This window comes from Sphaerotilus uruguayifluvii (genome assembly GCF_013294065.1).
Classification (GTDB): domain Bacteria; phylum Pseudomonadota; class Gammaproteobacteria; order Burkholderiales; family Burkholderiaceae_C; genus Sphaerotilus; species Sphaerotilus uruguayifluvii.
Genome location: NZ_JABSNM010000001.1, coordinates 302,188 through 412,141, shown reverse-complemented (window position 1 = coordinate 412,141; position 109,954 = coordinate 302,188). Strand labels below are relative to the sequence as shown.

Annotated in this window: 107 protein-coding genes (2 of these 107 running past the window's edge); 36 read left to right on the top strand and 71 right to left on the bottom strand. The window is 71.6% G+C overall.

Annotated elements, in window-relative coordinates:
• The 3 genes in view from HNQ01_RS01850 to HNQ01_RS01840 are tightly spaced (at most 59 nt apart) and all read right to left on the bottom strand, a layout consistent with a single transcriptional unit that may run on beyond the window.
• Positions 1-42 carry the beginning of an LPS-assembly lipoprotein LptE gene (locus HNQ01_RS01850; RefSeq protein ID WP_353621621.1) on the bottom strand. Its footprint begins 459 nt before the window's first position, so the window shows 42 of its 501 coding nt (coding positions 1-42); its start codon is at positions 40-42; the stop codon falls past the left edge of the window.
• Positions 43-49: 7 nt separating this feature from the next.
• Positions 50-2,722: a leucine--tRNA ligase gene (leuS, locus tag HNQ01_RS01845; protein WP_173803597.1), complete on the bottom strand. Its 2,673-nt coding sequence runs from the start codon at positions 2,720-2,722 to the stop codon at positions 50-52.
• Between the two features lie 59 nt (positions 2,723-2,781).
• Positions 2,782-3,204, bottom strand: coding sequence for a transcriptional regulator (locus tag HNQ01_RS01840; RefSeq protein ID WP_173803596.1), 423 nt, complete (start codon positions 3,202-3,204; stop codon positions 2,782-2,784).
• 92 nt (positions 3,205-3,296) lie between these two features.
• On the opposite strand from HNQ01_RS01840, the gene HNQ01_RS01835 reads away from it, so the two are divergent.
• Complete coding sequence (locus HNQ01_RS01835; protein WP_173803595.1) at positions 3,297-5,234, top strand: DNA methyltransferase; 1,938 nt, start codon at positions 3,297-3,299, stop codon at positions 5,232-5,234.
• Positions 5,231-8,194: a DEAD/DEAH box helicase family protein gene (locus HNQ01_RS01830; protein WP_173803594.1), complete on the top strand. Its 2,964-nt coding sequence runs from the start codon at positions 5,231-5,233 to the stop codon at positions 8,192-8,194. The genes HNQ01_RS01835 and HNQ01_RS01830 overlap by 4 nt, the downstream gene beginning before the upstream one ends.
• Before the next feature lie 9 nt (positions 8,195-8,203).
• Here the strand turns inward: HNQ01_RS01830 and HNQ01_RS01825 are convergent, their stop codons facing one another.
• From HNQ01_RS01825 to HNQ01_RS01810, 4 genes are read right to left on the bottom strand one after another with little or no spacing between them, the layout of a single operon-like run.
• The gene (locus tag HNQ01_RS01825) at positions 8,204-8,641 is read right to left on the bottom strand and encodes an ExbD/TolR family protein (RefSeq protein ID WP_173803593.1); all 438 of its coding nucleotides are present in this window, start codon (positions 8,639-8,641) and stop codon (positions 8,204-8,206) included.
• Position 8,642: 1 nt separating this feature from the next.
• Entirely contained in the window at positions 8,643-9,302 is a 660-nt protein-coding gene (locus HNQ01_RS01820; RefSeq protein ID WP_353621620.1) for a MotA/TolQ/ExbB proton channel family protein, read from the bottom strand.
• Positions 9,303-9,325: 23 nt separating this feature from the next.
• A complete protein-coding gene (gene dapB, locus HNQ01_RS01815) occupies positions 9,326-10,153 on the bottom strand; it encodes a 4-hydroxy-tetrahydrodipicolinate reductase (RefSeq protein ID WP_173803592.1) in 828 nt (275 codons plus the stop codon).
• Positions 10,150-10,701 carry an outer membrane protein assembly factor BamE gene (locus HNQ01_RS01810; RefSeq protein ID WP_173803591.1) on the bottom strand — a complete coding sequence of 184 codons (552 nt, stop codon included), beginning with the start codon at positions 10,699-10,701 and terminating at the stop codon, positions 10,150-10,152. The genes dapB and HNQ01_RS01810 overlap by 4 nt, the downstream gene beginning before the upstream one ends.
• Positions 10,702-10,799: 98 nt before the next feature.
• Here HNQ01_RS01810 and fur point away from each other — a divergent pair, with 98 nt between their 5' ends.
• Positions 10,800-11,231, top strand: coding sequence for a ferric iron uptake transcriptional regulator (fur, locus tag HNQ01_RS01805; RefSeq protein WP_173803590.1), 432 nt, complete (start codon positions 10,800-10,802; stop codon positions 11,229-11,231).
• Between the two features lie 21 nt (positions 11,232-11,252).
• Here fur and hprK read toward each other — a convergent pair whose 3' ends face one another.
• The 3 genes from hprK to hpf all read right to left on the bottom strand — a co-directional run bounded on the left by hprK (position 11,253) and on the right by hpf (position 13,274).
• Complete coding sequence (gene hprK / locus HNQ01_RS01800; RefSeq protein WP_173803589.1) at positions 11,253-12,212, bottom strand: HPr(Ser) kinase/phosphatase; 960 nt, start codon at positions 12,210-12,212, stop codon at positions 11,253-11,255.
• 1 nt (position 12,213) lies between these two features.
• Positions 12,214-12,684 carry a PTS sugar transporter subunit IIA gene (locus HNQ01_RS01795; protein WP_173803588.1) on the bottom strand — a complete coding sequence of 157 codons (471 nt, stop codon included), beginning with the start codon at positions 12,682-12,684 and terminating at the stop codon, positions 12,214-12,216.
• Positions 12,685-12,926: 242 nt separating this feature from the next.
• Positions 12,927-13,274: a ribosome hibernation-promoting factor, HPF/YfiA family gene (gene hpf, locus HNQ01_RS01790; protein ID WP_173803587.1), complete on the bottom strand. Its 348-nt coding sequence runs from the start codon at positions 13,272-13,274 to the stop codon at positions 12,927-12,929.
• Positions 13,275-13,570: 296 nt separating this feature from the next.
• Here hpf and corA point away from each other — a divergent pair, with 296 nt between their 5' ends.
• Together corA and HNQ01_RS01780 are read left to right on the top strand one after the other, a co-directional pair.
• A complete protein-coding gene (gene corA, locus HNQ01_RS01785; RefSeq protein WP_173803586.1) occupies positions 13,571-14,533 on the top strand; it encodes a magnesium/cobalt transporter CorA in 963 nt (320 codons plus the stop codon).
• A 23-nt stretch (positions 14,534-14,556) separates the two neighbouring features.
• A complete protein-coding gene (locus tag HNQ01_RS01780; protein WP_286180389.1) occupies positions 14,557-15,162 on the top strand; it encodes a hypothetical protein in 606 nt (201 codons plus the stop codon).
• Between the two features lie 22 nt (positions 15,163-15,184).
• Here HNQ01_RS01780 and HNQ01_RS01775 read toward each other — a convergent pair whose 3' ends face one another.
• From HNQ01_RS01775 to HNQ01_RS01740, 8 genes are all read right to left on the bottom strand, one after another.
• Positions 15,185-15,976 (bottom strand): SDR family NAD(P)-dependent oxidoreductase, encoded by a 792-nt coding sequence (locus tag HNQ01_RS01775; RefSeq protein WP_173803585.1) that lies wholly within the window; start codon positions 15,974-15,976, stop codon positions 15,185-15,187.
• The gene (locus tag HNQ01_RS01770; RefSeq protein WP_173803584.1) at positions 15,973-16,530 is read right to left on the bottom strand and encodes a DUF3833 domain-containing protein; all 558 of its coding nucleotides are present in this window, start codon (positions 16,528-16,530) and stop codon (positions 15,973-15,975) included. The genes HNQ01_RS01775 and HNQ01_RS01770 overlap by 4 nt, the downstream gene beginning before the upstream one ends.
• Positions 16,527-17,804: an MFS transporter gene (locus tag HNQ01_RS01765; RefSeq protein WP_173803583.1), complete on the bottom strand. Its 1,278-nt coding sequence runs from the start codon at positions 17,802-17,804 to the stop codon at positions 16,527-16,529. Before HNQ01_RS01765 ends, HNQ01_RS01770 begins: the two co-directional genes overlap by 4 nt.
• Positions 17,801-18,361, bottom strand: a complete 561-nt coding sequence (locus HNQ01_RS01760) for a chalcone isomerase family protein (protein WP_173803582.1) — start codon at positions 18,359-18,361, stop codon at positions 17,801-17,803. The genes HNQ01_RS01765 and HNQ01_RS01760 overlap by 4 nt, the downstream gene beginning before the upstream one ends.
• Positions 18,358-19,626: a class I SAM-dependent methyltransferase gene (locus tag HNQ01_RS01755; protein ID WP_434801473.1), complete on the bottom strand. Its 1,269-nt coding sequence runs from the start codon at positions 19,624-19,626 to the stop codon at positions 18,358-18,360. The genes HNQ01_RS01760 and HNQ01_RS01755 overlap by 4 nt, the downstream gene beginning before the upstream one ends.
• Positions 19,627-19,648: 22 nt before the next feature.
• Positions 19,649-20,401, bottom strand: a complete 753-nt coding sequence (locus HNQ01_RS01750) for a DUF1365 domain-containing protein (protein WP_173803581.1) — start codon at positions 20,399-20,401, stop codon at positions 19,649-19,651.
• Positions 20,398-21,744 carry an NAD(P)/FAD-dependent oxidoreductase gene (locus HNQ01_RS01745; RefSeq protein WP_173803580.1) on the bottom strand — a complete coding sequence of 449 codons (1,347 nt, stop codon included), beginning with the start codon at positions 21,742-21,744 and terminating at the stop codon, positions 20,398-20,400. Before HNQ01_RS01745 ends, HNQ01_RS01750 begins: the two co-directional genes overlap by 4 nt.
• A 339-nt stretch (positions 21,745-22,083) precedes the next feature.
• Positions 22,084-22,668 carry a glutathione peroxidase gene (locus HNQ01_RS01740; protein ID WP_173803579.1) on the bottom strand — a complete coding sequence of 195 codons (585 nt, stop codon included), beginning with the start codon at positions 22,666-22,668 and terminating at the stop codon, positions 22,084-22,086.
• A gap of 185 nt (positions 22,669-22,853) precedes the next feature.
• On the opposite strand from HNQ01_RS01740, the gene HNQ01_RS01735 reads away from it, so the two are divergent.
• From HNQ01_RS01735 to HNQ01_RS01720, 4 genes are all read left to right on the top strand, one after another.
• A complete protein-coding gene (locus HNQ01_RS01735; RefSeq protein WP_286180388.1) occupies positions 22,854-23,765 on the top strand; it encodes a MerR family transcriptional regulator in 912 nt (303 codons plus the stop codon).
• Positions 23,766-23,892: 127 nt separating this feature from the next.
• On the top strand, positions 23,893-24,459 hold the full coding sequence (locus HNQ01_RS01730) for a cytochrome b (protein ID WP_173803577.1): 567 nt from the start codon (positions 23,893-23,895) through the stop codon (positions 24,457-24,459).
• Between the two features lie 46 nt (positions 24,460-24,505).
• Positions 24,506-25,087: a YceI family protein gene (locus HNQ01_RS01725; RefSeq protein ID WP_173803576.1), complete on the top strand. Its 582-nt coding sequence runs from the start codon at positions 24,506-24,508 to the stop codon at positions 25,085-25,087.
• A 50-nt stretch (positions 25,088-25,137) separates the two neighbouring features.
• Positions 25,138-25,713, top strand: a complete 576-nt coding sequence (locus HNQ01_RS01720) for a YceI family protein (protein ID WP_173803575.1) — start codon at positions 25,138-25,140, stop codon at positions 25,711-25,713.
• Positions 25,714-25,731: 18 nt separating this feature from the next.
• Here HNQ01_RS01720 and HNQ01_RS01715 read toward each other — a convergent pair whose 3' ends face one another.
• Positions 25,732-25,971 carry a hypothetical protein gene (locus tag HNQ01_RS01715; RefSeq protein ID WP_173803574.1) on the bottom strand — a complete coding sequence of 80 codons (240 nt, stop codon included), beginning with the start codon at positions 25,969-25,971 and terminating at the stop codon, positions 25,732-25,734.
• A gap of 178 nt (positions 25,972-26,149) precedes the next feature.
• The gene (locus HNQ01_RS01710) at positions 26,150-26,326 is read right to left on the bottom strand and encodes a hypothetical protein (RefSeq protein WP_173803573.1); all 177 of its coding nucleotides are present in this window, start codon (positions 26,324-26,326) and stop codon (positions 26,150-26,152) included.
• A 209-nt stretch (positions 26,327-26,535) separates the two neighbouring features.
• On the opposite strand from HNQ01_RS01710, the gene HNQ01_RS01705 reads away from it, so the two are divergent.
• Entirely contained in the window at positions 26,536-27,594 is a 1,059-nt protein-coding gene (locus tag HNQ01_RS01705) for a LacI family DNA-binding transcriptional regulator (RefSeq protein ID WP_173803698.1), read from the top strand.
• A complete protein-coding gene (locus HNQ01_RS01700; protein WP_173803572.1) occupies positions 27,594-28,664 on the top strand; it encodes an alkene reductase in 1,071 nt (356 codons plus the stop codon). The genes HNQ01_RS01705 and HNQ01_RS01700 overlap by 1 nt, the downstream gene beginning before the upstream one ends.
• Here the strand turns inward: HNQ01_RS01700 and HNQ01_RS01695 are convergent.
• The 10 genes from HNQ01_RS01695 to HNQ01_RS01650 all read right to left on the bottom strand — a co-directional run bounded on the left by HNQ01_RS01695 (position 28,646) and on the right by HNQ01_RS01650 (position 37,016).
• Entirely contained in the window at positions 28,646-28,813 is a 168-nt protein-coding gene (locus HNQ01_RS01695) for a hypothetical protein (protein WP_173803571.1), read from the bottom strand. The two genes, HNQ01_RS01700 and HNQ01_RS01695, sit on opposite strands and share 19 nt — an antisense overlap.
• Positions 28,814-29,053: 240 nt before the next feature.
• Positions 29,054-29,782, bottom strand: a complete 729-nt coding sequence (locus tag HNQ01_RS01690) for a PqiC family protein (protein ID WP_173803570.1) — start codon at positions 29,780-29,782, stop codon at positions 29,054-29,056.
• Positions 29,779-30,822: an MlaD family protein gene (locus HNQ01_RS01685; RefSeq protein ID WP_173803569.1), complete on the bottom strand. Its 1,044-nt coding sequence runs from the start codon at positions 30,820-30,822 to the stop codon at positions 29,779-29,781. The genes HNQ01_RS01690 and HNQ01_RS01685 overlap by 4 nt, the downstream gene beginning before the upstream one ends.
• Entirely contained in the window at positions 30,819-31,610 is a 792-nt protein-coding gene (locus tag HNQ01_RS01680) for an ABC transporter ATP-binding protein (RefSeq protein WP_353621619.1), read from the bottom strand. The genes HNQ01_RS01685 and HNQ01_RS01680 overlap by 4 nt, the downstream gene beginning before the upstream one ends.
• Positions 31,607-32,752 (bottom strand): MlaE family ABC transporter permease, encoded by a 1,146-nt coding sequence (locus HNQ01_RS22525; RefSeq protein ID WP_173803567.1) that lies wholly within the window; start codon positions 32,750-32,752, stop codon positions 31,607-31,609. The genes HNQ01_RS01680 and HNQ01_RS22525 overlap by 4 nt, the downstream gene beginning before the upstream one ends.
• Positions 32,745-32,993 (bottom strand): hypothetical protein, encoded by a 249-nt coding sequence (locus HNQ01_RS01670; RefSeq protein WP_173803566.1) that lies wholly within the window; start codon positions 32,991-32,993, stop codon positions 32,745-32,747. Before HNQ01_RS01670 ends, HNQ01_RS22525 begins: the two co-directional genes overlap by 8 nt.
• Before the next feature lie 61 nt (positions 32,994-33,054).
• Positions 33,055-33,486 carry a hypothetical protein gene (locus HNQ01_RS01665; protein ID WP_173803565.1) on the bottom strand — a complete coding sequence of 144 codons (432 nt, stop codon included), beginning with the start codon at positions 33,484-33,486 and terminating at the stop codon, positions 33,055-33,057.
• A gap of 158 nt (positions 33,487-33,644) precedes the next feature.
• Complete coding sequence (locus HNQ01_RS01660) at positions 33,645-35,732, bottom strand: AsmA family protein (RefSeq protein ID WP_173803564.1); 2,088 nt, start codon at positions 35,730-35,732, stop codon at positions 33,645-33,647.
• Between the two features lie 2 nt (positions 35,733-35,734).
• Positions 35,735-36,046, bottom strand: coding sequence for a BON domain-containing protein (locus HNQ01_RS01655; protein WP_173803563.1), 312 nt, complete (start codon positions 36,044-36,046; stop codon positions 35,735-35,737).
• A gap of 70 nt (positions 36,047-36,116) precedes the next feature.
• On the bottom strand, positions 36,117-37,016 hold the full coding sequence (locus HNQ01_RS01650) for a YihY/virulence factor BrkB family protein (protein WP_173803562.1): 900 nt from the start codon (positions 37,014-37,016) through the stop codon (positions 36,117-36,119).
• 259 nt (positions 37,017-37,275) lie between these two features.
• On the opposite strand from HNQ01_RS01650, the gene HNQ01_RS01645 reads away from it, so the two are divergent.
• On the top strand, positions 37,276-38,445 hold the full coding sequence (locus tag HNQ01_RS01645) for a zinc-binding metallopeptidase family protein (protein WP_173803561.1): 1,170 nt from the start codon (positions 37,276-37,278) through the stop codon (positions 38,443-38,445).
• On the opposite strand, the gene HNQ01_RS01640 is transcribed toward HNQ01_RS01645, so the two are convergent.
• Positions 38,420-38,611 carry a hypothetical protein gene (locus tag HNQ01_RS01640; RefSeq protein WP_173803560.1) on the bottom strand — a complete coding sequence of 64 codons (192 nt, stop codon included), beginning with the start codon at positions 38,609-38,611 and terminating at the stop codon, positions 38,420-38,422. The two genes, HNQ01_RS01645 and HNQ01_RS01640, sit on opposite strands and share 26 nt — an antisense overlap.
• A gap of 137 nt (positions 38,612-38,748) precedes the next feature.
• On the opposite strand from HNQ01_RS01640, the gene HNQ01_RS01635 reads away from it, so the two are divergent.
• Together HNQ01_RS01635 and HNQ01_RS01630 are read left to right on the top strand one after the other, a co-directional pair.
• Complete coding sequence (locus HNQ01_RS01635; RefSeq protein ID WP_173803559.1) at positions 38,749-40,500, top strand: ABC transporter ATP-binding protein/permease; 1,752 nt, start codon at positions 38,749-38,751, stop codon at positions 40,498-40,500.
• A 63-nt stretch (positions 40,501-40,563) separates the two neighbouring features.
• Positions 40,564-41,253 (top strand): carbonic anhydrase, encoded by a 690-nt coding sequence (locus HNQ01_RS01630; RefSeq protein ID WP_173803558.1) that lies wholly within the window; start codon positions 40,564-40,566, stop codon positions 41,251-41,253.
• A 46-nt stretch (positions 41,254-41,299) separates the two neighbouring features.
• On the opposite strand, the gene lipA is transcribed toward HNQ01_RS01630, so the two are convergent.
• The 10 genes from lipA to HNQ01_RS01580 all read right to left on the bottom strand — a co-directional run bounded on the left by lipA (position 41,300) and on the right by HNQ01_RS01580 (position 51,725).
• Positions 41,300-42,292 carry a lipoyl synthase gene (lipA, locus tag HNQ01_RS01625; RefSeq protein WP_173803557.1) on the bottom strand — a complete coding sequence of 331 codons (993 nt, stop codon included), beginning with the start codon at positions 42,290-42,292 and terminating at the stop codon, positions 41,300-41,302.
• Positions 42,293-42,375: 83 nt separating this feature from the next.
• On the bottom strand, positions 42,376-42,993 hold the full coding sequence (lipB, locus tag HNQ01_RS01620) for a lipoyl(octanoyl) transferase LipB (RefSeq protein WP_286180409.1): 618 nt from the start codon (positions 42,991-42,993) through the stop codon (positions 42,376-42,378).
• 176 nt (positions 42,994-43,169) lie between these two features.
• The gene (locus tag HNQ01_RS01615; protein ID WP_173803555.1) at positions 43,170-43,712 is read right to left on the bottom strand and encodes a hypothetical protein; all 543 of its coding nucleotides are present in this window, start codon (positions 43,710-43,712) and stop codon (positions 43,170-43,172) included.
• Positions 43,713-43,919: 207 nt separating this feature from the next.
• Positions 43,920-45,134, bottom strand: coding sequence for a hypothetical protein (locus tag HNQ01_RS01610; RefSeq protein ID WP_173803554.1), 1,215 nt, complete (start codon positions 45,132-45,134; stop codon positions 43,920-43,922).
• 136 nt (positions 45,135-45,270) lie between these two features.
• Complete coding sequence (locus tag HNQ01_RS01605) at positions 45,271-45,906, bottom strand: protein-methionine-sulfoxide reductase heme-binding subunit MsrQ (RefSeq protein WP_173803553.1); 636 nt, start codon at positions 45,904-45,906, stop codon at positions 45,271-45,273.
• Positions 45,906-46,922 carry a protein-methionine-sulfoxide reductase catalytic subunit MsrP gene (msrP, locus tag HNQ01_RS01600; protein WP_173803552.1) on the bottom strand — a complete coding sequence of 339 codons (1,017 nt, stop codon included), beginning with the start codon at positions 46,920-46,922 and terminating at the stop codon, positions 45,906-45,908. Before msrP ends, HNQ01_RS01605 begins: the two co-directional genes overlap by 1 nt.
• 60 nt (positions 46,923-46,982) lie before the next feature.
• On the bottom strand, positions 46,983-47,384 hold the full coding sequence (locus HNQ01_RS01595; protein ID WP_173803551.1) for a hypothetical protein: 402 nt from the start codon (positions 47,382-47,384) through the stop codon (positions 46,983-46,985).
• 77 nt (positions 47,385-47,461) lie between these two features.
• Positions 47,462-48,832 (bottom strand): c-type cytochrome biogenesis protein CcsB, encoded by a 1,371-nt coding sequence (gene ccsB / locus HNQ01_RS01590; protein WP_173803550.1) that lies wholly within the window; start codon positions 48,830-48,832, stop codon positions 47,462-47,464.
• 28 nt (positions 48,833-48,860) lie between these two features.
• The gene (locus tag HNQ01_RS01585; RefSeq protein ID WP_173803549.1) at positions 48,861-50,966 is read right to left on the bottom strand and encodes a cytochrome c biogenesis protein ResB; all 2,106 of its coding nucleotides are present in this window, start codon (positions 50,964-50,966) and stop codon (positions 48,861-48,863) included.
• 126 nt (positions 50,967-51,092) lie between these two features.
• Positions 51,093-51,725 carry a c-type cytochrome gene (locus HNQ01_RS01580; protein ID WP_173803548.1) on the bottom strand — a complete coding sequence of 211 codons (633 nt, stop codon included), beginning with the start codon at positions 51,723-51,725 and terminating at the stop codon, positions 51,093-51,095.
• 70 nt (positions 51,726-51,795) lie between these two features.
• On the opposite strand from HNQ01_RS01580, the gene yihA reads away from it, so the two are divergent.
• A complete protein-coding gene (gene yihA, locus HNQ01_RS01575) occupies positions 51,796-52,554 on the top strand; it encodes a ribosome biogenesis GTP-binding protein YihA/YsxC (RefSeq protein WP_173803547.1) in 759 nt (252 codons plus the stop codon).
• Entirely contained in the window at positions 52,529-53,587 is a 1,059-nt protein-coding gene (locus tag HNQ01_RS01570) for a LacI family DNA-binding transcriptional regulator (protein ID WP_286180387.1), read from the top strand. Before yihA ends, HNQ01_RS01570 begins: the two co-directional genes overlap by 26 nt.
• A gap of 22 nt (positions 53,588-53,609) precedes the next feature.
• Here HNQ01_RS01570 and HNQ01_RS01565 read toward each other — a convergent pair whose 3' ends face one another.
• Together HNQ01_RS01565 and HNQ01_RS01560 are read right to left on the bottom strand one after the other, a co-directional pair.
• Positions 53,610-56,027: a patatin-like phospholipase family protein gene (locus HNQ01_RS01565; RefSeq protein ID WP_217427361.1), complete on the bottom strand. Its 2,418-nt coding sequence runs from the start codon at positions 56,025-56,027 to the stop codon at positions 53,610-53,612.
• A gap of 63 nt (positions 56,028-56,090) precedes the next feature.
• A complete protein-coding gene (locus HNQ01_RS01560; protein ID WP_173803546.1) occupies positions 56,091-56,516 on the bottom strand; it encodes a TraR/DksA family transcriptional regulator in 426 nt (141 codons plus the stop codon).
• A 205-nt stretch (positions 56,517-56,721) separates the two neighbouring features.
• On the opposite strand from HNQ01_RS01560, the gene HNQ01_RS01555 reads away from it, so the two are divergent.
• The 3 genes from HNQ01_RS01555 to HNQ01_RS01545 all read left to right on the top strand — a co-directional run bounded on the left by HNQ01_RS01555 (position 56,722) and on the right by HNQ01_RS01545 (position 60,830).
• The gene (locus HNQ01_RS01555; protein ID WP_037483281.1) at positions 56,722-57,153 is read left to right on the top strand and encodes a cupin domain-containing protein; all 432 of its coding nucleotides are present in this window, start codon (positions 56,722-56,724) and stop codon (positions 57,151-57,153) included.
• Positions 57,154-57,176: 23 nt separating this feature from the next.
• Positions 57,177-58,424 (top strand): NAD(P)/FAD-dependent oxidoreductase, encoded by a 1,248-nt coding sequence (locus HNQ01_RS01550; protein ID WP_173803545.1) that lies wholly within the window; start codon positions 57,177-57,179, stop codon positions 58,422-58,424.
• 102 nt (positions 58,425-58,526) lie between these two features.
• Positions 58,527-60,830 (top strand): putative bifunctional diguanylate cyclase/phosphodiesterase, encoded by a 2,304-nt coding sequence (locus tag HNQ01_RS01545; protein WP_173803544.1) that lies wholly within the window; start codon positions 58,527-58,529, stop codon positions 60,828-60,830.
• Here the strand turns inward: HNQ01_RS01545 and HNQ01_RS01540 are convergent.
• Positions 60,793-61,992, bottom strand: a complete 1,200-nt coding sequence (locus HNQ01_RS01540) for a zinc-binding metallopeptidase family protein (RefSeq protein WP_173803543.1) — start codon at positions 61,990-61,992, stop codon at positions 60,793-60,795. The genes HNQ01_RS01545 and HNQ01_RS01540 overlap by 38 nt on opposite strands.
• Positions 61,993-62,061: 69 nt before the next feature.
• Between HNQ01_RS01540 and HNQ01_RS01535 the strand changes: the two genes are divergently transcribed.
• The 8 genes from HNQ01_RS01535 (at position 62,062) to HNQ01_RS01505 (ending at position 70,289) form a co-directional block, all read left to right on the top strand.
• Positions 62,062-62,817: a class II glutamine amidotransferase gene (locus tag HNQ01_RS01535; RefSeq protein ID WP_173803542.1), complete on the top strand. Its 756-nt coding sequence runs from the start codon at positions 62,062-62,064 to the stop codon at positions 62,815-62,817.
• Entirely contained in the window at positions 62,814-63,752 is a 939-nt protein-coding gene (locus tag HNQ01_RS01530) for an ABC transporter permease (protein WP_173803541.1), read from the top strand. The genes HNQ01_RS01535 and HNQ01_RS01530 overlap by 4 nt, the downstream gene beginning before the upstream one ends.
• Positions 63,749-64,777, top strand: coding sequence for an ABC transporter permease (locus HNQ01_RS01525; protein ID WP_173803540.1), 1,029 nt, complete (start codon positions 63,749-63,751; stop codon positions 64,775-64,777). Before HNQ01_RS01530 ends, HNQ01_RS01525 begins: the two co-directional genes overlap by 4 nt.
• A 4-nt stretch (positions 64,778-64,781) precedes the next feature.
• Positions 64,782-66,551 (top strand): ABC transporter ATP-binding protein, encoded by a 1,770-nt coding sequence (locus HNQ01_RS01520; protein ID WP_173803539.1) that lies wholly within the window; start codon positions 64,782-64,784, stop codon positions 66,549-66,551.
• A gap of 390 nt (positions 66,552-66,941) precedes the next feature.
• Entirely contained in the window at positions 66,942-67,064 is a 123-nt protein-coding gene (locus tag HNQ01_RS22275; RefSeq protein WP_286180386.1) for a hypothetical protein, read from the top strand.
• A gap of 296 nt (positions 67,065-67,360) precedes the next feature.
• On the top strand, positions 67,361-68,308 hold the full coding sequence (locus tag HNQ01_RS01515; RefSeq protein ID WP_353621618.1) for a carbohydrate kinase family protein: 948 nt from the start codon (positions 67,361-67,363) through the stop codon (positions 68,306-68,308).
• A 65-nt stretch (positions 68,309-68,373) separates the two neighbouring features.
• The gene (rbsK, locus tag HNQ01_RS01510; protein ID WP_173803538.1) at positions 68,374-69,336 is read left to right on the top strand and encodes a ribokinase; all 963 of its coding nucleotides are present in this window, start codon (positions 68,374-68,376) and stop codon (positions 69,334-69,336) included.
• Positions 69,333-70,289 carry a nucleoside hydrolase gene (locus HNQ01_RS01505; RefSeq protein ID WP_353621617.1) on the top strand — a complete coding sequence of 319 codons (957 nt, stop codon included), beginning with the start codon at positions 69,333-69,335 and terminating at the stop codon, positions 70,287-70,289. The genes rbsK and HNQ01_RS01505 overlap by 4 nt, the downstream gene beginning before the upstream one ends.
• Positions 70,290-70,359: 70 nt before the next feature.
• Here the strand turns inward: HNQ01_RS01505 and HNQ01_RS01500 are convergent, their stop codons facing one another.
• The 8 genes from HNQ01_RS01500 to HNQ01_RS01465 form a co-directional block, all read right to left on the bottom strand.
• Entirely contained in the window at positions 70,360-71,184 is an 825-nt protein-coding gene (locus HNQ01_RS01500; protein ID WP_173803537.1) for a hypothetical protein, read from the bottom strand.
• Positions 71,185-71,347: 163 nt separating this feature from the next.
• Entirely contained in the window at positions 71,348-72,472 is a 1,125-nt protein-coding gene (locus HNQ01_RS01495; RefSeq protein ID WP_173803693.1) for a ribonucleotide-diphosphate reductase subunit beta, read from the bottom strand.
• 164 nt (positions 72,473-72,636) lie between these two features.
• Positions 72,637-75,549 (bottom strand): ribonucleoside-diphosphate reductase subunit alpha, encoded by a 2,913-nt coding sequence (locus HNQ01_RS01490; RefSeq protein ID WP_434801476.1) that lies wholly within the window; start codon positions 75,547-75,549, stop codon positions 72,637-72,639.
• Positions 75,550-75,791: 242 nt separating this feature from the next.
• Positions 75,792-76,412, bottom strand: a complete 621-nt coding sequence (gene ampD / locus HNQ01_RS01485; RefSeq protein ID WP_173803535.1) for a 1,6-anhydro-N-acetylmuramyl-L-alanine amidase AmpD — start codon at positions 76,410-76,412, stop codon at positions 75,792-75,794.
• Positions 76,409-77,911: a sigma-54-dependent transcriptional regulator gene (locus tag HNQ01_RS01480; protein ID WP_173803534.1), complete on the bottom strand. Its 1,503-nt coding sequence runs from the start codon at positions 77,909-77,911 to the stop codon at positions 76,409-76,411. Before HNQ01_RS01480 ends, ampD begins: the two co-directional genes overlap by 4 nt.
• The gene (locus HNQ01_RS01475; RefSeq protein ID WP_173803533.1) at positions 77,908-79,890 is read right to left on the bottom strand and encodes an ATP-binding protein; all 1,983 of its coding nucleotides are present in this window, start codon (positions 79,888-79,890) and stop codon (positions 77,908-77,910) included. The genes HNQ01_RS01480 and HNQ01_RS01475 overlap by 4 nt, the downstream gene beginning before the upstream one ends.
• Before the next feature lie 19 nt (positions 79,891-79,909).
• Positions 79,910-80,173, bottom strand: coding sequence for a PP0621 family protein (locus HNQ01_RS01470; protein WP_173803532.1), 264 nt, complete (start codon positions 80,171-80,173; stop codon positions 79,910-79,912).
• 24 nt (positions 80,174-80,197) lie between these two features.
• A complete protein-coding gene (locus tag HNQ01_RS01465) occupies positions 80,198-81,013 on the bottom strand; it encodes a cytochrome C assembly family protein (RefSeq protein WP_173803531.1) in 816 nt (271 codons plus the stop codon).
• Between the two features lie 56 nt (positions 81,014-81,069).
• On the opposite strand from HNQ01_RS01465, the gene ffh reads away from it, so the two are divergent.
• The 4 genes from ffh to HNQ01_RS01445 all read left to right on the top strand — a co-directional run bounded on the left by ffh (position 81,070) and on the right by HNQ01_RS01445 (position 85,879).
• Positions 81,070-82,464, top strand: coding sequence for a signal recognition particle protein (gene ffh, locus HNQ01_RS01460; protein ID WP_173803530.1), 1,395 nt, complete (start codon positions 81,070-81,072; stop codon positions 82,462-82,464).
• A 158-nt stretch (positions 82,465-82,622) separates the two neighbouring features.
• The gene (locus tag HNQ01_RS01455) at positions 82,623-83,396 is read left to right on the top strand and encodes a DUF2726 domain-containing protein (RefSeq protein ID WP_173803529.1); all 774 of its coding nucleotides are present in this window, start codon (positions 82,623-82,625) and stop codon (positions 83,394-83,396) included.
• Between the two features lie 372 nt (positions 83,397-83,768).
• The gene (gene hemB / locus HNQ01_RS01450) at positions 83,769-84,776 is read left to right on the top strand and encodes a porphobilinogen synthase (protein ID WP_173803528.1); all 1,008 of its coding nucleotides are present in this window, start codon (positions 83,769-83,771) and stop codon (positions 84,774-84,776) included.
• Between the two features lie 14 nt (positions 84,777-84,790).
• Complete coding sequence (locus HNQ01_RS01445) at positions 84,791-85,879, top strand: magnesium transporter CorA family protein (protein ID WP_173803527.1); 1,089 nt, start codon at positions 84,791-84,793, stop codon at positions 85,877-85,879.
• 15 nt (positions 85,880-85,894) lie between these two features.
• Here HNQ01_RS01445 and HNQ01_RS01440 read toward each other — a convergent pair whose 3' ends face one another.
• The 3 genes from HNQ01_RS01440 to tsaB are packed head-to-tail and all read right to left on the bottom strand — an operon-like array spanning position 85,895 to position 87,974.
• Positions 85,895-86,749: a uracil-DNA glycosylase gene (locus HNQ01_RS01440; RefSeq protein WP_173803526.1), complete on the bottom strand. Its 855-nt coding sequence runs from the start codon at positions 86,747-86,749 to the stop codon at positions 85,895-85,897.
• The gene (rimI, locus tag HNQ01_RS01435; protein WP_173803525.1) at positions 86,746-87,234 is read right to left on the bottom strand and encodes a ribosomal protein S18-alanine N-acetyltransferase; all 489 of its coding nucleotides are present in this window, start codon (positions 87,232-87,234) and stop codon (positions 86,746-86,748) included. The genes HNQ01_RS01440 and rimI overlap by 4 nt, the downstream gene beginning before the upstream one ends.
• Positions 87,231-87,974 carry a tRNA (adenosine(37)-N6)-threonylcarbamoyltransferase complex dimerization subunit type 1 TsaB gene (tsaB, locus tag HNQ01_RS01430; protein ID WP_173803524.1) on the bottom strand — a complete coding sequence of 248 codons (744 nt, stop codon included), beginning with the start codon at positions 87,972-87,974 and terminating at the stop codon, positions 87,231-87,233. The genes rimI and tsaB overlap by 4 nt, the downstream gene beginning before the upstream one ends.
• 99 nt (positions 87,975-88,073) lie before the next feature.
• On the opposite strand from tsaB, the gene dacB reads away from it, so the two are divergent.
• Positions 88,074-89,609, top strand: a complete 1,536-nt coding sequence (gene dacB, locus HNQ01_RS01425) for a D-alanyl-D-alanine carboxypeptidase/D-alanyl-D-alanine endopeptidase (RefSeq protein ID WP_173803523.1) — start codon at positions 88,074-88,076, stop codon at positions 89,607-89,609.
• Here dacB and HNQ01_RS01420 read toward each other — a convergent pair.
• Genes HNQ01_RS01420 through purE form a run of 4 tightly spaced genes read right to left on the bottom strand, consistent with a single transcriptional unit; the run spans position 89,516 to position 93,228 of the window.
• Positions 89,516-90,469, bottom strand: coding sequence for an SGNH/GDSL hydrolase family protein (locus HNQ01_RS01420; protein ID WP_173803522.1), 954 nt, complete (start codon positions 90,467-90,469; stop codon positions 89,516-89,518). The two genes, dacB and HNQ01_RS01420, sit on opposite strands and share 94 nt — an antisense overlap.
• 28 nt (positions 90,470-90,497) lie before the next feature.
• Positions 90,498-91,553 (bottom strand): L-threonylcarbamoyladenylate synthase, encoded by a 1,056-nt coding sequence (locus HNQ01_RS01415; RefSeq protein WP_173803521.1) that lies wholly within the window; start codon positions 91,551-91,553, stop codon positions 90,498-90,500.
• An 8-nt stretch (positions 91,554-91,561) separates the two neighbouring features.
• The gene (locus HNQ01_RS01410) at positions 91,562-92,752 is read right to left on the bottom strand and encodes a 5-(carboxyamino)imidazole ribonucleotide synthase (protein ID WP_173803520.1); all 1,191 of its coding nucleotides are present in this window, start codon (positions 92,750-92,752) and stop codon (positions 91,562-91,564) included.
• Positions 92,752-93,228, bottom strand: coding sequence for a 5-(carboxyamino)imidazole ribonucleotide mutase (purE, locus tag HNQ01_RS01405; RefSeq protein WP_173803692.1), 477 nt, complete (start codon positions 93,226-93,228; stop codon positions 92,752-92,754). The genes HNQ01_RS01410 and purE overlap by 1 nt, the downstream gene beginning before the upstream one ends.
• Positions 93,229-93,423: 195 nt before the next feature.
• On the opposite strand from purE, the gene HNQ01_RS01400 reads away from it, so the two are divergent.
• Complete coding sequence (locus tag HNQ01_RS01400) at positions 93,424-94,398, top strand: tetratricopeptide repeat protein (RefSeq protein ID WP_173803519.1); 975 nt, start codon at positions 93,424-93,426, stop codon at positions 94,396-94,398.
• On the opposite strand, the gene HNQ01_RS01395 is transcribed toward HNQ01_RS01400, so the two are convergent.
• The 11 genes from HNQ01_RS01395 to def form a co-directional block, all read right to left on the bottom strand.
• A complete protein-coding gene (locus tag HNQ01_RS01395; RefSeq protein WP_173803518.1) occupies positions 94,379-95,488 on the bottom strand; it encodes a hypothetical protein in 1,110 nt (369 codons plus the stop codon). The two genes, HNQ01_RS01400 and HNQ01_RS01395, sit on opposite strands and share 20 nt — an antisense overlap.
• Before the next feature lie 20 nt (positions 95,489-95,508).
• Positions 95,509-96,417 (bottom strand): phosphoribosylaminoimidazolesuccinocarboxamide synthase, encoded by a 909-nt coding sequence (locus HNQ01_RS01390; protein WP_173803517.1) that lies wholly within the window; start codon positions 96,415-96,417, stop codon positions 95,509-95,511.
• Positions 96,418-96,564: 147 nt separating this feature from the next.
• Positions 96,565-97,629, bottom strand: a complete 1,065-nt coding sequence (gene fba / locus HNQ01_RS01385) for a class II fructose-bisphosphate aldolase (RefSeq protein WP_173803516.1) — start codon at positions 97,627-97,629, stop codon at positions 96,565-96,567.
• A gap of 256 nt (positions 97,630-97,885) precedes the next feature.
• Positions 97,886-99,316, bottom strand: coding sequence for a pyruvate kinase (gene pyk / locus HNQ01_RS01380; RefSeq protein WP_173803515.1), 1,431 nt, complete (start codon positions 99,314-99,316; stop codon positions 97,886-97,888).
• Between the two features lie 69 nt (positions 99,317-99,385).
• Positions 99,386-101,689 (bottom strand): NADP-dependent malic enzyme, encoded by a 2,304-nt coding sequence (locus HNQ01_RS01375; protein ID WP_173803514.1) that lies wholly within the window; start codon positions 101,687-101,689, stop codon positions 99,386-99,388.
• A 232-nt stretch (positions 101,690-101,921) separates the two neighbouring features.
• Positions 101,922-103,115, bottom strand: a complete 1,194-nt coding sequence (locus HNQ01_RS01370) for a phosphoglycerate kinase (protein WP_173803513.1) — start codon at positions 103,113-103,115, stop codon at positions 101,922-101,924.
• Between the two features lie 71 nt (positions 103,116-103,186).
• Positions 103,187-103,516: an AzlD domain-containing protein gene (locus HNQ01_RS01365; RefSeq protein ID WP_173803512.1), complete on the bottom strand. Its 330-nt coding sequence runs from the start codon at positions 103,514-103,516 to the stop codon at positions 103,187-103,189.
• 25 nt (positions 103,517-103,541) lie between these two features.
• On the bottom strand, positions 103,542-104,282 hold the full coding sequence (locus HNQ01_RS01360; RefSeq protein WP_353621616.1) for an AzlC family ABC transporter permease: 741 nt from the start codon (positions 104,280-104,282) through the stop codon (positions 103,542-103,544).
• Positions 104,283-104,392: 110 nt separating this feature from the next.
• Positions 104,393-104,785 carry a hypothetical protein gene (locus tag HNQ01_RS01355; RefSeq protein ID WP_173803510.1) on the bottom strand — a complete coding sequence of 131 codons (393 nt, stop codon included), beginning with the start codon at positions 104,783-104,785 and terminating at the stop codon, positions 104,393-104,395.
• Between the two features lie 91 nt (positions 104,786-104,876).
• Entirely contained in the window at positions 104,877-105,824 is a 948-nt protein-coding gene (gene fmt, locus HNQ01_RS01350) for a methionyl-tRNA formyltransferase (protein ID WP_173803691.1), read from the bottom strand.
• 26 nt (positions 105,825-105,850) lie between these two features.
• Complete coding sequence (def, locus tag HNQ01_RS01345) at positions 105,851-106,366, bottom strand: peptide deformylase (protein WP_173803509.1); 516 nt, start codon at positions 106,364-106,366, stop codon at positions 105,851-105,853.
• A gap of 163 nt (positions 106,367-106,529) precedes the next feature.
• Between def and HNQ01_RS01340 the strand changes: the two genes are divergently transcribed.
• The 3 genes from HNQ01_RS01340 to HNQ01_RS01330 all read left to right on the top strand — a co-directional run bounded on the left by HNQ01_RS01340 (position 106,530) and on the right by HNQ01_RS01330 (position 109,405).
• Positions 106,530-107,711, top strand: coding sequence for a LysM peptidoglycan-binding domain-containing protein (locus HNQ01_RS01340; protein ID WP_173803508.1), 1,182 nt, complete (start codon positions 106,530-106,532; stop codon positions 107,709-107,711).
• 20 nt (positions 107,712-107,731) lie between these two features.
• On the top strand, positions 107,732-108,886 hold the full coding sequence (gene dprA, locus HNQ01_RS01335; RefSeq protein ID WP_173803507.1) for a DNA-processing protein DprA: 1,155 nt from the start codon (positions 107,732-107,734) through the stop codon (positions 108,884-108,886).
• A gap of 66 nt (positions 108,887-108,952) precedes the next feature.
• A complete protein-coding gene (locus tag HNQ01_RS01330; RefSeq protein WP_173803506.1) occupies positions 108,953-109,405 on the top strand; it encodes a Smg family protein in 453 nt (150 codons plus the stop codon).
• 20 nt (positions 109,406-109,425) lie between these two features.
• Here the strand turns inward: HNQ01_RS01330 and HNQ01_RS01325 are convergent, their stop codons facing one another.
• Positions 109,426-109,954, bottom strand: partial view of a DUF1631 family protein gene (locus HNQ01_RS01325; protein ID WP_173803505.1) — the final stretch only. 2,111 nt of this gene lie beyond the right edge of the window; 529 of the gene's 2,640 nt are visible here — the last part of the coding sequence; its start codon lies beyond the right edge, outside the window — the gene reads right to left on this strand; the stop codon is at positions 109,426-109,428.

Genomic DNA, 109,954 nt, shown 5'->3' with positions numbered 1-109,954 from the left:
CAGCGCGGCGGCCCCCAGCAGGCGGCGGCGTGACGGCTGCACCACGGCCTCAGACCACCACGTTCACCAGGCGACCCGGCACGACGATGATCTTCTTGGGCGTGCGGCCCTCGGCGAACTTCTCGACCTCGGGGCTGGCGGCGGCGGTGGCCTCGATGGCGGCCTTGTCGGCACCGGCCGGCACCTTGATGGCGCCGCGCGTCTTGCCGTTGACCTGCAGCACCAGCTCGATCTCGTCCTGCACCAGCGCGGCCTCGACCACCGCCGGCCAGGCGGTGTCGAGCAGGTCGCCCTGTGCGCCGGCGTAGCCCAGATCGGCCCAGAGCTTCCAGGTGATGTGCGGGCAGGCCGGGTAGAGCGCGCGCAGCAGCACCGAGAAGCCCTCGCGCAGCACCGCGGCGGAGCCGGCGCTGCCGTCATGCCGGTAGCCTTCCAGCGCGTTGAGCAGCTTCATGCCGCCGGAGACGACGGTGTTGTACTGCATGCGCTCGAAGTCGTGGCTCACCTGGCGCAGCACCAGATGGACCTCGCGGCGCAGCGACTTGGCCTCGGCGGACAGCTCGCCCGGCACCTCGGCCGGCGCGCCGGTCAGCACCGTCTCGTTCTTGAACGCGAAGGCCCAGATGCGCTTGATGAAGCGGTGCGCGCCTTCGACGGCCGACTCGTTCCACTCCAGCGTCTGCTCCGGGGGCGCCGCGAACATGACGAACAGGCGCGCGGTGTCGGCGCCGTAGCGGTTGATCAGCTCCTGCGGATCGACGCCGTTGTTCTTCGACTTGGACATGGTGCCCACGCCCTGGTAGTCGATCGCGGTGCCGGCGGGCAGGTCGCCCTTGGCTTCCTTCAGCTTCGCGCCGACGACCTTGCCGCCGGCGTCCAGTACGTTCTCGACCTCGTGCGGCCAGAAGTACTCGATGCCGCCCTTCTCGGTGCGGCGCGAGTAGATGTGGTTGAGCACCATGCCCTGCGTCAGCAGCTTGGTGAAGGGCTCGTTGACCTTCACCAGGCCCAGGTCGCGCATGACCTTGGTCCAGAAGCGCGCGTAGAGCAGGTGCAGGATCGCGTGCTCGATGCCGCCGATGTACTGGTCCATCGGCATCCAGTAGTCGGTGCCTTCGGCGACCATTCGCTGGTCGTTGCGCGCGTCGCAGTAGCGCATGAAGTACCACGACGAGTCCACGAAGGTGTCCATCGTGTCGGTCTCGCGCTGCGCCGGCTGGCCGCAGCAGGGGCAGGCGACGTTCAGGAAGTCGGTGCGCTTTTTCAGCGGATTGCCCGAGCCGTCCGGCACGCAGTCGATCGGCAGCACCACCGGCAGGTCCTTCTCGGGCACCGGCACCGGGCCGCAGCTCTCGCAGTGAATGATCGGGATCGGCGTGCCCCAGTAGCGCTGGCGGCTGATGCCCCAGTCGCGCAGGCGCCAGGTGATCTTCTTCTCGCCCAGGCCCTTCGCGCCGAGCAGCTCGGCGACCTTGTCGACCGCGGCCTTGTGGCCCAGGCCGTCGAGCTCGCCCGAGTTGATGCAGACGGCGCGCTGCTTGTCGCCATACCACTCGGCCCAGGCGTCCAGGCTGAAGGTCTCGCCTTCGACCGCGATCACCGGCTTGATCTCGAGGCCGTACTTCTTCGCGAAGGCGAAGTCGCGCTCGTCATGCGCCGGCACGCCCATCACGGCGCCGTCGCCATACGACATCAGCACGTAGTTGCCGACCCAGACCTCGACCTGCGCGCCGGTCAGCGGATGGGTGACGAACAGGCCCGTCGCCATCCCCTTCTTTTCCTGCGTGGCCAGCTCGGCCTCGGTCGTGCCGCCCTGGGCGCATTGGGCGATGAAGGCGGCCAGCGCCGGGTTCGTCGCCGCGGCGTGCGCAGCCAGCGGGTGCTCGGGCGCGACAGCGCAGAAGGTCACGCCCATGATCGTGTCGGCGCGCGTCGTGAACACGAACAGCTTGCCGTCCTGGATCAGCGCGCCGTCCGCGCCCCTGATCTCGTGCGGGAACGCGAAGCGCACGCCGGCGCTCTTGCCGATCCAGTTCTCCTGCATCAGGCGCACGCGCTCCGGCCAGCCCGACAGATAGTTCGGGTCCTGCGGATCGGCCACGGCGCCCAGCAGCTCGTCGGCGTACTTGACGATGTTCAGGTAGTAGCCGGGGATCTCGCGCTTCTCGACCAAGGCTCCTGAGCGCCAGCCGCGGCCGTCGATCACCTGCTCGTTGGCCAGCACGGTCTGGTCGACCGGGTCCCAGTTGACGGTCTGGGTGCGGCGCTCGGCGATGCCGGCCTCCAGCATCTTCAGGAACAGCCACTGGTTCCACTTGTAGTACTCGGGGTCGCAGGTGGCGACCTCGCGCGACCAGTCGATCGCCAGGCCCATCGCCTGCATCTGGCCCTTCATGTAGGCGATGTTCTCGCGCGTCCACTTCTCGGGCGGCACGGCGTTCTTCAGCGCCGCGTTCTCGGCCGGCAGGCCGAAGGCGTCCCAGCCCATCGGCATCAGCACGTTGAAGCCGCGCATGCGCAGCTGGCGCGCCAGCATGTCGTTGATGGTGTAGTTGCGCACATGGCCCATGTGCAGCTTGCCGCTCGGGTACGGCAGCATCGAGCAGGCGTAGAACTTCGGCTTGCTCGCGTCTTCAAGGACGCGGTAGGCGTCGGCGGCGGTCCAGGCGGACTGGGCGGCGGCTTCGACGGCGGCGGGATCGTAGCGGTCTTGGAGGCTCATGGGGCTGGCGGGCATCGGTGTGCGCAATCCGGCGATTATCGCCCGCGGCCCGCAGCGGCTCAGGACGAGCGGTCGCCCGGCTCGTCGCCGCCTTGTCCGTGCACGCGGGCGAAGGTCAGGATCACCTCCCGCACGACCTTGCGCTGCGGCGCAGGCAGTTGCAAATAGGCGTCCACCGTCTCGCGCTCAAGGTAGGTCAGCTTCTCGTCCCAGCGCTGGCGGTACTCATGAACCGACTTGGCCACGCCTTCGCCAAAGCGCAGAACCTGCGGCTCGATCTTGAGCCACTCGGCCAGCACCTGCAGCTTGTCCTGGGATGGGATGGCCTGCCCGTTCAGCCAGCGGCTCACTGCCTGCAGCGTGACCGACTTGCCCCAGTAGCGGGTATTGAATTCGCGCTCCAGCACAGACGGGCGGGCGGCATGACCCGCACGGGTCATCGCGTCGCGGAGTCTCTCGGCGAATTCAATCTTCTCTTTCATGAACAAATAGTTCAACCAAGGCTTGCGCCTGATGAACTTTCAGTTCACTTCATTCATAAACTTCCTGTTGGTGAAAAACTGAACCAGAAGTCATGCCGAAGTCATTGCTGGAACAACTGCCCGAGATCGTCGCCAACGGGCGCCGCCAAGCCGAGAAGATCCTGGAGAGCCTCGAAAGCCGCCACCGCGTGAGCCTGCAGACCCGCGAGTGGGTCCTGCCCTCGAAGGACAGCAGCGCCACCGACTGGATTCAGGGCGCCGCCCGGGAGGACCGGCTGGCGCAGTCCGAGCAGGACGCCTGGGTCAACCGCCTGATCTACGGCGACAACCTGCTGGCGATGGCCGCGCTGCTGGCCGGCGACGACAACACGCCGTCACTGCGCGGCAAGGTGGACCTGATCTACATCGACCCGCCGTTCGACTCGAAGGCCGACTACCGCACCAAGGTCACGCTGCCCGGCGTCGAGCTGGAGCAGAAGCCGACCGTGATCGAGCAGTTCGCCTACTCCGACACCTGGGCGGATGGCACGGCGTCGTATCTGGCGATGATCACGCCGCGGCTGGTCCTGATGCGCGAGCTGCTGGCCGAGACCGGGTCGATCTACGTTCACCTTGACTGGCATGTAGCGCACTACGTGAAGGTCATCCTCGACGACGTATTCGGGAAGCGTTTCCTGAGAAACGAAATCGTCTGGTGCTACAACGGTCCAGGATCACCCGGAATGCGCCAGTTCAATCGGAAACACGACACCATCTACTGGTACTCGAAGAGCGAAACATGGCAGTTCAACGATCGCGAAATCCGGACCGCCCACAGCGACAAGACGCTTGAGAACTTCAAAGCAGGTCTTGCTGGCTCTGGGTTTGTATCTGATAACTACGATCTGGCGACCGAAGGCAAGGTGCCAGAGTCATGGTGGAACATGGCCATTGCCGGTAGATACCCGATCGACGGTGTCAAGCGCGTTGGCTACGAAACCGAAAAACCGCTCCCATTGCTGGAGCGGATCATCAAAGCCTCGTCCTCAAGAGGAGATCTCGTCGCCGACTTCAACGGCGGCTCCGGCACCACCGCTGCCGTCGCTGAAAAGCTCGGCCGGCGCTGGATCACGACCGACCTCGGCAAGCCCGCCTGCATGATCATGCGCAAGCGGCTGATCGACCAGAGCGCCAAGCCCTTCCTGTACCAGGCCATCGGCGACTACCAGGTCGAAGCCGCCAAGGCGACGCTGGGCCGCGAGTTCCGCATCGGCGACCTGTCGCAGATCGTGCTGTCGCTCTACGGCGCCCAGCCGCTGCCCGCCGAGTTCAACCCGCAACGCAACCTCGGCCAAATTGCCGGCCTCGACCTCGGCCCCCGCAAGAGCAGCAAGACACTGGTATTGGCCGACTCCCCCAACAAGCTCACCGGCATCGCCACGCTGAAAAAGGCCATCGCCCAGCGCGACAACCTGCTCGGCGGCTGGGACCGCGTGGTCGTGCTCGGCTGGAATTTCGAGCCCTCGATCGGCCAGGACATCACCGCGCTCAACGACAACCGCCTCGAAGTGCTGGTTATTCCCCCCGACCTGCTCGACCGCCTGAAGAAAAAGGGCGGCATCGACAAACTGCGCGGCCAGGTCCGCTTCTCGTCGCTTCAATATCTGACTCTTCACCCGGTCGAGCGCACCCGCAGCGACGATGCTGACCACCTGGCCGTCAAGCTCAGAAACTACGTGCTGCTGTCGCCCGAGGCGATCAATCTCGACGATGCCAACCGCCAGAAACTCCAGGCGGTGATGAACCAGGAGCCGCTCGCGCTGATCGAATACTGGGCCGTCGACCCGGATTACGACGGCAAAGTTTTCCGCTCGGTCTGGCAGGACTACCGCGGCAACACCGCCAACGACGACGACGCGCTACGCGTCGTCACCCACGCCCGACTGACCGTGCCGCACAAGGCCGGCCCGCGGCGCGTGTGCGTGCGGGCGGTGGATGTGTTCGGCTTCGAGGCCGAGGTGGTCACTACGGTGGCGGAGGCCGCGCAATGAGCACCGCCAAGACGAAACCGGCCACGGCGACCAGCCCGAACCCGCTCGCGCTGTCGATCGCGCTGACCGAATACACCCGCGCCCTCTGCCGAGGGCTGGAAGACGGCTCGGCCGAGATCCTCCACAAGGTCACGCCCTACACCGCCGACCTGCTCCACTGGTGGTTCAGCGACGAGATGTGCACCGCGCGCGGATCGCTGAACTTCCACGCGGGCCAGAAACAAGCGATCCTGAACACCATCGTCGCGCACGAGGTGCTCGAATCCAGCTCGCTGCTCGACCTCTACGAGCAGGTCGCGCCGCACGCGCTGACCGGCGCACGCCGCCAGGAGGTCGCGCAGCACAAGCACGACCACCCGAAATACTGTCTGAAAATGGCCACCGGCACCGGCAAGACCTGGGTCATGCAGGCGCTGATGGTCTGGCAGGTGCTCAACCGCAATGCCGCACAGGCCGAGGGCGTGGACGACCCACGCTTCACGCGCCGCTTCCTGGTCGTCGCGCCAGGCCTGATCGTCTATGAGCGGCTGCTGGATGCGTTCTGCGGCCGGCTGGTGGGCAGCGGTCGCGATTTCAGCACCTCCGACATGGCCCGCAACGCCGAGCTGTTCATCCCCGAGGCATACCGCGACAGCGTGCTGGCATTCGTGCGCGGCAACGTCTGCGCCAAGGGCGAGATCGGCTTGAAGGCGACAGGGAACGGGATGATCGCCATCACGAACTGGCACCTCCTAAACGGCGTGGACGACGAGGCTGACGCAACCGACGAAACCAGCGATACCCCGCTCCCGCTGGCAGCGCATCGCGTGATCGACGCCGTGCTACCGCTGACCCCAGGCCGCGCTAACGGCAACAGCTTGGACACGCTCGACCGCCGCTACGCCCGCGGCGACGTGCTGGAGTACCTGAGCGCGCTGCCCGACCTGATGGTGTTCAACGACGAGGCCCACCACATTCACGAACTCAGGCGCGAGGGCGAAGCCACCGAGGTCGAGTGGCAGAAAAGTCTGTCGCGCATCGCCGAGCCGAAAGGCCAGCGCTTCGTGCAGATCGATTTCTCGGCCACCCCGTACAACGACGTCGGCACGCCGAAGAACAAGCGCAAGGTCTACTTTCCGCACATCGTCACCGACTTCGACCTGAAAGCCGCCATGCGCGCCGGGCTGGTGAAGTCGCTGGTGCTGGACCGGCGCAAGGAAGTTGGCGCGCTGCCGCTCGACTTCACCGTGGAGCGCGACGACAAGGGCCGAGCCGTCGAACTCAGCGCGGGCCAGCGCGTCATGCTGCGCGCCGGTCTGATGAAGCTGCGCAAGCTGGAAACCGACTTCGCGAAGATCGACCCGACACGCCACCCGAAGATGCTGGTCGTCTGCGAGGACACCAGCGTCTCGCCGCTGGTCGCCCGCTTCCTGACCGAAGAAGAAGGGCTGGCCGAGGACGCCGTGATGTCGGTCGACTCGGGCAAGAAGGCCGAACTGGGCGAGAAGGACTGGGCCGCCGTGCGCGAACGGCTGTTTGGCGTCGATCACCACGCCACACCCCGCGTGATCGTCAGCGTGCTGATGCTGCGCGAGGGCTTCGACGTGAACAACATCTGCGTCATCGTGCCGCTGCGCTCGTCTCAGGCGCAGATCCTGCTGGAACAGACGATCGGGCGCGGCCTGCGGCTGATGTGGCGTGACCGCGAATACGACGAGATCAAGGCCGACAACCGCCTGCGCATCAACAACGGTCAGGAGCCGGGCAGCCTGCTCGATGTGCTGACCATCGTCGAACACCCGGCGTTCAACACGTTCTACCAGGAGCTGATGGACGAGAAGCTGGCGGGCACCACCACCGAGCAAAGCGACCGGGACACCAGCACAGGCGACCTGATGGCCGCCCGGCTGCGCGAGGGCTTCGAGGCGTTCGACTTCGCCATTCCGTTCATCCTTCAGGAAGCCGACGAGGTCATCGCGCACAACGAGCTGGAAGTCTCCAGGCTACCCGCCTTCACGGCAATGTCGCGGGAGCAGCTCGTCGATCTGCTGGGGCGGGGCGATCAGTTCATTTCCCAGGATCTGCAGAGCAGCACGCTGTTCGGCGATTACCGCGTCGACGGCGCGGTGATGACGGTGAGCGGCTACAACGACTACCTGTCGCGACTGACCCGCCGCATCGGACAGTCCCTGAGCCAACCGCTGCCCAAGGGCAACAAGATTGCCCATCACCTCGACCTGCCCTACCTGCAGGTGAACACCGCAGCGCTGACCGGCTGGCTGGACGACTACATCTGGAGCCACCTGTTCGACGCCGCCTTCAATCCGCATGACGGAGAGAACTGGCGCGTGCTGTTGCTGAAACCGGTCATCGACCACCTCACGCGCATCTTCGGTCACGCCCTGCGCGAAGCCGCCCAATCGCGCCCCGTCGGCGAGACCGAGGTCCGCCACCGCAGGCTCTCGGAAGTGCGGCAGTTGCTGGTGCGCGAGAGCAGTTCGATCGAGGTCGGCAAGTGCATCTATCCGCGCCTGCCCTATCCAGCGCGCAACGGCGGACTGGAGAAGCGCTTCATCCACTGGGCCCAGGCCGACAGTCACATCGAGGCCTTCTGCAAGATCAGCGAGACCCGCCATGACTTCATGCGACTGCGCTATGTGAAGGAAGACGGGCTGCCGGCGTTCTATTCACCAGACTTTCTCGTGCGCACCGCCGACGCGATCTATCTCGTCGAGACCAAGGCGCAACAGCAAGTCATCCACCCCGATGTGCAGCGCAAGCGCCGCGCGGCCGTAGCCTGGTGCGAGCGCATCAATGCCCTGCCGGCCGACGCCCGAGCCGACCGGCACTGGTCTTACGTCCTGCTCGGAGAGGATCTTGTGGACGAGTGGCAAGGCGGGCAGGCACGGCTGGCCGATCTGCTGCGTCAGGCTCGCTGCATCGCCGCAGCGGATGCGACGCGCCAGTTCAGCCTGATCTGAAATCCAGCCTTACCGCACAGAGCCTTCTGCGGCCCGCTCGGTGACAAACGCGATCCGGTTCAGCCCGGCCTGCTGCAGCCGCCCGATCAGCTCGGCCACCCGGCCGTAGGAGACGGCCTGGTCGGCACGCAGCATCACCTCGGGCCGCTCGCCGGGCCGGCGCGCGACCTCGGCGAGCCGGCGCTCGAAGGCCTCGGCCTCCAGGCGCTCCTCGCCCCAGTACAGCGCGCCATTGGCCTGCAGCGACAGCCGGACCGCCTCCGGCGCCTGCTCGGTGGGCTGGCCGCCCTCGGCCTTGGGCAGCTCCAGCTTCAGGCTGGAGCTCATCAGCGGCGCGGTGATCATGAAGATCACCAGCAGCACCAGCATCACGTCGATCAGCGGCGTCATGTTGATGTCGCTCATCGGCGCTTCGGCCTTGCGGCGCTCGAGCCGGCCGAAGGCCATCTCAGGACTCCCTGCGCGCGCGCTGCAGCGCCATCTCGCGCAGGTCGTGCGCCCAGCCCTCGAGCTCGGCCTCGCAGCGGCCGACCCACTTGCCGAAGAGGTTGTAGGCCAGCACCGCGGGAATGGCCACCGCCAGGCCGGCGGCGGTCATGATCAGCGCCTCGCCGACCGGGCCGGTGACCTTGTCGAGGCTGACCGAGCCGCTGGCGGAGATGCCCACCAGCGCGTGGTAGATGCCCCAGACGGTGCCGAACAGGCCGACGAAGGGCGCCGTGCTGCCGACCGAGGCCAGCAGCACCTGGCCGAGCTGCAGCTGCGCCAGCGCCGCGTGCAGCGCGTCGCGCAGCCGGCGGGTCAGACGCGACTCGGCGTCGCTGCCGGCATCGAGCGTGCCGTCGGAGGCCGGCAGCAGCGCCGCCTCGAGCATCGGCAGCAGCACGCGCTCGCGGTCGAGCGAGGCCAGGCGCTCGCGCCCGGCGCGCAGGTCGGGCGCGGCCCAGAAGGCCGGCACCACGCGGGCGAGGTCGCGGCGCACGCGCGCCAGCACCCAGCCCTTCCAGAGGATCATCACCCAGGCCGACACCGACATCGCCAGCAGCAGCAGCGCCACCGCCCGCGACACGCCGTCGCCGGAGGACCAGATCTGCGTCAGCGCGTTCACGCGTGCGGGCCCGGTGAGCCGGCTCAGAAGCCGAGCACGTCGTCCATGCCGTACAGGCCGCTGGCCTGCGCGGCCAGGAAGCGCACCGCGCGCAGGCTGCCCTGGGCGTAGGTGGCGCGGCTGCTGGACTTGTGCGTGATCTCGATGCGCTCGCCGGTGCCCATGAACATCACGGTGTGGTCGCCGACCACGTCGCCGCCACGCACGGTGGCGAAGCCGATGGTGCTGGGATCACGCTCGCCGGTCACGCCTTCACGGCCGTAGACCGCACACTCCTTCAGGTCGCGGCCGATCGCGGCGGCGACGACCTCGCCCATCTTCAGCGCGGTGCCGCTGGGCGCGTCGACCTTGTGGCGGTGATGGGCCTCGACGATCTCGATGTCGTAGCCGTGCGAGAGCGCCCGCGCCGCGGTGTCGAGCAGACGCAGCACGACGTTGACGCCCACGCTCATGTTCGGCGCCATCACGATGGCGATGTCCTTCGCGGCTGCGCCGATCTCGGCCTTCTCCGGGCCGCTGAAGCCGGTCGTGCCGATCACCAGCTTGACGCCGAGCTCGCGGCAGACCGCCAGATGCGCCAGCGTGCCTTCGGGGCGGGTGAAGTCGATCAGGAAGTCGGCGTCCTTCAGGCCCTCGCGCAGGTCGGAGGCGATCTTCACGCCGCTGACCTTGCCCAGGAAGGCGGTGGCGTCCTGGCCGACGGCCGGGCTGCCCTCGCGGTCGAGCGCGCCGGCGAGCACGCAGTCGTCGGAGGCCAGCACCGCCTCGATCAGCATGTGGCCCATGCGGCCGGTGCAGCCGGCGATGGCGACGCGCAGGCGGGCGTCGGCGGAAGGAGCGGAAGCGTTCATCGGGAGACGGTCTCGAGCGGGGGATAGGAACGGGCGGGACCGCTGGCGGCGGTGCCCGGCACCAGCGCGGCGGCGCGGGTCGGCTTCGGCGGCGCGATCGCGCGCAGCTGCTGCTCGTCGAGCTCGAGCGGCGTGCGGCGCGGCTTCGGCGGCGAGACGTCGATCGCGTCGACGAACTCGCGCTCGCTCGGCGCCTCGCCGGCGTCGAAGCGGCTGACGCGGTCGCCGTCGAAGAACACCGTCACGCGGCGCTGCTGCGGCGCGGCGCCCTGACGGCGGATCGTGAAGGCGTAGTCCCAGCGGTCACCGTGGAAGACGTCGGTCAGCAGCGGCGAGCCGAGCAGGTTGCGCACCTGCTCGCGGCTCAGGCCGGGGCGCAGCTGCGCGACCATTTCCTTCGTGACGACATTGCCCTGCACGACTTCCATCCGGTAGGGCGTGATGAAGCCGAGCAGGCTGCCGTCGGCGGACACCGACGAGCATCCGGCGCCCGCGGCGAGCGCCGCGATGGCCAGGGCGGGACGAAGAAGTCTGGACAGAGCAGCCATGTCGATTTTGGTGACGGGGACCGACGGGATCGGCACATCCCGATATGATCCGGGCATTCTAGCGAGGCCGCCGAGGCCTGCATGACACAGGCGACCCCATGACGAACGCGGAAGAACTCAAGAGCTCGGGCCTGAAGGCCACCCTGCCGCGCATCAAGATCCTCGAAATCTTCCAGCGCGCCCAGCAGCGCCACATGACGGCCGAGGACGTCTTCAAGATCCTGCTGACCGAAGGCTCGGACATCGGTCTCGCCACCGTGTACCGCGTGCTGATGCAGTTCGAGCAGGCCGGCATCCTCAGCCGCAACCACTTCGAGAGCGGCAAGTCGGTCTTCGAGCTCAACGAGGGCCAGCACCACGACCACCTGGTCTGCCTCGACTGCGGCCATGTCGAGGAGTTCTACGATCCGCAGATCGAGGCCCGCCAGCGCATGGTCGCGCAGGAGCGCGGCTTCACGCTGCAGGAACACACGCTGGCGCTGTACGCTCACTGCACGAAGGACGCCTGCCCGCACCGCCACGGCCGCTGACGCGCCGGCCCGCCCGCCGGCTCAGAGGCCGGTGTCGCCCCGCTCCATCAGCTCGCGGTGGCGCTTGATGAATTCCTTGTAGGTGTCGATGCCGCGCAGCTGCAGCACGGTGTTGCGCACCGCCGCCTCCACCAGCACCGCCAGGTTGCGGCCGGCATCGACCGCGATCACCGCCTTGCGCACCGGCATGCCCAGCACCGTCTCGTGCAGCGGCTCGTAGGGCAGGCGCTCGAAGTCGCGCTCGAGCGTCTCCTTGCGCACCAGGTGCACGATCAGCTTCAGCCGCATCTTCCGGCGCACCGCGGTCTCGCCGAAGATCGCCTTGATGTCGAGCAGGCCGATGCCGCGCACCTCGAGCAGGTCGCGCAGCAGCTCCGGGCAGCGCCCCTCGATCGCCGACTGCGAGACGCGGAACAGGTCGACCACATCGTCGGCCACCAGGCCGTGACCACGCGAGATCAGCTCCAGCCCCAGCTCGCTCTTGCCCAGGCCGGACTCGCCGGTCAGCAGCACGCCCAGGCCGAGAATGTCCATGAACACGCCGTGGCGCGAGGTGCGCTCGGCGAAGTGCTGGCCGAGAAAGCCGCGCAGCACGTCGATGACATGGCCGGCCGAGTCCTGGGTGCAGAACAGCGGGATGTCGGCGCGCTCGCACATCGCCACCAGCCGGTCCGGCGGCGTGCAGCCATCGGCCACCACCAGCACCGGCGGCTCGAGCGCCACGATGCGCGAGATGCGCCGCTCCTGCGTCTCGGTGTCGGACTCCTGCAGGTAGGCGACCTCGCGGCGACCGACGATCTGCACCCGGTAGGGATGGATGTAGTTCAGGTAGCCGACCAGGTCGGCCGAGGACTGCGCGTCGCGGACCGCGACCTCGTCGAAGCGGCGCTCGGGATGGGCGTGGCCGGCGATCCACTCCCATTTCAGCGTCGCGCGATGCGCATCGAACAGCGCCTCCGCGCTGATGACGGTGGGCTTCAACTCAGGCCACCGAGCGCATCGGCTCCCAGCGGGAGATCATCTCGTGCAGGCGCGCCGGATCGGTCTCGACCTTCAGCCGCTCGCGCAGGTCGCGGTCGGACAGCAGCTCGGCGATCTCGGACAGGATCTCGAGATGGCGCTGCGTCGCCGCTTCCGGCACCAGCAGGAAGATCAGCAGACTGACCGCCTCGTCGTCGGGCGCCTCGAAGGCGATCGGCTGAGCCAGGCGGATCACCGCGGCCAGCGGGTTCTTCAGGCCCTTGATGCGCCCGTGCGGAATGGCCACGCCATGACCGAGACCGGTCGAGCCCAGCCGTTCACGCGCGAACAGGTTGTCGGAGACGGTGGCTCGGGCAATGGCATGCTGGTTCTCGAACAGCAGGCCCGCCTGCTCGAACGCGCGCTTCTTGCTGGAAGCGTCGACGTTCACCAGCACATTGCCAGCGGGAAGAATCGCGGCGAGACGGTTCATGGGATCGGGCGCCGGTTTGAGCACGGAGCCTTGGCAGGCGCGCAGTCAGGTGTGATCGGAAGACGATTATAGGAACCATGCGGGACGATGCACGCTCGCGCACCCTGATCCTGCGACTGCCGCGGTTTTCCCGTCGCGGGCAAGGCACAGCCGCAAATGGCGACGGCCCCTCGGGAGGGGCCGTCTGGTCCGGAGAACCCGGCCTGGATGAGGCCGTGATCAGTATCTTCCGCGCGTCGGGCTCACGCGGCCTCGGCGGATTGGGGAATGCGCTTCGGAGAGACGTGATGGTGGTTCTGAAGTTTGTCCTTGTGTCGAACGACCTGCCGGTCGAGCTTGTCCATCAGTTGATCGATCGCGGCATACAGGTCCTCGTGTGAGCTCTCGACGAAGATGTCACGACCCTTGACGTGCAGGGTGACTTCGGCACGCTGGCGACGCTCCTTCTCCTTGTTCTTCTCCACGGTAAGCAACACGCTGACATCCACCACCTGATCGAAGTGTCGGGTCACTCGATCCAGCTTCGTGAGAACGTACTCGCGAAGTGCCGGCGTGACTTCCAGATGGTGACCGCTGATCGTCAGATTCATGAGTCCTCCTTTCGAGAGGTTGGGGTGGGGAAGACGCTTTGCAAGCGGACAGGAAAGGACTGAAAAAGGACTGCTTCTTGGAGGCCCTTCGGTTCGGGCCGTGATCGTTCTGTGAGTCCAGTGTGACCCTTTCATGAAAGGCTGACAAGCCTTGCGGAAGACGTCCGTGTGGAATTGCGCTGGTACCGCGAGAACGGCGCTACCCTGCGGGTTTGCCAGCATTCAGGGCCTGCCATGGTGGCGATGCAATAATCGGTTCGATCCGAACTGTCCCTCGCGCGCGCCGCCTCTTCCTGATGCTCAACGTCTTCACGCTGGCCAACGGCCGCCTGTTCCAGGAAGAGATCGAACACCCCGACGCGCTGGCGCATGTCGCGCCGGTGTGGGTCGACCTCGAGGCGCCGACGCCGCTCGAGAAGGGCTGGATCAAGGGCCGCTTCGAGCTGAGCATTCCGGACGACATCGTCGACGACGACCTCGAGGAATCCGCGCGCTTCTACGAGGAGGACAACGGCGAGCTGCACATCCGCTCGGACTTCCTGATCGATGACGGCGAGACGCCGCGCAACGTGCGCGTGGCCTTCATCCTGAAGCACGGCGTGCTGTTCTCGGTGCATGCGGAGGACCTGCCGGTGTTCCGGCTGCTGCGCCTGCGCGCGCGGCGCATCCCGGCGATGATCGAGGACGCCAAGGACGTGCTGCTCAAGCTCTACGACGCCGACGCAGAGTATTCCGCCGACGCGCTCGAGGGCATCTACGACGCGCTCGAGAAGGTGAGCGCGCGCGTGCTCAAGCAGGAGGTCGACGACCGTGCCGCCGGCGAGGCGCTGTCGGCCATCGCGCTGCAGGAAGACCTCAACGGCCGCATCCGCCGCAACGTCATGGACACCCGGCGCGCCGTCAGCTTCATGATGCGCAGCCGGCTGCTCAATGCCGAGCAGTTCGAGGAGGCGCGCCAGATCATGCGCGACATCGACTCGCTCGACAGCCACACCGCCTTCCTGTTCGACAAGATCAACTTCCTGATGGACGCCACGGTCGGCTTCATCAACATCAACCAGAACAAGATCATCAAGATCTTCTCGGTGGCCTCGGTGGCGCTGCTGCCGCCGACGCTGATCGCCAGCATCTACGGCATGAACTTCGAGCACATGCCCGAGCTGCGCCAGACCTGGGGCTATCCGTTCGCGCTGTGCCTGATGGTGGCGTCGGTGGCGGCGCCGCTGCTGTACTTCCGCCGCAAGGGCTGGATGCGCTGAACGGACGGTCACCGATGCGGACGATGTGCACTATGCACGGCCTGCTGCGCCACCACCTCGCTAGACTGGTCTGCCCGTCGCGCCCGCGGCGGGACAAGGAAAGCCCGGACACACCGCCACGCGTGCGGGGGACAAGAGGCTGGCTGGCAGGGTGGCTGCTGATCGGCATCGCCCTGCCCGCCGCAGCCCAGTTCGAGCGCGCGCCCGAGCCGCGGCCGATGGCCGCACCGCTGGCGACGATGGCCACCGAAGAGCCGGCCTACCGCATCGACGCGGCCCGCCACATCTACCTGCGCTACGCGGACCGCATCCACGACGGCCTGCTGCCGCCGCTGCTGCACGCGATCGCCGGCGTGCGCACGACGATCGACGCCGCCGGTCAGGTCCGCCGCATCGAGATCACCCGAGAGCCGGCGGTCGCACGCGAGGTCCTGCCCTGGATCGAGCGGATGATCCGCGCAGCTGCGCCCTACCCGCGCCCGCCGGCCGGTCTCGACGAGGTCGTCTGGAACGAGCTCTGGCTGATCGACCGCGGCGGCAGCTTCCAGCTGCACACGCTCTCCGAGGGCCAGCAGCAGGTGCCCGCCGGCGACGACACGGACGAAGACGACGAGGACGGGGACGAGTGAGCCAGCCCGGCGGCGCCGGCCCTCACAGCCCGGTCGTGCGTCGCAGCAGCGCGAAGGCCGCGCGATCGCTGACGAGGCCGATCAGGCCGAGCAGCTTCATCACCCGGCTGAAGCGCTTGGGGAAATGGATCTCGAACTCGCCCCGTGCCCAGCCGCGCAGGATCTGGCGCGCTGCCTCCTCGGGTGCGATGATCGCCGGCATCGGGTGGGTGTTGCCCGCGGTCAGCGGCGTGGCCACGAAGCCCGGGCAGACCACCGACACGCCCAGCCCGCGCGGATGCAGGTCCTGCCACAGGCTCTGCGCCAGGCTGCTCAGCGCCGCCTTGGTCGGCCCGTAGGCCAGCGCCATCGGCAGGCCGCGGTAGCCGGCCACGCTCGACACCAGGCTGACATGGCCCGTGCGCTGCACCAGCAGCACCGGCAGCACCGCGTCGAGCAGCCGCCAGGCGCCGCCGACGTTGATGTCCTGATGGCGCAGCGCCTCCTCCAGATCGAGGCGGTCGGCGCGCATCGGCGTGTAGTGGCCGGCGCAGTACATCGCCAGATCGAGCCGGCCCAGATGCGCCTGCACCTGCGGCACGGCGCCCGCCAGCGCCCCCGGCGCACCGGCATCGAGCGGCAGCGCCAGCGCGCCGGCGTGGCGCGCGGCGAAGTCCTGCAGCGGCCCGGCCTTGCGCGCCGACACCACCACGCGCGCGCCCGCCGCGGCCAGCGCCTCGGCCGTCGCCAGGCCGATGCCCGACGAGGCGCCGACGATCCAGACGCCCTGCCCGCGCCAGTCGCGCAGGCGCGGATTGAGACCGGCGCTGCTCATGGCTTGTGGAAGGCCAGCGTGACCTCGCCCAGGCGGATGCCGAACTTGCTCATCGTCGCCTTGTTCAGCATCACCTTGCGCTCGGCATCCATCAGGTACATCCAGTCGTCGAACTGCACCTCCCAGACGCGGCCGTCGACCGGCAGCGCCAGCGTGTAGCGCCAGCGCAGCGCGTTGCCGGCGGCCTGGCCCCGCGCCTCGCCGACCACGTCGTCGGCGCGGCCGGTGTAGCGGCCGCCGCCGTGGTCGGTCAGGCGCCAGACGCGGCGCTCGGTCTTGCCGTCGCTGTAGACGAAGTCCTCCTCGAGCACGCCCTCGGGGCCGTTCCAGCGCCCGACCAGCTTCACGGTGAAGCGGCGCACGACCTGGCCGGAGCGGTCGGTGAAGACGCCATGCGCGGTCATCGGTCCGTCGAAATACTCGCGCAGCAGCAGGCGCGGCTGCTCGGCGGCGTACTGCTCGACCGCGGGCGAGGCGCAGCCGGCCAGCATCAGCAGCGCGCCGAGCAGGCCGGCGCCGGCGGCGCGGCGCAGCGGGGGGGACAGGGATGTCATCGCGGATCTCCTTGCAGGGATGTCGGATGCAGCGCGCCGGCCAGCCGCCACAGCAGCGCCAGCGCCATCAGCTTGAAGATGCAGGGCAGCAGCGCGTAGGTCAGGCCGAGCATCTCCAGCCCGAGCGGATCGCGCGAGCCGGGCTGGTAGCCCGCCCACTGCAGCAGCGGCAGCGCCAGGCCGGCGGCCAGCGCCAGATTGAGCTTCGAGGCGGCCGTCCACCAGCCGAAGAAGCGCCCTTCCGCCCGGCCGCCCAGGCCGCTGCGCCGCACCACCGCCGCCAGCAGCGCCCCCGGCAGCGCCAGGTCGGCGCCGAGCGCCAGGCCGCTGGCCACGCAGACCAGCAGGAAGCCGCGCCCGTCGCCCGCGCCCAGCAGCACCGCGCTGCAGAAGGTCAGCACCGCCAGCGCCATGCCGGCAGCCCAGGCGCGCAGCAGGCCGAAGCGATCGACCGCACGCACCCACAGCGGCAGCGACAGCGCGCCGGCCAGGAAATAGCTCGCCAGGAAGGCACCTTCCCACTGCGGCAGCTGCAGCCGGTCGCGGATGAAGAACAGCACCAGCGTCGCCGGCACCGCGCTGGCGATGCCGTTGAGCATGAACACCGCCAGCAGCCGCCGGAAGGCCGGCACCTGCCACGGCCCGGGCGAGGACGCCTCGGCATCCGGCAGATCGGGCTCCGGTGCCGGCCGGTCCGCCCGGGCCAGCGCCAGCACGCCCAGCGCCAGCGTCACGATGAAGACGGTCAGGCTGCTCGGCAGCCCGGCCAGCGAGGGCAGCACGCTGGCCAGCACCACGCCGACCAGCGCCGCGCCCTCGCGCCAGGCCACCCGGCGCGCCTGGGTCGCGTCGTCGCCGCCCAGCCGCGCGCCCCAGGCCTGGTGCAGCACGCTGGCCACGCTCCAGGCCAGGCAGGTCGCCAGCAGCAGCGCCGCGCACCAGGCCAGCAGCGCCGTCCGATCGCCGTGCAGCGCCGGCAGCGGGAAGAACAGCCCGGTCAGCCCGAGCATCAGCACCGCCGCCGCCAGCGCCAGCCAGCGCAGCGCCCGCGGCAGCGACCCCGACAGCAGCGCGTCCACCCGCCGTCCGATCCACGGATCGAGCAGCGCGTCGAGCGAGCGCACCGCCAGCAGCACCCCGCCCAGCGCCGCCAGCGGCACGCCGAACTGCTCGGCGTAATGGTTCGGCAGCACCACGTAGAGCGGCAGCGCGACGAAGGCCAGCGGCAGCCCGAGCGCGCCGTAGGCCAGCCCGCCGGCGACCGGCGGCTTCATCCGACCGCCCCCAGCAGCGCGGCGCGCAGCGCCGGCTCGGCCCCGCGCGGCGACAGCCAGATGCCGAAGAAGAGCCGCGCGAACTCGGCCTCGGCCACCTCGCCGGTCGGGCGGCCCTGATGCAGGAAGCGCGCGCCCCGGCCCGCCCGGTTCACGCCCACCAGGCGTTCGCCGGACTGCACGTCCGGAAACGCGGCGCGCATCGCCGCGCGCCAGGCCTCGGCGCGGGCCTCGTCGAAGCGGTCGAGGCGACGCATCTCCTCGATCGAGCGGTCGGCGATGCCCTCGCCCGACAGGCGCCGGGCGTAGATCAGCTCCAGCGCGAAGTCGCGGCCGGCATAGTCGTCGGCGCTCAGCGGCGCGGCCGCACCGGGCCGCCACAGCCGGGCGTCGTAGATCGACAGCCCGAGCCAGCGGAAGCGCATCGTGCCCTGCAGCCGCGGCTCGGGCAGCGCGGCGCGCACCTCCGCCGGCGGCTCGGTCGCCCGGGCGACCGGCGCCAGCAGCCCCAGCGCCGCCGCCGGCGCGGCCTGCAGCCAGCCCCGCCGCGTCGTCATGGCCGCCTCAGCGTGTACTGCACGACATCGGTGTTGCCGGTGTCGAAGGCGGCCTCGCAATAGGCCAGATAGAAGTCCCAGGTCCGCACGAAGGCCGTGTCGAAGCCCAGCCGCGCCACCTTGCCCGCGGCGAGGTGGAAGGACTGGCGCCAGCGCCGCAGCGTCTCGGCATAGTCCGGCCCGAAGGCAAGCGCACGCTCGACCACCAGCCCGGCACGCTCGGCGGCGAGGCGGAACTCGCGGTCGCTCGGCAGCAGGCCGCCGGGAAAGATGTACTGCTGGATGAAGTCGGTCGAGCGCACGTAGCGGTCGAACAGGTCGTCGCGGATGGTGATGCTCTGGATGCAGGCCCGGCCGCCCGGCTTCAGGCAGCGCGCCACCGTCTCGAAGTAGGACGGCCAGTACTCGCGCCCGACCGCCTCGAACATCTCGACCGACACCAGCGCGTCGAAGGGCTCGTCGGCGATGTCGCGGTAGTCCTGCAGCCGCAGGTCGGCGCGTCCGGCCAGGCCCTGGCCCGCCAGGCGCTCCCGGGCCCAGGCGAGCTGCTCGGTCGACAGCGTCACGCCGGTCAGGTGCGCGCCGCGCCGCGCCGCCGCCTCGGCCACCGCGCCCCAGCCGCAGCCGATCTCCAGCACCCGGCTGCCCGGCTGCACGCCGGCCTCGGCCAGCGCACGCACCACCTTGGCGGTCTGCGCGTCGGCCAGCCCCATCGCGTGATCGCCGTCGAACCAGGCGCTCGAGTAGTTCATCGTCGGGTCGAGCCACAGACGGTAGAACGCGTTGCCGAGGTCGTAGTGCGCGTGGATGTTGCGGCGGCTGCCCTCGCGGCTGTTGCGGTTGCGCCAGTGGTGCAGCCGGTGCAGCAGCGAGCCCCACCAGCCGCCGAAGATCAGCCGCTCGATCGTCTCGCGGTTGGCCAGCATCAGGCGCAGCAGCGCCGGCAGGTCGTCGGTCTGCCACTGGCCGGCGATGTAGCCCTCGGCGAAGCCGATGTCGCCGCTGCGCAGCACCGCCCGGAACACCCGCTCGTCGCGGATCGCCAGCATGGCGCGCGGCTCGCCGCCCGGCCCGAGGCGCAGGTGCGAGCCATCGGGCCAGCGCAGGTCGAGCGTGCCATGCTCCAGGCGCTGCAGCAGCCGCAGCACAGCACGGGCGGCCGGATCGGCGCCGCGCGGCAGCAGCATCTCGACCGGGGTCGACGAGGAGGGAGCCGGGCGCAGCGGCAGGCCGGGCAGCGCGGCGGAACGGACGGGCTGGTTCATCGTGGGTCTCGCTCGGTAGGGCTCATCGGCTCACCAGCGCCGCGGGCGGCGCCGGCTTGTGGAAGAAGGGAACGCGGCGCCACCACAGCTGCAGCGCCTGCCAGTGGATGCGCGCCATCACGCCCAGCGTCAGCAGCGGGTGGGCGGTCCAGGCGCGGCGTAGCGCCTCGGGCGTCAGCGGCTCCAGGTGGCCGCTGACGCTGGTGCTGATCAGCTCGCGGCCGTCGGCGTCGTCATGGTCGATGCGCACCACGGTGCGCTCCGGGGTGCGCAGGAAGCGGAAGCGGTAGCGGCCCTCGACGCGGCAGAACGGCGAGACGTGGAAGACCTTGTCGGCGCGCAGCTCGCGGCCCCAGGCCGGCGCGTCGAGCAGGTAGCAGTGGCGCTCGCCGAAGGTGTTGTTGACCTCGGCGACGATGGCGCGCAGCGAGCCGTCGGCACGGTGCGCGTACCAGAAGCTCACCGGCTTGAAGGCGTAGCCCAGCACGCGCGGATAGGTGTGCAGCCAGACCTCGCCGTCGGCGTCCGCGATGCCCTCGGTCACCAGCAGGCGCTCGAACCAGGCCAGCGCGTCGTCGCCGCCGTCGCCGTGGTCGCGGTCGTGGAAGCTGACCGGCGCGGCGCGGTTGCGCGCCAGCACCGGATCGGGCTGCTGGCGCAGCGTGCGCATCGGCAGCAGCAGGAACCAGGTGTCGTAGCGGAAGGCGCGGGGCACCGGCCGGCGCCGCGCATGGCGCACCGGGCCGCGGCCGATCAGCGCACGCGGCGGGTTCATGCCGCCTCCGCCGCCGACACCGGCCGGACCAGCGTCAGGTGCGGACCGGCGCCGGCCGCGCGCTCGCGCAGCGCCGCGACCACCGCCAGGCCCGACTTCAGCCCGTCCTCATGGAAGCCGTAGCCGGTCCAGGCGCCGCAGAACCAGGTGTGGCGCCGACCCTGGATCGCGGGCAGCCGGCGCTGTGCCTCGATCGCCGCCAGGTCGAACACCGGATGGCTGTAGTCGTACTCGCCCAGGATGTGCTCGCGCCGGACCGGCCGCACCGGATTGAGCGAGACGATCACCGGCTGCGTCCACGGCATCGGCTGCAGCCGGTTGAGCAGATAGTGCAGACACACGCCCGAGCGCTCGCGGCCCTCGTCGCCGGCGTGCTCGTAGTTCCAGGCGGCCCAGGCCTTGCGGCGCTGAGGCAGCTGGCGCTCGTCGGTGTGCAGCACCGCGCGGTTCGGGTGGTAGCGGATCGCGCCCAGCACCGCGCGCTCGTCCGCGCTGGCATCCATGCCCAGCAGCCGCAGCGACTGGTCGGAGTGGCAGGCCAGCACCACCTCGTCGTAGCGCGCCTCGCCGTCGGCGGCGGTGACGATCACGCCACCCTCGGGCAGGCGCCTGACCGCATGCACCGGCGTCGACAGCCTCACGTCGGACAGCCGCGCGGCGATGCGGTTCACGTAGTGGCGCGCCCCGCCCAGCACCGTGTGCCACTGCGGCCGGTCGCTGACCTGCAGCAGCCCGTGGTTGTGGCAGAAGCGGATCATCGTCGCGATCGGGAACTGCAGCATCTGCTCGGTCGGGCAGGACCAGATGCAGCCGATCATCGGCAGGAAGTACCAGCGCCGGAAGGTGTCGGAGAAGCGCTCCGCATCGAGGAAGTCGCCGATCGACTGCGCCAGCTGCGCCTCGCTGCCGCTGCGGGCCAGCTCGGTGGTGCGGCGGTTGAAGCGCAGCAGTTCGCGCAGCATGCCCAGGAAGCGCGGGCTGAACAGGTTGGCGCGCTGCGCGAACACCGTGTCGAGGTTGCAGCCGCTCCACTCCAGCCGCCCCTGCTCGGCCTGGACCGAGAAGGACATGTCCGACGGCGCGGTGTCGACGCGCAGCTCGGCGAAGAGCTTCAGCAGCTCCGGGTAGGTGCGGTGGTTGAAGACCAGGAAGCCGGTGTCGACGCCCTGCGTGTGCGGCCGACCGTCCGGGCCGGGCAGCGTCACGTCGACGGTGTGGGTGTGGCCGCCGAGGTAGTCGCCCGCCTCGTAAAGCGTGACCCGGCAGTCCGAGCCCGGGGCCGACAGATGCCAGGCGCTCGACAGGCCGGCGATGCCCGAGCCGATGATCGCGATGCGTCGCATGGCTCAGGCCCTCCCGGCGGTGCCGCGGAGGTCGGCAAGAAGAGACGCCGTGCAGCGCCCGGAGACGAAGGAGGGAGGGAGGGAGGAGGAGATGAGCCGCCTCCGGGGGGCTGCCGGAACACGGGGTCCGGACAGGCTGCACGGCGTGAAAACCTGCGAACGGTCGGGGTGGTGGGTGTCCATGAGGACCCTGTACGCAGCCCGCGTCCGATCGGATGCATAGCCTGAGAAGGCTGGCGCCGCAGAAAGTTCCCGCCTGCGGCGAGGCAGCGCGATCGAGTTGTGAGCAGACATGTCCGGACTCCTCGTGACCAGGAAGGCGACGCGCGCGGCGCCGGTTCAGCGCCGATCCAGCTCGGCACGCAGATCGCGCAGCAGCGCGCCGTCCTCCGGCGTGGTGAGGCTGGTGTAGGCCTTGACGGTGCGCCCGTCGCGGCCGATCAGGTACTTGTGGAAGTTCCACTTCGGCGTGCTGCCCGACAGCCGCGCCAGGTCGGCGTAGAAGGGATGCGCCTTGGCCCCCGTGACCGGCGTCTTCATGAACATCGGGAAGCGCACCGAGAACTGGTCCTCGCAGAAGGCGGCGATCTCCGCGTTCGAGCCCGGCTCCTGGCCGGCGAAGTCGTTCGACGGGAAGCCCAGCACCACCAGGCCCGCCTCGCGGTACTTCTCGTACAGCGCCTCCAGGCCGCGGTACTGGGACGTGAAGCCGCACTGGCTCGCGGTGTTGACCACCAGCACCACCCGGCCGGCGTACTGGCACAGCGACTGCGGCTTCTCGTCCTGCAGCCGCGGCACCGTGCGGTCGAACAGCGCCGGACAGGCTCCCGCGGCGGCGCCGCTCGGGGAGGACGGGGCCGCCTGCGCCGGCATCGCCAGCGCGGACAAGGTGCACAGCAAGGTGCAAAGCGTTGCCTTGAACATGATTTGTCTTGGGCAAACAGTGGATGTGGTCCTAATATTAGGCCTCAGGAACAAAGACCACAAGCTTTGTCCAGGACAATACGTCGACGATGCCACGACAATGAGCGCCACAGGTCGGCCCACCGGGCCGTGTGCGGCACACTCGGAGCCCTCCGATGAATGACCGGGCACCCACTTCACTGACCATGTTCACGATCGCCGCCGTCGAACGCGACACCCGCCTCGGCAAGGACACGCTGCGCGTCTGGGAACGCCGCTACGGCTTCCCGCGCCCCTTGCGCGACGACAACGGGGAGCGCCTGTACCCGCCCGAGCAGGTCGAGCAGCTGCGCCACATCCGCCGCCTGCTCGACGCGGGCTGGCGGCCCGGGCGCATCGTCGGGCTGCCGCTCGAGGAGCTGCAGCGCGTCGGCCAGCTCTCGGGCGACGCGCCCGGCGCCCGCGCCGAGCCGGCGCTGCAGGCCGAGCCGAAGGCGCTGTACGAGCTGCTGCGCGCGCATGACGTCGTCGCGCTGCGCCGCGCGCTGATGCAGACGCTGCTGCGCCGGGGTCTGGCGCACTTCATCACCGAGGTCGCGCAGCCGCTGCTGATCGAGATCGGCGAGGCCTGGGCACGCGGCCAGCTCGAGGTCTTCGAGGAGCACCTGTGCAGCGAGGCGTTGGAGACGGTGCTGCGCGCGGCGATCGCCACCGCGCCGGAGGTGCGCGCCGACGGCACGCCGCGGGTGCTGCTGACGACCTTTCCCGGCGACCAGCACGGCCTGGGCCTGCTGATGGCCGAGGCGCTGCTGACGCTCGAGGGCGCGGGCTGCATGAACCTGGGCTGCCAGACGCCGCTGCCCGACATCGTCGCGGCGGCGCGGGCGCACCATGCCGACATCGTCGCGCTGGGCTTCTCGCTGGTCAGCCCGCTCGGCGCCTCGCTCGAGCACCTGGCCGAGCTGCGCGCGCGGCTGGACGCACCGGTCGAGCTCTGGGCCGGCACGCCGCTGGCGGCGATGCAGCGCCGGGGCGTCGAGGGCGTGCTGATGCTGGCCGAGCTGGGCGGCATCCATGCCGAGGTCGGCCGCTGGCGCGCCCGCACGGTCCCAGGCTGAGGCGGGCGGACTCGTGCGGTCCGGCATCGTCATTCAAATGCTTGCTACGCATGCATCAAGACCGATGAATCCGACTGAACGACGGGCCCCGTAAGCTTTGCGGCAGATCAAGACGAGTTCTGCCGCGATGACCACCGCCTCCACCCCCTCGCGCTACGGCGCCACCGCGATCGCGCTGCACTGGCTGCTGGCCGTGGGCATCGTCGGCGCCTTCGGCGTCGGCGTGTACATGACCGGCCTGCCCTTCTCGCCGACGCGCCTCAAGCTCTACAACTGGCACAAGTGGGCCGGCGTGACGATCCTGGCGCTGTCGGCCGCGCGGCTGCTGTGGCGACTGGCGAACCGTCCGCCGGCGCTGCCGACCTCGATCGAGAAGGCCATGCCGGGCTGGCAGCGCACCGCCTTCCACGGCACGCACCACCTGATGTACCTGCTGTTCTTCGCCGTGCCGCTGACCGGCTGGGCCTACAGCTCGGCGATGGGTTTCCCCATCGTCTGGTTCGGCGTGCTGCCGCTGCCGGACTTCATGCCGGTCGACAAGGCGCTGGCCGAATCGATCAAGCCGCTGCACGAGCTGAGCGCCTTCGGCCTGGCCGGCCTGGTGGTGCTGCATGTCGCCGCCGCGCTCAAGCACCAGATCATCGACCGCGACCGCCTGCTCGGCCGCATGGGCCTGGGTCCGGCACCGCGCTGAGACGCGCGGCACGCCCTGTCCTCACCCTGATTCCCGGAGTCTTTCCATGACCGTCATCCTGCGCACCGCGGCCCTGGCCGCCGCCTCCTTCGCCGCCCTGGTCGTCGCCCCGACGCCGGCGCTGGCCCAGCAGAAGCTCGACGCCGCCAAGAGCGAGATGCTCTTCGTCAGCAAGCAGATGGGCGTGCCGGTCGAGGGACGCTTCCGCAAGTTCGACGCGCAGATCGCCTTCGATCCGAAGAAGCCCGAAGCCGGCAAGGTCGCCTTCACCATCGACATGGGCAGCGCCACGCTGGGCGTGCCCGAGACCGACGCCGAACTGCCCAAGGCGCCGTGGTTCAACGTGCCCAAGTTCCCGCAGGCGACCTTCCAGTCCAGCGCGATCAAGGCGGTCGGTGCCGGCAGGTTCGAGGTGGCCGGCAAGCTGGCCATCAAGGGCAGCAGCCGCGACGTCGTCGTGCCGGTCGCGCTGACCCAGGCCGGCGGCACCACCACCGCCACGGGCGCCTTCGCGATCAAGCGCCTGGAATTCAAGATCGGTGAAGGCGACTGGGCCGACACCTCGATGGTCGCCAACGACGTGCAGGTGAAGTTCAAGCTGAGCCTGAGCGGCGTGCCGGCGCTGTGACCCGCCATTTCCCCCTTTCAACCCCTGACTTTCCCCACGGAGCCCCTGCCATGAAGAAGACCCTGCTCGCGCTGACCGCCGCCTCGGCCCTGTTCGCCACCGCCGCCCAGGCCCAGTCGGCCACCTACGCGATCGAGCCGACGCACACCTTCGTGACCTTCGAGATCGACCACTTCGGCACCTCGACCAACCGCGGCCGCTTCGACAAGAAGGAAGGCACGGTCCAGTTCGATCGCGCCGGCAAGACCGGCAAGGTCGACATCACGATCGATGTCGACTCGGTCAACACCGGCACCGGCCCGTTCAACAGCCACCTGAAGAGCGCCGAGATCCTGAACGTCGCGGCCTTCCCGACCGCGCGCTTCGTCAGCGACAAGTTCGTGTTCGACGGCGACAAGGTCAAGGAAGTGACCGGCCAGTTCACGCTGATGGGCAAGACCCACCCGGTCACGCTGAAGGCGACCAAGTTCAACTGCTACCAGAACCCGATGCTCAAGCGCGAGGTCTGCGGCGGCGACTTCGAAGCCACGATCAAGCGCAGCCTCTGGGGCGCCAGCTATGGCCTGAACTATGGCTTCGCCGATGACATGCGCCTGGTGATCCAGGTCGAGGCGGTCAAGCAGTAAAGCGGCAAGGACCGGCGCTCAGCCGGCGGCGCGGCGCAGCAGATTCTTCAGCGCCACGCCGGCGCTGCGCCATGGCGCCCGCGGCTGGCGGTCCGCCAGCCCCAGCAGCGACAGCAGCCCGGCCAGCAGCGCGAACAGCGCACCCGCAGCGATCGCCAGCAGCACGGCGGGCAGGGCCAGCGCCAGCAGCAGCACCTGGGCCCAGTGGATCGAGCCCGGCCCGTGACGCCAGCGCGGAAGGGAATGGCGGCCGTTCATGATGTCTCTCTGCTCCGGCAGGATGAGGGCGCCCGGCACACGCCGTGGACGACCGTTCCTGCCTCGAATTGTTCGATTCAGAGAATTACATCACGAAACTTTTGCCTTTTCCGGATCAAGGTGAAAAAGCACGGAACCCTCGGAGCACGATGGGGCTCGAGGGTGAGGTGGCGGGATGTCAGCGCTTGCGGTCCATGCGCATCGCGAACGCGAGGCCGCGCGAATGACCATCGATGCGGCCGTAGTCGAAGGTTTCCTGCTTGCGGCCCTTGTCGGTCTGGCGCTCCTGCATCGGCAGGCGACGCGGGGCTTGATGGTCGATGGTGCGGAGGAAATGCTTCATGGCGGTGGGCATGGTCTTCTTTCGCTATGGACTCTGTCGGGTACATCGGCAACGGACCGACCGGCTCCACGGATGACACGGCTTCAGTGATCGATAAGAATTCGGCGAAACTCATGTCTGTTTAGTAAACCGACAGGGACCGACCGATCGTGAATGCCGCGCCCGACCCTGCTCCCGACGACGACACCGACCGGTTCCGGCACGCCGCCGCGGAGGTCGGCCTGCGCGACATCGCGCTGGCCGCCGGTGTCTCGATCGGGACGGTCTCGCGCGCGCTGAAGAACCAGCGCGGCCTGTCGGACGAGACGCGCCGGCAGGTGCGCGAGATCGCGCACCGCCTGGGCTACGACCACGACCGCCTGCGCCGGCGCCAGGCGCGCCGGCTGGTCTTCCTGATCCACCGCCACCATGACGAGCGGCCTGCGCACCCCTTCTATGCCGAGGTGCTGCAGGGCGCCGAGCAGGTCTGCCGCGAGCGCGGCCTGGTGCTGGCGCTGCTGAGCGCCGGGCCGGCCGATCCGCTGCGCGACTGGCTGCGGATGCACGAGCCGGACCTGCTGGTGGCTGCCGGCCATTTCGAGCCGGAGCTGGTGGCGCTGCTGCGTCGGCTCGAGCTGCCGCTGGCGCTGGTCGACGACCGGCAGGGCGACTGCCGCGCGGTCCATGCCGACGATGCCGACGGCGGCCGCCAGGCCACGCGCCACCTGCTCGCGCTGGGGCGGCGGCGCATCGCCTTCCTGGGCGGGCCGCCCGCGCATCACAGCATCCGCGAGCGCGAGCGCGGCCACCGGCGCGCGCTGTTCGAGGCCGGCCTGCCGGCCGATCCGGCCCTGGGCGTCAGCGCGCCGGCCGGCCTGGACACCCGGCGAGGCGCCGAGGCGGCGATGCGCGAGCTGCTGCGGCTGCGCGAGCGCCCGGACGCCGTCTTCGCCTACAACGACGCGGCCGCGATCGCGGCGATGCGCGTCTGCCTGGCCGCCGGGCTGCGCGTGCCGCAGGACATCGCCTTCGTCGGCTTCGACGACATCGCCGACGCGGCGGCCGCACCGGTGCCGCTGACGACAGTGCGGGTCGACAAGACCGAGCTGGGCCGGCTCGGCGTCGAGCTGGCGCTCGACAGCGCGCAGGCGCCGCGGCTGCCGCAGCACATCGTGCTGCCGGTGCAGCTGGTGTGCCGCGCAAGCACGGATCCGGAAACGGGGGCGACATCAGGGTCGAGCGACGCCGCCGCACAATCGCCGCTCCCTCCACCGACGCCGCGCTCCGCGCGGACCCGCTGATGACGACGACTCCGCGAACCCGCCTGCTCGAACCGCTGCAGCTCGGCGAGCTGCCTCTGCCCAACCGCGTCGTGATGGCGCCGCTGACGCGGGCCCGCGCGGTCGGCCCCGGCCGGGTGCCCAACGCGCTGATGGCGCGCCACTATGCGCAGCGCGCCGGCTTCGGCCTGATCCTGAGCGAGGCCACCGCGGTCACGCCGCAGGGCGTGGGCTATGCCGACACGCCGGGGCTGTGGAGCGAGGCGCAGGTCGAGGGCTGGCGCGGCGTGACCGAGGCAGTGCATGGCGCCGGCGGGCGCATCGTCGCGCAGCTCTGGCATGTCGGCCGCATCTCCGACCCGGTCTTTCTCGAAGGCGGACTGCCGGTCGCGCCCAGCGCGATCGCGCCGGCCGGCGAGGTCAGCCTGGTGCGCCCGAAGCGCCCCTACGTGACGCCGCGTGCGCTGGCCCTGGACGAGCTGCCCGGCATCGTCGCCGCCTACCGCCAGGGCGCCGAGAACGCCCGGCGCGCCGGCTTCGACGGCGTGGAGATCCATGCGGCCAACGGCTACCTGATCGACCAGTTCCTGCAGGACCGCAGCAATCAGCGCACCGACGCCTACGGCGGCCCGATCGAGAACCGCATGCGGCTGCTGCTGGAGATCGTCGACGCGGCGATCGAGGTCTGGGGCGCGGGGCGGGTCGGCGTGCATCTGGCGCCGCGCGGCGATGCGCACGACATGGGCGACTCCGATCCGCAGGCGCTGTTCACGCAGGTGGCGCGCGAGCTCGGCCGGCGCGGCGTGGCCTTCCTGTGCCTGCGCGAGCACCTGGGCGCCGGCCGGCTGCTTCCGGTGATCCGCGAGGCCTTCGGCGGCGCGGTCATCGCCAATGAAGGCCTCGACCCGGACAGCGCTTCGGCGCTGCTCGAGCGCGGCGAGGCCGAGGCGATCGCCTTCGGCCGGCTGGCGATCGCCAACCCCGATCTGGTCGAGCGCATCCGCCAGGGCGCCGCGCTCAACCGGCCCGATCCGTCCACCTTCTACGGCGGCGGCGAGGCCGGCTACACCGACTACCCGGCGCTGGGCTGAGCGGCCAGCGTCTCCAGCATCAGGCCCACCTGCCCGACGGCGCTGCCGTCCGGGTAGGCGCCCTGATGGTCGATCGCGGCGGTGGCGATCACCAGCAGCAGGCTCAGCAGGCAGATGAGCGGATAGATCCAGCGGGCAAGAGCGTCCATGGCGGGCTCCAGGTTCAGGGGTCGGTCGGCATCCGGTTCCAGGTCGTCAGCAAGAACAGGGCATGGGATCCACTGTGCCCGGGCGTCGGCGTGCACGCTGCCGGAAGGCGGCGCTGCGTCGTGCAGGACAATTCCTGCAGACCGCGCTGCCACCGGTGCCGGCGCCGGACCAGGGCCCAGGATGTCGGATCGCGGCGGCCCGACATCCGCCGTCAATTGGTATCTAACCGTACCCGTCGGTCAAGACCCCTGAAAGGCGGAGTCGGTCTCGCGGGCGCCCTGCGCCACGCGCACCACGGCCGGCGCCACCGCCTGCGCCAGCCGCCGCAGCGCGCGGCGGTGGGCGGCGACCAGCCGCTCGGCCTCCGGCGCGGCCCCGTCCGGACCCGGTGCATCCACCGGCTCGGCCAGGTCGATCCGACCCGCCCGCGGCGGCCGGCGCCCGGCCGGATCGGTCGCCACCCAGCTCGCGCCCAGGCGCACCACGCCGCCCGGCCGGTCGGCCTCGAGCCGATCGATGTCGATGCGCAGGCGCTGCACCGCCACCAGGCCGGCCGGCAGCGCCGCCCCCCAGACCTGCACCGGCAGGCCGGCGGCCGCCGCCGCAGCCGCCAGGTCGGCGCGCAGCAGCCGCGGCACCGCCTCGCCCAGCGGCTCGGCCCAGCGCACGTCGGGCAATGCCTGCAGGCCGTGCGCGCCCTGACCAGCCAGGATCAGCTCGCGGTCCAGATAGGCCGGCAGCTGCACCCGCTGCAATTGCCAGACCGGCGCGGCCGACAGGTCGGGCGCGGCCTCGCCGGCGGCGGCGGCGTCGTCGCTGCCGGCGAGCCGCAGCAGCCGCGGCACCCGGGTCGGCGCCGCCGCGCAGCCGGCCAGCACGGTGGCGGCCAGCGCACCGGCCAGCACCCCGGCACCGCGGCGCAGCAGCAGGCGACGCGCCGGCGCGGTCGTCATCGTCACGGACTTCATGGCAACTCCTCGGGGCGGCCGGTCAGCAGCGAACGCGGCTGCCGCTCCAGCGTGTCGGACAGCGCGCGCAGCGAGCGCGCGGCACGGGACAGGTCGTCGAGCGTCTGCTCCAGGCTCTGCTGCAGCGCGCTGTCGGGGCCGGCGGCCTCGGCCGTCTCGCGCAGCGCCGCGGCGGTGCGCGCCAGCTCGTCGGCGCCGCGGCCGAGGCTGCGCATCAGCGGCGCATCCGGGCGCAGCAGCGCATCGGCGCTGGAGGCGGCGGCGCCGACCCGCGCGGCCGCGGCCGACATGTCGGCCATCGAGCGGCGGGTGTCCTTCAGCGTGCGGCCGGCCTCGTCGAGCAGCGGGCCGCCGCGCTGGTCGAACTGCGCGGCGAGCCGGTTCAGCCGGGTGGCCGCCTGCTCGACCTGCGCCAGCGTCGCGTCGATGCGCGGCGAGTCCACGGTGCGACGCACCGACGCGGCGATCGACGACAGGTCGTCGACCATGCGGCGCAGGTCCATGCCGTCGACCTGGTTCTTGATGTCCTGGATCGCGGTGGTCACCGTCGGGATCTCGATCATGCCGCTGCGCGCGCCCAGCCTCGAGGCCTCCTTGTCGGCGCGGAAGTCCAGGTCGACGTAGAGCTGGCCGGTCAGCAGGCTCTGCATCTGCAGCTGCGCGCGCAGGCCGCGCTCGACCAGCGTCTCCAGCCGCAGTCCGTCGCGGCGCTCGCCGCCGGCGCCGACCTGGTCGATCAGCTCCGGGTCGAGCTCGGCCACCACCGGGATGGAGAAGCGATCCTGGCCGGCGTCGTAGCGCAGGCCGATCGAGGTCACGCTGCCCAGGCGCACGCCGCGGAAGACCACCGGCGCGCCGACCTGCAGCCCGAAGATCGAGCCGCGGAAATGCATCACCACCGCGTCCTTGCGCGCGAAGAGCCGGCCGTCGGCGGTGGCCAGCACCGCCGCGACGATCAGCACGATCGCGCCGAGCACGAAGGCGCCGATCAGCACCGGACGCGAGGCGCGGGAAGGTCGGGAAGGCGGGCCGTCGTTCATCGGGAATCGCTCCGGTCGCGGCGCAGGAAGGCCCGGACCTCGTCGGGGCCGTGCTCGCGCAGCTGGTGAGGGTTGTCGAGCGCGGTCATGGTGCGTTGGCGCGCGTCGAGGAAGAGCGCGCGGTCGGCGACCGCGAACAGGCTGTCGAGCTCGTGCGTGACCAGCACCACGGTCGTGCCGAGCCGGTCGCGCAGCTGCAGGATCAGCGCGTCGAGCCGGGCCGAGGCCAGCGGGTCCAGCCCGGCCGAGGGCTCGTCGAGAAAGAGCAGCGGCGCGTCGGCGCACAGCGCGCGCGCGATGGCGGCGCGCTTGCGCATGCCGCCGCTGAGCTCGGCGGGCAGGCGCTCGAAGCTGCCGTCCAGCCCGACCAGCGCGAGCCGGAAGCGCGCCTGCAGCGCCAGCGCCTCGTCGTCGACGCGCTGGCGCAGCCGGCCGTCGTCGTCGCGCAGGCTCTCGCGCTGCGCGAACATCAGGTTCTCGCCGACGCTCATCGAGCTCCACAGCGCGCCGGCCTGGAACATCACGCCCAGGCGGCGGCGCAGGCGCCGGCGCACCCGCTCGTCGGCGTCGTTCAGGTCCTCGCCCTCGAGCAGGAGGCGCCCGGCCGCCGGCGTCTGCAGCCCGATCATGTGGCGCAGCAGCGTGCTCTTGCCGCAGCCGCTGCCGCCCATGATCGCCAGGATCTCGCCGCGGCGCACCGCGAAGTCCAGGCCCTGCTGGATGACGCGCCCGCCGTGCGCCATCGTCAGGCCCTCGACCCGCATGATGTCGGCCGGCGTCGCCCTCACCATCCGAGCCTCTGGAAGACGATGGTCGTCACCGACGCGGCCACGACGATCCAGACGATGGCCTGCACCACCGAGGCGGTCACCGCCCGGCCGACGCCCTCGGCGCTGCGCTGCGCGTTCAGGCCCTGGCGGCAGCCCGCCAGCCCGACCAGGCCGGCGTAGAGCGTGCCCTTGAACAGGCCGATGCCCAGATGCGCGGGCGTCAGCGCCTCGCCGGCGCGCTGCAGGTACTGGAAGGAATCGACGCCCTGCACCCCGACCGCGACCACCCAGCCGCCGACCATGCCCAGCAGCGCCGCGTAGACCGTCAGCATCGGCGCCACCAGCAGCAGCGCCAGCAGCCGCGGCAGCACCAGGTGCTCGACCGGATCGAGGCCGAGCGTGCGCAGTGCGTCGATCTCCTCGCTGGCGTTCATGCTGGCCAGCTCGGCCGCGAAGGCCGCGCCGACCCGACCGGCCAGCAGGATGGCCATCATCAGCGCGGCGATCTCGCGCACGCTGCCGATGGTCACCAGGTCGGCGATGAAGACCTGCGCGCCGAAGCGGCGCAGCTGCTCGGCGCCCATGTACGCCAGGATCATGCCGACCAGCACGCTGACCAGCGAGACGATCGGCAGGCTGCGCGGGCCGGTCTGCTCGACCTGCCAGACCAGGTCGCGCCAGCGCAGGCCGCTGCCGCCGCTCGGCACGCGCGCCAGCGCCAGCAGCGTCTGGCCGACGAAGCCGAGGCTGACCGCGAACTGGCCGTGACCGTCGAGCACGCGCCGGCCGAGGCGCTCCAGCCCGCGCCACCACACGGCCGGCTTCGGCGCGGGAGCGGCCGCGGGCGCGGGCGCAGCCGTCGCGCCCGCCTGGGCGACGACCGCGCGCAGGCCCTCGGGCAGCGAGTCGTCGAGCTGCACCTCCGCGCCGGACGATGCCGATCGCAGCAGCCCCCAGAGGCGCGCGGCCAGGCGCGCGTCCCAGCCCTGCAGCACCTCGGCGCGCAGCCTCAGGCCGGCCGCGGCCGGCCGCGGCGGCCAGTCCGGCAGCGCCGCGGCGCGCCAGTCGCCCGACAGCGTCCAGACGGTCACGCCGCCGGGTTCGCCGGCGGCATGGACATGGGGCGCAGCCCTCGGCGAAGGAGACGGGGCCTCATCCACTCGAGCAGGATCCGGTGGTCTTCATGATGCCCGGATCGTACCCGGCGCCGCTGCGGCGCAGCAGCGCCCCGGCCTCGCAGGGAATCAGTCCCGCCGGATGGAGCTCGGGCGGCGCCGCGCCGTCGAAGAACCAGTGCAGCAGGCGCGCGACCTCGCCGTCGCTCTCGGCTGTAGCAGCGGCGGCAGCAGGAGCAGCCGGCCAGGTCGTCGGCACATCGAGCACATCGAGCAGGTCGCGCATCACGGACTCCGGCGGCGGGTCGCCCCTGGGGAACCGGGCCCGCGGGGCCCGGCAGGACAGCTCAGACCGCGTCGCGGCGGCGGCTGCTCGACATGGCGCCGATCAGGCCCACCAGCGCGGCACCGGCCGCCGCGGCCATCAGCACCGACTTGCCCGGCTCGCTGCGGATGTAGCCGACCGCCTGGTCACGCTTCACGCAGGCCTGCTCGCGCACCTTGGCGCCGGTGTCGCGGCACGCGGCCATGCCGCGCGTGTGCAGCGACTCGATCCTGTCGGCCGCGCGATGCAGCGCCGAGCCGCTTTCGGCGCGTGCGGTCTCGACCTTGTCGGCCAGCGTGTCCAGCGCCGAGGCGGCGCCGTCGCGGGTCTTCTCGATCAGCGTCGAGGCGCTGTCGGCGGCCTTCTGGCCGGCGGCATCGATGCGGTCGGCCACGTCGTGCAGCTTGGCCGAGGCGGGGGTGTCGGGGGTCAGGGGAAGCTTGTCGTTGAACATCTGGATCTCCTTGAGTGAGGGGGGCTGAACTGCGATGGAGTCACTTTAGGAGCCGCCCGGGCCGCTGCCCATGAGCCGTCGCCGCGCCGGCGTGTGGGCCGGATCCGGCATCGCTGTAGGACGATGCCGCCGTCCCGGCCTCCGGGCGGGCGGCGGCATCAGCGGCCGGCGCCGCGGCGATCGCTGGCCGCGCTCAGCCGCAAGGCCAGGTCGCGGCAGCCGGCATCGCTGCCGCCGTCGCCCGGGTCGAGCAGCGGCAGCAGCGCCGCCGCCGGCGTCACCAGCGCCAGCAGCGCCGAGGGCAGCAGCCGCTGCACCAGGCCGCGGGTGTCCAGCGAGACCTTCGGCCGGGCCAGCGTGCCGCGCACATCGATGGGCGTGCGCAGCGACAGCGGACTGAAGTCGTGCGGCCGCACCCGCGCGCGCAGCATCAGCTGCTCGGTGGCCAGCGACAGCGCACCGTCCACCACCACCAGCGAGTCCGGCGTGTCCACCAGCATCACGCGCGGCGTCGCGGTGCCGTCGCGCACCTGCAGGTCGGCCACCGCGCAGCGCAGCGGCAGCCCCCGGTCGCCGACCAGCAGCAGGCCCAGCGCCTGCGCGACGTCGATGCCGGCGGCCTCCAGCGCCAGCTGCGACATGCGCCCCTGCGTGATGCCCAGGCGAAGCCGCCCGTCGGCGCTGGCCAGCAGCTCGGCCGTCGAGCGGCCCTGCCCCTTCATGAGCAGGTCGCCCGACAGGCGCCCGCTGATCCAGGGCCCGGCGCCGGAGGCGCGGGTCTGGCGCAGCCAGTCCTCCAGCGGCACGCCGGTGGCGCGCAGCGCGGTGGTCCACCGCGCCTGCGCGCCGCGCGCGTCCAGGCCGATCGAGCCGGTGATCTGGCCGCCCGAGCCCACCCGCGCGGCCAGCTCGTCGATCGACAGCACCGCATGCTGCAGCCGCAGCCGCGCCTGCAGCGGTGCGATCGGCCGCGCAAAGGCCTCGCCCAGCTCGAGCCGGTCGAGCGAGACGGTCAGCGCCGCGTCCATGCGGTCCAGCGAAGGCAGGTCGAAGCGGCGGTCCGGCAGGATGCGGCCGTCGGAGGCCGCGGCCTGGCGCTCGGCCGCCTGCGCCGGCACGCCGATGGCCGGTCCGAGATCGGCCAGCCACAGCGCGCGCCCGCGCAGCGTGCCGCCGAGCTGCGGGCGTGCAGCGGCGGTGTCGAGCACGAAGTCGCCGCTCAGCTCGGAGCGGCCGATGCGGGCCTGCGCCAGCTGCAGCCGCCACGGCGAGGCCTCGGCCGGCTCGCGCAGGATGCGGCCCTGCGCCCGGAACGACGCGGTGGTCGGCAGCGTCAGGCCGAGCGGCTCGCCCACCCGCGCCAGCGACGGCCCCGACAGCGTGAAGCCGGTGTCGAGCCCGCGCAGGCCCAGCAGGTCGCGCACGCGGCCCTGCGCGCGCAGCAGCGTCGCGCCCGCCTCGAGCGACAGCGCGAAGCCGACCGGCGCCGCCGCACCGGCCGCGATCCAGGGCAGCGGCGAGCCGGTCTCGAGCGCCAGCGACAGCGGCTGCTGGCGCCAGCGCCCGCCCGAGCGCAGCTTCACGCCGCGATCGTCGAGCGAGAACATCGCGTCGGCCTGCAGCGCCAGCGGCCGGTCGTCGATCGCCACCCGGCCCTCGCGCAGCCACAGCGTGCCGATCTGCACCGCCGGCCGCGGCCGTGCCGGCGCGTCCGCGGCGCGCTCGAGCAGCCAGTTCGCGCGGCCGTCGGCCTCGCGCTGCAGCCTTGCGGCGATGCGGCCGATGCCGACCTGCTCGATGCGCAGCGGTTCGCCGCGACGCCAGGCCAGCAGGTCGCGCCAGCGCAGCCGCAGGTCCAGATCGCGGGCATGCAGCGTCCAGCCCGCCGGCAGGCCTTCCGGCGCCGGCGGCCGCGCGGCGGCCGCACCGGCCGGATCGGCCACCGCCAGGTCGGCCGCCTGCAGCCGCAGCGGGCCGATCAGCGACAGCCGCCAGCCGGGCGCGCTGCCGGACGGTGCCTCGGGCGGGCGCCAGCGCAGCTCGCGGCCGAGCCGGCCCGACAGCCAGCCCTCGCTCCAGCCCGCCAGCCAGGGCCAGCCGCGCCATTCGCCCCAGGCCAGCGCGGCCGCAGCCGCCACCAGCAGCGCGGCGCCCGCGGCCGCCGTCCGACGCACAAGCAAAAACCGCCGCGAAGGCGCGGCGGTCGGCGTGCGGACGGCGGGATCGGCGGCGATCCCGTCGTTCATCATCACATCCGGACGACGATCTCGTTGCGCACTTCCTTCACCCCGTTGACCGCGCGGGCCAGCGACTCGGCCGAGCTCCTCTCGGTCGCGTTCTTGGCGAAGCCCGAGAGCATCACCGTGCCGTTGAGCGTCTCGACGCTGATGGCCGAGGCGTCGACGCTCTTGGCCTCCACGAAGCGGGCCTTCACCGCGGTGGTGATCGCGGTGTCGTCGACATACTGGCCGACGGTGGACTGGCCGCGGCTGACGGCGCAGCCCGGCAGGACGACGAGGGCGGACACGGCGGCAAGGGCAGCGACGGTGGCACGGAACATGGTGTATCTCCTTGAAAGTGGTGGCGATCGGGATCGATCCGCTGGTCATCGGGCTCGATTCCCGATGACTTCATTGTGGGAGGCCGTGCAGGGCCTTTCGATCGGAGAAGCCCGCCGCCCGCTGTAGGACGCCACCGATGGGCCCGGCCGGACGCCGCGAGCCGCGTGCATGCGCCCAGACCCAGGTGAACTCCGCGCCCAGCAGGAAGATCTGCGCCGACCAGTAGACCCAGACCAGCACCACCACCAGCGAGCCCGCCGCGCCGAAGCCGCTGCTCACGCCGCTGCGGCCGATGTACAGGCCGATCAGCGTGCGCCCGGCGCTGAACAGCAGCGCGGTGACCGCCGCCCCGACCCAGACATCGCGCCAGGCGATCCGCACCCGCGGCATGATCTTGTAGATCATCGCGAAGCCCAGCGTCGCCAGGCCGAAGCCGGCCAGCGCGTTGACCCCCTGCAGCAGCAGCGACCAGGCCGGCAGCCGGGTGTTCCACCAGTTCGTCCACGCCGCCAGCGCCGCGCTGGTCACCAGCGAGACCATCAGCAGGAAGCCGATCGCCATCACCATGCCGAAGGACAGCACCCGCGCGCGCACCCAGGCCAGCAGGCCGGCGGCGGGCGGCTGCGGCGCCTGCCAGATGCGGTCGAGCGCGCCCTGGAGCTGCGCGAAGACGGTGGTGGCGCCGATGAAGAGCGTGCCCAGGCCGGTCAGCATCGCCAGGCCGCCGGTCTCGGGCAGGCGCAGGCTTGCCAGCAGCGCCTGCACGGTGGCGGCGCCCTCCTCGCCCATCAGGCCGCGCAGCTGCCCCAGGATCTCGCCGCGCGCCGCCTCCTCGCCGAAGACCAGCCCGGCCACCGCGATGGCGATCAGCAGCGTCGGCGCGATCGAGAACAGCGTGTAGTAGGCCAGCGCCGCACCCTGCGTCGGCGCGTCGTCGTCGATCCAGGACGACAGCGTGCGGCGCAGCATCGCCGACCAGGCCGGCGAAAACGCAGCGGCGGCGGGAGCGGGAGCGTGGGGAGGGAGGGGAGCGAGGGGTGCGTTCATCCACCCTTTGTCGCCGCCGGGCGGGCCTGCGGCCAGCGGCCGGGGGCGCAGCCGGCCGTAGGACGGCACCGACGCGCGCTCACGCCCTCGGACGACGGCCGCGCGCCCGGGCCAAGACCACACTGGCGACGCGCCCACCCCCTGCCCCCACCGGCCCCCCCGCCTCCTCTTTCGATCCGTCATGAACACCTATCACTGCAGCCACTGCGGCCAGACCGTCTTCTTCGAGAACACCCGCTGCGAGGGCTGCGGCCATGCACTGGCCTTCGATCCGGCCACGATGAGCCTGCTGGCCTGGCAGCCCGGACCGGACGGCACGCTGCAGCCCTCGACCGCCGCGCTGGCGCCCGAGGCCGCGCAGGCGCTGCAGCAGCGTGCGGCCGGCGGCCGGCTGCGGCCGTGCGCCCACCACGCGCTGCCGCACGGGGCGGACGCCGCGCCGGCCCCGCAGGGCGTCTGCAACTGGCTGAGCGACGCGGACGACGCCGACGGCGGGCCGCTGTGCCTGAGCTGCCGCTGCACCGAAGTGCTGCCGGCGCTGGACCGGCCGGGCAATCTCGAGGCCTGGAGCCGGCTCGAGACCGCCAAGCGCCGGCTGCTGCACGGCCTGCTGGCGGCCGGCCTGCCGATCCCGCGTCGCCCGGTCGATCCGCAGGGCCTGGCCTTCCGCTTCCTGGAGGAGCTGCCCGACGCGCCCGAGCCGGTGCTCACCGGCCATGACCACGGCCTGATCACCGTCAGCATCGCCGAGGCCGACGACGCCACCCGCGAGGCCCGGCGCGCCGCGATGCACGAGCCCTACCGCACGCTGCTGGGCCACTTCCGCCACGAGATCGGCCACTTCTACTGGGACCAGCTGATCGCGAAGGACGAGCGGCGCCTGGCCGCCTTCCGCGCGCTGTTCGGCGACGAGCGCGCCGACTACGGCCAGGCGCTGGAGCGCCACTACCGCGAGGGCGCGCCGGCCGACTGGCCGCAGCGCCACATCAGCGCCTACGCGACCATGCACCCGTGGGAGGACTGGGCCGAGACCTGGGCGCACTGGATGCACATCTCGGACTCGCTCGACACCGCCAGCCACTGGGGCGTGCGGCTGCAGGGCGATCCGGTCGCCGGCCCGGCGGTCGAGCCCGACACCGCACTGGCCGCGCTGCCCGGCACGCGCGACTTCCGCCGGGTGCTGGTCGACGAGTGGCTGCCGCTGTCGCGCTTCCTCAACAGCATGGGCCGCAGCCTCGGCCAGGGCGACGCCTGGCCCTTCGTGGTCGCCGATCCGGTGCTGGACCGGCTCGCCTTCGTGCACCGGACGGTGCGCGAGGCCGCGCTCAGCCGCAGCACGCCTGCAGGCTGATGCCATGCAGCCGCTCGTTCCAGCGGCAGCGCACGATCGTGCCCGCGCCGGCCGGCACCGGGCCGCGCCCCTGGCGGCGCAGTCGCGAGGAGCAGCCGGCCCGGCAGGCGATCAGCGCCCCCGGGCGCGCACGGTGGGCGGACAGGCAGCGGGCGGAAAGATCCATGATGAACACTCCAGGACAGATCATGATCAGCCCCGAAACCACACGGGACCACGGACTTCAGCATAGGCATCGCGCCTGTGCGGACCTGTGAGCCCGGACCGCGACGGCCTGTCAGTCCTGTCCTGCACGAGCGCCCGATGAACCGAAACGCCCCCCACGCCCATCCTCCCGTCGACCGCCGCCTGTGGTGGCGCTTCGTCGCGATGGCCCGTCCGTACTGGAGCGGCGCCGAGCGCACGCGCGCCATCGGCCTGCTGGCGCTGCTGATCGTGCTGCTGCTGGGCCAGACCAGCTTCAACGTGCTGTTCAACCAGCAGAGCGGCGAGTTCACCTCGGCGCTGGCCGCCGGCGACGCCGAACGCTTCTGGCGCGCGATCCGCCAGTTCAGCCTGCTGCTGCTGGTGGCCGTGCCGCTGTGGGCCTGCTACTACTTCGTGCGCGACACGCTGGGACTGCGCTGGCGGCGCTGGCTCACGGCGCACCTGCTCGGCCGCTACCTCGGCCACCGCGCCTTCTACCGGCTGACGCAGCAGTCCGGCGCGGCGATCGACAACCCCGACCAGCGCATCGCCGAGGACGTCAACAGCTTCACCGGCCAGTCGCTGTACTTCCTGATGGTGCTGCTCGGCGCGCTCATCGAGCTGGTGGCCTTCACCGGCGTGCTGTGGTCGATCTCGCGCCTGCTCGTCGCCTTCCTGATCGTCTACGCGGTGGCCGGCACCTGGATCACGATCGCGGTGTTCGGGCGGCCGCTGATCGGGCTGAACTTCCGCCAGCTTCGCCGCGAGGCCGACTTCCGCTTCGGCCTGGTGCGGCTGCGCGAGCATGCCGAGCCGATCGCCTTCCACGAGGGCGAGCGCGAGGAGCTCGGCCGGCTGCGCGGCCTGTTCGCCAGCCTGTACGGCAATGCGCGCCAGGTGCTGCGCTGGCAGTTCGGCCTGAACCTGTTCCAGTACGGCCACAGCTTCCTGACGATGGCGCTGCCCAGCATCATCATCGCCGACCAGGTGCTGTCGGGCGAGATGGAGGTCGGCCGCGCGATCCAGGCCGCCGGCGCCTTCTCGGCCATCCTGGGCGCGCTGACGCTGATCGTGCAGCACTTCGAGAGCCTGAGCCGCTTCGGCGCCGGGGTGAACCGGCTGCACGAGTTCAGCCGCGCGCTCGACCGGCTCGAGGCCGGCGGCGGCCGCAGCGACAGCCGCATCGAGACGCTGCCCGGACGCGACTTCGCGCTCGAGCATGTCGCGGTGATGACGCCGCAGCGCGAGCACCTGCTGATCCGCGACCTGTCGCTGACGATCAGCGACGGCCACGGCCTGCTGATCGAGGGCCCGAGCGGCTGCGGCAAGAGCTCGCTGCTGCGTGCGATCGCCGGGCTGTGGACCACCGGCTCGGGCCGCATCGTCCGGCCCGACGGCGACGAGGTGATGTTCCTGCCGCAGCACCCCTACCTGGGCACCGGCACGCTGCGCGACGAGCTGCTCTACCCGCATCCGGAGCGGCCGCTGCCCGACGAGGAGCTGCGCGCGCTGCTGCGCGAGGTCAACCTGCCCGACCTGGCCGACCGCGTCGGCGGGCTCGACGCGGTGCGCGACTGGGCCAAGGTGCTGTCGACCGGCGAGCAGCAGCGCCTGGCCTTCGCGCGGGCCCTGCGCTCGCGGGCTCGCTTCGTCATCCTGGACGAGGCCTCCAGCGCGCTGGACGCGGCCAACGAGGCGCTGCTGTACGCGCGGCTGGTGGCCGCCGGCAGCACGCCGGTCAGCATCAGCCACCGGCCGGCGCTGCTGGCCTATCACCAGCAGGTGCTGCGGCTGCATGGCGACGGCGGCTGGTCGCTGCATCCGGCGCGCGGCCACCGCTTCGGCGAGGGCGGCGCCGAAGCAGCCTGATCCAGATCAGCCCCGGGCGGGGGCGGCGCTGCCTACGATGCGTCCCGGAAAGGAACCCCGCCGATGCCCGACGACCTGCTCGCCCGACTGAAACGCTTCCGCGAGGACACCTTTCCCGGCTCCCGCGAGCAGTTCCACGAGCTCGTCGCCCAGGGGCAGCGGCCCTCGACGCTGTTCATCGGCTGCTCGGACTCGCGGCTGGTGCCCTACCTGCTGACCGGGGCCGGCCCGGGCGAGCTGTTCATGATCCGCAACGTCGCCGCCTTCGTGCCGCCGCACGACGGCTCGGCGGGCTTTCACGGCACCGCCGCGGCGATCGAGTACGCGGTGCTGGCGCTGGAGGTCGAGCGCATCATCGTCTGCGGCCACAGCCACTGCGGCGGCATCCGCGCGCTCTACTTCGGCCATCCGGTCGGCGCGAGCAACCTCGGCGCCTGGCTGGAGCTCGGCCGCGACGCGGCGCTGCCGGTGCGGCCCTCGCCGGAGGCGCTGCGCCGCACCGAGCAGCGCGCGGTGGTGCTGCAGCTCGAGCGGCTGATGAGCTATCCGATGGTGCGCGAGCGCGTCGAGGCCGGCCGGCTGACGCTGCACGGCTGGCACTACGTCATCGAGGACGGCGAGGTGCATGTCTTCGACGTCGAGCACGGCCGCTTCGTGCCCGCGGCCGAGTCCAGCCATGCCGGCACCGGGCCCTACCGCGCCGCGGTCGATCCGGGGCCGCCGCCGATGGCGCCGTGCCCGCGGCCGGCCTGACCAGGCCCGCCCGAGGCCGGCGGCAGGATCTTCTCGCCGAGCAGCGTCAGGCCGCCGGCGTGACGCCCGCGTGAGCCGCCTGCTGGTCGGCGTGGTAGCTCGAGCGCACCATCGCCCCGACGGCCGCGTGCGTGAAGCCCATCCTGTAGGCCTCGGTCTCGAACATCCTGAAGGTGTCCGGGTGCACGTAGCGGCGCACCGGCAGGTGGTGGCCGCTCGGCGCCAAGTACTGGCCGATGGTCAGCATGTCGATGTCGTGCGCGCGCATGTCGCGCATGACCTCGAGGATCTCCTCGTCCGTCTCGCCCAGGCCGACCATCAGGCCGCTCTTGGTCGGCACGTTCGGCACTTCTTCCTTGAAGCGCTTGAGCAGCGTCAGGCTGAACTGGTAGTCGGCGCCCGGGCGCGCTTCCCTGTACAGGCGCGGCACGGTCTCCATGTTGTGGTTCATGACGTCGGGCGGCGCGTCCTTCAGGATCGCCAGCGCCTTGTCCAGGCGGCCGCGGAAGTCGGGCACCAGCACCTCGATCTGCGTCTGCGGCGAGGCCTCGCGGGTGGCGCGGATGCACTCGGCGTAGTGGCCGGCGCCGCCATCGCGCAGGTCGTCGCGGTCGACCGAGGTGATGACGACGTACTTCAGCTTCAGCGCCGCGATCGTCTTGGCCAGGTTGGCCGGCTCGTCCACGTCCAGCGGATCCGGGCGGCCGTGGCCGACGTCGCAGAACGGGCAGCGCCGCGTGCACTTGTCGCCCATGATCATGAAGGTCGCGGTGCCCTTGCCGAAGCACTCGCCGATGTTCGGGCAGCTCGCCTCCTCGCAGACCGTGTGCAGCTTGTGCTCGCGCAGGATCTCCTTGATCTCGTAGAAGCGCGTGGTCGGGCTGCCGGCCTTGACGCGGATCCAGTCGGGCTTCTTCAGCGTCTCGGCCGGCACGATCTTGATCGGGATGCGCGCGGTCTTGGCCTCGGCCTTCTGCTTGGCGGTCGGGTCGTAGTTCGCGCCGGTCTGCGCGGTGTGGGTGACGTTGTCGGTCGGCATGGTGCGTCCAGGATCCCGGTGGGGATGGAGAGGCGGCGGAGCGGGTGGGCGGAAGGCGTCGTGGCCGGCGGGCGGCGTCGCCCTCAGCGGCTCAGCAGACGGGCGAGGAAGCGGGCCAGCAGGTCGGCGGCCGTCGCCCAGTCGGTCGAGACGCCGAGTGTAGCCAAGTCGACCGTGCGAAGCCCCGGATAGCCGCAGGGATTGATGCGCTCGAAGGGCTCCAGGTCCATCGCCACGTTCAGCGCCACGCCGTGGTAGGTGCAGTGGTTGCTGACCTTGATGCCGAGCGCCGAGATCTTGCCCAGGCCGCGGAAGGGGTCGCGCGGATCGGCCGGTCCGGTGAGCGCACCGTGCGCGAACGGATCGTCCAGCCGCACGTAGATGCCGGGCGCGCCGGCGACGCGGTGGCCGGTCACGCCGAACTCGCCCAGCGTGCGGATCGCCGCCTCCTCGACGCGGTAGACGTATTCCTTGACGAAGATGCCCAGCCGGCGCAGGTCGACCAGCGGGTAGGCCACCACCTGGCCGGGGCCGTGGAAGGTGACCTGGCCACCGCGGTTGGTCGCCACCACCGGGATGCTGCCGGCGCCCAGCACATGCTCGGGCCGCCCGGCCACGCCCTGCGTGAAGACCGGCGGGTGCTCGCACAGCCAGATCTCGTCGGGCGTGGCGGGCGTGCGGGCCTCGGTGAAGGCGCGCATCGCGTCGAAGGTCGGGCCGTGCTCGACCAGGCCGAGCCGGCGCAGCAGCGGACCGGCTGGGGCGACAGGATCGGCAGTCGAAGCGGCAGACAGATCGGCAGGCAGATCGGCGGCAGTCATCGCGGCATTGTCCCACCGCGATCGCCGGCCGGCTCGGCCGACCGGCCCGCGCCGGCTCAGGCCGCCAGCGCGATGTCGACCGTGCTCATCGCGCTGCCGAGGCGGTGGAAGGCGCGCGAGCGCAGCGACTGCGCGTCGACCGCGTCGCCGACCTGCTCGAGCACGTCGGCCGCACGCAGCAGCATCGCGCAGCGCAGGCCCAGGTCCTCGCAGCGCTCGACGCGCCGGGCCAGGTCGAAGGCGGTGTCGCGCACCTGCTCGATGGCCAGGCGCGCGGCGGCCGGCCGCTCGCGCGCGATCCACATCCGCAGCAGCCGCGCCATCGCCTCGAGCAGCTCGGCCATCGCGGCGATGCCGTCGGCATGGCCGCCGGTGGCGCCGACGGAGCGCTGCGTGCGCGCCAGCAGCCACTGCGCATGCTCGAGCGACTCCTCGTCGTCGTGCTCGACCGCCTCGGTCATCGCGCCGTCGGCCGCCTTCAGCAGCAGCCGCGCCATCTCGAGATGATCGCGCTGCTGGCGGGCGCGCTCCAGGCGCTGCATCCAGCCGTCCTGACGGGCTTCGAGCTCCAGCCGGCCCGTCGCCCTCTCGTTGTGCATGTTCGTCGACATCGTTTCCCCCGCGTGGTCGGCGACGCTGATGCCGGTCGCTCGACGCCAGGGCATCGTAGGCAGCGCGCCGGGGGCCGGCGCCCCCCTGCCTCAGGGTTCGCCCCGAGCCAGGCCGCGCCAGCGTGCAATCGGCACGCCCGGAGCGCCGGCGATGCCTGCCCGCCCCTCAAGAACGCCCCGGGAGCGCCGAGCGGCTCAGGACATCGGATAGGACAGCGTCGCCAGCGTCAGCCCGACCACGGTCCAGGCGATCGCCGCCAGCAGCAGCGACTCGCGCAGCGCCGGCCGCCGCCCGCCCCAGCGCACCAGGCGCATCAGCAGCAGCGGCCAGAAGAAGAAGTCGACGTCCTTCAGGTAGAGCGCCCCGCCGAGCGACAGCGCCGCCGCGCAGACCAGGATCTGCGCGCTCGACAGCCGGTAGTCGCGCAGCGAGTTCCAGCTCCACGCCAGCACCGCGGCGATCAGCGCCGGGCTCAGCAGGTTCGGCACGAGCTGCGCGCTCTCGAGGCGGTCGATGCGCGAGAACACGAAGCCGCCGGCCGGCAGCGCCGGCGACAGCCCGTACAGCACGACCACCAGCGGCCACAGCATCAGGAAGCGCTGCAGCAGCACCGCCGTGCCGGCGCGGCGGTTGATCCGGTCGCCGGCATGCAGCCCGAGCACCAGCAGCGCCAGCGCGATCAGGAAGGCGCGCAGGCTGGGCTCGCGGGCCGGCTCGTGCAGCAGCGGCGGCGCCACCCCGCCCCAGGCCAGGCCGAGCAGCGCCAGCGCCAGCAGCGCGGCGGCCGCCTTCGGCAGCAGGTCGACCCAGCGGCGCTGGCGCAGGTCGTCCAGACAGGACGAGGCCACCAGTGCGGTGCCCGACGGATCCACGGTCACGGTCAGCGGCAGCAGCACGACCGAGGCGCGCCGGTGCGTGCCGTCACCCAGGCGCGGCACGACGATGCCCAGCACCAGCAGCAGCGTCGCCATCGCCTCCGGATGCCCCCACAGCGCCGGGCCGAACTGGAAGGGCGACGCGAAGAAGGCGGTCGCCAGCAGCGAGGCGCGCCACCAGCTCGTGCCCAGGTGCAGCGCCAGCTGCAGCACCAGCAGCGTCGAGGCCAGATGCATCACCAGCCCGACGGCGCGCGCGCTCTCGAGCGGCAGGCCCAGCGCCCCGATCAGCGCGTAGAAGACCGGCCCGTAGCGCCCGTGCATCTCCAGCAGGAAGGTGCGCCACGGCAGCGTGCGGAACTGCAGCAGCTCGACGCTGTGCAGCCGCTCGAACGCGCCCTGCGCACCGTGGCTCGGGTTGTAGGACACCGCCAGCGCCATCCAGCCCAGCACGATGAAGGCCAGGACCAGCAGGGCGATCAGGTCCCAGGGCGGCTGCGAGGCCAGATCCTCTTCTTCGGTGGCGACATTCACGATCCATTCCCTGACAACTTGTTACAAACAATCCTAAGGATGCCTGAAAGATGTGTCAACAAATTTGCCAACTCTGTCACAGTCGGATCCGATTTCAAGCCAGATCAAGACCGCAGACAAGGGGGATCGTGTTCCTTCAGTGGCGGGAATGACGCACCCGGATCCAGCGCAGGCCCAGCAGCAGCGCCAGCACCAGCGCCTCGGGCGCGATCTCGGCCAGCCGGCCCTTCGAGGCCCGCATCCAGGCCAGATGCAGCAGCCCGAGCGGCGCGATCAGGTAGACCAGCCGGTGCAGCCGCTGCCAGCGCCGGCCGCCCAGCGCACGCATCGCGCGGTCGGTCGAGGTCAGCGCCAGCGGCAGCAGCAGCATGAAGGCCAGGAAGCCGACCAGCGCGAAGGGCCGCTTGCCCAGATCCCTGGCGATCGCCGCCGGGTCCAGGCCCATGTCCAGCCAGGCATAGGCCAGCGCATGCAGCAGCGCATAGGCGAAGGCCCACAGCCCGACGGTGCGGCGCCAGCGCATCGGGCCGTTCAGACCGGACAGGCGCCGCAGCGGCGTCAGCGCCAGCCCGATCAGCAGCAGGTTCAGCGTCCAGCTGCCGGTGCCGCGCAGCAGCGTCTCGGCCGGATTGACGCCCAGGCCGCCGGCCCAGCCGGTGCTGCCGCGCACGACCCAGCCCAGCAGCGGCAGCAGGCACAGCAGCCAGACGGCGAACTTGGCCCCCGGCCGGCGCAGCGCCGCGTCGAGGCGGGCAAGCGCAGGCGCGGTCATCAGAAGGACTTCTTCAGGTCCATGCCTGCGTACAGCGAGGCCACCTGCGCGCCGTAGCCGTTGAACGGCAGCGTCGGGCGCTTGCGCGCGAACAGGCCGTCCTCGCCGATGCGCCGCTCGGTGGCCTGGCTCCAGCGCGGGTGGTCGACCTCCGGGTTGACGTTGGAATAGAAGCCGTACTCCTGCGGCGCCGAGCGGTTCCAGGCCGTCTGCGGCTGGCGCTCGGTGAAGCGGATGCGCACGATCGACTTGGCGCTCTTGAAGCCGTATTTCCACGGCACCACCAGCCGCACCGGCGCGCCGTTCTGGTTGGGCAGCACCTCGCCGTAGAGGCCGAAGGCCAGCAGCGTCAGCGGATGCATCGCCTCGTCCAGGCGCAGGCCCTCGACATAGGGCCAGTCGAGCACCCGCGACGCCACGCCGGGCATCTGCTTCGGATCGGCCAGCGTGTGGAACTCGACATACCGGGCGTTGCCGGTCGGCTCGACGCGGCGGATCAGTTCGGCCAGCGACCAGCCGACCCACGGGATCACCATCGACCAGCCCTCGACGCAGCGCAGCCGGTAGATGCGCTCCTCCATCGGCGCCAGGCGCAGCAGCGCGTCCAGATCCAGCGTCTGCGGCCGCTTCACCTCGCCGTCGACGACGACGCTCCACGGCCGGGTCTGCAGCCGTCCGGCCAGCCGCGCCGGATCGGCCTTGTCGGTGCCGAACTCGTAGAAGTTGTTGTAGGCGGTGAGGTCGGCGTAGGCGGTCGCGCGTTCCATCGTCGTGGCGCCGGCCACCGCGCTGCGCGCGCCCGGCAGCGCGGCCAGCCGCCCCGGCCGGGCGGGTGCGGAGGCCGGCTGCGCCAGCGCCTCGCGCCCGGCCCAGCCCGCCAGCGCCAGGCCGCCCGCACCGGCCGCGATCTGGCGCAGCCAGTCGCGGCGGCGGTCGTGGACCTCGCGGGGCGTGATCTCGCTGGACCGCGGATGAATGAATCCGTGATCGGAATGGGCGTGGGGTCGGACGGGCATCGGGCGCTCCAGGGCTGACAGCAGGGTGACGCCCCTTCTGTCGGGGAAGACGCCCGATTCTTACAGCGGCCTGCGACGCGGACGGGGCGCTGCCGGGGCGTCCCCGCCGATCGTGGGGATCAGCGTGTCGCCGTCGAAGGCGGTCGAGGGCCCGTCGCCCCAGAGCTGCAGCGCGTTGCGCTGGAAGCGGTCGCGGAAGTTCTTGCGGTCGAAGAGCTTGTGCTGCGCCTCGGGCGGCAGGTCGGTGATGCAGATGATGTTGCGGGCCACCAGCACGTCGACCAGATCCTCGAGCACCCGGATCAGGCCGGCATCCAGGCTGGCGAAGGCGGCCTGGCTGGCCGTCTCGCCGAGCAGCTCGCGCAGTTCGGGATGATCGGGCGGCACCATCTCGGCGCCGGGAACCGGATCGCGGTGGACGCTGGCGATGCGGCCGGCAGCGTCGCGCAGGACATGGGGCATGGCGGGAACCTCTCTGCCCCCGCTATCGGCGTGCCGGCCGGTCGCCTGAAGCGGCGCGACCGGCCGGGCCCCCGGCCTCACAGCTCGCCGTAGGAATGCAGGCCGGTCAGGAACATGTTGACGCCGAGGAAGGCGAAGGTCGTCACCACCAGGCCCGCCAGCGCCCACCAGGCGGCGACACGGCCGCGCAGGCCCTTGACCAGGCGCATGTGCAGCCACGCCGCGTAGTTCAGCCAGACGATCAGCGCCCAGGTCTCCTTCGGGTCCCAGCTCCAGTAGCCGCCCCAGGCCTCGGCGGCCCAGAAGGCGCCCAGGATGGTGGCGATCGTGAAGAAGGCGAAGCCCAGCGCGATCGCGCGGTACATGACGTCGTCGAGCACCTCGGGCTCCGGCGTGTGGCGGTCGATCACGCCTCGCGCCAGGATGGTGAAGGCGAACAGCGCCAGGCAGCCGCCGAGCATGCGCATCGTCTTCAGCAGCGCCTGCGCGACCGGCTCGGACACGCCGCCGACCGCCCAGAAGGCCACCAGCACCAGCATCACCGCCCCCGGCACGCCGACCAGGCCGGTCCACAGCGAGCGCGCCGGCGCGGTCTTGACCAGATAGGCCAGCGCGATCATCGCCGACATCGCGAAGGTGCCGTAGCCGACGAAGTTCGCCGGCACGTGGATCTTCATCCACCAGCTCTGCAGCGCCGGCACCAGCGGCTGGATCTCGTGGGCGCCGCGCGCCAGCGTGTACCAGACCAGGAAGCCGACCGCCGCGCTGACCACCAGCATCACGAAGGCGCCCAGCGAGCGCGTGGCGTAGCGCTGCTCGTAGTAGAGGTAGATCAGCGTCGTCAGCCAGACGAACAGCACGAAGACCTCGTACAGGTTGCTGACCGGGATGTGACCGATGTCCGGGCCGATCTGGTGGCTCTCGAACCAGCGCACGAAGGTGCCGGTCAGCGCCATGAACACCGAGCCCCAGGCCAGCCAGGAGCCGATGCGCTGCGCGGTGGCGCTGCCCGAGAGCAGGCCGATCCAGTAGGTGATCGTGCTCATGAACACCAGCACGCCCATCCACAGGATCGCGCTCTGGCTGGAGAGCATGTACTTCAGCCAGAAGATGCGCTCGGCCGCGGCCAGGTCGGCGCCGAAGGCGTCGGTGTGGCGCATGTACAGCGAGATCGCCAGCAGCGTGGCCGCGCTCACGCCCAGGCTGAGCGTGCGCAGCGGCCCCCAGAACCAGCCCAGCGCGATCAGGCTCGGCACGGCGCCGACCAGGATGCCTTCCTCGTAGTCGTTCATCGCCGCGCCGTAGCGCTGCCAGACGAAGGCCGCGCCGGCCAGCAGCAGCAGCGCGTAGAGCCAGTCGTAGAGACTGCGCGAGGCGAAGAAGGACGCCCGGCCGAGCGTCAGCGTCGTCGTCGTCGTGGAGGGCGGGGACGCGGTGGTGGTGTTCATGGCGGCAGGCGGGCGGGCATCGCTCCGGTCAGGTCTTCAGCATCCTCGACGCCAGCGCGTCGAATTCCTTGTCGTTGTCCAGCGTCTGGCGGGTGGCCGACAGCGCCATCGTCACGGTGGTCGACGTCGCGTCGGCCGGACCTTCGATCCAGATCCACAGCCGGCGTTCCCGGATGTAGAGCATCGCGAACACGCCGATGGCCAGCAGCACGCAGCCGGCGTAGACCAGCGTCTTGCCCGGCGCGCGGGTGACCTGGAACACGCTGGCCTGCACCTGCTCGAAGCCGCTCAGGCTCAGCAGCACCGGCGCGGAGTACGCGAAGGAGTCCGACAGCGACAGCACCGTCTGGCTCATGAAGCGCTGCGTGGCCTCGCCGGGCTGCAGCGCCGCGTGGCCGCCGCGCTCGCGCACCAGGTTCAGCAGCTCGAACAGGCCGCCGTTGAGGATGCGGATCAGCACCTCGGAGGTACGCGCGCGGTCGGCCTCGGGCACGCCGGTCTCGATGAAGTCCTGCAGCGCGATCAGCCCGGCGCTGGGCGCGTCCTTGCGCACCACCTCGTCGCCGGAGAACAGGGTCAGCGCGCGCAGCACCGAGGCCTCGAGCTGGGTGGCCAGCTCCGGCTTGCCCTCGGGCGAGACCTTGCGCACATAGCGGCGCGCGGCCTCGGCGCGGCTGGCCGGGTCGGCCAGCGCGGCACGCAGGTCCATCCAGTCGCCGATCGTGTCGCGGTCGTCGGCGGGAATGCGCAGGTAGCGGAAGGGCTGGTCGGGCGAGTCGCGCATGCCCGCCAGGAAGACCTTCTGGCCGTCGAGATCGACCGGCAGCATGTAGTTGCTGTACTCGCGGGCCTGGCCCGAGGCGTCGCGCAGCTTGTAGACCACCGACGGGCCGACGTTGCGCAGCTTCTTGTCGCCGGACGGGCGCGCGCCCGAGCCGAGGTGCTCGCCCAGCGAGCCGGCCAGGTCGACCTTGCGCACGTCCGCGCCCGAGGCCGATTCGGCCGCCATGTTCTCGACGTTGATGACGCGCAGGCCGGTGAACTCGAGCTGCAGCGCGTCCTTCGGGTCGCTGCCCTTGCTCAGCGTCGTCACGCCGCCGACCTCGCCCTTGATCTCGAAGGGCGCGCCGGGCCGGCCGAAGGGCCGGCCGGTCAGCGTCAGCCGCGAGCCGCCGTCCTCGAAGCTGGACTGGTAGATCGCGATGCCCTTGTGGATGAAGGGCTCGTTGACCTTGACCTTGGCGACGGTCTTCGTGCCGTCGGCATCGTGCACGACGATGTCGCTGGCGAAGAGCTTGGGCATGCCGGTGTCGTAGTACTCGACGACGAACTTCTTCAGCTCGATCTGGAACGGCAGGTCCTGCAGCACGACGCCGTCGGTCAGGTTGATGACCGCGGTGCCGGCCGACGCCCCCTCGGGCACGAAGAGGTTGCCGCGGAAGGTCGGATTGGCCGGCGACAGGCGGTGCCCGGCGCCGATCTCGCTGATGCGCCCGCCGCCGGTGAAGGGCGTCTTGCCCAGCAGCGCCATCTGCGCGCGCACGATCAGGTCGCCGTCGAACAGGCCGCCGATGCAGATCAGCACGATCGCGCCGTGCGCGGCGATGTAGCCCAGCTTGTTGGTGGCGCCCTGGCGCGCGGCGACCATCACGCCGCCCTCGCGCACCTGCGCCTTGCCGCTCCAGCCCGCGCCCGCCAGCAGCTCGTGCACCCGCGCCAGCGCCTGATCCCGGGTGAGCGCCAGCTCACCTCGCGCCTTGTGGTGGAAGGCCTGCAGCGCGCTCTCGCGGATGCCCTCCTTCGTCGTGCGCAGGTCGGCGAGGATCTTCGGGGTGTGGCGCGCGATGCACAGGCTGGTCGACAGCACCAGGAAGGCCAGGATCAGCAGGAACCAGCCGGCGCTGTAGACCGCGTACAGGCCCAGGCGACCGAACACCTCGGCCCAGAACGGACCGAACTGGTTGACGTAGTTGACCGGCGGCTGGTGCTGCTGGACCACGGTGCCGATCACCGAGGCGATGCAGATGATCGTGAGCAGCGCGATGGCGAAGCGCATCGACGACAGCAGCTCGACGCTCTCCTGCACCCAGCGCGAACCGCGACGGATCTCGAGACCGGCAGTGGAAGAAGACATGGCGGGCGGATTATGGGAACGGGAGGCTGAAGGCAGTGTAAAGATGCACAAAGGCCGGTCATTGACCGGCCCTTTTGATCTTCGTCAACGAGACGACCCTCGAAGCGGGTCGCCGGCCCGCAGGCCTCAGTTGTGCAGACCGGACACGTAGTCGGCGACGGCCTTGATCTCGCGGTCGTTCATCTTCGCCGCCACGCCGCTCATCACGGTGTTGTTCTTGCGGATGCCGTCGCGGAAGTTCTTCAGCTGCAGTTCGGTGTAGTCCGAATGCTGGCCGGCCAGACGCGGGTACTGGGCCGGGATGCCGGCACCGGTCGGGCTGTGGCAGCCGGCGCAGGCCGGGACCTTGCGATCGGCGATGCCGCCACGATAGATCTTCTCGCCCAGGGCGACGAGTTCCTGGCTCTTGGCCGCACCCGGCTTGGCTTCCTTGCTGGCGTAGAAGGCCGCGACGTTCTTCATGTCCTCGTCGCTCAGCGGCGCGGCCATGCCGTTCATCACCGCGCTGGCGCGCTTGCCGGCCTTGAACTCGGTCAGCTGCTTGACCAGGTATTCGGGGTGCTGGCCCTGCAGGATCGGGTTGGTCGCGACGCCGCGCGAGCCGTCGGCGGTGTGGCAGGCGGAGCAGACCTGGGCGGAAATGGCTTCGCCCTTGACCAGGTCGGCCTTGGCTGCAGGCTTGGACTCGGAGGCGGCAAGCGGGGTGGCCATGACGGCCGCCGCGAGCAGGGCAAGGAGCGACTTGACGTGCGATTTCATGATGAAGCGGCCCAGAGGCTGGCGGAGGATTGGCAGACGGTAAAACCGGCCGATTTTACAATGCCGCACGATGAGCCCCACCACCACACCGCCCCCGGGTGGCGCCGACGCCACGCGCGCGGCCCTCGCCTGGACTCACACCGCCCGCTTCCTCACGACGGCCAGCCGTCTTGACCAGCTGCCGGCCCATGAACTGCCCGAGATCGCCTTCGTCGGACGCTCCAACGCCGGCAAGTCGACCGCGATCAACACGCTGGCGCAGCAGCGCCAGCTCGCCTACGCCTCCAAGACCCCTGGACGCACCCAGCACATCAACCTGTTCGAGGTCGGTCCGCGCGACGCGCCCCAGGCGCTGTGGGCCGACCTGCCCGGCTACGGCTATGCGGCGGTGGCGCGCCAGTCCAAGCTGCGCTGGCAGGAAGTGATGGCGCGCTACCTCGAGATCCGCCGCAACCTCGCCGGTGTCGTGCAGATGGTCGACTCGCGCCACGGCTTCACCGACCTGGACCGCCAGCTGCTGAGCTTCGTCGCGCCGCGCATCGGCAACGGCGAGGTCAAGCTGCTGGTGCTGCTGACCAAGGCCGACAAGCTCAACCGCAAGGAACAGGCCGAGTCGCTGCGCCGCGCGCAGGCGGTGCTGGCCGAGCTGTCGACCGACGAGGCCGACATCGGCATCACGCTGTTCTCCTCGCTGAGCCGGCTCGGTGTCGGCGACGCGGCCGAGACGCTGCAGCACTGGGCCAGCCAGGCCGTGGTGCTGCCCGACTTCGTGCCCCCGCCCGCCCCCGCCGACGAGGCCGACGATGAGCCTGCCGCCGACCGGCCCTGAACCCGGGCCGGCCGCGCCGGCGCGCCCGGGACGGCTGCAGATGGCCGACATCGCCCGCATCGCGGGCGTGTCGGTGGCCACCGTCTCGCGCGCGCTCAACGGCAGCACCGAGGTCAGCGCCGCCACGCGCCAGCGCATCACCGAGCTGGCGCGCTCGCTGAACTACACCATCAACGTCAGCGCGAAGAACCTGCGGCTGCGCCACAACCGCACCGTCGCGGTCGTCATTCCGTACGACCGGCAGACGCGGCTGCATGTCTCGGACCCCTTCTTCCTGTCGATGCTGGGCAGCCTGGCCGACGCGCTGACCGACCGCGGCCACGACATGCTGGTGTCGCGCATCGACGCCGACCAGCTCGAGACGGCCTCGCAGTCGTACGACAGCGGCACCGCGCTGGGCATCATCATGATCGGCCAGTGGCACAGCCACGAGCAGCTCAACCGCCTGGCCGACCAGGGCGTGCCGCTGGTGGTCTGGGGCGCACAGCTGCCGCAGCAGCGCTACTGCTCGGTCGGCGGCGACAACCTCGGCGGCGGGCGCATGGCCACCCGGCACCTGATCGAGCGCGGCTGCCGGCGCTTCGTCTTCCTGGGCGATCCGACCACGCCGGAATCGGCGCTGCGCCTGCGCGGCCACCAGCAGGAGCTGGCCGAGGCCGGGCTCGGTCCCGAGGCCTGCCGGGTGCTGGCGGTCGGATTCGACGCAGCGCGCGCGCGCACCGAGGTCGGCCGGCTGCTCGAGCAGGGCGTCGACTTCGATGCGGTGGTGGCCTGCTCCGACGTGCTGGCCACCGCGGTGGTGCCGGTGCTGCGGCTGCACGGCCGCGAGGTGCCGCGCGATGTCGCGGTGGTCGGCTACGACGACATCGAGTGGGCCAGCCACGCCGACCCGCCGCTGACGACGGTGCGCCAGCCGGTGGCGCGCGCCGGCGTCGAGATGGTCGAGGCGCTGCTCGAGCGGGTCGCCGGCCGCGACGCGCCGCCGCGCACGCTGCCGGTCGAGCTGGTGGTGCGCCAGAGCTCGATGCGCTGAACGCCCGCCGCGGCCGCGACGCTCATGGCCGGCCCAGCATCAGCGTCACGCCCGGCCGCCCCAGCGGGGCCCAGGTCAGGCCGAGATAGAGCGGCCCCAGCCCGGTGTCGGCGGCGACGAAGGCGCTGGTGCCCCAGCGCAGCTGCGACAGCCGCATCGAGGCCGGCGCCAGCCAGGCATTGCCCGCCTCCAGCGTCACGCCGGCGAAGATGCCGCGGGTGAGCACCGGCTGACCGGTCAGCCGCACCGACCAGGTCAGCCGCGCCAGCAGCGTGTCGTTGCCGGAGAGCTGGTCGCTCTCGTAGCCCGAGAGGTTGTGGAAGCCGCCCAGCAGGTAGTGCCCGGCGACCCCGTCGGGCTGGGGCTGGCGCGCATGGCGCAGCTTCAGCGTCGTCTCCAGCGTCTGGCGGCCGGCGCTGGCGACGCGGGTCAGGTCGGCCTCGACCCGGTGGAAGGGACCGAAGTCCTCGCCGGAGGCGGTGTCGTAGACGCGGCGCCGGCCGGTCTGCGCCGCCAGCCGCACCCGCCAGCCCTGGCGCGGAAAGCTCGCGTGGTCGAGCTGGTCCATCACCAGCGTGGTCTGCAGCGCCTGCTCCTCGGCGCGCAGCGCCTGCAGCACCGTGCCGGTGCGGGACGCGCCGACGGCATCCTGGCTTTCCGGCTGCACCCGCAGCAGCTGCTGCGTCAGGCCCACGCGCCACTCGCCGAGCTCGCCCAGCGGCTGGCCGAGGTCGACGCCCACCTCGGCGGCGGCCCGGAGCTGGCGGCCGGCGACCACCGGATCGCGGCCGCTGTCGGTGGCGCCGACCGGCTCGTACAGCGTCTGGCGCCGGCGCGACGCGTCGCCGTGCAGCGCGACGAACCAGTCGCTGGCCGGGCCGCTGCCCGCCCCCAGCGGCACGTACAGCTCGCTGAACCAGCGCGGCACCGAGCCGATCTGGATGCGGTTGCGCCACTCGCTGCCGCTGTCGTCGAGCCAGTGGCGGTTGTGGCTGAGCAGCGCGTTGAACTCGCCCCGGCCGGCGAAGTCGCTCTGCAGCGCCAGCCCCAGGCGGAAATAGTTCGGGCCCCAGGGCTTCTCCTCGACGCGGTAGACCAGGCCGGTGCCGGCCGGCAGGTCCTCGACACGGTAGTCGACATGCAGATAGTCGCCGCTGGCGGCCAGCACCCGGCTGTCGCGCTCGACCCGCTCGACCGAGAAGTCCTGGCCCGGACGCACCGTCATCACCGGCGAGAGCCGCTGCGGCTGCGTCAGATCCTGGCCCTCGAAGCGCACCGAGGCGATCGGCTCGGGCGGATCGCCCGGGCGAGCCTGCGCGCGGCGGTGCGCGAGCCAGTCGGCCTCGCCGAGCCGCAGCGCCGCCAGCCGCGGCAGCATGCGCTCGGCATGCTCCTCGCCGGCAGCGACCAGGTCGGCCGCGCGGTCGAAGCTCGCCGAGGTCAGCCGCCCCAGCGGCGGCGCGATCAGCACGTCGCGCGCCGGATCGAGCAGCGCCAGCGAGCGCTGCACGTTCTGCTCGGTCAGGATGTTGATCATCTGCGTCGTCACGCCGGTGACGGTGCCCAGCGTGTCGCGCCCGGCCAGCGGCGTGCCGATGTTGACGGCGATGATCAGGTCGACGCCCATCGCTCGCGCGACGTCGACCGGCAGGTTGTCGACCAGCCCGCCGTCGCCGAGGATGCGCCCGTCGACCTCGATCGGCGCGAACACGCCGGGCACCGACATGCTCGCGCGCAGCGCCTGTGCCAGGTCGCCGTCGCGGAAGACCACCGCCTCGCCCGATTCCATGTCGGTGGCGACCGCGCGGAACGGGATCGGCAGGCCATCGAAGCTCGGCGCGCGGCGCACCGCCAGCGTGTGGCGGCGCAGCAGCAGCTCGAGCTCGCGGCTTGACACCGAGCCGATCGGCAGCATCGGCTCGCTGCCGATGCGGCTCAGGCCGACCTCGATCGCCGGCGAGATCTCGAAGTCCTCCTCCTTGCGGCGCTGGCTCAGGCTCTCGCGCGGCAGCCGGTTGGCGAACATCGCACCCCAGTCGATCGCGCCCAGCTCGCGCTCCATCTCGACCGCGCCCATGCCGCTGGCGTACAGGCCGCCGATGATCGCGCCCATCGAGGTGCCGGCGATCGCGTCGACAGGAACGTGCGCACGCTCGAAGACCTTCAGCACGCCGACATGGGCCAGGCCGCGTGCGCCCCCGCCCGACAGCACCAGCCCGACGCGCGGGCGCCCGAGCTGCGGCCCGGCCAGCTCGACCGGTCCCGGCGGCAGCGCCGCCGCGGCCGCGACCGGCTCAGGATCCGACGCCGATCCCGGATCGGGCTGGCCGACCTGGGCCCGCACCGGCACGGCCGCCAGCACGCCGCCCAGCAGCAGCGCGGCCGCCGCGGCCGGCAGGCACCGGAGCCGGCGCAGGCGCCGGGCCAGAACAGACGACATCAGCCCCATCATGGGGCCGGATTGTGCCGCCGGCCCGGACGGGCCGGTTCGCGTGTCCGCGCGTCAGAGCGTGGCCGCGCCGACGCCGCCGGAGCGGGCCTCGCGCTGGCCGGCGCAGCCGATGCAGCGCAGCGCCTGCGGCTGCACCTTCAGCCGCTCGAGCGCGATGGCCTCGCCGCAGTCGACGCACTGGCCGTAGTCGCCGGCGTCGAGGCGCTGCAGCGCCTGGCCGATCGTGGCCAGCTCGAGCCGCACCTGATCGGTGAAGGCCAGATCGACCTCGCGGTCGGCGGCGTGCTCGCGAGCATCGTCGCTGTCCTGCTGCAGCAGCTCGCGCGCATGCTGGGCGCGGCTCTCGCCGCCGGTGTGCAGCGCCAGCGAGTCCAGCAGCGCCTGACGGCGCGCCAGCAGCACCTCGCACAGCGAACCCCGCTGCGCGGCATCGAGCGCGGCAGCGGCGGAAACGGGGGAACGGGCAAGCGTGGTCATGGCGTCGGATCTCCTGGACAGCGGCGAGCAGCACCCGCCTCGCGACCATCGTCGCACCGTCGCGGTGCGGCCAGACTGATCCCGCTCAAGCCGCGCGACCTGCGCGAGGCAGACTGCCCCGGCCTGGGCGGGCAGCCTGCCCGGGACGGCCGGCCGGCCCGCGCGCTCCAATCCCGGCGTGATCCACCCCGAGAGGAGACTGCCCATGCCCCCCGCCCGCTTCGATGACCGCCAGGTGCGCTGGATGCCCTTCGGCGACATGCCACACTTCCTGTTCTCGATCCTGCACATCGACGAGCCGCGCGGCATCGCCGACGTGCTGTTCCGCTTCTCGGCCGGGCAGCAGATCGTGCTGCACCGCCACCTCGCCGCCAACCACACCTTCGTGATCCAGGGCGAGCACCGGCTGTACGAGGCCGACGGCGCGCTGCGCGAGATCCGCCCGGCCGGCACGCTGACCGTCTCGCCCGCCAGCGAGGTGCCGCACCGCGAGGGCGGCGGCCCGGACCAGGACGCGATCGTGCTGTTCAGCATGCGCCCGGAGCCCGGCCAGAAGCTCTACGAGATCCTGGCCGACGACGGCACGGTGATCGCCGACATCACGCTCGACACGCTGCGCGCCATTCGCGCTGCCTAGTCGCGCTGCCTAGAATCGGGCTCATGCTGAGCCTGCCCGAACCCGCCCCCACCGGCACGCTGCCGGATGCCTGCGACGTGCTGATCATCGGTGCCGGCCCGTCCGGCAGCGCCTGCGCCACGGTGCTGGCCGGCGCGGGGCTGCAGGTCTGCCTGGTCGACCAGCATGACTTTCCCCGGGACAAGGTCTGCGGCGACGGGCTGATCCCGGACGCGCACGCGGCGCTGGCCCGGCTGGGCCTGCTCGACGAGGTGATGCGCCATGCGACGCGGGTCAGCCATGTGCGCTGCGTGGCGCCACGCGGCGGGCAGGTCGACGTGCCCGGCACGCTGGCGGTGCTGCCGCGCCGGCAGCTCGATTTCCTGCTGGTGCGGCACGCCGAGCACGCCGGCGCGCGGCGGGTCACGCCGGTGCGCTTCGATGCGGTGATCGAGGCCGGCGGCCGGGTCGTCGGCGCGCGGCTGCGCCAGGGCGACCTGACGCACGAGGTGCACGCGCGCTGGGTGGTGCTGGCCACCGGCGCCACGGTCGGGCCGATGGTCGCCACCGGCCTGTGCACCCGGCGCACGCCCAGCGGCATCGCGCTGCGCGGCCATGTGCGCAATCCGGCGCTGGCCGGGCAGCTCGCGACGATGGACGTCGTCTGGGACCGCGCGCTGCGCCCGGGCTACGGCTGGATCTTCCCCTGCGGCGAGGCAACCTGGAACATCGGCGTGGGCGCCTTCTTCCGCCGCGGCGACGACGGCCGCGACCGCGCTGCCGACGCCAACCTGCGCCAGATGTTCGACGACTTCACCCGGGTCTACGAACCGGCGCGCCGGCTGATGGATGGCGGCGAGCTGCTGGGCGGCCTGAAGGGCGCACCGCTGCGCTGCACGCTCGAGGGCGCACGGCACGAGGGCCGCGCCGGCCTGATCGCCACCGGCGAGGCGCTCGGCTCGACCTACGACTTCACCGGCGAGGGCATCGGCAAGGCGCTCGAGACCGGCATCCTGGCCGCCGACACGCTGCTGGCGGGCGAGCGCACCGGCCGGGACGAGGCGGCGATCCGGCAGGACTACGCGACCCGGCTGGCGGCGCTGAAGCCGAAGTTCGCGCTCTACGAGCGGGCCAACAGCGTCAACCGCCACCCCTGGCTGGCCGATCTGGTCATCTGGCGCGCCCGCCGCAGCCCGCGCCTGCTGCGGCGCATGAGCGGCGTGCTCGACGAGACCGCCAATCCCGGCCATCTGGTGTCGCTGCGCGGCATGCTGCGGCTGCTGACCCGCTGAGCGGATCGCCGGCCCAGCCCCCTCCCGCCCGGGCGCGGGCTCCAGTTTCCGGCGCCATGGCCGATGTCCCGCCAGGGACAGACGGGCCTCGGCCCCGGCATCATGAGCAGCACACCGCACCCGCCCCAGGCCGACGACGCCTGGGAGCGCAGCCTGATCGACATGCATTACGAGGAGTCGCCGCTGACGCTCGGCTCCGGCATGGTCGTGGCCGCGGCCGTCGGTCTGGTGATCCGCGACTCGGTGCCGGGCCCGGCGCTGCCGGCCTGGGTGCTGATGACCGAGCTGGTGATGGCGGCCCGCCTCGCGCTGACCTGGTTCTATCTGCGCGGCGGCGGCCGGCGGCGCTGGAGCAGCCCCACCTGGCGCCACATCGCGCTGGTGCAGACCGTCTTCAGCGGCCTGGCCTGGGGCGCGCTCGGCCTGTTCTTCGGGCAGAGCGCGAACCCGCTGCACCAGATCATCATCCTGTTCACGCTGATGGGCGTGTGCGCCGGCAGTGCCGCGCTGACCGGCATGGTGCAGGGCACGCTGCCGGTCTTCGGCACGCTCGCGCTCGGGCCGCTGTCGATCTCGCTGGTGCTGGCGGGCGACTCGGCCCACCTCTTCCTCGGCCTGGCGCTGCTGTGGTACCTGCATCTGGTGATGGTCAAGGGCCCCGGGCGCACCAGCCGCGCGATGCAGGCGCTGCACGACGGCCGGCGCGACCGCGAGCTGCTGGTCAGCCGGCTCGAGGACGCCGAGCGGGTCGGCCGCATGGGCCATGTGCTGTGGGACCACCGCGCGCGGACCGCGACGCTGTCGGCGCATGCACGGCGCCAGTTCGGCATCGACAGCGAGACGGTCGGCGACCTGTCGCCGCTGTGGGCCCGCGTCGTCGCCTGCGACCGTGACCGGGTGCAGGCGCTGACCCGCGAGGCGATGCAGCGCGGCGAGGCCGAACTGCACTTCGACACCCGCATCGACGGCCCCGACGGCCTGCGCGACCTGCGCGTCGTGCACCGCTTCGAGTACGGGGCGGACGGGCGCGCGCGCTTCACGATGACGACGACGCAGGACATCACCGAGCTGAAGACCACCCAGCGCGACCTGCACGACCTGGCCTTCCGCGACACGCTGACCGGCCTGATCAACCGCGCCGGCTTCCAGGCGCGGCTGCGCGAGCAGCCGGTCAGCTCGGTGCTGATGCTGGACCTGGACCATTTCAAGAACGTCAACGACACGCTCGGCCACGCCGCCGGCGACCGGCTGCTGGTCGCCGCGGCGCAGCGCCTGCTGCGCTGCCTGCGCGAGCGCGACACGGTGGCGCGCCTGGGGGGCGACGAGTTCGCGGTGCTGGTGCACAACGCGCTCGAGCGCGAGACGCTCGAGCGCATCGCCCGGCGCATCGTCGAGGCGCTGTCCCAGCCCTACGAGATCGACGGCCAGGAGGTCTTCGTGTCGGCCAGCATCGGCATCGCCACGGTGGGCGAAGGTCAGACGCTGTCGGAGCCGGAACTGCTGATGCGCCAGGCCGACACCGCGCTGTTCGAGGCCAAGGCGCGCGGCCGTTCGCGCCACGAGTTCCACTCTGAATCGCTGTCGGAGCGCGCTCGCGAGCGCCTCGCGCTCGAGGCCGACCTGCGCCGCGCGATCGCCGAGGGCCAGTTCGAGCTCCACTACCAGCCCAAGGTCGGCCTCGGCGACGCGCACATCGTCGGCGCCGAGGCGCTGCTGCGCTGGAAGCATCCGGAGCGCGGCATGGTGCCGCCCGACCGCTTCATCCCGGTGGCCGAGGACTGCGGCCTGATCGTGCCGATCGGCACCTGGGTGCTGCAGCAGGCCTGCGCCGCCGCGGCCGCCTGGAACCGCGAGCGCCCGGCCGGCGATCCGCTGCGCATCGCCATCAACCTGTCGCCGCGCCAGTTCATGAACCATGACCTGGTGCAGACGGTGCGCGATGCGCTCGACGCCAGCGCCTGCCGCCCGGAGTGGATCGAGCTGGAGATCACCGAGCGGCTGCTGCTCGACGAGCGCAACCAGGCCGAGGACATCCTCAACGGCCTGCGCGCACTGGGCCTGACGCTGGCGATCGACGACTTCGGCACCGGCTATTCGGCGCTGGGCTACCTGACGCGCTACCCGATCGGCACGCTGAAGATCGACAAGTCCTTCATGCGCGACATCACCACCCGGCCGGACCGCGCCGGCATCGTGCGCGCGATCATCCTGATGGGCCACAGCCTGAAGCTCGGCCTGGTCGCCGAGGGCGTCGAGACCGAGGAGCAGGCCGCCTTCCTGCGCGAGCAGGGCTGCGAGCTGGCGCAGGGCTGGCTCTACGGCCGCCCGATGCCGCCGCAGGCCTTCGGCGAGCATGTCGCCGCACGGATCACGCCGGCTGTCCCGGCGCCGCTGCTGCCCGCATGACGATGCGGTGCACCAGGTGGAGCTTGCGCACCACCGCCGGCGCCAGCACGAAGGGATAGAAGTCCGGCTCGCCCATGCTGCGCGAGAGCTCGTTGAGCAGCGCGGTCAGCTCGACCCAGGCGTTGACCAGGCGCAGGAAGTCCGCATCGGGCGACTCCAGCACCGTGGCGTCGAACAGCGCCACGTCGACCTCGACATCGTCGGCGTCCAGCCCGAAGCTCAGGCCGGTGTCGAGCGTGTCGACCATGTGCAGGTAGTGCGCCCAGGTCTCGGCCCAGTCCTCCCACGGGTGGCTGGCGGCGTAGGCGCTGACATGCCACTGCGCCCAGTCCGCCGCCGGACCGAGCCGGTAGTGGCGCTCCAGCGCCGCGCCGTAGTCGGCCCGCTCGTCGCCGAAGGCGGCACGAAACGGACCGATCCAGTCGCTGCCGGCCACCAGGCGGTCCCAGTAGTAATGGCCGACCTCGTGGCGCAGGTGGCCCAGCAGCGTGCGATAGGGCTCGCGCAGGCTGGCGCGGATGCGCTCGCGCGTCGGGTCGTCGGCCTCGTCGACGTTGAGCGTGACGATGCCGCCGGCGTGGCCGGTCATCACCGGCACGCCGCCGACCGGGCGCAGGAAGTCGAAGGCCAGACCGCGCGCGGTGTCCTCACCGCCGGCACCGGCCAGGCGCGACTGCACCGGCAGCCCCAGCGCCAGCAGCTGCGACACCAGCCGGCGCTTGGCCTGCTCGATCAGGCCCCAGTCGCGCTGGTTGGTCTCGAAGGTCTGGTCCGGTATGACGCGGTTGAGCCGGCAGGCGATGCAGAACGCCGGCCGCTCGCCCGCGCCGGTGCGCTCCTCGTCGGGCACCAGCCAGTTGCAGCCGGCCGCCGACACCGCGTTGGCGCAGCGCCGCCAGCGCCGCGCCGAGCGCAGGTGCAGCGCAGAGGCCGGCCGCGCCTCCAGCCACAGGCCGGCGTCCTCGCGGTCGGGCTCCAGCGCCAGCAGCGTGCGCCCGGCCGGATCGAAGCCCAGGCCGCGGCCGCAGGCCAGGCAGGTGCTGTTACGGAAGAACACGGCCGCGCCGCACAGGCAGCGGTACGCGCGAGGTGTCCGCGGCTGGCGCTGCGTGCGCCAGCGGTCGGCGATCTGTCGTCCCAGCCGCGACAGGAATCCGTCCATCATTGCGTCCTTCATCCCCAGGCTCCCCCGGCACTGAAAATCATGTCCGGCATGTTAGTGTCTCGAGCCATGTGTCAGCTGCTCGGCCTCAACGCGAACACCCCGACCGATCTGGTCTTCAGCTTCACCGGCTTCGCCCATCGGGCCGTCGAGCACCGGGACGGCTTCGGCATCGCCTTCTTCGAGGGCGCGGGCCTGCGCCTGTTCGTCGACCACCAGAGCGCGGCCGAGTCGCCGGTGGCGGCGATGATCCGCCACTACCCGATCCGCAGCCGCCACATCGTCACCCACATCCGCAAGGCCACCCAGGGCCGGGTCGCGCTGGAGAACACCCACCCCTTCGTGCGCGAGCTCTGGGGCCGCTACTGGGTCTTCGCCCACAACGGCAATCTGGTCGACTACCGCCCCAAGCTGCACGCCAGCTTCCACCCGGTCGGCGACACCGACAGCGAGCGCGCCTTCTGCTGGCTGATGCAGGAGCTGGCGAAGAACCACGCGCGCATGCCCAGCATCCCTGACCTGACGCAGACGCTGGCCGAGCTGGCCCCGCAGATCGCCCGCCACGGCACCTTCAACTTCCTGCTCAGCCAGGGCGAGGCGCTGTGGGCGCACTGCACCACCAAGCTGCACTACGTGCTGCGCCGCCACCCCTTCGCGGACGCGCAGCTGCAGGACGCCGACCTGACGGTCGACTTCGCCGAGCACACCACGCCGCAGGACCGCGTCGCCGTCGTGGTGACCGAGCCGCTGACCACCAACGAGGCCTGGGTGGCACTCGCGCCGGGCGAGCTGGCGGTGTTCGTCGATGGAGACCGACTCGGATGATGGCCTACCTGCTGCGCCGCCTCTGGCAGATGGTGCCGACGCTCGCAGGCGTCGTGCTCGGCGTGTTCTTCCTGTTCAAGGGCTTCGGCGGCGATCCGGCCGAGATCCTCGCCGGCCTGAACGCCTCGCCCGAGCAGGTCGAGCAGATCCGCGATCAGCTCGGCCTGAACCGTCCGGTCTGGGAGCAGCTGGCGATCTTCGTCGGCCAGATCCTGCACTTCGACTGGGGCAAGAGCTGGGCCACCAACGAGCCGGTCGCGCAGCTCTTCGCCACCCGGCTGCCGGCGACGCTGACGGTGATGACGCCGATCCTGGTGCTCGACGCGCTGCTGGCGATTCCGTTCGCGCTGGCGGTGGCCGCCGTGCGCGGCTCGCTGACCGATCGGGCGATCATGGTGGTCACCACCGTGGCGCTGTCGATCAGCTTCCTGGTCTATGTGATCGTCGGCCAGTGGCTGTTCGCCTTCCAGCTCGGCTGGTTCCCGGTGCAGGGCTGGACGGGCAGCGTCTGGACCAACCTGACGACCTACGCGCCGCTGCCGGTGCTGCTGGCGGTGATGGTGGGCCTGTCGCCGCAGATGCGCCTGTACCGCAGCTTCTTCCTCGACGAGATCGGCCAGGACTATGTGCGCACCGCGCGCGCCAAGGGCCTGGGCGAGCGTGCGGTGCTGATGCGCCATGTGCTGCGCAACGCGCTGATCCCGATCCTGACCAATGTGTCGATGCAGCTGCCCGGCATCTTCGTCGGCTCCTTCCTGATCGAGGTCTTCTTCTCCATCCCCGGCATCGGCCGCGAGGTGATGCTGGCGGTCAACCGCAGCGACTACCCCGTCATCCAGGCGGTGACGATCTATCTGGCGGTCATCACGATGCTGATCAATCTGCTCACCGACCTGCTCTACAAGGCGGTCGATCCGCGGGTGACGCTGAAATGAGCGCTCCCTCCGAAGGCGTCTGGGCGCTGGCGGCGCGGCGGCTGCGCGGCGACCGCGTCGGCATGACGGCGATCGTCGTCGTGGCGCTGTATGCGCTCCTGGTGCTGGCGGCCGTCACCGGCCTGGCCGGCGCGCACTGGCAGCAGGAACGCGGCGTGTCCTACGCGCCGCCCACGCTGCTGGGCCCCGCTGCGCCCGCGCTGCCGATGCCGGGGCTGCCGGCGCCTTCGGCCAGCGCGCCGCTGCTCGACCTCTCCAGCGTCGACCCGCTCGCCCCGCGCTACCGCGAATGGGACGAGGCCACCGTGCGCCAGTCGGTCGAGACGACGACACCGGCCGAGACGCTGCCGCTGGGCGGCGACCGGCTCGGCCGCAGCGTGCTCGACAAGGCGATCAAGGGCTCGCAGATCTCCATCCTGGTCGGCGTGCTGGCGGCGGTGGTGGCCGCGGCGATCGGCACGGTGCTGGGCGCCCTGGCGGGCTTCCTCGGCGGGCGCGTCGGCGACCTGCTGGAGTGGGTCTACAACGTCTTCACCTCGATTCCCGGCATCCTGCTGATCTTCGCCTTCGCGGCGGTGGCCGGGCGGGGTGTGACCAGCGTGGTGCTGATCCTCGGTCTGACCGGCTGGACCGGCATCTACCGGCTGGTGCGCGCCGAGTTCATGAAGCACGCCGCGCGCGACTATGTGCGCGCCGCCGAGGCCATCGGCGCCAGCCGCACGCAACGCATGTTCCGCCACATCCTGCCCAACGTCAGCCATGTGGTGCTGGTGCAGCTCTCGATCCATGTCGTGGGCTTCATCAAGTACGAGGTCATCCTGTCCTACCTGGGCCTGGGCGTGAGCGTCGACCAGGTGAGCTGGGGCACGATGCTGGCCGAGGCGCAGAGCGAGCTGATCCTGGGCTACTGGTGGCAGATCGCCACCGCCACCACCTTCATGGCGGTGTTCGTCACCGCCTTCTCGCTGATGACCGACGCGCTGCGCGACGCGCTCGATCCGAAGCTGCGCGGGCTGGAGGGCTGACGCGATGGACCTGCCGATCCCGAACCTCGCCCTGCCCGCCAGTCTGGCGCGCCCGGATGCACCACTGCTGCGCATCGAGGACCTGCGGGTGCGCTTTCGCCTCGGCCGCGAGGCGGGGCCGGGCAGCGCGCCGCGCTGGGGCCGCGCGGTCGGTGGCGAGGCGCCCGGCAGCGGCCTGCACCTCGACATCCCGGCCGAGACCACCGTCGCGCTGGTCGGCGAGTCCGGCTCGGGCAAGAGCGTGACGGCGATGTCGATCCTGAACCTGCTGCCCGACAACGCCGAGCGCAGCGGGCGCATCCTCTGGGACGGCCGCGACCTGCTCGGCGCGACGCCGGCCGAGCTGCGGCGCCTGCGCGGGCGCCAGATCGCCTGCGTGTTCCAGGACCCGATGGGCTCGCTGAACCCGGTCTTCACCGTGGGCGCGCAGATCGCCGAGCCGCTGCGGCTGCACCTGGGCCTGAGCCGGCGCGCCGCGCTGGCGCGGGCCGAGGAACTGCTCGCCGAGGTCGGCCTGCCCGAGCCGCGCCGGCGGCTGTCGGCCTATCCGCACGAGCTCTCGGGCGGGCAGCAGCAGCGGGTGATGATCGCCATGGCGCTGGCCTGCGAGCCGCGCCTGCTGATCGCCGACGAGCCGACCACCGCGCTCGACGTCACCATCCAGCGCCAGATCCTGGAGCTGCTCGAGCGGGTGCAGCGCGAGCGGCGCATGAGCCTGCTGTTCATCAGCCACGACCTCGGCGTGGTCGGCGAGATCGCCGACCGGGTGGTGGTGATGCGCCACGGCCAGGTGCGCGAGCAGGGCCCGGTCGAGGCGATCTTCACCGCGCCGCAGGACGCCTACACCCGCGCGCTGCTGGCCTGCCGGCCGACGCTCGACAGCGACACCCCCCGGCTGGCGGTCATCGACGACCACCTCGCCGGCCGCGCGCCCGCCCCGGCCCGCCGCCCCCGCCCCGAATCGGCCGACGACGCGCCGGTGCTGATCGAGGCGTGCGGCCTGGGCAAGTCCTTCTTCTTCCGCGAGGGCCTGTGGCGCCGGCGCGAGTTCAAGGCGGTGCAGGACGTGAACTTCCGGCTGCGGCGCGGGCGCACGCTGGGCGTGGTCGGCGAATCGGGCTCGGGCAAGACGACGATGGGCCTGACGCTGCTGCGGCTGCACGAGGCCAGCGCCGGGCAGGTGCTGTTCGACGGCGAGGACCTGTTCGCGCACCAGGGCCCGGCGCGACAGGCGCTGCGCCGGCGCATCCAGATCGTGTTCCAGAACCCGTACGCGTCGCTGAACCCGCGCTTCACCATCGGCCAGACGCTGCTGGAGCCGATGCAGATCCACGCCCTCGGCGCCGACGACCGCGAGCGCAAGCGCAGGGCGCTGGCGCTGCTCGAGCGCGTCGGGCTGGACGCCACGGCGTTCGGCAAGTACCCGCACGAGTTCTCCGGCGGCCAGCGCCAGCGCATCGCCATCGCGCGCGCGCTGACGCTCTCGCCCGAGGTGCTGGTGCTCGACGAGGCGGTCTCGGCGCTGGACGTCTCGGTGCAGGCCCAGGTGCTCAACCTGCTGAAGGACCTGCAGGACGAGCTGGGCCTGGCCTATGTCTTCATCAGCCACGATCTGGCCGTCGTGCGCTTCATGGCCGACGAGCTGCTGGTGATGAAGGACGGCCGCGTCGTCGAGCAGGGCGAGACCCGCGCGCTGCTGGCCGCACCGCGCCAGGACTACACGCGGCGGCTGCTGGCGGCGGTGCCACGCGGCCTGGCAGGACGCACGAACTGAACCGCGGAACACATCGGATTTTCTGGGTCGGGATGGCTGCGTTCATCGCCCGATGCGCCCCGGGCCAGCCTTGCGAACATCGACAGGCATCAACCCGCAAGGAAGTTCCCTCCCATGAAGCCCCGCTGGACCGACTGGCTGGCCGCCGCCGCCCTGGCCCTGGCATTGAGCGCCGGAGCCGCCGTCTCGACCACCGACGACCTGCCGCTGCTGGCGCAGTCGCGCTGAGCCCCCCGGCATCCGACCGCACTGCCCGGTCGGTTCCGCCCTCTTCGGAAAGAATGCGTGAACTTCTGCGCGAGGGGTCACGGCGGTTGCAAGATGACGCAGCCATGTCGGCCCGAGACGCGTACGCTAGACCTGTCGATTGGCAACGACGGGAGACCCACCATGAAGTTCCGCTGGTCCGAATGGCTGACCGCCGCCGCCCTGATTTTCGCCTTCAGCGCATACGCCGGTGCCGATGAGGGCACCGAATCGCCGGCCGAACCGGCCGTGCAGCCGGCTCGCTGAAGGCCCGCGTCCGAGCAACTCCTCCTCAGAGAAGCCTTGGGGACTGGGCTCAGTCCCAGGGAGGCGGGCGTTCCGGGCCAGAGAGAGCGAGCACCCGGTCACCCCGTCCCGCCTCCCTTCTTTTTTTGCGCGCCGCTCCGCCGCCGACGGCCTGCGCCGACCTCGCGCCTGATCTCCCCGGCCCTGGCCTCCCGTTTCCGCCGACCGCTCCACAGGGGCTGCGGTATTCTCGCGGCCACTTCCGCGCCCGGCCCGCGCCGCGCCGGCCCTCCCTCCCCTGCCGCTGACCGCGACCCATGAGCATGAGCACCCGCGCCGCCATCGCCGCCTCGATCGCCTACGACACCATCATGGTGTTCGAGGGCCAGTTCACCGACCACATCCTTCCGGACCAGATCCACAAGATCAACCTGTCCTTCCTGTCGCCGCGCATGCGCCGCGAGTACGGCGGCTGCGCCGGCAACATCGCCTACAACTACGCGCTGCTCGGCGGCGAGGCGGTGCCGATGGGCATGGTCGGCGACGACTTCGGCCCCTACCGCGAGCACTACCAGCGCTGCGGCATCGACCAGCGCGCGATCCGCGTCGCCGCCGACAGCTACACCGCGCAGTGCTTCATCGTCACCGACCTGTCGAACAACCAGCTCGCCGGCTTCCACCCCGGCGCGATGGGTCGCTCGGCCGAGATCGCGCTGGCCGAGGCCGGCGAGGTCGCGGTCGGCCTGGTCGGCCCGGACGCGCCCGACGCGATGCAGCAGCACAGCCGCGAGATGGCCGAGGCCGGCCTGCCCTTCATCCTCGATCCCGGCCAGAACATCGTGCTGTTCAGCGGCGAGCAGCTGCTGGAGATGATCGACCGCGCGCCGGTGCTGGTCTGCAACGACTACGAGGCCGAGCTGATCTGCGACAAGACCGGCCTGACGCTGGCCGAGCTGGCCGCGCGGGTCGACACGCTGATCGTCACCCGCGGCGCCGAGGGCTCGGTGGTCTGGCAGGGCGGCGCCGAGCAGGCCATCGCGCCGGTGCCGGCCGCCGCCGTCAAGGACCCGACCGGCTGCGGCGACGCCTACCGCGCCGGCCTGCTGCTGGCGATGGCCACCGGCCGCCCGCTGCTCGACGGCGCGCGCCTGGGCAGCGTGCTGGGCTCGATCAAGATCGCGGTGCAGGGCTGTCAGAATCACCGTCCGACGCGCGAGGAGATCCGCGCGCAGTTCGAGCAGCATTACGGCGCCTGGCCGTTCTGAGGTCGGCCGCTGCCGCGCTGACCGCGGCAGCCCGGCGCCCTGATCCCGCGATCCAGGAGACGCCGATGAGTGAGCCTTTCGCCGCGACCGCCGCCGACGTGCTGGTGGTCGGCAGCCTGAACATGGACCTGCGCATCCGCACGCCGCGCCTGCCCGCCCCGGGCGAGACGCTGACCGGCAGCGGCTTCGACACCGACGGCGGCGGCAAGGGCGCCAACCAGGCGGTGGCCGCCGCACGCCAGGGCGCCCGGGTGGCGATGCTCGGCGCGGTCGGGCAGGACGCCCACGGCGCGGCGCTGCTCGCGGCGCTGCAGGCCGACGGCATCGACACCCATGCGGTCGAGCGCATCGCAGGCACGCCCAGCGGCACCGCCGCCATCCTGCTGATGCCCGACGGCGAGAACAGCATCGTCGTCATTCCCGGCGCCAACCATGCGCTGACGCCCGAGCGCGTGCGCGCGCAGGCCGCGCGGCTGCGCCAGGCCCGCGTGGTGGTCGCGCAGCTCGAATGCCCGCTCGACGCGGTGACCGAGGCGCTGGCGATCGCGCGCGAGGCGGGTGCAGTCACGGTGCTCAACGCCGCGCCGGTGCAGCCGCTGGACGATGCGCTGCTCGGCCAGCTCGACTGGCTGGTGGTCAACGAGATCGAGGCGGCGGCGCTGGCCGGCACGCCCGTTCCCGGCCCGACCGAGGCGCGCGCGGTGGCCGAGCAGCTGCGCCGGCGCGGCCCGCGCCAGGTGCTGGTGACGCTCGGCGCCGAGGGTCTGGTGCTGGCCGGCCCCGAAGGCACGCTGGCGCTGCCGGCGCCGCGGGTGCAGGCGGCGGACACCACCGGCGCCGGCGACACGGTGGTCGGCGCGCTGGCGGCCGCGCTGGCCGCCGGCCGGCCGCTGCGCGAGGCGCTGACCCGCGCCCAGGCCGCCGCCGCGCTGGCCGTCACCCGGCTCGGCACCCAGTCGGCGATGCCGACGGCCGCCGAGGTCGATCGCCTCGTCGCCGACCTGCACCTTCAGGGAGACACCCCGTGAACCGCACCCGCATCCTCTTCGACACCGATCCGGGCATCGACGACGCGATGGCGCTGGCGATGCTGGCGCTCGATCCGCGCGCCGAGCTGGTCGGCATCACCACCGTCTTCGGCAACGTGCCGATCGAGCTGACCACCCGCAACGCGCTGGCGCTGCGCGAGCGCTTCGGCATTCCGGAGGTGCCGGTGGCGCGCGGCGCGGCGCGGCCGCTGGTGAAGCCGGCCGGCGACTTCGCCGACTTCGTGCATGGCGCCAACGGCCTGGGCAACGTCGAGCTGCCCGAGCCCGGCGGCGCGCTCGATCCGCGCCCGGCCGCGCAGTTCATCGTCGAGATGGCACGCCGGCATTCGGGCGAACTGGTGCTGGTGCCGGTCGGGCCGCTGACCAATCTGGCGCTGGCACTGCAGCTCGACCCGGAGCTGCCCCGCCATGTGCGCGAGGTGGTGCTGATGGGCGGTGCCTTCGGCACGCACGGCCACGGCGGCAACATGTCGCCGGTGGCCGAGGCCAACATCTTCAACGACCCGCATGCGGCCGACCTCGTCGCCACCGCGCCGTGGCCGGTGACCTTCGTCGGCCTGGACGTGACGCACGAGGTGGTGATGACGACCGGCTACCTCGACGAGCTGGGCGCGCGCGGCGGCCCGCACGGCGCCTTCCTGCGCGACATCACCCGCTTCTACGAGGCCTTCTACGAATTCCGCACCGGCGGCGGCATCTGCTGCCATGACGCCACCGCGGTGGCCTTCGCGCTCGATGCCTCGGCCTTCACCCGCCGGCCGGGCGCGGTGCGTGTCGTGACCGAGGGGCTGGCGGCCGGCCAGACCATCCAGTCGGTGCGCGGCAGCCGCTTCCCCGCCACCGACTGGGACGGCCGCCCCGAGCAGCAGGTCTGCACCGGCGTCGACGTCGCGCGGGTGCTGGCCGACTTCCGCCGGCTCTTTCCCGGCTGAGGCATGAAAAAAGCCCGGCCGGGGCCGGGCTTCGTCAGGCCGGAAGCCGAGGCTCCCGGTCAGGCCGCGATCACGGCTTCTCGCCGGTCGGGAAGGGCCAGGCGGCCTTCGGGTTCAGCGTCGTCTTGGCGGTCGTCGACGGTGCGGCGGCGGTCGCGCTCTTCTTCGCGGCCTTCTTCGCCGGCTCGGCCTTCTTCAGCGCGGGCTTCGGAGCGGCCGCCTTCTTCGGCGCAGCCTTCTTGGCCGCCGGCTTGGCTTCCTCGACCACCGGAGCGGGGGCCGGTGCCGGTGCCGGCTCGGCGGCGACGGCCGGAGCCGCAGCCTTCTTCGGCGCCGCCTTCTTCGCGGCAGCCTTCTTGGCCGCCGGCTTGGCCTCCTCGACCACCGGAGCGGGGGCCGGTGCCGGCTCGGCGGCGACGGCCGGGGCCGCAGCCTTCTTCGGCGCCGCCTTCTTCGCGGCAGCCTTCTTGGCCGCCGGCTTGGCTTCCTCGACGACCGGAGCGGGGGCCGGAGCCGGTGCCGGCTCGGCGGCGACGGCCGGAGCCGCGGCCTTCTTCGGCGCCGCCTTCTTCGCGGCAGCCTTCTTGGCCGCCGGCTTGGCTTCCTCGACCACCGGAGCGGGGGCCGGTGCCGGTGCCGGTGCCGGCTCGGCGGCGACGGCCGGAGCCGCGGCCTTCTTCGGCGCCGCCTTCTTCGCGGCAGCCTTCTTCACCGGCTTGGCGGTCTCGGCCACCGGAGCCGGCGCGGGCGCCGGGGCAGGGGCTGCAGCGACCGTCTCGACGACGGCCGGGGCGGCGGCCTTCTTCGTGGTCTTGCGGGCGGGCTTCTCGGCCGGGGCTGCGGCCGGGGTTGCCGCGACAGCCTTCGGGGCCGCAGCCGTCTTCTTCGTTGCCATCACAGTTCTCCTAGATGAGATTGACATTGCGCACCCGACCGGCCGCGGGAAAGAGGACCGGGGGTGATCATCGGTCCGTGCGGCTGTGCAGCACAGGCGCGCGGGATCCGTGAACGGGAGGGAATCGAGAGGCGGACGAAGGGCGGCAGCGGCACGGCAGGCTTCAGTCCCAGGACAGGGCGCCGCCCGACTGATACTCGATCACGCGGGTCTCGAAGAAGTTGCGCTCCTTCTTCAGGTCGATCATCTCGCTCATCCACGGGAAGGGGTTCTCCTCGTTCGGGAAGAGCTCGTCGAGACCGATCTGGGTCGCGCGGCGGTTGGCGATGAAGCGCAGGTAGCCCTTGAACATCGACGCGTTCAGGCCCAGCACGCCACGCGGCATGGTGTCCTCGGCGTAGCGGTATTCCAGGTCGACGGCCTTCAGGAACAGCGCCTTGATCTCGTCCTTGAACTCCGGCGTCCACAGATGCGGGTTCTCGAGCTTGATCGCGTTGATCAGGTCGATGCCGAAGTTGCAGTGCATCGACTCGTCGCGCAGGATGTACTGGTACTGCTCGGCAGCCCCGGTCATCTTGTTCTGGCGGCCTAAAGCGAGGATCTGCGTGAAGCCGACGTAGAAGAACAGGCCTTCCATCAGGCAGGCGAAGACGATCAGCGACTTCAGCAGCGTCTGGTCCGCCTCGGGCGTGCCGGTGACGAAGTTCGGATCCATGATCGCGTCGATGAACGGGATCAGGAACTCGTCCTTGTCGCGGATCGAGGCCACCTCGTGGTAGGCGTTGAAGATCTCGCTCTCGTCCAGGCCCAGCGACTCGACGATGTACTGGTAGGCGTGCGTGTGGATCGCCTCCTCGAAGGCCTGGCGCAGCAGGAACTGGCGGCACTCCGGGGCGGTGATGTGGCGGTAGGTGCCCAGCACGATGTTGTTGGCCGCCAGCGAGTCGGCGGTCACGAAGAAGCCGAGGTTGCGCTTGATGATGCGGCGCTCGTCGTCGCTCAGGCCGTTCGGATCCTTCCAGAGCGCGATGTCGCGGCTCATGTTCACTTCCTGCGGCATCCAGTGGTTGGCGCAGGTGGCCAGGTACTTGTCCCAGGCCCACTTGTACTTGAACGGAACGAGCTGATTGACGTCGGTCTGCCCGTTGATGATGCGCTTGTCGGCGATGTTGACGCGACGCTGGCTCACGCCCTCGGCGGCCGCCGATCCATCGCGATCGAGGGACGACTGGGCGGGGGTCGAGGGGGTGGGCGTGGAGGAGAGCGGAGTGTCTTCCCAGACCAGCATGTCTGACATGTCTGACTTCCTAGTGGGGGTGAATTATCGGAACCTTGCCCGCAAACACCAAGCATTTCTTCGGGGAAATGGCGGATGCGCGGGCCGGTTTCACCACGGGGTCACGCCCCGCGGCGGGTTTCTTTCATTGCGACGGCGGCCGGGGCCGCCGCTGGTCACTGGCAGGCTTCGCAGCCGGGGTCGTCGATGGCGCAGAACTTGACGTCGGTGGCCGGCGTCGAGGCGCCGGCTGCCGCGGCCATCTGCGCCTGCGCAGCGGCAGCGGCCTTCTCCATCGCGCTCTGGCCGGTGCTGCTGCCGCCGGCGCTGACCGCGTTGAGCTGGCCGGCGCGGCCGGTCGACTTCTCGGCGTGCGTGGCGCCCATCGTGCGCAGGTAGTAGGTGGTCTTCAGGCCGCGGATCCAGGCGAGCTTGTAGGTCTCGTCGAGCTTCTTGCCCGAGGCGCCGGCCATGTAGATGTTCAGGCTCTGCGCCTGGTCGATCCACTTCTGGCGACGCGAGGCGGCCTCGACCAGCCAGCGCGGCTCGACCTCGAAGGCGGTCGCGTAGAGCTGCTTGAGCTCCTCGGGCACGCGGTCGATGCGGCGCAGCGAGCCGTCGAAATGCTTCAGGTCCATGACCATGATGTCATCCCACAGGCCGAGCTTCTTCAGGTCGCGCACCAGGTACTCGTTGACCACGGTGAACTCGCCCGACAGGTTCGACTTGACCGAGAGGTTGCCGAAGCACGGCTCGATCGAGGCGTCCACGCCGATGATGTTCGAGATGGTCGCGGTCGGGGCGATGGCCACGCAGTTGGAGTTGCGCATGCCGTTGTCGCGGATGCGCAGGCGCAGCGCCTCCCAGTCCAGGGTCGACGAGGTGTCGGCCTCGACGTAGCCGCCGCGGGCCTCGGCCAGCAGCTTGAGCGAGTCCAGCGGCAGGATGCCCTTCGACCACAGCGAGCCGTCGTAGCTCGCGTAGCGGCCACGCTCGGCGGCCAGCTCGGTCGAGGCCCAGTAGGCGTGGTAGCAGATCGCCTCCATCGAGCGGTCGGCGAACTCGACCGCCGCCTGCGAGGCGTAGGGCACGCGCAGCTGGTAGAGCGCGTCCTGGAAGCCCATCAGGCCCAGGCCGACCGGGCGGTGCTTCAGGTTCGAGTTGCGGGCCTTGGCGACGGCGTAGTAGTTGATGTCGATGACGTTGTCGAGCATGCGCATCGCCACCGACACCGTCTTCTTCAGCTTGGCCTGGTCGAGCACCTTGGCGCCGTCCGCGCCGGTCGTCAGGTGGTGCGCCAGGTTGACCGAGCCGAGGTTGCAGACCGCGATCTCCTGGGCGTTGGTGTTCAGCGTGATCTCGGTGCAGAGGTTGCTCGAATGCACCACGCCGACATGCTGCTGCGGCGAGCGCAGGTTGCAGGCGTCCTTGAACGTGATCCACGGATGGCCCGTCTCGAACAGCATCGTCAGCATCTTGCGCCACAGGTCGACCGCGCGCACCCGCTTGAAGAGCTTGATCTCGCCGGCGCGGGTCTTCTCCTCGTAGGCCGTGTAGGCGCGCTCGAAAGCGGTGCCGAACAGGTCATGCAGGTCCGGGCAGGTCGACGGGCTGAACAGCGTCCACTCGCCGCCCTCCATCACGCGCTTCATGAACAGGTCCGGAATCCAGTTCGCGGTGTTCATGTCGTGGGTGCGGCGGCGGTCGTCGCCGGTGTTCTTGCGCAGCTCCAGGAACTCCTCGATGTCGAGGTGCCAGGTCTCGAGGTACGCGCAGACCGCGCCCTTGCGCTTGCCGCCCTGGTTGACCGCGACGGCCGTGTCGTTGACCACCTTCAGGAAGGGCACGACGCCCTGCGACTCGCCGTTGGTGCCCTTGATGTGCGAACCCAGGGCGCGCACCGGCGTCCAGTCGTTGCCCAGGCCGCCGGCGAACTTCGACAGCAGCGCGTTGTCCTTGATCGCCTCGTAGATGCCGTCCAGGTCGTCGGGCACGGTCGTCAGGTAGCAGCTCGAGAGCTGCGAGCGGCGAGTGCCGGCGTTGAACAGCGTCGGCGTCGACGACATGAAGTCGAAGCTGGAGAGCACCTCGTAGAACTCGATCGCGCGGGCCTCGCGGTCGACCTCGTTCAGCGCCAGGCCCATGGCCACGCGCATGAAGAAGGCCTGCGGCAGCTCGATGCGGGTCTTGCGCACATGCAGGAAGTAGCGGTCGTACAGCGTCTGCAGGCCGAGGTAGTCGAAGTTCATGTCGCGCTCGGGACGCAGCGCGGCGCCCAGGCGCTGCAGGTCGAACTGCAGCAGGCGCTCGTCGAGCAGCTCGGCCTCGACGCCGCGGCGCACGAACTCGGGGAAGTACAGCGGATAGCGCACGCTCATCTCGGCCTGGGTCACGTCGTCGCCCAGCACCTCGCGGCGGATGGTGTGCATCAGCAGGCGGGCGGTGACGCGGGTATAGCCTGGGTCCTTCTCGATCAGCGTGCGCGCGGCCAGGATCGCGGCCTTGTAGACCTCCTCGACCGGCACGCCGTCATACAGGTTGCGGCGCGTCTCGGCCAGCACCGGCGCGGCGGTGACTTCCTCGCCCAGGCCGGCGCAGGCCGACTCGACCAGCGCCTGCAGGCCGCCCTTGTCCAGCGGCTTGCGCTGGCCGTGGTCCTGCACGACCACATCGGCCGGGGCCTGCGCCGGCGCGCGGCCCTGGCTCAGGCGCTCCTGCGAGCGGCGCTCCCGGTACAGCACGTAGGCGCGCGCCACGTCATGGTGGCTGCCGCGCATCAGGCCCAGCTCGACCTGGTCCTGCACGTCCTCGATGTGGAAGGTGCCGCCGCTCGGGCGCGAGCGCAGCAGCGCACGCACCACCGACTCGGTCAGCACGTCGACCGTCTCGCGCACGCTGGCCGAGGCCGCGCCCTGCGCGCCGCGCACCGCCAGGAAGGCCTTCATCAGCGCCACCGCGATCTTGTGCGGCTCGAACGCGACCACCGCGCCGTTGCGGCGGATGATCTGGTAGCCGGCGTAGGCGGAGGGCGACGGCGCGGTCGCGGCAGTCGAGGACGGATCGATGGAGCTGAAGTCGGTTGTCTGCATGGACATGGAGTCTTCCTGGGTTCGTTCCCTGAGGACGTCAGGCGGTCGTCGCCGGCAATGCGCCGCCCCGGTCGACCTGCTGGCGGCGGGCCGTCCTGGACGGTGAAAGGGGGGTGGTTCTGGCTCTGCTGTGCTGGACGCGCGGCCATTCTGCGGAGAGCCCGCAGCCGCGACGGACGCGAGCATAACACTAGCCGTAGTGTCCTGCGATCTGCAAAACACTATGGCTAGTGTCCCTCAGTTCATGTGCCTCTTGACAGGAGCGGCAGGAGCGGCTTGTGCGCGCCGAGGTGGCGCGCCAGCCGGCGCCAGTCGAAGCCTGCGCCCGGATCGTGCTTGCGCCCGGGCGCGACATGCTCGTGGCCGACCGCCTCGAGGATCGGCCAGGCCTGCGCGGCCTGTCTCAGCAGGCGAGCCAGCGCGCGGTACTGGGCGGCACGGAAGGGGTGTCCCTCCAGCCCTTCCAGCTCGATGCCGAGCGAATGGTCGTTGCAGTTGTCGACGCCGCGCCACGACGAGCGCCCGGCATGCCAGGCCCGCCCGTCGACCGCCACGAACTGCACCAGCTCGCCATCGCGCCGGATCAGGAAATGCGCCGACACCTCCAGCCCGGCCAGACCGGCGAAATAGGGATGCGCGGCCGGATCGAGCCGGTTGGTGAACAGCCGCTCGATCGCGTCGCCGCCGTAGCGCCCCGGCGGCAGGCTGATCGAGTGGATGAGCGCCAGCTCGACCGCCCGACCCGGGGGGCGCAGCCCGAAGTTCGGGCTCGGCACCCGGCGCGCGTCGCGGTGCCAGCCGTCCTGCCAGGGCGAGACGGGCGTCGGTGCGGGCTGGCGGCGCCGCGCGGCGACCGGGCTCATGCGCCGCCCTCCTCGCCCTCGTCGCCACCGTCGCCGGCGGCCTGCACGCCCAGCCGGCTCATGCGGTAGCGCATCTGGCGCAGCGTCAGGCCGATGGCCGCGCCGGCGGCGGTGCGGTTGCCGCGGTGCAGCGCCAGCGCGCGCACCAGCACCTCGCGCTCGACCTCGTCGAGATGGGCCATCAGGTCGCAGGGCAGCGGAGCCTCGCCGGCGCGCACCGGCACGGCGGCCGCCTCGTCCGCCGTGCCGGCGAGCGGCCCCGCCACCGCGGCCGGTCCGCCGCAGTCGCCCAGGCCGAGATCGTCCGCGTCGATCACGCCCCCGCCCGACAGCGCGACGGCGCGGTGCAGCAGGTTCTCCAGCTCGCGCACGTTGCCGGGAAAGTCGTGCGTGGCCAGCCGCGCCAGCGCCGCCGGCGTCAGCCGCGGCGGCGCGACCAGCCCGGACTCGGCCGCGATGCGCGCCAGCACCGCGCCGCACAGCAGCGGCAGGTCGTCGAGCCGCTCGCGCAGCGGCGGCACGCGCAGCTGGATGACGTTCAGGCGGTAGAACAGGTCCTGGCGGAAGCGCCCGGCGCGCACCTCGGCCTCCAGGTCGCGGTGCGTCGCGCTGACGATGCGCACGTCGAGCGCGGTCTCGCCGACCGCGCCGACCGGGCGCACCGCGCGCTCCTGGATCGCGCGCAGCAGCTTGCTCTGCATCGCCAGCGGCAGCTCGCCGATCTCGTCGAGGAAGAGCGTGCCGCCGGCCGCGGCCTGGAAGAAGCCCTCGCGGTCCTCGCTGGCGCCGGTGAAGGCGCCCTTGCGATGGCCGAAGAACTCCGCCTCGAGGAGGTGCTCGGGAATCGCGCCGCAGTTGACCGCGATGAAGGGCTGGGCCGCGCGGTGGCTGACCTGGTGCACCGCACGCGCGACCAGCTCCTTGCCGGTGCCCGACTCGCCGTGCACCAGCACCGGTGCCATGCCGCGCGCGACCTTGCCGATCATCTCGCGCACCTGGCGCATCGCCGCCGACTGGCCCGACAGGCGCTGCAGCGCCGCCGCGGCCGCGCCGGCCGGCGCCGCGGCGGCCGCGGCCTTCGGCGGCGCCGGCACCCGGCCGAGCGCCGAGGCGACGACGCTGCGGAACTGGCGCAGGTCGACCGGCTTGGTCAGATAGTCGAAGGCGCCCGCCTTGAGCGCCTGCACCGCGTTCTCGGCCGAGCCGTAGGCGGTGATGACCAGCGTCTTCTCGGGCCGGCCGGCCTGCTCGAGCCGGCGCAGCAGCTCCAGCCCGTTGCCGTCGGGCAGGCGCATGTCGGTGATGACGGCATCGAAGCGCCGCGCCTGCAGCAGCCCCCAGGCCTCCTCGACGCAGGACGCCGTCTCGACGTCGCAGCCCTCGCGCAGCAGCGCGAGCTCGTAGAGCGTGCACAGGTCCGGCTCGTCGTCGACGACAAGCAGGCGAGGCGGGACGGAAGCCGCCGGCGCGGCGGGAGACGGGGACGGAGGCGGGCTCATGATGCGGAGGGCGGCGTCGACGGTGCCGCCGACGCCAGCGCGACCCGCGGCATCGTGACGACGAAGACATTGCGGTGGCGCGCGCCGGGGCCGCGCGGGCGGAACTCGATCGAGGCGCGGTAGCGCCCGCACAGCTCGCGGCAGATGTACAGCCCCAGGCCGGTGCCGCGGCTGCGCGTCGAGAAGAAGGGCTCGAACAGGTGCGGCTCGACCTCGGGCGAGATCACCTCGCCGTCGCTGGCCACCGACAGCTCGATCAGCCCCTGCGGCCGCGCGCAGGCGCGCACCCAGACCGCATGCGGCTGGCCGCTGCCGTGGCGCAGCGCATTGTCGAGCAGGTTGACCAGCACCCGGCGCAGGTGCTCGACGTCGAAGCGCACCGGCAGCGCCCCGTCGCCCGGATCGACGAAGAGCACCGCGTCGCGCGCGGCGGCGATGCCGGCGGTGCGCGCCCAGTCGGCGCACAGCGCCGCGACCTGCGCGCCCAGGTCGATCACCGGCGCCTCGCGCGGCGCGCCCGGCGAGACCTCGGCGACATCGTCGACGATGCGCTGCAGCCGCACGACGTTATCGGCGACGATGCGCGCCAGCCGCTGCTGCGCCGGATCGCCGGACAGGTCCTCGGCCAGCAGCGCGTTGGCCTGCGCGATCGCCGCCAGCGGATTGCGGATCTCGTGCGCGATGCCGGCCGAGACCCGGCCCATCGCCGCCAGCCGCTCCTGGCGCTCGCGCGCGCGCAGCGTGCGCACGTCCTCGAGAAAGAGCACGCACAGCGCCTCGCCGGAGCGGGCGCGGCGCCGGGTGAAGCGCATGCGCAGCCGCAGCGGCCGCTCCTGCGCATGGCGCTCGTCGCCGCCGGGCCCGGGCAGCTTCAGCGCCAGCTCGCGCCCGGACTCCGGCCAGGCCCCGTCGGCGAAGGCCTGCACCAGCGCGTCGCGCATCGGCTGCCAGGCCGGCAGCAGGTCGAGGTCGAAGGGCTCGAAGCGCGCGCCCATGCGCGCGCCGATCAGCTGCAGCGCCGCCGGATTGGCCGCCTGGATGCGGCCGCGGCGGTCGGCGACCATCACGCCGTCCTGCATCTCCTCGATCATCAGCCGGTTCAGCCGCGCCTGCTGGCGGGCCAGCTCGAGCGTGCTGCGCGCGGCCAGCTCCTGGCGCGCCAGGCGGTCGGCCAGCTCGCCGGCCAGCGCCGCGGCGGTCAGCACGCCGCCGCCGGCGATGCCGGCCTGCATCATCGCGGTGGCCAGCTCCGCCGGCGAGCTGGTGCTCCACCAGGCCGCCACCAGCATCAGCAGCGCCGCCGTCGAGGCCACGCCGAGCGCCGGCCGGCGCGGCATCAGCGTCGCGGCCATCAGCACCGGCAGCATGTACAGCGCCACCGCGTTGACCGACGCCCCGGACAGCGCCAGCAGCAGCGTGAAGGCGCTCAGGTCGACCGCGACGGTGGCCATCGCCCAGCGCCCGCGCAGCCGGCCCGAGGCCGCCATGTAGCCGTCGGGCGGCACCGGCCAGGCCAGCACCGCCAGCGCCGCCGCCACCTGCAGCGCGCACACGCCCAGCGAGGGCCACTGCGAGCGCCCGCCCAGGTAGACCACCACCAGCACCTGGATGCCCAGCAGCAGCAGCCCGAGCAGCGTGCGCGCGATCGAGAAGGCGCGGAACAGCCGCAGGAAGGGCGCCGGCGGCTCGCGGCGGCGCCGCTCCGGGGGCTCGTGCTCGCGCTCGCCGGCGGCCTGCGCGGCGTCGGCGCCGGTGCCCTCCCCGCTCGCGGCGGCGCGAGATGCGTTCCGGCGCACGAAGGGCGCCACCGGCGGCAGCCCCGGCGAGGACGGGCCGTCCGCCTGCAGGCCGGTGCTGTCGGGCCGGCTGTCGGGCGGCAGGTCGGTGTCGAGCGGAGAGCCGCGGTCCAGGCCGAAGGCCATCGTCGCGAACCAGGGGCTGCCGCGCTTCGCGCCGGGACGGGCCGTGCTGTCGCTCATCGCCACACCGGCCGGCCGCTCAGCGGCGGGCGTAGGGCGCGCGCGGACCGGCCAGGCGGTGCAGGCGGCCGCAGTAGGCCTGGCCCTCGTGCTCGAGCGCCTCGGCCTGCGGCAGGTGCAGGCCGCAGTGCGCGCAGCGCACCATGGTCTGCAGCGCGGAGCCCGCGCCGGCCGGACCTGCGGCCGGCGCGCGCGCCGACCCGCCGGCATCGCGCCGCGCCCCGCCGCGCAGCCACCACACGAATGCCAGCCCCAGCATCACCATCAGCAGCAGCTTGCCCATCGGCCCGCTCCCCTCGTCCGGCCGCTACAGACCGACCGCGCCGAGCGGACGGTGCAGCAGCACCTCCATCACGAAGCGCGAGCCGACATAGGCCAGCAGCAGCAGCACGCCGCCGGCATACAGCCAGCGCGTCGCGCGCCGGCCGCGCCAGCCGAAGAAGCGCCGCCCGGCCAGCAGCCCGGCCAGCACCACCCAGCCCAGCAGCGAGAACACCGTCTTGTGGTCCCAGTGCCAGACCGGCGTGAACCAGGCGCCCAGCAGCAGCGCCAGCGTCAGCATCGCGAAGCCGGCGGCCACGAAGCGGTAGGTCAGCCGCTCCAGCGTCAGCAGCGGCAGCCCCGGCCGCCCGGTCGGCTCCAGCCGCACCGCACGCGCGCGGTCGCGCAGCAGGCGCTCGGCCCGGTCCAGCCAGGCCGCATGCAGCACCGCCGCCGCGACCAGCCCGTAGGAGGCGAGCCCCATCATCCAGTGCAGCGGCGCCCACGGCGAGCCCGCGTGCAGGCCCTCGCCCGGGAACAGCGCCGCCAGCGCCAGCGTCACCGCGCCGGCGGTCGCCAGCCAGCGCCGCACCGCCGGCACCGGCAGGAAGCGGCTCTCCAGCGCATGCAGGCCGATCACCATCCAGGCGGTGGCCGCCAGCGCCGGCGCGAAGCCGAAGCGCACGCCGGACACGCCCTCGCCGAGACCGAACAGATGCATCACGCCGGCCAGGCCATGCGCGATCCAGGCCAGCGGCAGCAGCCGATGGCGCCAGCCCTGCGCACCGGGCAGCATCGCCAGCACATAGCCCGCCAGCGCCGCCAGCGACGGCACCAGCCACGGGGACAGGCCGGGAGACATGGGGGTCGATAGAATCACCCGCACAGTGTACTAATCCTCCTCACCCGGGACACCCGATGGCCTCCGCCCTTTCTGAACGCCTGTCACGCATGGTCAAGACGATGCGCGGCCAGGCCCGCATCACCGAGTCGAACGTGCAGGACATGCTGCGCGAGGTGCGCATGGCCCTGCTGGAGGCCGACGTGGCGCTGCCGGTGGTGCGCGACTTCATCGCCCGCGTCAAGGAGCGCGCGCTCGGCGCCGAGGTCGCGACCTCGCTGACCCCGGGCCAGGTGCTGGTGAGCATCGTGCAGAAGGAGCTCGCCGCGACCATGGGCGAGGGCGTGGCCGACCTGAACCTGGCCACGCAGCCGCCGGCGATCATCCTGATGGCCGGCCTGCAGGGCGCGGGCAAGACCACCACCACCGCCAAGCTGACCCGGCACCTGATCGAGCGCCGCAAGAAAAAGGTGCTGACCGTCTCGGCCGACGTCTACCGCCCCGCCGCGATCGAGCAGCTCAAGACCGTGACGAAGCAGGCCGGCGGCGAGTGGTTTCCCTCCACCGGCGAGCAGAAGCCGCGCGACATCGCGCTGGCCGCGCTGGACTACGCCCGCAAGCACTTCTTCGACGTGCTGATCGTCGACACCGCCGGCCGCCTGGCGATCGACGAGGCGCTGATGGCCGAGATCCGCGACCTGCATGCCACGCTCGACCCGGTCGAGACGCTGTTCGTCGTCGACGCGATGCAGGGCCAGGACGCGATCAACACCGCGCGCGCCTTCAAGGAGGCGCTGCCGCTGACCGGCATCGTGCTGACCAAGCTCGACGGCGACAGCCGCGGCGGCGCGGCGCTGTCGGTGCGCCAGATCACCGGCGCGCCGATCAAGTTCGCCGGCGTGTCCGAGAAGATCGACGGCCTGGAGGTCTTCGACGCCGACCGCCACGCCGGGCGCGTGCTCGGCATGGGCGACATCGTCGCGCTGGTCGAGGAGGTGCAGAAGGGCGTCGACATCCAGGCCGCGCAGAAGCTCGCCGAGAAGGTCAAGGGCGGCGGCGACTTCGACCTCGACGACTTCCTGGCGCAGATCAGCCAGATGAAGAAGATGGGCGGCCTCTCCGGCCTGATCGACAAGCTGCCCACCGAGATCGCCGCCAAGGCCGGCCAGGCCGACATGGACAAGGCCGAGCGCGACGTGCGCCGCATGGAGGGCATCATCCGCTCGATGACGCCGCTGGAGCGTCGCAAGCCCGAGCTCATCAAGGCCAGCCGCAAGCGCCGCATCGCCACCGGCGCGGGCGTGCAGGTCCAGGAGGTCAACCGCCTGCTCAACCAGTTCGAGCAGATGCAGACCATGATGAAGAAGATGAAGGGCGGCGGCCTGATGAAGATGATGAAGCGCTTCGGCGGCAAGAAGGGCCTGCCCGGCATGGGCGGCGGCATGGGGGGCATGGGCGGCATGGGCTTCTGATCGATGCATCGGCGCGACACCCGCCAGGGTGTTTCGCCGACAGGGTCTCACGCCTGTAACAGCGCACCGACCGGGTGTCTGGACCGCCCCGAACCTGTTACATCCATCACACCTTTGACGGGATTGACGTCAGGCACCGGCACAGGTAGCTTGACGGAATGAATTTTCCATCTGTCGATTTCTCGAATGGCGGACTGCTGATCGCGGTCTGCGTCGGTGCGGCGGTGATCGTCTGGCTGTGGCGCCAGCTGGCGCAGCGCCGGCAGGACGTGAACCGGCCGGGACGGCCGCGCTCGCTCGACGCCGTCGACACCGTCATCGGCTGGCCGCCCGAAGCCACCCGGGTGCTGACGGTGCGCCACCAGCGCGCGATGGAAGTGCTGCGCCGCGCGATGCCCGACCACCTGATCCTCGCGCAGGTGCCGCTGTCGCATTTCATCAAGGTGCCGACCCGGCTGTCGTATGTCGAGTGGCTGCGCCGCGTCGGCCATGTCTGCGTCGACCTGATGGTCTGCGACGCCGCCTCCAACGTGCTGGCGGTCATCGAGGTGCGACAGGCCGACAAGATGGAGTCCGAGCGCGCCCGCAAGCGCCATCAGCGCGTCGAGCGCGTGCTGCGCGCCACCGGCATCCCGCTGCATGTCTGGAACGAGGCCTTCCTGCCCGATCCGGTCGCGGTGCGCCGCACGCTGCTGCCCGAGGACCTGCAGGCCGACCGCCATGTCGACGCCGGCCCCGACACCAGCCCGCTCGACTTCGGACGCCATCGCCGCCCGGGCCGCGAGGATCTGGATCCGCCGCGCAGCACCTGGTTCGACGAACTGCATGCAACCCAGCCGGTGCGGCTGGACGAGGAAAGCGTGGACGTGTCGATCGACGGCACCCCGGTGATCGGCGGCGGTTCGGGCCGGCCGGCGATGCAGGCGCGCTGAACGCCCCGGCGCCAGACCGCCGACTTCACGGCGAATGGCGCTCGAAGGCCGCCGGATGCACGATGTTCTCGTCGCGGCATGCGTCCGGAGACGCAAAAGGGCGACCCAAAAAAAAGAGCCCCGGCAATGGGCCGGGGCTGCGAAGCCTTAACGCTGTCAACACGGTAAGGCACCTGCTCAGGGAGGAAAAGCAGGGAATGATCGCCGAGCGGCGTGTCATTCAAGGTGAATCTTAACACCTGCCCTGATTTTGGCAATGCCCGGATTGCCCCTGTGGACTCGTGTCAGCTTCCCGATGTAGCCGGCGCAGTAGGCGCGGGAGCGGACTTGACCGACACTGCACGCCTGCCTCCTGAATCCACAGATTCCGCCATGTCGATCTCCATCCGCCATCCGCTGCACCGCCCCCGTCGTCTGCGCCGCGACGCCTTCACCCGCGATCTGGTGCGCGAGCATCGCCTGCATCCCAGCGACCTGATCTATCCGGTCTTCGTGCTGGAAGGCCAGGGCCAGGTGCAGGATGTCGGCTCGATGCCGGGCGTGCAGCGCCGCAGCCTCGACCAGCTGCTGCCGGTGGCCGAGCAGTGCGTCGAGCTGGGCATTCCGGTGATGGCGCTGTTCCCGGTGCTGGGCCCCGAGGGCAAGACGCCCGACGGCCGCGAGGCCTGCAACCCGGAGGGCCTGGTGCCGACGGTGGTGCGCGAGCTCAAGAGCCGCTTCCCCGGGCTGGGCGTGATGACCGACGTCGCGCTCGACCCCTACACCAGCCACGGCCAGGACGGCCTGATCGACGACACCGGCTACGTGCTCAACGACGAGACCATCGAGGTGCTGGTGCAGCAGGCGCTGACCCAGGCCGAGGCCGGCGTCGACATCGTCGCGCCCAGCGACATGATGGACGGCCGCATCGGCGCGATCCGCGAAGCGCTGGAGGCGAAGCGCCTGATCCACACCCGCATCATGGCCTACAGCGCCAAGTACGCCAGCGCCTTCTACGGCCCCTTCCGCGACGCGGTCGGCTCGGCCGGCAACCTCGGCAAGAGCAACAAGAAGGTCTACCAGATGGACCCGGGCAACAGCGACGAGGCGCTGCGCGAGGTGGCGCTGGACATCGCCGAGGGGGCCGACATGGTGATGGTCAAGCCCGGCATGCCGTATCTGGACATCGTGCGCCGGGTGAAGGACGAGTTCCGCGTGCCGACCTTCGCCTACCAGGTCAGCGGCGAGTACGCGATGCTCAAGGCCGCCGCGCTCAACGGCTGGCTCGACCACGACGCGGTCATGATGGAGTCGCTGCTGGCCTTCAAGCGCGCCGGCGCCGACGGCATCCTGACCTACTTCGCGCTCGACGCGGCCCGGCTGATGCGCCAGCAGGGCTGAAGCCCGTGCGGCCGATGCGGATCTTCCTGATCGCGGACACCTGCACCGAGCTCGACGCCCTGCCCGACCATCTGCCCGAGCGCGGCTTCCTCTGGGTGGCCAGCGCGCGGCGCGAGTTCGAGATCGGCGTGCCGGTGCTGCAGTCGCGGCTGCACCAGTGGGGCTGCGGCCCGCTGGTCGACCTGCATGTCTCGGACCTGCTGAGCAACCAGCTGCCCTCCCATTTCGACTACACCTCCTGGTACGACCTGATGGTCTTTCGCCGGCTCGCGGCGGCGCCGGGCAGCAGCGAGCTCTTTCTCGACGAGGAGCACGGCACGCTGGCCTCGGCGCGGCGCGCACTGCAGGCGATCGACACCAGCCCGGTCGGCTTCGCCGTCTACGACCGGCTGCTGATGACGGTGCATCCGGCCGACTGCCAGGTGCGCGAGCATTTTGCGCAGCGGCTGCTGCAGATGCCCGCGGGCGGCAACGGCGCCAGCCGCATCCCGCCCAGCCCGGCCGACCTGATGCTGCGCATCGTCAACCACATGGTCGACAGCTACCTCGAGCTGCGCCGGCTGCTGACCCGCCAGCTCGCGACGCTGCAGCAGGAGCTGTTCGGCCCGCGCAGCCGCAGCGTCGACTGGCAGATGCTGCTGGAGTCGCGCAACACGCTGCACATGCTCGAGGACATCTGCGAGGACCAGCGCAGCGCGGTGCAGGAATGGATCGACGCACTCGACGAGTGGCCGCCCGAGGCCGACGACCACGCCCGACGCGAGCGCGAGCTGCTGCGGGTGCGCTCGCGCGACGTGCTCGAGCACATCGAGCGGGTGCTCGGCCATGTGCGCCGGCTGGAATCCTCGATCGAGAGCGCGGTGCAGATGCATTTCTCGGCGGTCGGCCAGCGCACCAACGACATCATGCGCACCCTCACCGTGCTGACGGCGATCTTCCTGCCGCTGAACCTGGTGACCGGCATCTTCGGGATGAACTTCGACGCGCTGCCGCTGATCCACGCCGCCGACGGCTTCTGGGCCGCGCTGGCGCTGATGCTGGCGCTCGGCATCGGGCTGTCCGCCTTCTTCTGGCGCAAGCGCTACCTCAGCAGCCACCACTGAGGGCCGGGACCGGCCTCAGCCGCCGGCCTGCCGCAGCACCTCGCGCGCCAGGCACAGATCCTCCCAGGAGCGCGACTTGTCGGCCGGGTTGCGAAGCAGGTAGGCCGGGTGGTAGGTCACCACCACCGGAACGCCGTGATAGGCGTGCACCCGCCCGCGCAGCCGCCCGATCGGCTCGCCGGTCTGCAGGATCGACTGCACCGCGAAGCGGCCCATCGCCAGGATCAGCTTCGGCGCCACCAGCTCGACCTGGCGCTTCAGGAAGGGCTCGCACTGCGCGACCTCCTGCGGCTCGGGATTGCGGTTCATCGGCGGGCGGCACTTCAGCACGTTGGCGATGTAGACCTGCTGCTCCGGCCCGGCCTCGGCGCGGGTCAGGCCGACCGCGCGCAGCATGTTGTCGAGCAGCTGGCCGGCCTTGCCGACGAAGGGCTCGCCCCGGAGGTCCTCCTGCTCGCCGGGGGCCTCGCCGACGATCATCCACTGCGCCTGCTCGTGGCCGACGCCGAAGACGGTGTTGCGGCGGCTGCGGCACAGGCCGCAGGCCTCGCAGCCGGCGACCGCCTCGCGCAGCGCCGGCCAGTCCATCGCCGCCACGCCGGACGGGCGCGCGGCCAGCGGCCGCGGCACGGATGGCGGATCCGGCTCGGTCGACACGGCCGCCGGCCGGGACATCCGGACCGGCGCAGGGGCAGGGGCAGGAGACGGCACCGGCGCCTGGACAGGCACGGGGACCGCCACCGCGGCGGGCACCGGCTCGGGCATCGCAGCCTCAGGCACGGGCACCTCGGCAGGCGTCGGCGGCAGCCACAGCGTCACGCCCATCTCGCGCAGCATCGCCTGCTGCCGGTCGCTCCAGCGTGCGCTCATCCGGCCGCCCCGGGCTGCAGTTCGAGGCACAGCACCAGCGCGTCCTCGCGCCGGCCGCCCGCGTCCGGGTAGTAGTCGCGCCGCACGCCGACCTGGGCATAGCCCAGCCGCTCGTAGAGCGCACGCGCGCGGGTGTTGCTGGGGCGGACCTCCAGCCACAGGCATTCGGCGCCCTCGGCCAGGGCATGCTCGCGCAGCGCCTGCATCAGCGGGCGTGCCAGGCCGCGGCCCTGGTGCTCGGGCGCGACCGTCACGTTCAGCAGATGCCACTCGCGAAAGCCCGCCATCGCCACCAGATAGCCTAGCAGCTCGCCCTCGGGCGAGACCAGGCAGCGCGTCAGGTAGCCGGCCGCGATCGAGTCGACGAAGTTGCCGCGGCTCCACGGAAAGGGATAGGCGCGCACCTCGATCGCCATCACCGCGTCGAGCAGCTGCACGCCCATCGGCAGCAGCACCGGCTCGCCCCCGCCGGCAGCGGCGCTCATGCGGCCTCCCCGCGGGCGGCGCGGGCCGCGGCCTCGCGCTCGGCGGTGGTCTGAGCGACCTTGTCGCGCACATAGAGCGGCAGCGCGACCGCCGGATCGAGCGTCGCACCGGCCGCCCAGGCCGCTCGCGCCAGCTCGGCCAGCGCCAGGCCGTCGGGCACCGCCTGCGCATCGGTCGCCAGGCCGAGCGCGGCGGCCAGCGACGGCAGCACCTCGGCCTGCGCCAGCAGCGCATTGCCGGCGATCGGAGCCGGGCGCGCGGCGATCGCCTCGGCCAGCGCCGCCGGCGACCACAGCGCGACCGCGCCGTCGGCCTGCCAGCCGCCGCCGGGCACCGCGGTCCAGCGGGCGGCGTAGATCTCGCCCATGCGCGCGTCGAGCGCGCTCCAGACCGCCGGGGTGGCCGCCTCGCCGAGCCGGCGCCGCGCACATGCCGCCAGCGCCGCCAGCGTGTCGAGCGCCAGCATCGGCCGGCCGGCGCCGACCGCCAGGCCCTGCGCGATCGCGCAGGCGGTGCGCAGGCCGGTGAAGGCCCCGGGCCCGCGGCCATAGCCGATCGCGTCGAGATCGCGCAGCGCCAGCCCGGCCTCGGCCAGCAGCGCGGCGACCTGCGGCAGCAGCGCCGCCGAGGCCTGCGCGCCGCCGGGCAGCGCCCGGACAAGCACGTCCGGGCCGTCGACCAGCACGAGGTGGACGGTGTCGGTGGCGGTATCGACCGCAAGAAGACGGGGCGAGGACATGGGGGGCGGAGCGAGCGACGGCGGTCCGCCAGTGTAGCGGCGCCCCCCCGGCGACTCCGTATCATCCGGCCTCTGCCCTGGATGCCACGGAGGATGACGATGCTGCCGGCCCTGTCGGGAACCTGGTGCCGCGCCGCGGTGCCGATGCTGCTGCTGGCGCTGGCCGGGGGGGGCCGCGCGGCGCCCCCCGACGAGGCGCCACCGGCGCTGCGTGCCGCGCTCGAGCGCGCCCGCATCGAGCCGGGCGCGCTGTCGGCCTGGGTCGCGCCGGCCGAGGGCGGCGAGCCGCGGCTGGCGCTGCGCCCGGCCGAGGCGGTCGCGCCGGCCTCGGTGATGAAGCTGGTGACGACGGTGGCGGCGCTGGAGCGGCTCGGGCCGGTCTTCCAGTGGCACACGCCGATGCTTGCGGCCGGACCGGACCGCATCCTGCGCGGCAGCGGCGACCCGCGCCTGACCGGCGAGCGGCTGACGCTGCTGCTGCGCCAGGCGATGGACGCCGGCGGCGCCACGATCGACGGCGACCTGATCCTCGACCGCGGCGCCTATGCGCTGCCCGCGCATGATCCGGCCGCCTTCGACGGCCAGCCGCTGCGGCCCTACAACGTCGGGCCGGACGCGCTGATGATCGCCAACCGCAGCGTGGTGCTGACGCTGCGGCCCGAGCCGGCGCGCGGCGTGGCGCGCGTCGCGGTCGATCTGCCGCTGGCCGGCGTGCAGTGGCCCGAGACCGTGCCGCTGGCCGGCGGCGACTGCCAGGACTGGCGTGCGCAGCTCGCGCCGGACTTCTCCGATCCGTCGCGGCCGCGGCTGGCCGGGCGCTTTCCGGCCGCCTGCGGCGAGCGCGGCTGGCCGATCGCCTTTCCCGATCCGGCGCCGGCGGGCTTCGCCGCCCGTGCGGTCGAGGCGCAGTGGCGGGCGCTGGGCGGGCGCATCGGCGGCCGGGTGCGCGAGGGCCGCACGCCCGCCGGCGCGACCGTGCTGAGCGACTGGAGCTCGCCGGCGCTGCCCGAGGTGCTGCGCGACATGAACAAGCACAGCAACAACATGATCGCGCAGCAGGTGCTGCTGGCGCTGGCGCCGGGTCAGCCGGCGCAGCCGGCCACCTTCGAGGCCGCGCGGGCCGAGGTGCAGTCGCTGGTGCGCGCGCACGGCTGCCGCGAGGACGAGCTGGCGATCGACAACGGCTCGGGCCTGTCGCGCCAGGAGCGCATCACGCCGCGCTGCCTGGGCCGGCTGCTGCAGTGGGCCTGGAGCCGGCCGTGGATGCCGGAGCTGCTGTCCTCGCTGCCGGTGGCCGGCATCGAGACGACCGCGCGACGGGCGGTGGCGGCCAGCGGCCGCGCGCACCTGAAGACCGGCTCGCTCGACGGCGTGGCCGCACTGGCCGGCTATGTGCACGGCGAGGACGGCCGCCGCCATGCGCTGGTGGCGATCCTGAACCACCCGAAGGCTGGCGGCGCGGAGTCGCGCGCCGTGCTCGACGAGGTCGTGCGCTGGGCGCTCGACGACCTCGCCCGGCCGCCGGCCGTCGGGGCCGACGATCAGAACGGGTTGTTGCGGGCGCGGTTCAGCGCGGCGCTGCCCACGCGGGACTGCCAGTTCGGACCCGGCACCTGCGCGCCGGCCCACAGGTAGGTCGTGCCGCTGGACGCGGCGCCCGACACCAGCGTCGCGGTCGTGCACGAGGTCAGCGGCGTGACGGTGCAGGCGACGTCGGTGTTGTTCGTCAGCGAGTAGCTCGCCAGACGCGTGTTGTCGGACATGCTGACGGTGAGCTCGTCGCCGGTGATCAGCGCGGCGTACTGGCCGTCGTTGGCCACCGCCAGGCGCATCGCCTCGACGAAGGAGGTCGTCAGCTCCTTCAGCATCGTGCGGCGGTCCTCCGAGCCGGAGGAGGCGACCTCGGAGGCGGCGAACGGCGAGTAGCCCAGGTGGGCCGGCGTCGCGTACAGCACCCGGCCGCCGCTGCCCGAGGCGGTGATGGTGTTGACCAGCGTGCCCAGCGTCCTGCCCAGCGCGGCGACCTGCGCCTTGGCCTGGTCGCGGGTCAGCGTGCCGGCGACCCAGCTCGCGTAGGCCTCGAGAATGTCGTTCTGCCCGGCCATCAGCGTGACCAGCGTCGTGCGAGAGAAGCCGGTCGAGGCCTGGTAGGCGCCGACCGCCGACACGACGTCGGCGACCTTGGCGCCGGCCACCGCCTTCATCTCGGCCGAGGTGGTCAGCACGCCCGAGCTGTTGCACTGCGGAAAGACCAGCCCGAAGCCGGAGGCGACGACCTGCGGCCAGACCGGGTAGGTCGCGCAGTCCAGTTCGGTCGAATTGGTCTTCAGCGCGTTGACGCCGTACTTGCTGCCGTCGCTGTTGATGACGCTGAGCTCGTCGCCGAAGGCGACCAGCTTCGTCGGCACATAGTCCTCGACCCGCTCGGAGCCGCCGCAGGCGGCCAGCAGCGCGGCCAGGGCCGCCGGGACGAGGATGGACTTCAGGACTCTCATGCAATCTCCAGCGAGGGGTTCTCGGCGCTCAGGCCGCGGCGGCGCGCTGCAGCCGGTCGCGCACGCCATCCCAGGCGGCATCGTCCGGCGGCGTCTCGACCCAGATCAGCGGCGCGCCGCTGGCATCGAGCTCGCGCAGGTCGGCGAACAGCGCATGCGCGGCCGCGGCCGCATCCGCCGGCATCCGGCGCAGCACCGTGCCGGCGACCGCGGCGCGGGCGCTGCGGGAATATACCGCCAGCGTCGGCGCGCAAGATGTCGCGCCCTTTGCAGGCGCCGGCGCGCTCGCGCCCCAGACCGTCAGCGCCGCGTCGATCTGCGCGGCCGTCATCAGCCGCACCTTGGCGCTCGGCGCGTAGTGCGCCTCCAGCGTGCCCGAGGCGCGCGGTGCCGAGCCGTCCCGGGCCACCAGCGCCTGGCCCGCGGCGGCCTCGATCTCGGCCACCGTCAGCCGCCCCGGGCGCAGCAGCACCGGCCGGCCGTGGTCGCGGCTGCAGTCGATGATGGTCGACTCGATGCCGACCTCGCAGTCGCCGCCGTCGAGCACCAGCAGATCGTCCTGGCCCGCGATGCCCTCGAACTCGGACACCACATGCGCGGCCTGCGTCGGGCTGACGCGGCCGAAGCGGTTGGCGCTCGGCGCGGCCACGCCCGGCACGCCCAGGCCGGCCGCCTCGCGCAGCAGCGCGCGCGCGACCGGATGATCGGGGCAGCGCAGACCGACCGTGTCCTGGCCGCCGGCGGCCTCGGCCGCCAGCCCCTCGCGGCGCGGCACGATGACCGTCAGCGGCCCCGGCCAGAAGGCCGCGACCAGGCACCGCGCCACCTCGGGCAGCGCGCCGTCGCGGGCGAACACCTCGGCGCCGGCCGCGTCGGCGACATGCACGATCAGCGGGTGGTCGCTCGGTCGGCCCTTGGCGGCGAAGATCTTCGCGACCGCCTCGGCCCGGTCGGCGCGCGCCCCCAGGCCGTAGACCGTCTCGGTCGGCAAGGCGACCAGCTCGCCGGCGGCCAGCCGCGCGGCGGCCTCGGTCACCGCGGCGGCCAGCCCGGCGGGCGTCGTGGCATCGAGCAGGCGCGGCATGGCGCGGCTCAGAACGGCTCGATGCCCAGCAGCGCCGCGGCCTGCAGCGCGGTCTCGCGCGCGGCCGCCGGCGTCGCGCCGGTGATCGTCAGGTGGCCCATCTTGCGGCCGCGCCGCGCGGATTCCTTGCCGTACAGGTGCAGGTTCGCCCCGGGCAGCGCCAGCACCGCGGCCCAGTCGGGCGTGCGCTCCTGGCCGGCCGCGTCGAACCAGAGGTCGCCCAGCAGGTTCAGCATCACGGTGGGCGAATGCAGCCGCGGCTTGGCCAGCGGCAGACCGGCCATCGCGCGCACCTGCAGGTCGAACTGCGACAGGTCGCAGGAATCGATCGTGTGGTGGCCGGAGTTGTGCGGGCGCGGCGCCATCTCGTTGGCGACCAGCGAGCCGTCCTCGAGGATGAAGAACTCGATGCACAGCACGCCGACATAGCCCAGGTCGGCGGCGATGCGCGCGGCACAGCCGATGGCCTCGGCCTCCAGCGCGGGCGTGCCGGCCGGCGCCGGCACCGTGGTGACCGCCAGGATGCCGTCGCGGTGCAGGTTCTGCTGCAGCGGGAAGGCGACGACGCGGCCGTCGCGCCCGCGTGCCACGATCACGCTGACCTCGAAGGCCAGCGGCAGGCGCTTCTCCAGCACGCAGGTCACGCGCCCGAGCTCGGCCCAGCCGGCCTCCAGCGCGGCGCGGTCGGCGACGCGGATCTGGCCCTTGCCGTCGTAGCCCATGCGGGCGGTCTTCAGGATGCCGGGCAGCAGATCGTCGGGCACCGCGGCCAGCGCGGCCTCGTCGGCGATCACCGCATGCGGCGCCACCGGCACGCCGCAGTCGACGAAGTGGGCCTTCTCGGCGGCGCGGTCCTGGCAGACCGCCACCGCGTCGCCCGAGGGCGCGACCGGGCGGCGCTCGGCCAGCCGGCGCAGCGCCTCGGCCGGCACGTTCTCGAACTCGGTGGTGATCGCGTCGGCGGTGTCGGCCAGCGCCTGCAGGCCGGCCTCGTCGAGGTACTCGGCCTGCACATGCGCGTGCGCCACCAGACCGGCCGGGCTGGTCGCGTCCGGGTCGAGCACCGCGGTGCGGAAACCCAGCTGCTGCGCGGCGTGGACGAACATGCGGCCGAGCTGGCCGCCGCCCATGACGCCCAGCGTCAGTGCGCGCTCGGGATCGGCCGCGGCGCGGTCGCCGGGCAGCAGTCGGATCGTCATCAGCCCTGACCCTCCAGCGGCGTGAGCTCCATCGCGCGGGCCGCCTCGGTCTGGCGGGCGCGGAAGGCGTCGAGCTCGGCGCGCAGCCGCTCGTCGTGGTTGGCCAGCAGCGCGACCGCGAACAGCGCCGCGTTGGCCGCGCCGGCCACGCCGATCGCGAAGGTCGCCACCGGCACGCCCTTGGGCATCTGCACGATCGAATGCAGCGAGTCCACGCCCTGCAGATGGCGGCTGGCCACCGGCACGCCGAGCACCGGCACCGGCGTCTTGGCCGCGAGCATGCCCGGCAGGTGGGCCGCGCCGCCGGCGCCGGCGATGATGGCCTGCAGGCCGCGCGAGCGCGCGTTCTCGGCGTAGCGGAACATGTCGTCGGGCATGCGGTGCGCCGAGACGACCTGGGCTTCGAAGGGCACGCCGAAGTCGGCGAGAATCTGGGCGGCGTTCTTCATGGTGTCCCAGTCGCTGTTGGACCCCATGACGATGCCGACCACGGGCGAGGCGCTGTTCAAGGCGGGCTCCGGGCTTGGGCAAAGGCGTGATTTTAGGCGCGCCGGCCGCTCCGGGCTTGCTTTCGTCCGGCTTCGCCCCCAGATGAGCCGGATGGAACGGCCAGACCCGTCCGACGAGACTTCCGCGCACGCGACTGCCGCGTGCCGCCACCAGGTGCCGCGATGATCGACATCACCCTCCAGAACTTCGAATCCGAACTGATCCAGGCCTCGATGCAGCAGCCGGTGCTGCTCGACATCTGGGCGCCGTGGTGCGGCCCGTGCAAGCAGCTCGGCCCGGTGCTCGAGAAGCTCGAGACCGAATACGCCGGCGGCTTCGTGCTGGCCAAGCTCAACGCCGACGAGGTGCCCGAGATCGCCGGCCAGCTCAGCCAGATGTTCGGCGTGCGCTCGATTCCCTTCTGCGTGATGTTCGCGCAGGGCCAGCCGGTCGACGGCTTCGTCGGCGCCATCCCCGAGGCGCAGATCCGCGAGTTCCTCGCCAAGCATGTGGCCACGCCCGAGCAGGTCGAGGCCGAGGAGGACGTCGAGGAGGCCGAGCAGATGCTCGCCGGCGACAAGCCGGACATCCAGGCGGTGCTGGAGCGCCTGCGCGCCGCGGTCGAGACCGATCCGGCCAGCGACGTCGCCTGGATCGACTACCTGAAGGTGCTGCTGGGCGTGGCGCGCCATGACGAGGCGGCGCTGGTCGAGGCCCGCCAGGCCTACGCGCAGGTCGCGCCGCGCGCGCTGGCCGATGCGCGCTTCGCCGCGCTCGAGCACTGGCTGCTGGCCGCCGAGGCGGTGCGCGACGCCCGCGCCGCCGGCCGCACGCCCGAGGCGCTGCGCGCGGCCATCGCCGCCGCGCCGCGCGACTTCGCCGCCCGGCTGGAGCTGGCGCGCCACCTGTTCGCCGCCGGCGCGATGACCGAGGCGATGGACGAGCTGCTCGAGATCCTGATGCGCGACAAGGGCTGGAGCGACGGCCTGGCGCGCAAGACCTATGTGGCCATCCTGGAGCTGATGAGCAAGCCGGCGCCCAAGCCCTCGACCACCGAGACCAAGAGCACGCTGGAGGTGGCCGGCCGCGCCGCGGTCGTGCAGGGCGATCCGGTCGTCGACCAGTACCGCCGCCGCCTCAGCATGGCGCTGTTCTGAGCCCGAGCCGGTCCAGGCCGGCCAGCAGCGCCGCGATGCGCTGGCTGTAGAGACGGAAATGGTCGGCGGCCCGCCGGCCATGCTGCTCGGCCACCTCGTCGAGCCCGATGCGGTGGTGCACCCGCGCCAGCATGCCGTGCGCGATCGCCAGATCCTCGGGCTCGGTGGCGCCATGCAGCGCCGCCTGCGCCGCGCGCGCGGCCTGCAGCGCCGCGTCGCCGCGCCCCAGCGCGGCCAGGCACCAGGCCTGATCGGCGCGGAACACGCATTCCGACACCCCCAGCCCCTCGCCGAGCGCCTCGGCCAGATGGCCCTCGTACAGCGCCAGTGCCGCGGCCGGTTCGCCGGCCATCATCAGGATCTGCGCGCGCCGGATCGGCGGATGGTGGCTGAGCGCGCGGATCTGCATGCTGCGGTCCAGATAGACCGAGGACTCGGTGCCCAGCATCGCCCGGCGCATCAGTTCGTCCGGGCAGCCGTCCGGATCGTGCAGGTCGGCCAGCCGCGCGTCGATCACGCGCAGGAAGGCCATGTTGTACATGATCGAGCTGAGCGCGGCGCCGTCGCCCTCGGCGTTGGCATGGCGGCGCGCCTGGCCGTACCAGGGCTGGGCCTCGTCGTCGCGGCGCGCGTAGTGCAGCATGCCGGCCACCACCAGGCAGGCGCGCGAGCGAGCGCCGTGGTGTTCGGCGGCCGCGGTGCCCAGCGCGAGCGCGACATGCTCGAGCGCAGCGGCATCGTCGCGCACATGGAAGTCCAGGTGCGCCAGCCAGGCCGCGGCCAGCGCCTGCACGCGCGGGTTGCGCGCCGAGCGCGCCAGCGCCAGCGCACGGCGCACCCGGTCGCGCGAGCGGGTCGACAGGTCGGCGTAGAAGTCGCCCAGCCCTTCGGCCAGCCACAGCCAGGCGTTGAGCGCCGGCATCGTCAGCAGCTCCGGCGTCGCGCGCAGCGCGGCGACCTCCAGATGCATGCGCTCGATCTCGCCGAGCCGCGCCAGGAGCACCGCGCGTTCGGCGCGCAGCAGCGGCACCTCGCGCGGCAGCCGCGCGGCGGCGATCGCGTCGTCGAGCGTGCGCAGCAGCCGGTTCATCATGGCTGCGGCCGCCCGGCTCAGCCCATCAGGCGCTCGAGGGCCTCGCGGTACTTGGCCGCGGTGTGCTCGATCACCTCGGCGGGCAGCGCCGGCGCCGGCTTGACCTTGCCCCACGGCTTGCCGTCGATGCGCACCGCCTCGAGCCAGTCGCGCAGGTACTGCTTGTCGAAGCTCGGCGGGTTTTCGCCGGCGGCCAGGGCCGCGGCATAGCTCTCGACCGGCCAGTAGCGCGAGGAGTCGGGCGTCAGCACCTCGTCCATCAGCACCAGCGCTCCGTTCTCGTCCAGGCCGAACTCGAACTTGGTGTCGGCGATGATGATGCCGCGGGTCAGCGCATGCTCGGCCGCGGTGGTGTACAGGCGGATCGAGATGTCGCGCACCTGCTCGGCCAGCTCGCGGCCGATGATCTCGACCATGCGGTCGAAGCTGATGTTCTCGTCGTGGTCGCCGACGTCGGCCTTGGTGGCCGGCGTGAAGATCGGCGCGGGCAGCTTGGCCGCGTTGGTCAGACCCTCGGGCAGCGCCACGCCGCAGACCGAGCGGCTGTCCTGGTATTCCTTCCAGCCCGAGCCGGCCAGGTAGCCGCGCACCACCGCCTCGACCGGCAGCGGCTTCAGGCGCTTGACCAGCATCGAGCGGTCGCGGACCTGGTCGCGCTCGTCGTCGGCCACGACCGACAGCGGATCCTCGCCGGTCAGGTGGTTCGGCACGATGTGGCCCAGTCGCGCGAACCAGAACAGCGCGACCTGGGTCAGCAGCGCGCCCTTGCCGGGAATCGGCTCTTCCATGATGACGTCGAAGGCCGACAGCCGGTCGGTGGCGACCATCAGGATGCGGTCCTCGCCGACGGCGTAGTTGTCGCGCACCTTGCCGCGCGCGAGCAGCGGCAGGGAGTGGAGGCTGGAGTTGTGCAGGGCGGTGGTCACGGCGTGGACTCGGCTGAGGCTGTCTTGAAACCGGCCGATTGTAGGCGCGCGACCCCGGGTACCAAGAAGAACGGCCCGCCAGGGGCGGGCCGTCGGATCAGGAAAAACGCGCAGGCGCCCGGCAGCGGGCCGCGCGGATTCCGGGGATCAGAGCACCTTCTGCGCCAGCTCGCCGGCAGCGTACTTCTGGGCCATCACGGCCAGCGAGACGCCCTGGATGCGCGAGCCCTGGCCTTCGCAGCCGAACTCCATGTAGCGCTGCTTGCAGATCGCCTTGGCGGCCTCGCGGGCGGGCTTGAGCCATTCGCGCGCGTCGAACTTCTCCGGGTTCTCGGCCATGAACTTGCGCACCGCGCCGGTCATCGCCATGCGGATGTCGGTGTCGATGTTGATCTTGCGCACGCCGTACTTGATGGCTTCCTGGATCTCGGAGACCGGCACGCCGTAGGTCTCCTTCATCGCGCCGCCGTACTGGTTGATGATGGCGCGCAGGTCCTGCGGCACCGACGAGGAGCCGTGCATCACCAGGTGGGTGTTGGGGATGCGGGCGTTGATCTCCTTGACGCGGGAGATCGCCAGGATGTCGCCGGTCGGCGGGCGGCTGAACTTGTAGGCGCCGTGGCTGGTGCCGATGGCGATGGCCAGCGCGTCGAGCTGGGTTTCCTGGACGAAGCGGGCGGCCTCTTCCGGGTCGGTCAGCATCTGGCTGTGGTCGAGCTTGCCGACCGCGCCGATGCCGTCTTCCTCGCCGGCGTCACCGGTCTCGAGGTTGCCCAGGCAGCCCAGCTCGCCCTCGACGGTGGCGCCGATCCTGTGCGCCATCGCGACGACCTGGCGGGTCACGTCGACGTTGTAGCCGAAGTCGGCCGGGGTCTTGCCGTCCTCGCGCAGCGAGCCGTCCATCATCACCGAGCCGAAGCCCAGCTCCAGCGCGCCGGCGCAGACCTTCGGGCTGGTGCCGTGGTCCTGGTGCATCACCATCGGGATGTGCGGATAGGCTTCCGACGCGGCCAGGATCAGGTGCTTGATGAAGGCTTCGCCCGCGTACTTGCGCGCGCCTGCCGAGGCCTGCAGGATCACCGGGGCGCCGACTTCGTCGGCGGCGGCCATCACCGCCTGGACCTGCTCGAGGTTGTTGACGTTGAACGCCGGAATGCCATAGCCGTTTTCGGCGGCATGGTCCAGCAGCTGGCGCATGGAAACGAGGGGCATGGGAAGAACCTCAGAAGGGACTGGAAACCGGCGCGGGCGGCTGACCGGGCACCCGATGGGTCGAACACCCCTGAAACCACCCTGAAACTTCCGAGATTCTACGGGCACGCCATCGTGCAGATGCGCGATTTCCGCTGAAGCAGCCCCTTGGCCGGGGCCCGATGCGTGCCAATTTTGCACAACGGGGGTGACGAGTTACACGTCACCCCCGTCGGGTTACATCGCCGGCCCGCAGACCGCGGGCGGGTCCGCGGCCTCAGCCGACGCGGCAGACCTTCAGCATGTTGGTTCCACCCGGGTACCCCATCGGTTCGCCGCAGGTGATCGCGTAGGTGTCGCCCGGACGCAGCACGCCACGCTCGACCAGCAGCTGCTCGGCCGCGGCCAGCGCGGTGTCGCGGTCCTCGAACTTGGGCATCAGGATCGGACGCACGTTGCGGTAGAGCGCCATCTTGCGCTCGGACAGCGACTGCGTCGTCAGCGCGTAGATCGGCACGTCGATGCGGTGGCGGCTCATCCACAGCGCGGTCGAGCCCGACTCGGTCAGCGCCAGGATGGCCTTGCAGCCCAGGTGATGCGCGGTGAACAGCGCGCCCATCGCGATCGACTGGTCGATGCGGCCGACGGTGCGGCTGCCCATGTCGGCCTCGAAGTGGATCTCCTCGGCCGCCTCGGCGGCCTCGGCGATCGCCACCATCTGCTCGACCGTCTCGACCGGGTACTTGCCGGCGGCCGTCTCGGCCGAGAGCATCACCGCATCGGTGCCGTCGAGCACCGCGTTGGCGACGTCCGAGACCTCGGCGCGGGTCGGCACCGGGTTCTGGATCATCGACTCCATCATCTGCGTGGCGGTGATGACGACCTTGTCCATCTCGCGCGCCATGCGGATCATCTTCTTCTGCAGCGCCGGCACGGCGGCGTTGCCGACCTCGACCGCCAGGTCGCCGCGCGCGACCATGATGCCGTCGGAGGCCTTCAGGATGGCCTCGAGCTGCGGGATGGCCTCGGTGCGCTCGATCTTGGCGATCATGCCCGGCTTGTGGCGCCACGGCTCGCCGGCGACGTTGGCGAGCTGGCGCGCCATCTCCATGTCGATGGCGCTCTTCGGGAAGCTCACCGCCAGGTATTCGCACTGGAAGGACATCGCGGTCCGGATGTCCTCCATGTCCTTGGAGGTCAGCGCCGGGGCGGTCAGGCCGCCGCCCTGCTTGTTGATGCCCTTGTTGTTGGACAGCTCGCCGCCGATCTTCACGACGGTGTGGACCTTGTCGCCGCGCACCGCGTCGACGACCAGCACGATCAGGCCGTCGTTGAGCAGCAGCGTGTCGCCGGGCCGCACGTCGCGCGGCAGCTCCTTGTAGTCGAGGCCCACGCCCTCGAGGTCGCCCGGCTCGGTGCGGCTGGCGTCGAGCACGAAGGACGCGCCGGCCTCCAGCATCACCCGGCCTTCGGCGAACTTGCCGACGCGGATCTTCGGGCCCTGCAGGTCGGCCATGATCGCCACCGGCTTGCCGACGCGGGCGGCGACCTCGCGCACCAGCGTGGCGCGGTCGATGTGGTCCTGCGCCTTGCCATGGCTGAAGTTCAGCCGCACGACGTCGACCCCGGCGCGGATGATCCGCTCCAGCACCGCCGGGTCGGACGAGGCGGGGCCGAGGGTGGCGACGATCTTGGTATGGCGGGGCATCGGGCGGTCTCCTGGGTGTCGAAAAAACGCAGTGCCAGGGATTATCGACCGCCGTTCAGAACAAGGTGGTTACGAAGAACGCCGTGCTTCGGCCGCATCCGCGACCGCCAGCGCCGTCATGTTGACGATGCGGCGCATCGAGGCCGACGGCGTCAGGATGTGCACCGGCGCGGCCGCACCCAGCAGCACCGGCCCGACGGTCACGCCCTTGCCGGCGGTCACCTTCAGCACGTTGAACAGGATGTTGGCCGCATCGATGTTCGGCAGCACCAGCAGGTTGGCCGAGCCGGTCAGCGTCGAGTCCGGCAGGATGTTGCGGCGGATCTCCTCCGACAGCGCCGCGTCGCCGTGCATCTCGCCGTCGCACTCGATCTCGGGCGCGCGCTCGACGAACAGGTCGTGCGCGGCGCGCATGCGCTTGGCCGACGGGCGCTGCGAGGTGCCGAACATCGAGTGCGACAGGAAGGCGACCTTCGGCGGCAGGCCGAAGCGACGCACCTCCTCGGCGGCCATCAGCGCGATCTCGGCCAGCTCCTCGGCGGTGGGCTGCTCGTTGATGAAGGTGTCGGTGATGAAGAGGTTGTGTTCCTCGAGCATCAGCGCGTTCATCGTCGCGAAGACCTTGGCGCCGGCCTTCTGGCCGATGACCTGGCGCACGTAGTCGAAGTGCGTGTCATAGCGGCCGTGCAGGCCGCAGAGCATGCCGTCGGCATGGCCGAGCTTGACCAGCAGCGTCGCGATCAGCGTCGTGGAGCGGCGCACCGCGGCCTTGGCGGCCTCGACCGACACGCCGTCGCGCTTCATGATGCGGTGGTATTCCTCCCAGCATTCGCGGAAGCGCGCGTCCTCGTCGGGGTTCACCACCTCGAAGTCGACGCCCGGCTTCAGCCGCAGGCCGGCGCGCTCGATGCGCGAGGCGATCACGCCCGGGCGGCCCACCAGGATCGGCCGGGCCAGCCCTTCGGCCAGCACCGCCTGCACCGCGCGCAGCACGCGCTCGTCCTCGCCCTCGGCGTAGACGATGCGCGCCGGATTGGCCTTGGCGGTGGCGAACACCGGGCGCATGAACATGCCGGTCTGGTAGACGTAGCGGGTCAGCGAGTCGCGGTAGGCGTCCAGATCGGCGATCGGGCGCTCGGCGACGCCCGACTCGACCGCGGCCGCGGCCACCGCCGGCGCGATGCGCAGGATCAGGCGCGCGTCGAAGGGCTTCGGGATCAGGTACTCGGGGCCGAACTTCAGGTCCTGGCCGGCATAGGCAGCCGCGACCTCGTCGCTGGTCTCCTCCTTGGCCAGCGCGGCGATCTCGCGCACGCAGGCCAGCTTCATCGCCTCGGTGATCTTCGTGGCGCCGCAGTCCAGCGCGCCGCGGAAGATGTAGGGAAAGCACAGGACGTTGTTGACCTGGTTCGGATAGTCCGAGCGGCCGGTGGCGATGATGCAGTCGGGCCGCGCCGCCTTGGCGATCTCGGGGCGGATCTCCGGCTCGGGGTTGGCCAGCGCCAGGATGATCGGCTTGTCGGCCATCGTCGCGACCATGTCGGCGGTCAGCACGCCGGCGGCCGAGCAGCCCAGGAAGACATCGGCGTCACGCACCACGTCGGCCAGCGTCTTCGCGTCGGTCTTCTGGCAGTAGCGCTGCTTGGACTCGTCCAGGCGGTCGCCGCGGCCTTCGCGGATCACGCCCTTGGAGTCGCAGACGAAGATGTTCTCGACCTTCACGCCCAGACCGACCATCAGGTCCAGGCAGGCGATCGCCGCCGCGCCGGCACCCGACACCGCCATCTTCACTTCGCCGATCTTCTTGCCGACCAGCTCCAGGCCGTTGAGCAGCGCCGCGCCCGAGATGATCGCGGTGCCGTGCTGGTCATCGTGGAAGACCGGAATGCGCATGCGCTCGCGCAGCTTCTTCTCGATGTAGAAGCACTCGGGCGCCTTGATGTCCTCGAGGTTGATGCCACCCAGCGTCGGCTCCAGCGAGGCGATGATCTCGACCAGCTTGTCCGGATCGCGCTCGGCCAGCTCGATGTCGAAGACATCGATGCCGGCGAACTTCTTGAAGAGGCAGCCCTTGCCCTCCATCACCGGCTTGGACGCCAGCGGGCCGATGTCGCCCAGGCCCAGCACCGCGGTGCCGTTGGTGACCACGGCCACCAGGTTGCCGCGCGAGGTGTACTCGGCCGCCTTCGACGGATCCTGCTCGATCGACAGGCAGGGATAGGCCACGCCGGGCGAGTAGGCCAGCGACAGGTCGCGCTGGTTCATCAGCGGCTTGAGCGGGGTGACGGCGATCTTGCCCCGGACCGGCGCACGGTGATATTCGAGCGCGGCATCACGCAGAGCCTGTTCGGCGGGAGACAAGGATTGGGTCATCGAGGGCGCTCCTGAAGCACACAAATCAACAAGGGAGCGCAGATTACTGCCGACGAAAGCGGCCCGCATGCGTACTTCCCGTGCGCAAGGGCCTGAAAGCGGGGTTCATGCCGCCAGCCGCAGTGCTCATGCAGAAAAGGCATGAAGATGCGCAGGAACACCCGCCTGTGCCAGAACGGCACAGACCGGAACGACGCAGGCCGGGCGCGCGGCCCGGCGTGAGCACGCGGGATCAGCCCGCCGCGCGCTTGCTCAGGATCTCGAAGGCCGGCAGGGTCTTGCCTTCCAGCACTTCCAGGAAGGCGCCGCCGCCGGTGGAGATGTAGCCAACGTCCTTTTCGATGCCGTACTTGGCGATCGCGGCCAGCGTGTCGCCGCCGCCGGCGATCGAGAAGGCCTCGCTCTCGGCGATCGCGCGCGCCAGCGTCTCGGTGCCCTTGGCGAAGGCGTCGAACTCGAACACGCCGACCGGGCCGTTCCAGACGATGGTGCCGGCGGCCTTGAGCTGGGCGGCCAGGATCTCGGCGGTCTTGGGGCCGATGTCCAGGATCAGATCGTCGTCGGCGACGTCGGTCGCGGCCTTGACGGTCGCTTCGGCGTCGGCCGAGAAGGTCTTGGCGCAGACCACGTCGACGGGAATCGGCACGGCGGCGCCGCGTGCGGCCATCGCCTCGATCACGGCCTTGGCCTCGCCGACCAGATCCGGCTCGGCCAGCGACTTGCCGATCTTCAGGCCGGCGGCCAGCATGAAGGTGTTGGCGATGCCGCCGCCGACGATCAGGCCGTCGACGTTGGCAGACAGCGCCTTCAGGATCGTCAGCTTGGTCGAGACCTTGGAGCCGGCGACGATGGCCACCAGCGGGCGCTTCGGGTTGGCCAGGGCCTTGGAGATGGCGTCGATCTCGGCGGCCAGCAGCGGGCCGGCGCACGCCACCTTGGCGAACTGGGCGATGCCGTAGGTCGAGGCCTCGGCGCGGTGCGCGGTGCCGAAGGCGTCATGCACGAAGACGTCGCACAGCGCGGCCATCTTCTGCGCCAGCTCTTCCTTGTTCTTCTTCTCACCCTTGTTCAGGCGGCAGTTCTCGAGCATCACGACCTCGCCCGGGGCGACGTCCACGCCGTCGACCCAGTTCGAGACCAGCTTGACCTCGCGGCCGAGCAGCTCGCTCATGCGCGCGGCGACCGGGGCCAGCGTGTCTTCCGGCTTGAATTCACCTTCGGTCGGGCGGCCCAGGTGGCTGGTGACCATGACGGCGGCGCCGGCGTCGAGCGCCATCTTGACGCACGGCACCGAGGCGCGGATGCGGGTGTCTTCGGTGATGTTGCCGGCGTCATCCTGCGGCACGTTCAGGTCGGCGCGGATGAAGACGCGCTTGCCGGCGATCTGGCCGTCGGCGATCAGGTCCTGGAGGCGGAGAACTTTCATGGTGGGTCGCTGTTGCGGAGTTGATGAAACAGGGAAAGGAAGAGGACAAGCCGGGGCGGGGCGCGGCCGGGCTACCAGCCCAGCCCGATGCGCAGCGGCAGGAAGACCGCCATGCCGACGACGATGGTGCCGAGGATGCCGCGGCGGAAGAAGAACCAGGCCACCGCCACGCCCGCGCCGATCAGCCGGGCGTCGAGCGGCGTGGCGATCAGCGCGCCGTTCTTCATCAGCACCTCGGGCGCGATGATCGCCACCAGCGCGGCCAGCGGCGCGTACTTCAGCGCGCGCCGCGCCCACGGCGGCATCGGCAGCTCGCGGTCGGGCAGCATCAGGAAGCCGCGGGACAGCACGGTGACCAGGGCCAGTCCGATGATGGTGAGGAGGACTTCGAGGCTGGACATCGTGCAGGGTGCTCCGGACGCGATCTCAGGAAGGACGGCGCGCCGGGCGAACGGCACCGACCGGGCGACCGCCCCCGCCGCCGGGCATCTCCATCATCAGGCCGGCGGCCACCGCCGCGGCCACCGCGACGACGATGTGCAGCTTGTAGGGCAGCGCGAAGGCGGCCACCGCGGCTGCCGCGGCCACGCCGGCGCAGACCCAGGTCGCGCGGTCGACCAGCAGCGAGCAGGTCAGGCCGATCAGCGCCAGCGTGCCGGCGAATCCCAGCCCCCACTGCGACGGCACGCCGTCGGCCAGCACGATGCCCAGGATCGACGGGATCTGCCAGCCCAGCCACAGCAGCAGCGCGCCGCCGAGAAAATACGGAATCTGGCCCGGCTGCACCCCGGAATCGCCCCAGCGCCGCATGCACATCGCGTAGCTGATGTCGGCACCGAGATAGCCCAGCGACATGCGCTGCCAACGCGGCAGGTGGCCGAAGTGGAAGCGCCACTGCGCGCTGTAGATGACGAAGCGCAGGTTGACGACGAAGCCGGTCAGCAGCACCACCCAGATCGGCGCGCCGGCCGCGATCAGCGGCAGCGAGGCCAGCTGCGACGAACCGGCGTAGACCGTCAGCGACATCAGCAGCGCCAGCCAGGGATCGAGCCCGCTGCGCACCATCGCCACGCCGGTGACCAGGCCCCAGGCGGCCAGACCCGGCACCATCGGCGCCATGTCCCGCAGGCCATGCCGGAATTCCGGATGGCGACAGGTGGACAGCACGTGCCGCTTCAGCGCGGCCGCAAGGGAGCCGGGGGGGGACATCCCCCGATTGTCACATCGGGCGCCGGCAAACGGAGCAGATCCGGCGCACGGACCTCATGGATTCCGGCTCAATGCGTCGACTTGCCGTGGGCCTTGTCGTCGGCCCGGGCCTTGGGCTCGTCGATGATCTCCTCGTCCTCGGCCGGCTTGGCCTTCTTCTTCTTCGACGGCTCGACCGGGCGCGGCACGACCGGCGCGATGCCCTCGAGCTTGTTCTCGCGCATGTATTCGTCCATCTCGCGCCAGCCGGCGTAGACCGAAGCCTTCAGCGCCTTCGGATTGAGCACGTAGCAGTCCTCGATCGCGCGCATCGCGTGGCGGCAGGCGCTGCCGACGGCCTTGCCCTCGGCCTCGTTGCGGGCGGCGACGGCCTCGCCGGACTCGATGCCGAGCAGGTCGCAGCTGGCCAGCAGGGGCAGCGCGGCGAGCAGGGCGATGACGGAAAGTCTCGGCAGTCTCATGGCGGAGGGAGGGCAAGCGGAGGGCGGGGGCTGCCTCGCTTATCGTCTGTCGCCCGGAGCGACTTGAGCATCCCGGGCGGAGCGCCCCGTTTCAGCCCAGCCGCTCGCCAGGGCGGATGTCACAGCCGGCCAGCCATTCGCGCACCGGCTGGCGCCGCCCGCCCGGGCGCTGCACCCGCTCGATCTCCAGCGCGCCCTCGCCGCAGGCCACCCGCAGCAGGCCGGCGTCGCCGGGCAGCACCTCGCCGGGCGCGCCCTGCCCCTCGACCGGGCGCGCCTGCCAGACCTTGATCGTCTCGGCGCCGCGAATGAAGCTCGCGCCCGGGAAGGGATCGAAGGCGCGCACCCGGCGCGCGATCACCGCCGCCGGCAGCGTCCAGTCGATCGCCGCCTCCTTCTTGTCGATCTTGTGCGCGTAGCTCACGCCCTCCAGCGGCTGCGGCACCGGCTGCAGGCGCCCGGCCGCCGCATCGGCCAGGGCCGCGACGATCATGCGCCCGCCCAGCAGCGCCAGCCGGTCGTGCAGCAGCGCGGTGGTGTCGTCCGGGCCGATCGGCTCGCGCGCGACCGAGAGCATGTCGCCGGTGTCCAGGCCCTCGTCCATCTGCATGATGGTGATGCCGGTCTCGGCATCGCCGGCCTCGATCGCGCGGTGGATCGGCGCGGCGCCGCGCCAGCGCGGCAGGATCGAGCCGTGGATGTTCAGGCAGCCCAGGCGCGGCAGCTCCAGCACCCAGCGCGGCAGGATCAGGCCATAGGCGGCGACCACCAGCACGTCAAGGCGGGCTGCCAGCAGCGCCTCGCGCGCGGCCGCGGCCTCGTCGGGAAAGCGGCCGTCGAGCCTCAGGCTCGTCGGCTGCGCCACCGCGATGCCGTGCTCCAGCGCGAGCTGCTTGACCGGCGAGGGCTGCAGCTTCATGCCACGCCCGGCCGGGCGGTCGGGCTGGGTCAGCACCAGCGGCACGTCCAGACCCGCGGCCAGCATCGCCGCCAGCGCCTCGCGGGCGAACTCGGGCGTGCCGGCGAAGCCGACGCGCAGCGGCGCGGGGGAGACAGGCGTCGCGCTCATGCCTCGGCCTCGTCGTCGCGGCCGCGCTTGATCATCTTGGTGCGGATGCGGTTGCGCTTGAGCGGCGAGAGGTACTCGACGAAGACCCGGCCCATCAGGTGGTCCATCTCGTGCTGGATGCAGATCGCCAGCAGGCCGTCGGCCTCCAGGTCGAAGGAGCGGCCCTCGCGGTCGAGCGCGCGCACCGTGACGCGCTCGTGGCGCTCGACCTTGTCGTAGATCGTCGGCACCGACAGGCAGCCCTCGTCGCCGACGACGCGCTCCTCGCTGCGCGCGATCAGCTCCGGATTGATCAGCACCAGCTGCTCGGTGCGCTCCTCCGACACGTCGATGACGATCAGCCGCTCGTGCACGTCGACCTGGGTCGCGGCCAGGCCGATGCCGCGCGACTTGTACATGGTCTCGAACATGTCGTCGATCAGCGTGCGGATGCGCGCGTCGACGGCCGCCACCGGCTTGGCGACCTTGTTCAGGCGGGGATCGGGATAGCGGAGGATGGTCAGCAGGCTCATGGCGGATCGGTCGCGGCGCGACGGTGGATCAGGGCGCCGGAAGCGGCGGAAATGGCAAAACAGCCGATTTCGTTGCAGCCTCAGGGCTTCGGGGGCAGAATCGACGAGTCTGAATGAAGTGTTTCGCGCAGGCCTGCCGGGTCGGCGCACGGAGAAGAACTCCATGATCCTGTGCCACGGCGAGCACGCTCGAACCCGGCGCACGGTCGCCAGCCCCCTGAGGTTGCTGGCGGCGGTGACGCTGGGTCTGTCGCTCCAGGCGACTCACGCTGCCCCCGATTATCCGGTCACCGCCGCCCAGCGTGGCACCGCGCGTCAGGTGGCCGAGGCGGGCGTGCCCCTTTCCGAACTGGCGCCCAACGCGCCGGAGAGCCACACCGTGCGCCGCGGCGACACGCTGTGGGACATCTCGAAGCTCTTCCTGCGCAGCCCCTGGCGCTGGCCGGAGCTCTGGGGCATGAACCTCGAGCAGATCCGCAATCCGCACCTGATCTATCCCGGCCAGGAGCTGGTGCTGGTGCGCGAGGGCGGCCGCGCGCGGCTGCAGTTCGGCCGGGCCGGCGAGGGCACCGTGAAGCTCTCACCGCGGGTGCGCGCGGGCGACGTCGACAACGGCCCGGTCGCGTCGATCTCGCTGCACCTGATCGAGCCCTTCCTGAACGACGCGATCGTGCTCGAGGCCAACGAGCTGGAGAGCGCGCCGCGCATCGTCGCCGGCCGCGAAGGCCGGGTGCTGCTCGGCCGCGGCGACACGGCCTACGTGCGCGGCGAGATGCCGCCGCTGCGCAACTGGCGCGTCTTCCGCGAGGCACGCCCGCTGCTCGACCCCGACACGAAGGAGCTGCTCGGCCACGAGGCCGCCTTCGTCGGCTCGGCCGAGTACGTGCGCCCGGGCAGCGTGACCCCGAGCGCCGACGGCAAGAGCCAGGAGATCGTGCCCGGCACCGTGGTGCTGACGGCGCTGCGCCAGGAGGCCGGCGCCGGCGACCGCCTCGCCCAGGCGCCGACGCGCGACACCACCAACTTCATGCCGCACGCGCCGGCCGCACCGGTGGCCGGCCGCATCGTCTCGATCTACGGCGACGGCCTGTCGGCCGGGCAGAACCAGATCGTCGCGCTGAACCGCGGCCAGGCCGACGGCATCGAGCGCGGCCATGTTCTGGTGCTGCAGCGCGCCGGCGAGCGGGTGGCCGACCGCACCGATCCGCAGCGCGCGACGCTGCAGCTGCCCGACGAGCCGCACGGCCACCTGTTCGTGTTCCGCGTCTTCAACCGGGTCGCCTACGCGCTGATCCTCGACGCGCAGACCGCGGTGCGCCCGGGCGACCGCTTCACGCAGCCCTGAGCCGGGCCGGGAGCGCGACGATGCCGCTGGCCGGACACGCTCCCGACGAGATCGCCGCCTGGCTGCGGCTGCTGCAGACCCCGGGCTGCGGACGCCAGCGCGCACGCCAGCTGCTCGCGGCCTTCGGCTCGCCCGAGGGCGTGTTCGCCGCCTCGTCGGTGGCGCAGCGCCAGATCGTCGGCGAGGCGCTGGTGCAGGCGCTGCGCACGCCGCCCGACGGCCTCGACGCGCTGGTCGACGCCACGCTGGACTGGCTGGCGCGGCCCGACCACCATCTGCTGGTCCTCGGCGACGAAGGCTATCCGCGCGGCTGGATGCACATGCCCGACTCGCCGCTGCTGCTGCACCTGCACGGCGAGCCGCGCCGGCTGGATGACCGGGACGCGGTCGCGATCGTCGGCAGCCGCCATCCGACCGCCGGCGGCACGGCGCTGGCGCGCGAGTTCGCCGCCGGGCTGGGCCGCGAGGGCCTGGGCATCGTCTCCGGCCTGGCGCTGGGCATCGACGCCGCCGCCCACCTGGGCGCGCTGGACGCCGGCGCGCCGACGGTGGCGGTCATCGGCACCGGCATCGACCGCTGCTATCCGCGCCAGCACGAGGCGCTGGCCGCGCGCATCGTCGCCTCGGGCGGCCTGATCGTCAGCGAGCATGTGCTCGGCACCGGGCCGCTGGCGCCGCATTTCCCGCAGCGCAACCGGCTGATCGCCGGCCTGGCGCTGGGCACGCTGGTCGTGGAGGCCGCGCTGCAGTCGGGCTCGCTGATCACCGCGCGGCTGGCGCTCGAGAGCAACCGCGAGGTCTTCGCGATCCCGGGGCCGATACGCAGCCCGCAGTCGCGCGGCTGCCACCGGCTGATCCGCGACGGCGCACGGCTGGTCGAGTCGGTCGAGGACATCCTGGAGGACCTGCGCCCGCTGCGCCGCGCTCCTGCACCGCCCGCCGACACCCCCGCGGCGCACGGCGAAGCGCCCCGTTCGGACGCGCCGGAGTCGCAGGAGTCGCCCGACGACCCGATCCTTCAGGCGCTGGGCTGGAGTCCGGCCACGCTCGACGCGCTGCAGGCACGCACCGGCTGGCCGACGCCCGAGCTGCAGGCGCGCCTGCTCGAGCTGGAGCTGATGGAGGAGATCGTGCGGCTGCCCGGACAGATCTTCCAGCGCCAGAATCGTGCGTGACCCCGTGCACGGGGGCGATCGAACACGGGTTCTCCGGCTCACCATGCCCTCGGGTATAGTGAATCCATGTTCGACGTGCTCGTCTACCTCTACGAAAACTACTGGCGCCCGGATGCCTGTCCGGAGCATGACCAGCTGTCGCGCAAGCTGACCGCGGTCGGCTTCGAGAGCGACGAGATCGAGGACGCGCTGAGCTGGCTCGACGGCCTGACCAGCGTCGCGGAGACGCAGTCGCAGTCGCAGAGCCCGCTGTCGCTGCGGGTCTACACCCCGGCCGAGCAGGAGCGCCTCGGCACCGAGTCGATCGCCTTCCTGAGCTTCCTGGAATCGGCCGGCGTGCTGCCGGCCCCGATGCGCGAGATCGCCGTCGACCGCGCGATGGCCGCCCCCGGCGGCTCGCTGGCGCTCGAGGACCTGAAGATCATCGTGCTGATGGTCTTCTGGAGCATGGGCGAGGAGCCCGATGCGCTGATCCTCGACGAGCTCTTCGTCGACGACGAGGACCGGCTCATCCACTGAGCCCCGGCGCGACGCTGCGCTCAGTGCAGCAGCCGGCCCGGATCGGCGTCGAGCTTGTTCAGCGCGACGCGGGTCGCGCGCACCGTCAGCGACTCCTCCTCGAACGGCACCAGCAGGCCGGCCTGCAGGAAGGCCGCCAGGCGGTGCTTCTGGAACATCACGCCGCGGCCCTGCGCCGAGACGAAGAGGCTGAACTGCTTGCGGCTGCCCTGCCAGGCCAGCTGCACCGGCTCGATGCGGTCGCGGTAGTCGAGGCGGAACCAGCTGCCCACCGTCAGGTCGACCGCCCAGGCCAGCATCGCCGGCGTCGGCATCGAGCCGCCCTCGGCGACCACCTCCAGGTCCTGCGTCTCCTGGCCGGAGAGGTCGCGCACCATCGACTCGTCGATCTCGATGTTGCCGACGTCGGGCAGCATGTCCTCCAGCGCCTCGAGCTGCATCATCAGCTCGTCGAGGCGCTCGGTCGGGATGGTCGCGGTGCGGGCCGAGAAGGCCGCCTGCAGCGCATTGTTCAGCGACTGCACGTACTCGTCCTGGCGCGCGATCGGC

What these genes read in the sequence shown, in the direction of transcription:
- leuS (WP_173803597.1), bottom strand. Translation starts at nt 2,722, where the DNA reads ATGAGCCTCCAAGACCGCTACGATCCCGCCGCCGTCGAAGCCGCCGCC.
- HNQ01_RS01840 (WP_173803596.1), bottom strand. Translation starts at nt 3,204, where the DNA reads ATGAAAGAGAAGATTGAATTCGCCGAGAGACTCCGCGACGCGATGACC.
- HNQ01_RS01835 (WP_173803595.1), top strand. Translation starts at nt 3,297, where the DNA reads ATGCCGAAGTCATTGCTGGAACAACTGCCCGAGATCGTCGCCAACGGG.
- HNQ01_RS01830 (WP_173803594.1), top strand. Translation starts at nt 5,231, where the DNA reads ATGAGCACCGCCAAGACGAAACCGGCCACGGCGACCAGCCCGAACCCG.
- HNQ01_RS01825 (WP_173803593.1), bottom strand. Translation starts at nt 8,641, where the DNA reads ATGGCCTTCGGCCGGCTCGAGCGCCGCAAGGCCGAAGCGCCGATGAGC.
- dapB (WP_173803592.1), bottom strand. Translation starts at nt 10,153, where the DNA reads ATGAACGCTTCCGCTCCTTCCGCCGACGCCCGCCTGCGCGTCGCCATC.
- HNQ01_RS01810 (WP_173803591.1), bottom strand. Translation starts at nt 10,701, where the DNA reads ATGGCTGCTCTGTCCAGACTTCTTCGTCCCGCCCTGGCCATCGCGGCG.
- fur (WP_173803590.1), top strand. Translation starts at nt 10,800, where the DNA reads ATGACGAACGCGGAAGAACTCAAGAGCTCGGGCCTGAAGGCCACCCTG.
- HNQ01_RS01795 (WP_173803588.1), bottom strand. Translation starts at nt 12,684, where the DNA reads ATGAACCGTCTCGCCGCGATTCTTCCCGCTGGCAATGTGCTGGTGAAC.
- hpf (WP_173803587.1), bottom strand. Translation starts at nt 13,274, where the DNA reads ATGAATCTGACGATCAGCGGTCACCATCTGGAAGTCACGCCGGCACTT.
- corA (WP_173803586.1), top strand. Translation starts at nt 13,571, where the DNA reads ATGCTCAACGTCTTCACGCTGGCCAACGGCCGCCTGTTCCAGGAAGAG.
- HNQ01_RS01780 (WP_286180389.1), top strand. Translation starts at nt 14,557, where the DNA reads ATGTGCACTATGCACGGCCTGCTGCGCCACCACCTCGCTAGACTGGTC.
- HNQ01_RS01775 (WP_173803585.1), bottom strand. Translation starts at nt 15,976, where the DNA reads ATGAGCAGCGCCGGTCTCAATCCGCGCCTGCGCGACTGGCGCGGGCAG.
- HNQ01_RS01770 (WP_173803584.1), bottom strand. Translation starts at nt 16,530, where the DNA reads ATGACATCCCTGTCCCCCCCGCTGCGCCGCGCCGCCGGCGCCGGCCTG.
- HNQ01_RS01765 (WP_173803583.1), bottom strand. Translation starts at nt 17,804, where the DNA reads ATGAAGCCGCCGGTCGCCGGCGGGCTGGCCTACGGCGCGCTCGGGCTG.
- HNQ01_RS01760 (WP_173803582.1), bottom strand. Translation starts at nt 18,361, where the DNA reads ATGACGACGCGGCGGGGCTGGCTGCAGGCCGCGCCGGCGGCGGCGCTG.
- HNQ01_RS01755 (WP_434801473.1), bottom strand. Translation starts at nt 19,626, where the DNA reads ATGAACCAGCCCGTCCGTTCCGCCGCGCTGCCCGGCCTGCCGCTGCGC.
- HNQ01_RS01750 (WP_173803581.1), bottom strand. Translation starts at nt 20,401, where the DNA reads ATGAACCCGCCGCGTGCGCTGATCGGCCGCGGCCCGGTGCGCCATGCG.
- HNQ01_RS01745 (WP_173803580.1), bottom strand. Translation starts at nt 21,744, where the DNA reads ATGCGACGCATCGCGATCATCGGCTCGGGCATCGCCGGCCTGTCGAGC.
- HNQ01_RS01740 (WP_173803579.1), bottom strand. Translation starts at nt 22,668, where the DNA reads ATGTTCAAGGCAACGCTTTGCACCTTGCTGTGCACCTTGTCCGCGCTG.
- HNQ01_RS01735 (WP_286180388.1), top strand. Translation starts at nt 22,854, where the DNA reads ATGTTCACGATCGCCGCCGTCGAACGCGACACCCGCCTCGGCAAGGAC.
- HNQ01_RS01730 (WP_173803577.1), top strand. Translation starts at nt 23,893, where the DNA reads ATGACCACCGCCTCCACCCCCTCGCGCTACGGCGCCACCGCGATCGCG.
- HNQ01_RS01725 (WP_173803576.1), top strand. Translation starts at nt 24,506, where the DNA reads ATGACCGTCATCCTGCGCACCGCGGCCCTGGCCGCCGCCTCCTTCGCC.
- HNQ01_RS01720 (WP_173803575.1), top strand. Translation starts at nt 25,138, where the DNA reads ATGAAGAAGACCCTGCTCGCGCTGACCGCCGCCTCGGCCCTGTTCGCC.
- HNQ01_RS01715 (WP_173803574.1), bottom strand. Translation starts at nt 25,971, where the DNA reads ATGAACGGCCGCCATTCCCTTCCGCGCTGGCGTCACGGGCCGGGCTCG.
- HNQ01_RS01710 (WP_173803573.1), bottom strand. Translation starts at nt 26,326, where the DNA reads ATGCCCACCGCCATGAAGCATTTCCTCCGCACCATCGACCATCAAGCC.
- HNQ01_RS01700 (WP_173803572.1), top strand. Translation starts at nt 27,594, where the DNA reads ATGACGACGACTCCGCGAACCCGCCTGCTCGAACCGCTGCAGCTCGGC.
- HNQ01_RS01695 (WP_173803571.1), bottom strand. Translation starts at nt 28,813, where the DNA reads ATGGACGCTCTTGCCCGCTGGATCTATCCGCTCATCTGCCTGCTGAGC.
- HNQ01_RS01690 (WP_173803570.1), bottom strand. Translation starts at nt 29,782, where the DNA reads ATGAAGTCCGTGACGATGACGACCGCGCCGGCGCGTCGCCTGCTGCTG.
- HNQ01_RS01685 (WP_173803569.1), bottom strand. Translation starts at nt 30,822, where the DNA reads ATGAACGACGGCCCGCCTTCCCGACCTTCCCGCGCCTCGCGTCCGGTG.
- HNQ01_RS01670 (WP_173803566.1), bottom strand. Translation starts at nt 32,993, where the DNA reads ATGCGCGACCTGCTCGATGTGCTCGATGTGCCGACGACCTGGCCGGCT.
- HNQ01_RS01665 (WP_173803565.1), bottom strand. Translation starts at nt 33,486, where the DNA reads ATGTTCAACGACAAGCTTCCCCTGACCCCCGACACCCCCGCCTCGGCC.
- HNQ01_RS01660 (WP_173803564.1), bottom strand. Translation starts at nt 35,732, where the DNA reads ATGAACGACGGGATCGCCGCCGATCCCGCCGTCCGCACGCCGACCGCC.
- HNQ01_RS01655 (WP_173803563.1), bottom strand. Translation starts at nt 36,046, where the DNA reads ATGTTCCGTGCCACCGTCGCTGCCCTTGCCGCCGTGTCCGCCCTCGTC.
- HNQ01_RS01650 (WP_173803562.1), bottom strand. Translation starts at nt 37,016, where the DNA reads ATGCTGCGCCGCACGCTGTCGTCCTGGATCGACGACGACGCGCCGACG.
- HNQ01_RS01645 (WP_173803561.1), top strand. Translation starts at nt 37,276, where the DNA reads ATGAACACCTATCACTGCAGCCACTGCGGCCAGACCGTCTTCTTCGAG.
- HNQ01_RS01640 (WP_173803560.1), bottom strand. Translation starts at nt 38,611, where the DNA reads ATGGATCTTTCCGCCCGCTGCCTGTCCGCCCACCGTGCGCGCCCGGGG.
- HNQ01_RS01635 (WP_173803559.1), top strand. Translation starts at nt 38,749, where the DNA reads ATGAACCGAAACGCCCCCCACGCCCATCCTCCCGTCGACCGCCGCCTG.
- HNQ01_RS01630 (WP_173803558.1), top strand. Translation starts at nt 40,564, where the DNA reads ATGCCCGACGACCTGCTCGCCCGACTGAAACGCTTCCGCGAGGACACC.
- lipA (WP_173803557.1), bottom strand. Translation starts at nt 42,292, where the DNA reads ATGCCGACCGACAACGTCACCCACACCGCGCAGACCGGCGCGAACTAC.
- lipB (WP_286180409.1), bottom strand. Translation starts at nt 42,993, where the DNA reads ATGCGCGCCTTCACCGAGGCCCGCACGCCCGCCACGCCCGACGAGATC.
- HNQ01_RS01615 (WP_173803555.1), bottom strand. Translation starts at nt 43,712, where the DNA reads ATGCACAACGAGAGGGCGACGGGCCGGCTGGAGCTCGAAGCCCGTCAG.
- HNQ01_RS01605 (WP_173803553.1), bottom strand. Translation starts at nt 45,906, where the DNA reads ATGACCGCGCCTGCGCTTGCCCGCCTCGACGCGGCGCTGCGCCGGCCG.
- msrP (WP_173803552.1), bottom strand. Translation starts at nt 46,922, where the DNA reads ATGCCCGTCCGACCCCACGCCCATTCCGATCACGGATTCATTCATCCG.
- HNQ01_RS01595 (WP_173803551.1), bottom strand. Translation starts at nt 47,384, where the DNA reads ATGCCCCATGTCCTGCGCGACGCTGCCGGCCGCATCGCCAGCGTCCAC.
- ccsB (WP_173803550.1), bottom strand. Translation starts at nt 48,832, where the DNA reads ATGAACACCACCACCGCGTCCCCGCCCTCCACGACGACGACGACGCTG.
- HNQ01_RS01585 (WP_173803549.1), bottom strand. Translation starts at nt 50,966, where the DNA reads ATGTCTTCTTCCACTGCCGGTCTCGAGATCCGTCGCGGTTCGCGCTGG.
- HNQ01_RS01580 (WP_173803548.1), bottom strand. Translation starts at nt 51,725, where the DNA reads ATGAAATCGCACGTCAAGTCGCTCCTTGCCCTGCTCGCGGCGGCCGTC.
- yihA (WP_173803547.1), top strand. Translation starts at nt 51,796, where the DNA reads ATGAGCCCCACCACCACACCGCCCCCGGGTGGCGCCGACGCCACGCGC.
- HNQ01_RS01570 (WP_286180387.1), top strand. Translation starts at nt 52,529, where the DNA reads ATGAGCCTGCCGCCGACCGGCCCTGAACCCGGGCCGGCCGCGCCGGCG.
- HNQ01_RS01565 (WP_217427361.1), bottom strand. Translation starts at nt 56,027, where the DNA reads ATGTCGTCTGTTCTGGCCCGGCGCCTGCGCCGGCTCCGGTGCCTGCCG.
- HNQ01_RS01560 (WP_173803546.1), bottom strand. Translation starts at nt 56,516, where the DNA reads ATGACCACGCTTGCCCGTTCCCCCGTTTCCGCCGCTGCCGCGCTCGAT.
- HNQ01_RS01555 (WP_037483281.1), top strand. Translation starts at nt 56,722, where the DNA reads ATGCCCCCCGCCCGCTTCGATGACCGCCAGGTGCGCTGGATGCCCTTC.
- HNQ01_RS01550 (WP_173803545.1), top strand. Translation starts at nt 57,177, where the DNA reads ATGCTGAGCCTGCCCGAACCCGCCCCCACCGGCACGCTGCCGGATGCC.
- HNQ01_RS01545 (WP_173803544.1), top strand. Translation starts at nt 58,527, where the DNA reads ATGAGCAGCACACCGCACCCGCCCCAGGCCGACGACGCCTGGGAGCGC.
- HNQ01_RS01540 (WP_173803543.1), bottom strand. Translation starts at nt 61,992, where the DNA reads ATGGACGGATTCCTGTCGCGGCTGGGACGACAGATCGCCGACCGCTGG.
- HNQ01_RS01535 (WP_173803542.1), top strand. Translation starts at nt 62,062, where the DNA reads ATGTGTCAGCTGCTCGGCCTCAACGCGAACACCCCGACCGATCTGGTC.
- HNQ01_RS01530 (WP_173803541.1), top strand. Translation starts at nt 62,814, where the DNA reads ATGATGGCCTACCTGCTGCGCCGCCTCTGGCAGATGGTGCCGACGCTC.
- HNQ01_RS01525 (WP_173803540.1), top strand. Translation starts at nt 63,749, where the DNA reads ATGAGCGCTCCCTCCGAAGGCGTCTGGGCGCTGGCGGCGCGGCGGCTG.
- HNQ01_RS01520 (WP_173803539.1), top strand. Translation starts at nt 64,782, where the DNA reads ATGGACCTGCCGATCCCGAACCTCGCCCTGCCCGCCAGTCTGGCGCGC.
- HNQ01_RS22275 (WP_286180386.1), top strand. Translation starts at nt 66,942, where the DNA reads ATGAAGTTCCGCTGGTCCGAATGGCTGACCGCCGCCGCCCTGATTTTC.
- HNQ01_RS01515 (WP_353621618.1), top strand. Translation starts at nt 67,361, where the DNA reads ATGAGCATGAGCACCCGCGCCGCCATCGCCGCCTCGATCGCCTACGAC.
- rbsK (WP_173803538.1), top strand. Translation starts at nt 68,374, where the DNA reads ATGAGTGAGCCTTTCGCCGCGACCGCCGCCGACGTGCTGGTGGTCGGC.
- HNQ01_RS01500 (WP_173803537.1), bottom strand. Translation starts at nt 71,184, where the DNA reads ATGGCAACGAAGAAGACGGCTGCGGCCCCGAAGGCTGTCGCGGCAACC.
- HNQ01_RS01495 (WP_173803693.1), bottom strand. Translation starts at nt 72,472, where the DNA reads ATGCTGGTCTGGGAAGACACTCCGCTCTCCTCCACGCCCACCCCCTCG.
- HNQ01_RS01490 (WP_434801476.1), bottom strand. Translation starts at nt 75,549, where the DNA reads ATGCAGACAACCGACTTCAGCTCCATCGATCCGTCCTCGACTGCCGCG.
- ampD (WP_173803535.1), bottom strand. Translation starts at nt 76,412, where the DNA reads ATGAGCCCGGTCGCCGCGCGGCGCCGCCAGCCCGCACCGACGCCCGTC.
- HNQ01_RS01480 (WP_173803534.1), bottom strand. Translation starts at nt 77,911, where the DNA reads ATGAGCCCGCCTCCGTCCCCGTCTCCCGCCGCGCCGGCGGCTTCCGTC.
- HNQ01_RS01475 (WP_173803533.1), bottom strand. Translation starts at nt 79,890, where the DNA reads ATGAGCGACAGCACGGCCCGTCCCGGCGCGAAGCGCGGCAGCCCCTGG.
- HNQ01_RS01470 (WP_173803532.1), bottom strand. Translation starts at nt 80,173, where the DNA reads ATGGGCAAGCTGCTGCTGATGGTGATGCTGGGGCTGGCATTCGTGTGG.
- HNQ01_RS01465 (WP_173803531.1), bottom strand. Translation starts at nt 81,013, where the DNA reads ATGTCTCCCGGCCTGTCCCCGTGGCTGGTGCCGTCGCTGGCGGCGCTG.
- ffh (WP_173803530.1), top strand. Translation starts at nt 81,070, where the DNA reads ATGGCCTCCGCCCTTTCTGAACGCCTGTCACGCATGGTCAAGACGATG.
- HNQ01_RS01455 (WP_173803529.1), top strand. Translation starts at nt 82,623, where the DNA reads ATGAATTTTCCATCTGTCGATTTCTCGAATGGCGGACTGCTGATCGCG.
- hemB (WP_173803528.1), top strand. Translation starts at nt 83,769, where the DNA reads ATGTCGATCTCCATCCGCCATCCGCTGCACCGCCCCCGTCGTCTGCGC.
- HNQ01_RS01445 (WP_173803527.1), top strand. Translation starts at nt 84,791, where the DNA reads ATGCGGATCTTCCTGATCGCGGACACCTGCACCGAGCTCGACGCCCTG.
- HNQ01_RS01440 (WP_173803526.1), bottom strand. Translation starts at nt 86,749, where the DNA reads ATGAGCGCACGCTGGAGCGACCGGCAGCAGGCGATGCTGCGCGAGATG.
- rimI (WP_173803525.1), bottom strand. Translation starts at nt 87,234, where the DNA reads ATGAGCGCCGCTGCCGGCGGGGGCGAGCCGGTGCTGCTGCCGATGGGC.
- tsaB (WP_173803524.1), bottom strand. Translation starts at nt 87,974, where the DNA reads ATGTCCTCGCCCCGTCTTCTTGCGGTCGATACCGCCACCGACACCGTC.
- dacB (WP_173803523.1), top strand. Translation starts at nt 88,074, where the DNA reads ATGCTGCCGGCCCTGTCGGGAACCTGGTGCCGCGCCGCGGTGCCGATG.
- HNQ01_RS01420 (WP_173803522.1), bottom strand. Translation starts at nt 90,469, where the DNA reads ATGAGAGTCCTGAAGTCCATCCTCGTCCCGGCGGCCCTGGCCGCGCTG.
- HNQ01_RS01415 (WP_173803521.1), bottom strand. Translation starts at nt 91,553, where the DNA reads ATGCCGCGCCTGCTCGATGCCACGACGCCCGCCGGGCTGGCCGCCGCG.
- HNQ01_RS01410 (WP_173803520.1), bottom strand. Translation starts at nt 92,752, where the DNA reads ATGACGATCCGACTGCTGCCCGGCGACCGCGCCGCGGCCGATCCCGAG.
- purE (WP_173803692.1), bottom strand. Translation starts at nt 93,228, where the DNA reads ATGGGGTCCAACAGCGACTGGGACACCATGAAGAACGCCGCCCAGATT.
- HNQ01_RS01400 (WP_173803519.1), top strand. Translation starts at nt 93,424, where the DNA reads ATGATCGACATCACCCTCCAGAACTTCGAATCCGAACTGATCCAGGCC.
- HNQ01_RS01395 (WP_173803518.1), bottom strand. Translation starts at nt 95,488, where the DNA reads ATGAACCGGCTGCTGCGCACGCTCGACGACGCGATCGCCGCCGCGCGG.
- fba (WP_173803516.1), bottom strand. Translation starts at nt 97,629, where the DNA reads ATGCCCCTCGTTTCCATGCGCCAGCTGCTGGACCATGCCGCCGAAAAC.
- pyk (WP_173803515.1), bottom strand. Translation starts at nt 99,316, where the DNA reads ATGCCCCGCCATACCAAGATCGTCGCCACCCTCGGCCCCGCCTCGTCC.
- HNQ01_RS01375 (WP_173803514.1), bottom strand. Translation starts at nt 101,689, where the DNA reads ATGACCCAATCCTTGTCTCCCGCCGAACAGGCTCTGCGTGATGCCGCG.
- HNQ01_RS01370 (WP_173803513.1), bottom strand. Translation starts at nt 103,115, where the DNA reads ATGAAAGTTCTCCGCCTCCAGGACCTGATCGCCGACGGCCAGATCGCC.
- HNQ01_RS01365 (WP_173803512.1), bottom strand. Translation starts at nt 103,516, where the DNA reads ATGTCCAGCCTCGAAGTCCTCCTCACCATCATCGGACTGGCCCTGGTC.
- HNQ01_RS01355 (WP_173803510.1), bottom strand. Translation starts at nt 104,785, where the DNA reads ATGAGACTGCCGAGACTTTCCGTCATCGCCCTGCTCGCCGCGCTGCCC.
- def (WP_173803509.1), bottom strand. Translation starts at nt 106,366, where the DNA reads ATGAGCCTGCTGACCATCCTCCGCTATCCCGATCCCCGCCTGAACAAG.
- HNQ01_RS01340 (WP_173803508.1), top strand. Translation starts at nt 106,530, where the DNA reads ATGATCCTGTGCCACGGCGAGCACGCTCGAACCCGGCGCACGGTCGCC.
- dprA (WP_173803507.1), top strand. Translation starts at nt 107,732, where the DNA reads ATGCCGCTGGCCGGACACGCTCCCGACGAGATCGCCGCCTGGCTGCGG.
- HNQ01_RS01330 (WP_173803506.1), top strand. Translation starts at nt 108,953, where the DNA reads ATGTTCGACGTGCTCGTCTACCTCTACGAAAACTACTGGCGCCCGGAT.